This is a genomic window from Rhodococcus erythropolis NBRC 15567, assembly GCF_001552595.1.
GTDB lineage: Bacteria > Actinomycetota > Actinomycetes > Mycobacteriales > Mycobacteriaceae > Rhodococcus_F > Rhodococcus_F erythropolis.
In genome coordinates this window covers 683761-799103 of sequence record NZ_BCRM01000001.1, presented here as the reverse complement: position 1 = coordinate 799103, position 115343 = coordinate 683761, and the positions used below count along the sequence as shown (strand labels likewise).

The 115343-nt window shown below is 62.0% G+C and carries 109 protein-coding genes (2 of these 109 only partly in view); 46 read left to right on the top strand and 63 right to left on the bottom strand.

What is annotated here, in order from left to right; translation table 11 throughout:
- The 4 genes from RE4_RS03865 to RE4_RS03850 all read right to left on the bottom strand — a co-directional run.
- Positions 1-240, bottom strand: partial view of a serine hydrolase domain-containing protein gene (locus RE4_RS03865; protein WP_060938019.1) — the beginning only. It extends 972 nt beyond the left edge of the window; 240 of the gene's 1212 nt are visible here — the first part of the coding sequence; its start codon is at positions 238-240; its stop codon lies off the left edge, out of view.
- A gap of 109 nt (positions 241-349) precedes the next feature.
- Positions 350-847, bottom strand: a complete 498-nt coding sequence (locus RE4_RS03860) for a DUF6764 family protein (protein ID WP_060938255.1) — start codon at positions 845-847, stop codon at positions 350-352.
- 93 nt (positions 848-940) lie between these two features.
- Entirely contained in the window at positions 941-1981 is a 1041-nt protein-coding gene (gene ligD, locus RE4_RS03855; protein WP_019745224.1) for a non-homologous end-joining DNA ligase, read from the bottom strand.
- On the bottom strand, positions 1981-3027 hold the full coding sequence (locus RE4_RS03850) for an ATP-dependent DNA ligase (RefSeq protein WP_060938018.1): 1047 nt from the start codon (positions 3025-3027) through the stop codon (positions 1981-1983). Before RE4_RS03850 ends, ligD begins: the two co-directional genes overlap by 1 nt.
- A 109-nt stretch (positions 3028-3136) precedes the next feature.
- On the opposite strand from RE4_RS03850, the gene lppU reads away from it, so the two are divergent.
- Positions 3137-3754, top strand: a complete 618-nt coding sequence (lppU, locus tag RE4_RS03845) for an LppU family putative lipoprotein (RefSeq protein ID WP_021332032.1) — start codon at positions 3137-3139, stop codon at positions 3752-3754.
- 105 nt (positions 3755-3859) lie between these two features.
- Here the strand turns inward: lppU and RE4_RS03840 are convergent, their stop codons facing one another.
- Together RE4_RS03840 and RE4_RS03835 are read right to left on the bottom strand one after the other, a co-directional pair.
- Positions 3860-5011, bottom strand: coding sequence for a magnesium and cobalt transport protein CorA (locus RE4_RS03840; protein WP_007731382.1), 1152 nt, complete (start codon positions 5009-5011; stop codon positions 3860-3862).
- Positions 5012-5313: 302 nt separating this feature from the next.
- Positions 5314-5931, bottom strand: a complete 618-nt coding sequence (locus tag RE4_RS03835; RefSeq protein ID WP_020970727.1) for a TetR/AcrR family transcriptional regulator — start codon at positions 5929-5931, stop codon at positions 5314-5316.
- Positions 5932-6031: 100 nt separating this feature from the next.
- On the opposite strand from RE4_RS03835, the gene RE4_RS03830 reads away from it, so the two are divergent.
- The 12 genes from RE4_RS03830 to RE4_RS03775 all read left to right on the top strand — a co-directional run bounded on the left by RE4_RS03830 (position 6032) and on the right by RE4_RS03775 (position 23165).
- Positions 6032-6946, top strand: a complete 915-nt coding sequence (locus tag RE4_RS03830; protein WP_019745228.1) for an SDR family NAD(P)-dependent oxidoreductase — start codon at positions 6032-6034, stop codon at positions 6944-6946.
- A 49-nt stretch (positions 6947-6995) separates the two neighbouring features.
- Entirely contained in the window at positions 6996-8597 is a 1602-nt protein-coding gene (locus RE4_RS03825) for a PucR family transcriptional regulator (protein ID WP_060938254.1), read from the top strand.
- Positions 8598-8741: 144 nt separating this feature from the next.
- Positions 8742-10346, top strand: coding sequence for an ABC transporter substrate-binding protein (locus tag RE4_RS03820; protein ID WP_020970729.1), 1605 nt, complete (start codon positions 8742-8744; stop codon positions 10344-10346).
- Positions 10347-10573: 227 nt separating this feature from the next.
- On the top strand, positions 10574-12175 hold the full coding sequence (locus RE4_RS03815; protein ID WP_019745231.1) for an ABC transporter substrate-binding protein: 1602 nt from the start codon (positions 10574-10576) through the stop codon (positions 12173-12175).
- A 65-nt stretch (positions 12176-12240) separates the two neighbouring features.
- Positions 12241-13254, top strand: a complete 1014-nt coding sequence (locus RE4_RS03810) for an ABC transporter permease (RefSeq protein WP_019745232.1) — start codon at positions 12241-12243, stop codon at positions 13252-13254.
- 1 nt (position 13255) lies between these two features.
- The gene (locus RE4_RS03805) at positions 13256-15136 is read left to right on the top strand and encodes a dipeptide/oligopeptide/nickel ABC transporter permease/ATP-binding protein (RefSeq protein WP_020909058.1); all 1881 of its coding nucleotides are present in this window, start codon (positions 13256-13258) and stop codon (positions 15134-15136) included.
- Positions 15133-15924 (top strand): ABC transporter ATP-binding protein, encoded by a 792-nt coding sequence (locus tag RE4_RS03800; protein WP_003940215.1) that lies wholly within the window; start codon positions 15133-15135, stop codon positions 15922-15924. The genes RE4_RS03805 and RE4_RS03800 overlap by 4 nt, the downstream gene beginning before the upstream one ends.
- A complete protein-coding gene (locus RE4_RS03795) occupies positions 15921-19280 on the top strand; it encodes a serine hydrolase (RefSeq protein ID WP_060938017.1) in 3360 nt (1119 codons plus the stop codon). Before RE4_RS03800 ends, RE4_RS03795 begins: the two co-directional genes overlap by 4 nt.
- A complete protein-coding gene (locus RE4_RS03790) occupies positions 19277-20440 on the top strand; it encodes a M20/M25/M40 family metallo-hydrolase (protein ID WP_060938016.1) in 1164 nt (387 codons plus the stop codon). The genes RE4_RS03795 and RE4_RS03790 overlap by 4 nt, the downstream gene beginning before the upstream one ends.
- Positions 20418-21239: a GNAT family N-acetyltransferase gene (locus RE4_RS03785; protein WP_020970733.1), complete on the top strand. Its 822-nt coding sequence runs from the start codon at positions 20418-20420 to the stop codon at positions 21237-21239. Before RE4_RS03790 ends, RE4_RS03785 begins: the two co-directional genes overlap by 23 nt.
- Positions 21229-22362 (top strand): o-succinylbenzoate synthase, encoded by a 1134-nt coding sequence (gene menC / locus RE4_RS03780; RefSeq protein WP_020909062.1) that lies wholly within the window; start codon positions 21229-21231, stop codon positions 22360-22362. Before RE4_RS03785 ends, menC begins: the two co-directional genes overlap by 11 nt.
- 122 nt (positions 22363-22484) lie before the next feature.
- A complete protein-coding gene (locus tag RE4_RS03775; protein ID WP_042952889.1) occupies positions 22485-23165 on the top strand; it encodes a 3'-5' exonuclease in 681 nt (226 codons plus the stop codon).
- Positions 23166-23186: 21 nt separating this feature from the next.
- Here the strand turns inward: RE4_RS03775 and RE4_RS03770 are convergent, their stop codons facing one another.
- The 8 genes from RE4_RS03770 to RE4_RS03735 form a co-directional block, all read right to left on the bottom strand.
- Entirely contained in the window at positions 23187-25082 is a 1896-nt protein-coding gene (locus RE4_RS03770) for an alkyl/aryl-sulfatase (RefSeq protein WP_020909064.1), read from the bottom strand.
- Positions 25083-25123: 41 nt separating this feature from the next.
- Positions 25124-27028 (bottom strand): glycosyltransferase family 2 protein, encoded by a 1905-nt coding sequence (locus RE4_RS03765; RefSeq protein WP_060938253.1) that lies wholly within the window; start codon positions 27026-27028, stop codon positions 25124-25126.
- A 13-nt stretch (positions 27029-27041) separates the two neighbouring features.
- Positions 27042-28958 carry a hypothetical protein gene (locus tag RE4_RS03760; RefSeq protein WP_060938015.1) on the bottom strand — a complete coding sequence of 639 codons (1917 nt, stop codon included), beginning with the start codon at positions 28956-28958 and terminating at the stop codon, positions 27042-27044.
- Positions 28955-30151 carry an NAD-dependent epimerase/dehydratase family protein gene (locus tag RE4_RS03755; RefSeq protein WP_024488250.1) on the bottom strand — a complete coding sequence of 399 codons (1197 nt, stop codon included), beginning with the start codon at positions 30149-30151 and terminating at the stop codon, positions 28955-28957. Before RE4_RS03755 ends, RE4_RS03760 begins: the two co-directional genes overlap by 4 nt.
- A gap of 80 nt (positions 30152-30231) precedes the next feature.
- Positions 30232-31200 (bottom strand): TIGR00341 family protein, encoded by a 969-nt coding sequence (locus RE4_RS03750; protein ID WP_019745238.1) that lies wholly within the window; start codon positions 31198-31200, stop codon positions 30232-30234.
- Between the two features lie 13 nt (positions 31201-31213).
- Positions 31214-31669, bottom strand: a complete 456-nt coding sequence (locus RE4_RS03745; protein WP_019745239.1) for a DUF6069 family protein — start codon at positions 31667-31669, stop codon at positions 31214-31216.
- Positions 31670-31794: 125 nt separating this feature from the next.
- A complete protein-coding gene (locus RE4_RS03740; RefSeq protein ID WP_060938014.1) occupies positions 31795-33222 on the bottom strand; it encodes an amidase in 1428 nt (475 codons plus the stop codon).
- A gap of 114 nt (positions 33223-33336) precedes the next feature.
- Positions 33337-34203, bottom strand: a complete 867-nt coding sequence (locus tag RE4_RS03735) for a helix-turn-helix transcriptional regulator (RefSeq protein ID WP_042952912.1) — start codon at positions 34201-34203, stop codon at positions 33337-33339.
- A gap of 131 nt (positions 34204-34334) precedes the next feature.
- Here RE4_RS03735 and RE4_RS03730 point away from each other — a divergent pair, with 131 nt between their 5' ends.
- Positions 34335-35939, top strand: coding sequence for an acyl--CoA ligase family protein (locus RE4_RS03730; RefSeq protein ID WP_060938013.1), 1605 nt, complete (start codon positions 34335-34337; stop codon positions 35937-35939).
- Positions 35940-35954: 15 nt separating this feature from the next.
- Here the strand turns inward: RE4_RS03730 and RE4_RS03725 are convergent, their stop codons facing one another.
- Positions 35955-37322, bottom strand: coding sequence for a cytochrome P450 (locus RE4_RS03725; protein ID WP_060938012.1), 1368 nt, complete (start codon positions 37320-37322; stop codon positions 35955-35957).
- Between the two features lie 91 nt (positions 37323-37413).
- Between RE4_RS03725 and RE4_RS03720 the strand changes: the two genes are divergently transcribed.
- The 6 genes from RE4_RS03720 to RE4_RS03695 all read left to right on the top strand — a co-directional run bounded on the left by RE4_RS03720 (position 37414) and on the right by RE4_RS03695 (position 42514).
- Entirely contained in the window at positions 37414-38034 is a 621-nt protein-coding gene (locus RE4_RS03720; RefSeq protein ID WP_024487440.1) for a TetR/AcrR family transcriptional regulator, read from the top strand.
- A 72-nt stretch (positions 38035-38106) separates the two neighbouring features.
- A complete protein-coding gene (locus RE4_RS03715; RefSeq protein ID WP_024487439.1) occupies positions 38107-38799 on the top strand; it encodes a TetR family transcriptional regulator in 693 nt (230 codons plus the stop codon).
- A gap of 159 nt (positions 38800-38958) precedes the next feature.
- Positions 38959-40116: an acyl-CoA dehydrogenase gene (locus tag RE4_RS03710; protein WP_003939784.1), complete on the top strand. Its 1158-nt coding sequence runs from the start codon at positions 38959-38961 to the stop codon at positions 40114-40116.
- 92 nt (positions 40117-40208) lie between these two features.
- Positions 40209-41057, top strand: a complete 849-nt coding sequence (locus tag RE4_RS03705) for a 3-hydroxybutyryl-CoA dehydrogenase (protein WP_020909078.1) — start codon at positions 40209-40211, stop codon at positions 41055-41057.
- 164 nt (positions 41058-41221) lie between these two features.
- Positions 41222-42097: an oxygenase MpaB family protein gene (locus RE4_RS03700; protein ID WP_060938011.1), complete on the top strand. Its 876-nt coding sequence runs from the start codon at positions 41222-41224 to the stop codon at positions 42095-42097.
- A gap of 24 nt (positions 42098-42121) precedes the next feature.
- Entirely contained in the window at positions 42122-42514 is a 393-nt protein-coding gene (locus tag RE4_RS03695; RefSeq protein ID WP_029256216.1) for an RNA-binding S4 domain-containing protein, read from the top strand.
- A gap of 17 nt (positions 42515-42531) precedes the next feature.
- Here RE4_RS03695 and RE4_RS03690 read toward each other — a convergent pair whose 3' ends face one another.
- Positions 42532-43164 (bottom strand): GyrI-like domain-containing protein, encoded by a 633-nt coding sequence (locus tag RE4_RS03690; RefSeq protein ID WP_060938010.1) that lies wholly within the window; start codon positions 43162-43164, stop codon positions 42532-42534.
- Between the two features lie 123 nt (positions 43165-43287).
- On the opposite strand from RE4_RS03690, the gene RE4_RS03685 reads away from it, so the two are divergent.
- Positions 43288-44472 (top strand): metallophosphoesterase, encoded by a 1185-nt coding sequence (locus RE4_RS03685; protein ID WP_020970747.1) that lies wholly within the window; start codon positions 43288-43290, stop codon positions 44470-44472.
- A 6-nt stretch (positions 44473-44478) separates the two neighbouring features.
- On the opposite strand, the gene RE4_RS03680 is transcribed toward RE4_RS03685, so the two are convergent.
- From RE4_RS03680 to RE4_RS03640, 9 genes are all read right to left on the bottom strand, one after another.
- Positions 44479-45165 (bottom strand): TetR/AcrR family transcriptional regulator, encoded by a 687-nt coding sequence (locus RE4_RS03680; RefSeq protein WP_060938009.1) that lies wholly within the window; start codon positions 45163-45165, stop codon positions 44479-44481.
- Between the two features lie 47 nt (positions 45166-45212).
- Positions 45213-46040, bottom strand: coding sequence for a potassium channel family protein (locus tag RE4_RS03675; protein WP_060938008.1), 828 nt, complete (start codon positions 46038-46040; stop codon positions 45213-45215).
- 46 nt (positions 46041-46086) lie between these two features.
- Positions 46087-47004: a diacylglycerol kinase gene (locus tag RE4_RS03670; RefSeq protein WP_003940547.1), complete on the bottom strand. Its 918-nt coding sequence runs from the start codon at positions 47002-47004 to the stop codon at positions 46087-46089.
- The gene (locus RE4_RS03665) at positions 47001-48581 is read right to left on the bottom strand and encodes an FAD-binding oxidoreductase (RefSeq protein ID WP_060938007.1); all 1581 of its coding nucleotides are present in this window, start codon (positions 48579-48581) and stop codon (positions 47001-47003) included. Before RE4_RS03665 ends, RE4_RS03670 begins: the two co-directional genes overlap by 4 nt.
- A gap of 92 nt (positions 48582-48673) precedes the next feature.
- On the bottom strand, positions 48674-49213 hold the full coding sequence (locus RE4_RS03660; protein ID WP_060938006.1) for a DinB family protein: 540 nt from the start codon (positions 49211-49213) through the stop codon (positions 48674-48676).
- A gap of 158 nt (positions 49214-49371) precedes the next feature.
- The gene (gene htpG / locus RE4_RS03655; protein WP_060938005.1) at positions 49372-51294 is read right to left on the bottom strand and encodes a molecular chaperone HtpG; all 1923 of its coding nucleotides are present in this window, start codon (positions 51292-51294) and stop codon (positions 49372-49374) included.
- Positions 51295-51425: 131 nt separating this feature from the next.
- Entirely contained in the window at positions 51426-52559 is a 1134-nt protein-coding gene (locus tag RE4_RS03650; protein WP_060938004.1) for an acyl-CoA dehydrogenase family protein, read from the bottom strand.
- A 9-nt stretch (positions 52560-52568) separates the two neighbouring features.
- Complete coding sequence (locus RE4_RS03645; RefSeq protein ID WP_060938003.1) at positions 52569-53741, bottom strand: acyl-CoA dehydrogenase family protein; 1173 nt, start codon at positions 53739-53741, stop codon at positions 52569-52571.
- A 28-nt stretch (positions 53742-53769) separates the two neighbouring features.
- On the bottom strand, positions 53770-54231 hold the full coding sequence (locus RE4_RS03640) for a MaoC family dehydratase (RefSeq protein ID WP_020909091.1): 462 nt from the start codon (positions 54229-54231) through the stop codon (positions 53770-53772).
- Between the two features lie 93 nt (positions 54232-54324).
- Here RE4_RS03640 and RE4_RS03635 point away from each other — a divergent pair, with 93 nt between their 5' ends.
- Positions 54325-54978 (top strand): TetR/AcrR family transcriptional regulator, encoded by a 654-nt coding sequence (locus RE4_RS03635; protein ID WP_029256223.1) that lies wholly within the window; start codon positions 54325-54327, stop codon positions 54976-54978.
- A gap of 6 nt (positions 54979-54984) precedes the next feature.
- On the opposite strand, the gene RE4_RS03630 is transcribed toward RE4_RS03635, so the two are convergent.
- The gene (locus RE4_RS03630) at positions 54985-55431 is read right to left on the bottom strand and encodes a MarR family winged helix-turn-helix transcriptional regulator (protein WP_029256224.1); all 447 of its coding nucleotides are present in this window, start codon (positions 55429-55431) and stop codon (positions 54985-54987) included.
- 12 nt (positions 55432-55443) lie between these two features.
- Positions 55444-55848, bottom strand: a complete 405-nt coding sequence (locus RE4_RS03625; protein WP_046379267.1) for an EVE domain-containing protein — start codon at positions 55846-55848, stop codon at positions 55444-55446.
- A 145-nt stretch (positions 55849-55993) separates the two neighbouring features.
- Between RE4_RS03625 and RE4_RS03620 the strand changes: the two genes are divergently transcribed.
- Entirely contained in the window at positions 55994-56671 is a 678-nt protein-coding gene (locus RE4_RS03620; protein WP_060938002.1) for a TetR/AcrR family transcriptional regulator, read from the top strand.
- On the top strand, positions 56668-57588 hold the full coding sequence (locus RE4_RS03615) for a TIGR01777 family oxidoreductase (RefSeq protein WP_060938001.1): 921 nt from the start codon (positions 56668-56670) through the stop codon (positions 57586-57588). Before RE4_RS03620 ends, RE4_RS03615 begins: the two co-directional genes overlap by 4 nt.
- Here the strand turns inward: RE4_RS03615 and RE4_RS03610 are convergent.
- Complete coding sequence (locus RE4_RS03610; protein ID WP_060938000.1) at positions 57546-58514, bottom strand: NAD(P)/FAD-dependent oxidoreductase; 969 nt, start codon at positions 58512-58514, stop codon at positions 57546-57548. The two genes, RE4_RS03615 and RE4_RS03610, sit on opposite strands and share 43 nt — an antisense overlap.
- 95 nt (positions 58515-58609) lie before the next feature.
- Between RE4_RS03610 and RE4_RS03605 the strand changes: the two genes are divergently transcribed.
- A complete protein-coding gene (locus RE4_RS03605; protein ID WP_060937999.1) occupies positions 58610-59119 on the top strand; it encodes a MarR family winged helix-turn-helix transcriptional regulator in 510 nt (169 codons plus the stop codon).
- Between the two features lie 6 nt (positions 59120-59125).
- On the opposite strand, the gene RE4_RS03600 is transcribed toward RE4_RS03605, so the two are convergent.
- The 6 genes from RE4_RS03600 to prpD all read right to left on the bottom strand — a co-directional run bounded on the left by RE4_RS03600 (position 59126) and on the right by prpD (position 65040).
- Positions 59126-59599, bottom strand: a complete 474-nt coding sequence (locus RE4_RS03600) for a MerR family transcriptional regulator (RefSeq protein ID WP_042952907.1) — start codon at positions 59597-59599, stop codon at positions 59126-59128.
- A gap of 10 nt (positions 59600-59609) precedes the next feature.
- Complete coding sequence (locus RE4_RS03595; RefSeq protein WP_060937998.1) at positions 59610-60470, bottom strand: SDR family NAD(P)-dependent oxidoreductase; 861 nt, start codon at positions 60468-60470, stop codon at positions 59610-59612.
- Between the two features lie 60 nt (positions 60471-60530).
- Positions 60531-61313, bottom strand: a complete 783-nt coding sequence (locus RE4_RS03590; protein WP_029256232.1) for an enoyl-CoA hydratase — start codon at positions 61311-61313, stop codon at positions 60531-60533.
- A 189-nt stretch (positions 61314-61502) separates the two neighbouring features.
- Entirely contained in the window at positions 61503-62624 is a 1122-nt protein-coding gene (locus tag RE4_RS03585; protein WP_060937997.1) for a bifunctional 2-methylcitrate synthase/citrate synthase, read from the bottom strand.
- The gene (gene prpB / locus RE4_RS03580; RefSeq protein ID WP_060937996.1) at positions 62621-63538 is read right to left on the bottom strand and encodes a methylisocitrate lyase; all 918 of its coding nucleotides are present in this window, start codon (positions 63536-63538) and stop codon (positions 62621-62623) included. The genes RE4_RS03585 and prpB overlap by 4 nt, the downstream gene beginning before the upstream one ends.
- A complete protein-coding gene (prpD, locus tag RE4_RS03575) occupies positions 63538-65040 on the bottom strand; it encodes a 2-methylcitrate dehydratase PrpD (protein ID WP_060937995.1) in 1503 nt (500 codons plus the stop codon). The genes prpB and prpD overlap by 1 nt, the downstream gene beginning before the upstream one ends.
- Positions 65041-65207: 167 nt before the next feature.
- Here prpD and RE4_RS03570 point away from each other — a divergent pair, with 167 nt between their 5' ends.
- Both RE4_RS03570 and RE4_RS03565 read left to right on the top strand, forming a co-directional pair.
- Positions 65208-66629 carry a short-chain fatty acyl-CoA regulator family protein gene (locus RE4_RS03570; protein ID WP_019745269.1) on the top strand — a complete coding sequence of 474 codons (1422 nt, stop codon included), beginning with the start codon at positions 65208-65210 and terminating at the stop codon, positions 66627-66629.
- Between the two features lie 67 nt (positions 66630-66696).
- On the top strand, positions 66697-67692 hold the full coding sequence (locus RE4_RS03565) for an endonuclease/exonuclease/phosphatase family protein (RefSeq protein ID WP_046379279.1): 996 nt from the start codon (positions 66697-66699) through the stop codon (positions 67690-67692).
- Positions 67693-67761: 69 nt separating this feature from the next.
- Here the strand turns inward: RE4_RS03565 and RE4_RS03560 are convergent, their stop codons facing one another.
- From RE4_RS03560 to RE4_RS03535, 6 genes are all read right to left on the bottom strand, one after another.
- Entirely contained in the window at positions 67762-69000 is a 1239-nt protein-coding gene (locus RE4_RS03560; RefSeq protein ID WP_060937994.1) for an HNH endonuclease signature motif containing protein, read from the bottom strand.
- Positions 69001-69114: 114 nt separating this feature from the next.
- On the bottom strand, positions 69115-71022 hold the full coding sequence (locus RE4_RS03555) for an alkyl/aryl-sulfatase (RefSeq protein ID WP_060937993.1): 1908 nt from the start codon (positions 71020-71022) through the stop codon (positions 69115-69117).
- A gap of 68 nt (positions 71023-71090) precedes the next feature.
- Positions 71091-71411: an SHOCT domain-containing protein gene (locus RE4_RS03550; protein ID WP_019745273.1), complete on the bottom strand. Its 321-nt coding sequence runs from the start codon at positions 71409-71411 to the stop codon at positions 71091-71093.
- Between the two features lie 24 nt (positions 71412-71435).
- Positions 71436-71864: a DUF6325 family protein gene (locus RE4_RS03545; protein WP_019745274.1), complete on the bottom strand. Its 429-nt coding sequence runs from the start codon at positions 71862-71864 to the stop codon at positions 71436-71438.
- Positions 71865-71934: 70 nt separating this feature from the next.
- Complete coding sequence (locus RE4_RS03540) at positions 71935-73206, bottom strand: MFS transporter (protein WP_054827066.1); 1272 nt, start codon at positions 73204-73206, stop codon at positions 71935-71937.
- A 45-nt stretch (positions 73207-73251) separates the two neighbouring features.
- The gene (locus RE4_RS03535; protein ID WP_019745276.1) at positions 73252-74247 is read right to left on the bottom strand and encodes an aldo/keto reductase; all 996 of its coding nucleotides are present in this window, start codon (positions 74245-74247) and stop codon (positions 73252-73254) included.
- Between the two features lie 101 nt (positions 74248-74348).
- On the opposite strand from RE4_RS03535, the gene RE4_RS03530 reads away from it, so the two are divergent.
- Positions 74349-74906 (top strand): TIGR03086 family metal-binding protein, encoded by a 558-nt coding sequence (locus RE4_RS03530; protein WP_020970773.1) that lies wholly within the window; start codon positions 74349-74351, stop codon positions 74904-74906.
- Here the strand turns inward: RE4_RS03530 and RE4_RS03525 are convergent.
- The 3 genes from RE4_RS03525 to RE4_RS03515 all read right to left on the bottom strand — a co-directional run bounded on the left by RE4_RS03525 (position 74903) and on the right by RE4_RS03515 (position 78307).
- Positions 74903-76177, bottom strand: a complete 1275-nt coding sequence (locus tag RE4_RS03525; RefSeq protein ID WP_029256241.1) for an alkaline phosphatase family protein — start codon at positions 76175-76177, stop codon at positions 74903-74905. The two genes, RE4_RS03530 and RE4_RS03525, sit on opposite strands and share 4 nt — an antisense overlap.
- Entirely contained in the window at positions 76174-77862 is a 1689-nt protein-coding gene (locus tag RE4_RS03520; RefSeq protein WP_060937992.1) for an alkaline phosphatase D family protein, read from the bottom strand. The genes RE4_RS03525 and RE4_RS03520 overlap by 4 nt, the downstream gene beginning before the upstream one ends.
- A 103-nt stretch (positions 77863-77965) precedes the next feature.
- On the bottom strand, positions 77966-78307 hold the full coding sequence (locus RE4_RS03515) for a hypothetical protein (RefSeq protein WP_019745280.1): 342 nt from the start codon (positions 78305-78307) through the stop codon (positions 77966-77968).
- Positions 78308-78449: 142 nt separating this feature from the next.
- Between RE4_RS03515 and ilvD the strand changes: the two genes are divergently transcribed.
- On the top strand, positions 78450-80144 hold the full coding sequence (gene ilvD, locus RE4_RS03510; protein WP_003940201.1) for a dihydroxy-acid dehydratase: 1695 nt from the start codon (positions 78450-78452) through the stop codon (positions 80142-80144).
- Between the two features lie 13 nt (positions 80145-80157).
- Here ilvD and RE4_RS03505 read toward each other — a convergent pair whose 3' ends face one another.
- Both RE4_RS03505 and RE4_RS03500 read right to left on the bottom strand, forming a co-directional pair.
- Positions 80158-80814 (bottom strand): S1 family peptidase, encoded by a 657-nt coding sequence (locus tag RE4_RS03505; RefSeq protein ID WP_007732621.1) that lies wholly within the window; start codon positions 80812-80814, stop codon positions 80158-80160.
- A 74-nt stretch (positions 80815-80888) separates the two neighbouring features.
- Entirely contained in the window at positions 80889-81608 is a 720-nt protein-coding gene (locus RE4_RS03500; RefSeq protein WP_003940205.1) for a DUF6319 family protein, read from the bottom strand.
- A gap of 206 nt (positions 81609-81814) precedes the next feature.
- Here RE4_RS03500 and RE4_RS03495 point away from each other — a divergent pair, with 206 nt between their 5' ends.
- On the top strand, positions 81815-82915 hold the full coding sequence (locus RE4_RS03495; protein WP_370671290.1) for an adenylate/guanylate cyclase domain-containing protein: 1101 nt from the start codon (positions 81815-81817) through the stop codon (positions 82913-82915).
- A gap of 4 nt (positions 82916-82919) precedes the next feature.
- On the opposite strand, the gene RE4_RS03490 is transcribed toward RE4_RS03495, so the two are convergent.
- Positions 82920-83570 (bottom strand): TetR/AcrR family transcriptional regulator, encoded by a 651-nt coding sequence (locus RE4_RS03490; RefSeq protein WP_019745284.1) that lies wholly within the window; start codon positions 83568-83570, stop codon positions 82920-82922.
- A gap of 56 nt (positions 83571-83626) precedes the next feature.
- On the opposite strand from RE4_RS03490, the gene RE4_RS03485 reads away from it, so the two are divergent.
- Positions 83627-85171, top strand: a complete 1545-nt coding sequence (locus tag RE4_RS03485; RefSeq protein WP_060937991.1) for an MFS transporter — start codon at positions 83627-83629, stop codon at positions 85169-85171.
- Here the strand turns inward: RE4_RS03485 and RE4_RS03480 are convergent.
- The gene (locus RE4_RS03480; RefSeq protein ID WP_003939810.1) at positions 85159-85671 is read right to left on the bottom strand and encodes an Lrp/AsnC family transcriptional regulator; all 513 of its coding nucleotides are present in this window, start codon (positions 85669-85671) and stop codon (positions 85159-85161) included. The two genes, RE4_RS03485 and RE4_RS03480, sit on opposite strands and share 13 nt — an antisense overlap.
- 195 nt (positions 85672-85866) lie before the next feature.
- Here RE4_RS03480 and hppD point away from each other — a divergent pair, with 195 nt between their 5' ends.
- The gene (gene hppD, locus RE4_RS03475) at positions 85867-87072 is read left to right on the top strand and encodes a 4-hydroxyphenylpyruvate dioxygenase (RefSeq protein WP_007732631.1); all 1206 of its coding nucleotides are present in this window, start codon (positions 85867-85869) and stop codon (positions 87070-87072) included.
- A 6-nt stretch (positions 87073-87078) separates the two neighbouring features.
- Here the strand turns inward: hppD and RE4_RS03470 are convergent, their stop codons facing one another.
- The 5 genes from RE4_RS03470 to RE4_RS03450 form a co-directional block, all read right to left on the bottom strand.
- On the bottom strand, positions 87079-87729 hold the full coding sequence (locus RE4_RS03470) for an NUDIX hydrolase (RefSeq protein ID WP_020909123.1): 651 nt from the start codon (positions 87727-87729) through the stop codon (positions 87079-87081).
- The gene (locus tag RE4_RS03465) at positions 87726-89015 is read right to left on the bottom strand and encodes an adenylosuccinate synthetase (protein WP_060937990.1); all 1290 of its coding nucleotides are present in this window, start codon (positions 89013-89015) and stop codon (positions 87726-87728) included. The genes RE4_RS03470 and RE4_RS03465 overlap by 4 nt, the downstream gene beginning before the upstream one ends.
- Positions 89016-89024: 9 nt before the next feature.
- Positions 89025-90011, bottom strand: coding sequence for a hypothetical protein (locus tag RE4_RS03460; RefSeq protein WP_020970783.1), 987 nt, complete (start codon positions 90009-90011; stop codon positions 89025-89027).
- Between the two features lie 5 nt (positions 90012-90016).
- Positions 90017-91048, bottom strand: coding sequence for a hypothetical protein (locus RE4_RS03455; protein ID WP_060937989.1), 1032 nt, complete (start codon positions 91046-91048; stop codon positions 90017-90019).
- 84 nt (positions 91049-91132) lie between these two features.
- The gene (locus tag RE4_RS03450) at positions 91133-92032 is read right to left on the bottom strand and encodes a LysR family transcriptional regulator (protein WP_060937988.1); all 900 of its coding nucleotides are present in this window, start codon (positions 92030-92032) and stop codon (positions 91133-91135) included.
- Between the two features lie 188 nt (positions 92033-92220).
- Between RE4_RS03450 and RE4_RS03445 the strand changes: the two genes are divergently transcribed.
- Positions 92221-92859 (top strand): hypothetical protein, encoded by a 639-nt coding sequence (locus RE4_RS03445; protein WP_021345538.1) that lies wholly within the window; start codon positions 92221-92223, stop codon positions 92857-92859.
- Complete coding sequence (locus RE4_RS03440) at positions 92856-93632, top strand: SDR family NAD(P)-dependent oxidoreductase (protein WP_060937987.1); 777 nt, start codon at positions 92856-92858, stop codon at positions 93630-93632. The genes RE4_RS03445 and RE4_RS03440 overlap by 4 nt, the downstream gene beginning before the upstream one ends.
- Positions 93633-93647: 15 nt before the next feature.
- Here RE4_RS03440 and RE4_RS03435 read toward each other — a convergent pair whose 3' ends face one another.
- Positions 93648-94409, bottom strand: a complete 762-nt coding sequence (locus RE4_RS03435) for an SDR family NAD(P)-dependent oxidoreductase (protein ID WP_020909130.1) — start codon at positions 94407-94409, stop codon at positions 93648-93650.
- Between the two features lie 198 nt (positions 94410-94607).
- On the opposite strand from RE4_RS03435, the gene RE4_RS03430 reads away from it, so the two are divergent.
- Positions 94608-95384, top strand: a complete 777-nt coding sequence (locus RE4_RS03430) for an SDR family oxidoreductase (protein WP_003940546.1) — start codon at positions 94608-94610, stop codon at positions 95382-95384.
- Positions 95385-95494: 110 nt separating this feature from the next.
- Here RE4_RS03430 and RE4_RS03425 read toward each other — a convergent pair whose 3' ends face one another.
- Genes RE4_RS03425 through RE4_RS03400 form a run of 6 tightly spaced genes read right to left on the bottom strand, consistent with a single transcriptional unit; the run spans position 95495 to position 101159 of the window.
- Positions 95495-96316 (bottom strand): MaoC/PaaZ C-terminal domain-containing protein, encoded by an 822-nt coding sequence (locus RE4_RS03425; RefSeq protein WP_060938252.1) that lies wholly within the window; start codon positions 96314-96316, stop codon positions 95495-95497.
- Positions 96317-96330: 14 nt separating this feature from the next.
- On the bottom strand, positions 96331-97509 hold the full coding sequence (locus RE4_RS03420) for a lipid-transfer protein (RefSeq protein ID WP_020909132.1): 1179 nt from the start codon (positions 97507-97509) through the stop codon (positions 96331-96333).
- Entirely contained in the window at positions 97509-97937 is a 429-nt protein-coding gene (locus RE4_RS03415; protein ID WP_020909133.1) for a MaoC family dehydratase, read from the bottom strand. The genes RE4_RS03420 and RE4_RS03415 overlap by 1 nt, the downstream gene beginning before the upstream one ends.
- Positions 97934-99049 (bottom strand): acyl-CoA dehydrogenase family protein, encoded by a 1116-nt coding sequence (locus RE4_RS03410; protein WP_060937986.1) that lies wholly within the window; start codon positions 99047-99049, stop codon positions 97934-97936. Before RE4_RS03410 ends, RE4_RS03415 begins: the two co-directional genes overlap by 4 nt.
- Positions 99049-99996: a bifunctional MaoC family dehydratase N-terminal/OB-fold nucleic acid binding domain-containing protein gene (locus RE4_RS03405; RefSeq protein ID WP_060937985.1), complete on the bottom strand. Its 948-nt coding sequence runs from the start codon at positions 99994-99996 to the stop codon at positions 99049-99051. The genes RE4_RS03410 and RE4_RS03405 overlap by 1 nt, the downstream gene beginning before the upstream one ends.
- Positions 99993-101159, bottom strand: coding sequence for an acyl-CoA dehydrogenase family protein (locus RE4_RS03400; protein ID WP_020970792.1), 1167 nt, complete (start codon positions 101157-101159; stop codon positions 99993-99995). Before RE4_RS03400 ends, RE4_RS03405 begins: the two co-directional genes overlap by 4 nt.
- A gap of 130 nt (positions 101160-101289) precedes the next feature.
- On the opposite strand from RE4_RS03400, the gene RE4_RS03395 reads away from it, so the two are divergent.
- From RE4_RS03395 to RE4_RS03380, 4 genes are all read left to right on the top strand, one after another.
- Positions 101290-101748: a nuclear transport factor 2 family protein gene (locus RE4_RS03395; RefSeq protein ID WP_019745302.1), complete on the top strand. Its 459-nt coding sequence runs from the start codon at positions 101290-101292 to the stop codon at positions 101746-101748.
- A 115-nt stretch (positions 101749-101863) separates the two neighbouring features.
- On the top strand, positions 101864-102721 hold the full coding sequence (locus tag RE4_RS03390) for a MetQ/NlpA family ABC transporter substrate-binding protein (RefSeq protein WP_042952942.1): 858 nt from the start codon (positions 101864-101866) through the stop codon (positions 102719-102721).
- Positions 102722-102733: 12 nt separating this feature from the next.
- A complete protein-coding gene (locus RE4_RS03385; protein ID WP_060937984.1) occupies positions 102734-103735 on the top strand; it encodes a methionine ABC transporter ATP-binding protein in 1002 nt (333 codons plus the stop codon).
- Entirely contained in the window at positions 103732-104400 is a 669-nt protein-coding gene (locus RE4_RS03380) for a methionine ABC transporter permease (protein WP_021345548.1), read from the top strand. Before RE4_RS03385 ends, RE4_RS03380 begins: the two co-directional genes overlap by 4 nt.
- Positions 104401-104404: 4 nt before the next feature.
- Here the strand turns inward: RE4_RS03380 and RE4_RS03375 are convergent, their stop codons facing one another.
- The gene (locus RE4_RS03375) at positions 104405-105625 is read right to left on the bottom strand and encodes a fatty acid desaturase family protein (RefSeq protein WP_003939858.1); all 1221 of its coding nucleotides are present in this window, start codon (positions 105623-105625) and stop codon (positions 104405-104407) included.
- A gap of 133 nt (positions 105626-105758) precedes the next feature.
- Here RE4_RS03375 and RE4_RS03370 point away from each other — a divergent pair, with 133 nt between their 5' ends.
- Complete coding sequence (locus tag RE4_RS03370) at positions 105759-106964, top strand: enhanced intracellular survival protein Eis (protein ID WP_370671289.1); 1206 nt, start codon at positions 105759-105761, stop codon at positions 106962-106964.
- Positions 106965-107029: 65 nt separating this feature from the next.
- Complete coding sequence (locus RE4_RS03365; RefSeq protein ID WP_003939753.1) at positions 107030-107593, top strand: GtrA family protein; 564 nt, start codon at positions 107030-107032, stop codon at positions 107591-107593.
- Between the two features lie 85 nt (positions 107594-107678).
- Here RE4_RS03365 and RE4_RS03360 read toward each other — a convergent pair whose 3' ends face one another.
- Genes RE4_RS03360 through casI form a run of 3 tightly spaced genes read right to left on the bottom strand, consistent with a single transcriptional unit; the run spans position 107679 to position 111015 of the window.
- Positions 107679-108560 carry an LLM class F420-dependent oxidoreductase gene (locus tag RE4_RS03360; RefSeq protein WP_019745306.1) on the bottom strand — a complete coding sequence of 294 codons (882 nt, stop codon included), beginning with the start codon at positions 108558-108560 and terminating at the stop codon, positions 107679-107681.
- Positions 108557-109387 carry an SDR family NAD(P)-dependent oxidoreductase gene (locus RE4_RS03355; RefSeq protein WP_060937983.1) on the bottom strand — a complete coding sequence of 277 codons (831 nt, stop codon included), beginning with the start codon at positions 109385-109387 and terminating at the stop codon, positions 108557-108559. The genes RE4_RS03360 and RE4_RS03355 overlap by 4 nt, the downstream gene beginning before the upstream one ends.
- The gene (casI, locus tag RE4_RS03350; protein WP_370671292.1) at positions 109384-111015 is read right to left on the bottom strand and encodes a steroid-22-oyl-CoA synthetase; all 1632 of its coding nucleotides are present in this window, start codon (positions 111013-111015) and stop codon (positions 109384-109386) included. The genes RE4_RS03355 and casI overlap by 4 nt, the downstream gene beginning before the upstream one ends.
- Positions 111016-111269: 254 nt before the next feature.
- On the opposite strand from casI, the gene casG reads away from it, so the two are divergent.
- The 5 genes from casG to RE4_RS03325 form a co-directional block, all read left to right on the top strand.
- Entirely contained in the window at positions 111270-112931 is a 1662-nt protein-coding gene (casG, locus tag RE4_RS03345; protein ID WP_003940339.1) for a steroid-24-oyl-CoA synthetase, read from the top strand.
- Positions 112928-113398: a nuclear transport factor 2 family protein gene (locus RE4_RS03340; protein ID WP_060937981.1), complete on the top strand. Its 471-nt coding sequence runs from the start codon at positions 112928-112930 to the stop codon at positions 113396-113398. The genes casG and RE4_RS03340 overlap by 4 nt, the downstream gene beginning before the upstream one ends.
- Positions 113399-113408: 10 nt before the next feature.
- Positions 113409-114305 carry a TIGR03619 family F420-dependent LLM class oxidoreductase gene (locus RE4_RS03335; protein ID WP_060937980.1) on the top strand — a complete coding sequence of 299 codons (897 nt, stop codon included), beginning with the start codon at positions 113409-113411 and terminating at the stop codon, positions 114303-114305.
- Position 114306: 1 nt separating this feature from the next.
- Positions 114307-114822 carry a nuclear transport factor 2 family protein gene (locus RE4_RS03330; RefSeq protein WP_042952939.1) on the top strand — a complete coding sequence of 172 codons (516 nt, stop codon included), beginning with the start codon at positions 114307-114309 and terminating at the stop codon, positions 114820-114822.
- 78 nt (positions 114823-114900) lie between these two features.
- Positions 114901-115343, top strand: partial view of a DUF222 domain-containing protein gene (locus tag RE4_RS03325; RefSeq protein ID WP_060937979.1) — the 5' portion only. It continues 1054 nt past the right edge of the window; the window shows 443 of its 1497 coding nt (coding positions 1-443); it begins with the start codon at positions 114901-114903; its stop codon lies off the right edge, out of view.

The following is a 115343-nucleotide window of genomic DNA, read 5'->3' as shown; positions in this document are numbered from 1 at the left end:
GAAGGAAAGCGACACCGTGTCGTGGTCCCAGCGCCTGTCGCGGTCGGCATTGCCGGCCCAGATGTCGAGAACTTTCTCGCCGCCCAGGTACACGACCAGCGCGCCGCCGCCTTGTTGCGGTTGGCGATACATCGCGAAGAAGCGGTCGGCCAAGGGAAGGAATCGCCGGTCCACATACAGCTCGGTGCGCGAAGGCACCTCCACCCGGGCGAGCGAACCCCGTCGTGCATTGGGAGCCATCGCGTCCTCCGATCCCCGCTGATTCAAGTTGTCCGGTCACCGGATCGGTGGCAGGAGCTTGACACCATTGTGACCACTGTCACGCAAGAGGCTCAGGACCGGGGTGCACTCACGGGGTGACCCACGTCGAAGTGCCGTCGCTGACACATCCCTGACCTGTGGCAAGGTTGAAAACAAGGGTGGGACCACCCGAGCAGATCGCCCCGACGTCCGCGTCACCCACCGCCGCTCTGCCGCCAGGTCCGCTGAGCACCACGGCAAAGGGTGAGGAGTCTGTGCGACCGAGTGCGAGCGAACCCGGGCCGTACGCAACGGCGGCAAGCAGCCCACCGCGCGACTCCGCTGCAGCAACGCCGCCGAAGAGTCCGACGCCCGCCGACCGGCCACCGTCTCGCGAATCGGCGACGCCGACGCCATCGCCCTCCACGTGTGAAATCGCGTAACTGGAGGGATCTGCCACCGCTCGGCATGCGGATGACCCGTCGACGATCGTCTGATCTTGGCCGCGCGCCGAACAATCCAGCGTCGCGGCCGACGCTGTTCCGCTACCGAGTGACAATCCGAAGGCGGCAAGAATCACGCCACCCGCCGCTAAGCCTGCTCGCATTTTCCGGCGATCCATATCCAACCCCCACAGTGCATTCGACGTGACCGTACATTCGACGTCTAATCGAATTACCCGATATGTCCGCCTCTGACGCTACCCGTCTTTGTTCTTCCGATCGCGGTCCTTGCTCGGTTGAACACGTTTGGGTTCACCGGGCATTTTGGGATAGTTCGGCGGGTACGGCAGATCGCCAAGTCCCGCCGCCAGATCCTTCTCCCACATCTCCAACAGAACGTCGAGGGCAAAGGCCTTGTCGTGCATCGCTTCCATCGGATCACCACGATCGGCGAGCAAGCCGGGAACCGTGGCGATGGTGCAGTCGTCTGGATGCACGTCGCGCAGTTCGTCCCAGGTCACCGGCGTGGACACAGTTGCGATCGGCGTCTTACGAGCGGAATACGCCGCCGCGATCGTCCGGTCACGGGCATTCTGATTGAAGTCGATGAAGATCCGTTCACCCCGCTCTTCCTTCCACCACGCGGTTGTGGCGCGATCGGCACTACGACGTTCGACTTCACGGGCGAGGGCGATACCCGCGTGGCGGACCTCGACAAAATCCCAGCGCGCCTCGAGCGGGATGTAGACGTGAAGGCCTCGGCCACCGGACGTCTTGGGAAATCCTTCCAATCCCAACTCGGCGAGCAGAGGGCGAAGGACCTCGTCCGCGATGGCAACGGCCTCGTCGAACCCGGTCCCCGGTTGCGGATCGAGATCGATGCGGAGTTCGTCCGGGTGGTCGGTGTCCGGGCACCGCACGGCCCAGGGATGAAACGTGACAGTCCCGAGATTGGCGGCCCACACGATGTTCGCAGCACTTCGCACTCGAAGGACGTCGGCCTTGCGACCCGACGGGAACGTGACCTCGCAGGATTCGACGTGCTCGGGCCGCTTTGCCGGCAGCCGCTTCTGGTAAACCTCTTCGCCCTCGATGCCGTCGGGGAATCGCTGAAGATGCGTTGGCCGATCTTGGAGCGCCCGCAACGCTGCACCCTGCAGCGCCACCGTTCGGTAGTACTGGACAAGATGCCGTTTGGTTCCGCCGTCCTCACCCAACTGCGGATAGTAGATCTTGTCCGGGCTCGACAACCGGACCGCGATCCCGTCGACGTCCAGTTCCTCTGCGGGACTCGCCATCACTTACCACCTACAAGAACATCCGCGAAGTCGTATCGCACCGGAACCTCCAACTGATCGAAAGTGCATTCGTCGGGCACCCTGTCCGGACGCCAGCGCAGGAACCGCGCGGCGTGCCGAAAGCGTTCCCCTTCCATCTGGTCGTACGCCACTTCCAGCACCCGCTCAGGACGAAGCGGAATCCAGGAGCGGTCTGCGGCCGATCTCCACCGGCTGGCCTCTCCCTCGGCCACAACGTCGTCCCCGAGGCGCAAAGGTTCGAGTTCGGCCAACAACTCGATCCGCCGCGCCGCGGTGAAAGCCGAAGCGCCACCGATCATCTTCAATTCGGAACCGTCGAACAGACCCAGAAGCATCGACCCGATACCCGGCTGGCTCTTGTGCGGACGGTAGCCCAGCAGTACGACATCCGCGGTCCTGGCGTGTTTCACCTTGATCATCTCGCGCTTGTTCGGCAGGTACGGTCCCGCCAGCTTCTTGGCGACAACCCCGTCGAGACCCGCGCCTTCGAAGGTTTCGAACCAGGCCATTGCTTCGGCGCTGTCGGCCGTCGCTGCCGTGACGTGGCAACTCGGCCCGCCACCGACACAATCGAGGAGCAACGCACGTCGCACACCGAAGTCCTCGATCGAGACGTCGCGATCCCCGAGCGCCAGCAAATCGAACCCGACAAATTGCGCGGGCGTCTGTTCCGACAACAATGCGACGCGGCTCGCGGCGGGGTGAATCCGCTCGGAGAGCGCTTCCCAACTCAGGCGCGTCACACCGTCGATCTCACGGGGAACCACCAGTTCTCCGTCCACCACACATTTTTCGGGCAATTCAGACTTGACGGCTTCCACCGCCTCGGGAAAGTACCGCGCCAAGTCCTTTCCTCCTCGCGATCCGAGCACCACTTCGTCACCGTCACGAAAGATGATTGCTCGAAATCCGTCCCATTTCGGCTCGTACGACCACGTCGGGTCACCGGACTCGGGTTGAGGCGGCACAGTGGCCGCAGCCTTCGCGAGCATCGGGGCAAGCGGCGGCATCAGGGGTAGCTCCACCTACCCATACTGACAGTCCGGTTGGCAATTCGACTACCGATGTATTGGAATAGGTCCCGAACAATCTACGAACCAACAGAATTATCCAAGAATCAACAAAGGGGTCCTTATGTCCGGAATCGTCCGGCGACTTTGCACTGCGGTGATCGCAACTTCTGCAATCGCCGCCTTCACCGTCGGTTGCGGTTCCGACATCGAGCCGAAAGCCATTGCGGAATCATCTTCCTCGGTTGCCGATTCGACCACTACCTCCGCAGCCCCGACCACCTCGAAGATCACCGGCCAGGAGGGTTCGGACGACGGCGGCGACGTCGACATCGACGTGTCGATCGGTGATTGCGTCAAGCTCGGCGGTACCACGACGGCCGCGGAAATCGACAACGCGGACTGCGGTAGCAAGGATTCCAACTACAAGGTGGTCGCCAAGGTTCCCACCTCTGATCAGTGTGCCGCCGATGTCGACTCGTACTACTACGAGACCCTCGCGGGTGACGAGCAGGGCGCTGTCTGTCTCGACGTCGACTGGGTAGTCGGCGGATGCATGGACCTCGGCAGCGGAATGGACGAGCCCGCCCGCATCGAATGCTCGGATACCAGCGGCACCAATGTAGTCGAGGTCGTCGAAATCCTGCAGAACTCCACGTCGATCGACGAATGCGGTTCGGGGGCAGACTCGGGATTCGAGCACCCGGAACGGAAGTTCACGGTCTGCGTCGCAACGCTCTGATTCGAGCGCCCTCCCGAAAAACACCTGTGCGCCTTGTCAACCGATCTCGGTTGGCAAGGCGCACAGGTGTTTTCTACAGCCGGCGCTTTCTACAGCCGGCGCTTTCTACAACCAGCCCCGACGTTTGAAGATCGTGTAGAGACTTCCACACGTCAAGAACATCATCGAGAGCGCAAACGGATAGCCCAAGTGCCAGTGCAGTTCCGGCATGTCGTCGAAGTTCATTCCGTACACGGTTCCGATAAGCGTCGGCGCGAAGAGAATTGCCGCCCACGCCGAGACCTTCTTGATCTCCTCGTTCTGCGCGTAGCTCGCCTGCGTCAGATTGCGCATCTCCTCGTTCTGGTTCTGCGACACCAGAGTTGCGTTCACCGTGAGGATGTTTCCGAGCAACTGACGAAAGCCGTCGGCCCGCTCCACCACAGTCGTCGCATGGTCGGTGACGTCGCGGAGGTAACGCTGGAGTTCCTCGTCCGTGTGGTACTTGTCGAACCCCGCCGACAACCCACGCAGCATTCCCAGCAGCGGACGCGTCGCCCGCTGGAATTCGATCACCTCACGGGTCAGTTCGTAGATGCGACGCGAAACTCCGGGATCGCCACTGAACACTTCGGTTTCGATCTCGTCGATGTCGTTCTGCAGGCCGGCCACCACCGGGGCGTACCCGTCGACGACTGCGTCGAGAATGGCGTAGAGAACGGCCTCGGTACCCAACCGCAACAGGTCAGGATCGTTCTCCATGCGAGTCCGCACCGCCGAGAGATCCGGCGATTCACTGTGACGGACGGTCAGAATGAAGTTCGGACCACAGAAGATGTGCAACTCGCCGAATTCGACCCGCTCGGTCTCGTCGCGGTACCGCGCAGCACGCAGGACCACGAACAGTGTCTTGCCGTAGCGCTCGAGCTTGGGGCGCTGGTGCGCGACAATCGCATCCTCGACCGCCAGTTCGTGGAGGTCGAAATGTTGTGCAGCGGCATACAACTGGGCGTCGTCGGGCCGGTACATGCCGATCCACGCCATCGACTGCGAATCCGGAAGGCATGACAGTGCTTCCGCCAGCGTGGACGGCGACGCTATCCGCTCGCCGTCGCGGTACACGCCACTGTTGACGACGGTCGATTCGACGGGCGCCACCGCCTCGGGCGGGGCAGCCTTGACGACGGTGCGTGCGGCACGCGAGTGCCCGGGATGTGAGTCACCGAGACCCGCGGAACGACGTGGCAGTACCGAACGTGAACGACGAAATTCGCGCATGCTGAACAGCTTTCGAGGGAAGAGTGAACGACGACGCTTGCTTCACAGCAAAGCCGAAGCCGATGAACACACGATGAAGCTGCAGCAAAATACCGGAACAACCCGGGCGGCTACAGCTTCAGTTGGTACTCGGAGGTTGGCCACGCATTACAGCCACACCTCCTCTTCCCTGAATTCCTACGCAAGTCCGCGCACGACGCCAACATGCTACCCCGACTGTCAGAGCGGGACAAACCGAACGACAAGCCGCAGGACAGCACGAACCGGTCGGAGGAAACCCGCTCGACGAATGCAGCTTTCAGTCAGTTCGCAGCGCGCAATCCGCCGATCAAGAGTTCGACGATCTGGTCCGCCAACGACTCCGTCTCCGCCAAAGTCTGCCCTTCACGCCTTCGGTACCAGAGGTCGATGCCGTTGAGACTGCTGAGGAGTACTTTTGCCGCCATTCGCGGCGAGCTCGCACGAATGGAACCATCCGCGACACCTTCGGTCATCACGTCGACGAACAGATTCTCGTAGTCGAGTCGCAGCGAATTCAGTTCCACGAGGACTTGCTGTTGCCTCGGCTTGAGCGCGGAGTTCATCTGGCCCCGGACACCTTGGTGGATCGTGTGGTGGTACCCGAGATGTGTCATGAGATTGACCAGGTGGGCGTGCGACATCGCTTCGAGACGCGCGAGGCCGCTGTCTGCCCCGTCGATCCGAGACTCGACCTCGGCGCGGAGCAGGCTCATCCCGCGCTCGTAGATTGCCAGGTAGATGTCGAACTTCGAACGAAAGTGGTAGTAGACAAGACCTTTGGTGGCCCCGATTCGATCGGCCAGCAAATCCATGGTCGTGGCCGCGTAACCGTCTTCGGCAAAGGCGTCGGCGGCGCTGGTGATGATCGCGGATCGCACGTCCGGAAGATCACTACTCATTCGACTTCCACTCCCATTCGCACTGCCTGCCGGCCCTTGACTGTTTCCACGCTATCGCATAGTAATACTGAGTAGTATCCCAGATCAGAGAGGTTTTCCAATGTCGTTGGATTTTTCCGGCAAGGTAGCGATCATCACAGGCGCAGGCGGCGGACTCGGCCGTTCGCATGCATTGGCCCTCGCCGCACGCGGCGCACGCGTCGTCGTCAACGACATGGGTGGCTCGGTCAACGGCAGTGGCGGCGCTGATACCGCAGCAGCCAAAGTAGTGGCGGAAATCGTCGAGCTGGGTGGCGAGGCCATCGCGGACCACTGCGACATCACCGACGTCGACGCCGTCGCCGCCATGGTCGCGACGGCCGTGGACAAGTGGGGCCGCGTGGACATCCTGATCAACAACGCCGGAATCTTGCGCGACAAGTCGTTCATCAAGGCCGAGCTCGACGACTTCCGCAAAGTCATCGACGTGCATCTGATGGGTTCCGTCATCTGTTCCAAGGCAGTCTGGCCGCACATGGTCGAACAGAACTACGGACGCATCCTCATGACCACGTCGGCATCGGGAATTTACGGCAACTTCGGCCAGGCAAACTACGGCGCCGCGAAGTCCGGCGTCGTCGGCCTGATGAACGTTCTCGCTATCGAGGGCGAACGCAAGGGCATCCGCGTCAACTCGCTGGCCCCGACCGCCGCGACCCGCATGACCGAAGACCTCCTCGACGAGAAGACTCTCGCTCTGCTTGCACCCGAATCGATTTCACCCGGCGCACTGTTCATGGTCTCCGATGACGCACCGACCAAGACCATCCTCAGCGCTGGTGCCGGTGTCTTCGCGATCGCTCGCATGGAAGAGTCGCAGGGCGTGTACATCCCCGAAGGCGCACTCTCCCCTGAGGTCGTCGCCGAACGGTGGTCCGAGATCAGTGACATGACCAATTCCGTCCAGGTGCCCGCGGCGTTCGATCAGACCCGCCGGTTCGTCGAGAAAGCTGTAGCCGAGCAGCCTGCCAACTGAGCAGGGCAACCAGCCGACTGATCGATCCTGCTCCCCCTAAGGTGTGGTGGTGACCACACCAACGGGAGTTTCGATCGTCGACATCGTCGACAGACTGGGAATGACGTTCCTCAGCGGAGGCGACACCGTCGACGACGCCCGCACTGTCAGCCGAGTGACCCTGCACGAAGGGTCCGGAGTCACGCAAGGCAGTGCGGGCGCCGTCGTGCTCGGCGCAGGACTGGCCGATTCGGCCGACATTGCCACTGCAGTAAAAGAATACGGTTCGGCCGGAGCCGTCGCGCTGATCGTCAGGGAGCCATTGGCCGTCGACGAAAGCGTCGCACGGGCGGTCGCCGAAGCCGATATCGCACTACTGGGAATGGTCAAGGATGCAAGCTGGCTGCAAAGTGCGTCGCTGATCAACGAGATCCTCGAATCCGGCAACAACGGGGACCGCACGTCCGCCGCCGACGCCGACCTGTTCGATCTTGCCAACTCGATCGCTCAGGTATTGAACGGCCCGGTCACCATCGAGAATCAGTCGAGCCGGATCCTCGCGTTTTCGGCGGATCAAGCCTTCGGCGACGAGGCACGTAAGCAGAGCGTCCTCGGACATCAAGTGCCGCAGCACTATTCCGACCGGCTCAGGTCAATGGGGTACTTCAACAAGATCTACGGCTCTACCCTGCCGGTATTTCTACCGGGTATCGGGCCGGGCATCAGGCCCCGGGTCGGCATGCGAATACATGCGGCATCCCAGATCCTCGGTTCGATCTGGGTGATCTTGGACGAGGAGCCGAACGAATTGCAGGTGAAAACGCTCGTCGAGGCGGCGGGGGTAGCCGCGATGAGTTTGCTTCGCGCCAAGCTGGCCGCCGATTCCGCACGACGGCTGAGGTTGGGCGAGGTGATCACGCTACTGAGTGGCGGCACTTCGGCCAAGGAAGCGGCCGAGCGACTGGGCTACGGCCGCTCGAAAGCAAACGTACTTGCGGCCGGCTTCCGTAGCGGCGCCGGCGCATCGTTGGAGGCCGAAGCCGACGTCGATCAACTGGCCCTGACACTCAATACCTATCTCGACCAAGTATTTCCGTTGTCGGTGGCGGCAGCGATCGGCGGCACCGTCTACGCCGTCATCCCACACACCCGGCACCAGACCGACGACGACTACGTGCGTCGGATCGCGTCGGAGTTTGCAGACCGTTCCCGTTCGGAAAAGTCGGTGGTCATCGGAATCGGTGCGACAGTGGCCGACGTGATGACGCTGGAGAAGTCACGCGACGAAGCCGACCGAGCGCTTCGCGTTCTGAGGTCGACGTGGAATTCCTCGGGCCGGACCGTCGCGCGCGCCGACGACTTGCAGATCAATTCCCTACTTCTGCGCCTCTCCGACGCCCTGGCGGACGAGAACGAGACCGCGTCGGGTCCGCTCGCGGTACTGCGTGAGTACGACCGCACTCACGACATCAACCTCGTGGACACCCTTCGAGCCTGGCTCGACACGTTCGGCGACATTCCGGCGGCTGCGTCGTTGGTTCACATCCACGTCAACACATTCCGGTACCGCCTCAAGAAACTTGCCGGGATTGCCGGAATCGATCTCGATGATCCGGAAACTCGATTCAGCCTGATGCTCCAGCTTCGTCTCTTCTATCCGACAGCGTTGTAGCGATCTACCAAGTCTCACGAAACATTCGTAAATCCGGACGATGTTCTCCTCCTTTTGTTGGGTGAGGATTCAAGCAATCGTTTTTTGCTCCTGACCCGACAGACCTCGCGTCACTCGGGCGGGACTACACCTTCCGGAGGCACCATGAAACAACGGTCCTACGCACTGCTGGCTGCGGCAACTGGCACCGTTCTTGCCCTGACCGCGTGCTCATCGGGTGGCTCGTCGGGTTCGGGTTCGGGTGGGGGTGAACCCGTCACGGACGGCACCTTCAAATTGGCTCTCGTGGCCGACCCCGGCGCTCTGAATCCGCTGATGACGGCCGCATCGCCGGCGCACCAACTGGCGCGTCTGAGCTACGACTATCTGCTCCACCCGGATCCCGATACCGGAGTCACCAAGCCATGGCTCGCCGAGAAATGGGAAGAGACAACCACTTCCGCGTCCTTCACCATTCGCGACGGCGTCACCTGTACCGACGGATCCGCTCTGACTGCCCAGACTGTCGCCGACAACGTCAATTTCATCACCAACGCAGCAAACAAATCTGCACTCCGCGGGGTGTACGCACCGGCAACTGCGAGCGCCACCGCCGACCCTGCGACACGGACAGTGACGGTCACGACTCCGGAGCCCTCTCCGTTCCTGCTTCTCAACCTGGCGCGAATACCGATCATGTGCGAGGCCGGGTTGAAGGATCCGACGGCGGCAAACAAGACGACCTTCGGGTCGGGCATGTTCCAGATGACAGAGGCAGTCGCGAACGATCATTACTCCTACGTTCGGCGCGACGGCTACAACTGGGGACCGGACGGCACCACCTCGGATACGGCCGGAGTACCCAAGAATGTCGTCGCGTCCATCATCACGAACAACAGCACTGCGGCCAACCAGGTGTTGTCCGGCGATCTGAATGCCGCAGCAGTTTCGGGCCCCGACCAGGATCGCATGAACGCCGCGAACCTGGACACCGTCAAGCAGCCCGCTCCGGCGGGCGAGATGTTCTTCAACCACAGTCCCGGCAATCCGACGAGCGATCCTGCCGTCCGCAAGGCTCTGGTCCAGGCTCTCAATCTCGACGACCTCGCCGAGATCTTCACGGCCGGTCGCGGAACCAGATCGACCACGATGGTGTCCATCGAACCGCGGGCCTGCATCTACGACTCTGTCGCCGGAAACCTGCCGGACTTCGACACCAGTGCAGCCGCAGCAACTCTCGAGTCTGCGGGCTGGAAGGTCGGCGCGGACGGTAAGCGCAGCAAGGACGGCACACCGCTCCGAATTCGGATGGTCTACGAGACGTTCGGTGACGCGACCGATGCTGCCGCCGACGTCGCGGTCAACGCGTGGAACGACCTGGGCGCCACCATTGAACTCACCAGCGGCGACTCGAACAAGATTCTCGATGTAGCACTCAGCGGCAAGGACAACACGGCGTGGGATGTTGTGTGGGAGCCGATCAACGTCGCGCTGCCCAGCATGCTGGTCCCCTTCCTCTCCGGTCCTGTGCCCGCGGCGGGAATGAATTTTGCGTCGATCTCCAACCCGGCCTACGACGCAGCCGTCACCAAGGCTTCCGGGCTGACGGGCGAGGACGCTTGTGCCGCTTGGGCAGACGCCGAGTCCGAGATCATCAAAGCAAACTCGGCGGTACCTTTTGCCGACAAGATCACGACCCTCTACTTCAACAATGCGGGTCTTGCATTCGGCCGCAATTTCATCGGTTCGGCCCTGCGCCTGTACCAGTAGACCGCCGGTAGCGACCGGGGAAATCGTCGTGTTTCGCCGGTCGCTGTCGGTATACGGACAGGTATTCACCGATCCAGGCGGTTTTCGTGGGAGCGGACGAAAATCGACCCGATTTTCGTGAGGATCGACAGAGATGCGCGTCACGTCATGCGCCAAGATTTAGCAGTCAACACTCAATCGCGCCCTCACGTTTTTCGCTCGGGCCCCAGCTCCATCCCGGAGGCACCATGAAACACCGCTCCTATCCAACACTTGCGGCAGCCGCAGGGCTCACGCTTGTGTTGTCTGCTTGTGGCTCGGGAGGCACGTCCTCGGGCGCCAGTGGCGGTGAACCGGCCACGGACGGGACCTTCCGTTTCGCCCTGCAGGCCGATCCGGGCGCACTCAACCCGATCATGTCGGCCTCTCAGGCAACCGCCGAGTTGTCTCGTTTGGCCTACGACTACCTGATCTACCAGGATCCCGATACCAGCGAAGTCGGACCGTGGTTGGCGGAGAAGTGGGAGGAGACTCCGACCTCGGCGTCCTTCACCATCCGTGACGGGGTGACCTGTACCGACGGATCGACGCTGACTTCCCAGACCGTCGCGGACAACATCAACTTCGTCGCCAATCCGGACAACGGTTCACAGTTGCGCGGGTCCTCCGTTCCGACCGGTGCCACAGCAACCGCCGATCCGGCAGCGCGCACCGTCACGGTGACCACTGCGGCGCCGAGTCCGTTCCTGCTTCTCAACGTCGGTCGACTGCCGATCCTGTGCGAGGCCGGGCTGAAAGATCCGACAGCATCGAACAAGAAGTCGCTCGGCACCGGCATGTTCGAAGTCACCGAAGTCGCCGCCAACGACCACTACACGTTCCAGCGACGTGATGGCTACAACTGGGGCCCCGACGGCACCGCTTCCGATACCCCCGGCGTCCCCAAGACGGTCATCGCCGCCATGGCACCGAACGTGAGCACCGCCGCAAATCAGCTTCTCTCGGGTGAACTCAATGCAGCTCCGATCGCCGGGCCGGACAAGGACCGCGTCGCGGCAGCCAATCTGGACTCGGTTGGCCGGCCGGTACCCGCAGGCCAGATGTACTTCAACCAGATCGCCAGCAACCCCACCAGTGATCCGGCAGTGCGCAAGGCGCTGATCCAAGCGGTCAATCTCGACGACCTCACTCAGGTCATCACCGCCGGAAACGGGGTCCGGGCAACCAGTCTCGTCGCCGTCGAACCGCGCGCCTGTGTCTACGACTCTGTCGCAGGCAACATTCCGGACTTCGACCTCACAGCTGCAAAGGCAACACTGGACGGCGCTGGTTGGACTGCCGGCGCTGACGGCAAGCGAAGCAAGGATGGCAAGCCGCTCAATCTCCGCCTCGTGTACGACGGCACCGACGATCCGCGCAACGCGGCGGCAGAACTTGCTCAGTCGGCGTGGTCCGAACTCGGCGCAAACGTCGAGGTGACCGGTGGTGACTCGAACAAGATCATCGACGTCATTCTGAGCGGCAAGGACAACTCTGCCTGGGACATCGCCTGGGTCCAGATCAACTCCTCGCTGCCCAGCACGTTCACCGCGTACTTTGCCGGGCCGGTTCCCGCAGCAGGCAAGAATTTCGGATCGGTCAGCAACCCCGCCTACGAAGCAGCAGCCACCAAGGCTTCCGGTCTGACCGGTAGCGACGCTTGTGACGCTTGGGCCGACGCCGAGTCGGAGCTCACCAAGACGATCGCGGCCGTGCCCTTCGCGGATTCCGTCATGAACGTGTACTTCAACAAGGCCGGACTCTCATTCGGTAAGACGCTCACCGGTTCTGCGTTGCGTCTCTACCAGTAAGTCGTTTTCCCGCTCAGCATCTCTTCCCGCCCTGCATCTGTTCCCGCCCTCCGGAAAGACAGCCCATGAGTCAAACTATTGAAGCCGCGAAACCAGAAGCGGCGCCTCAGGCTCGAGCAAAGTGGCTCGAGTCCGACAGCTGGCCCGCATATCTTCTGCGTCGTTTCGGCACCTTCGTGATTTCACTCTGGGCGCTGGTGACTGCGGCGTTCCTGATGCTCCAACTGATTCCGGGCGACCCGGTTCGGTTGGCTCTGGGAATGAACGCACCGGTCGAACTGGTCGAGACAACGAGGTCTCAGCTCGGTTACGACCTTCCCTTGTGGCAGCAGTACTTCCGATTCGTCGGCGGGTTGCTGAGCGGGAATCCCGGTGACTCGATCACCTTGAGGACTCCGGTCTTCGAGGTGATCGCGTCCCGCCTCCCTGCAACACTCGAACTGGCTGTACTCACAGTCGTCACGGTGCTGCTACTGGGCATTCCGATCGGCCTCATCTTCGCTGCACTGACCCGCAACGGTCGACGACGCGGAGTCGAGATCGGTTACACCGCAACGTCAGGCACTATCGCCGTGATCCCCGAGTTCATGTTCGGTACGGCGCTGGTCTACCTCTTTGCCGTCACGTTCCCTGTTCTGCCCGTCGCCGGCCGAGGTGGACCGGAAAGCTACATCCTCCCGGTCGCGGCCATGTCGATCGGTGCCATCGCCTCGATGTCGCGCATCGTCCGTGCAGAGGCACTCGGCGTGTTGGACATGGACTACATCCGTACGGCGCGCGCCAAGCGAATGCCCGTGGCACGAATCTACTTCCGTCATGCAATGCCCAACCTCATGACGTCGACGCTGACGCTCGCCGGACTCCTCCTGGGTGGTCTGATTGCCGGCACCGTGCTCATCGAGAGCATCTTCGCCTGGCCCGGCATGGGCATGGCGCTGGTCAAGTCCATCACCGAGAAGGACTACCCGCTCGCCCAGACACTGGTCGTGATCTACGGCGCCATCGTCCTTCTCATCAATTTCATCGTCGACGTGGTGCTCGCTCTCATCGACCCACGATCCACAATTCGGGAGAACTGAGTTGAGCACCTCACCTACGGCCCCCACTGCGGCCCCCAAGACGCCCCCGCGACGACACTGGATCGTCGGAACGTTCCGCACCCCATTGGGAATCCTGGCCCTCACCTTCCTGACCGCTCTGATCGCCCTCGTCATCTTCGGACCGATGATCTGGGGTGACGCCGCTGTCGCAGCCAACCCGAAGGCACTCTCTCAGGGACCGAGTTCCGAGCACATCTTCGGCACCGACGCCGGCGGGCGTGACGTCTTCGCCCGCACGATGACCGCCGCGAGACTGTCGGTGCTCATGGCTCTCGGAGCCGTCGCACTCGGTGTCACAATTGGCCTGATACTCGGTACGCTCCCGACGCTCGCTCCCCGCTGGGTCGGACGAATGGTCGTGGCATTCCTCAACTTCGCCATCGCGTTCCCCGGACTGCTCCTCGCGATCTTCCTGTTGGTCGTTCTCGGACAGGGTGCGGGCAGCGCGGTGATCGCCATCGGCCTCGCCCTGGCCTCGCCGTTCGCGAGGTTGACGTACGCACTGGCTTCGTCGGTCAACGGACGCGACTTCATCGACGCAGCACGCATCCTCGGGGTCACCAAGCCGGGGCTGCTGTTCCGCCACATTCTCCCCAATATCCGTGAACCACTCATCGTCAATGCCAGCATCGCTGTCGGCAGCGGCCTGGTGGTCTTCGCCGGACTCTCGTTCCTCGGCTTGGGCATTCAGCCGCCTGCATTCGACTGGGGCCGGATGCTCAACGAAGGTCTGTCGAAGATCTTCGTCAACCCGGCCACCGCACTTGCCCCCGGCATCGCCGTCGTGCTCGCCGGCTTGACCTTCACGCTGCTCGGCGAGGCCATTGCTCGCGGCGCGGGAGTTCGCAGCCCGATCAGCAGTCGCCTGCCGAAGTGGAAGCCGATCAACCGGAAAACTGCCCAGGCCGATTCGGCGCCCAGTGACGAGGACGCAGTTCTCACCGTCCGCAACATGTCCGTCGCAGTCCCCGCGGGTGACGACTGGCGTCGCCCCGTCGACAACATCAGTTTTACAGTTCATCGCGGCGAAACCGTGGGCATCGTCGGTGAATCCGGCTCCGGAAAGTCACTGAGTTGCATGGCAATCGCGCAGCTGACCGACCACCCCACCGTGGTCGACGCCGGGCTCATCGAGTTCGACGGCACCGTGCTGATGAAGGACGGGAAGCGGCCGGACAACGCGGCTTCGCGCAAGGTTGCCCGCCAACTCGGCACACGTATGGCGATGGTGTTCCAGGATCCGATGTCGTCCATGAATCCGTCTCTCAAGGTCGGATACCAGGTCGCCGAGATCGGTTGGCTCCACGAAGGTATGAGCAAGGTCGACGCGAAGAAGGCGGCAGTCGAGCGACTGAACGCCGTCAAGATCCCCGACGCGCCCAGGCGTGCGAAGCAGTACCCCCACGAGTTCTCCGGCGGTATGCGTCAGCGCGCGATGATCGCCATGGGTCTGATGGGCAAGCCCGCTCTGATCATCGCGGACGAACCCACCACTGCGCTCGACGTGACCGTTCAGCGTGAGGTCCTCGGGCTGCTCCACGAGGTTCGCGAAGAAACCGGTGCCGCAATCCTTCTCATCTCGCACGATATGGCCGTCATCACCGGCATGTGCACCCGTGTCCTGGTCATGTTTGCCGGCGAAATCGTCGAAGACATCGCAGTCGACGATCTGATTGCCGGTCGTGCAAAGCATCCGTACACCCGCGCGCTGATCGCCGCGGTCCCCACCATGAGCACCGATCGCGACAAGCCGCTTGCCACCGTCGACGAAGCCTGGCAGGTGGAGAGCCTCGACGCCGAGGAGAGCACCGCCGACATCGAGTTGGAAGAACTGTTGGCTGTTGCAGAGGAGATCCGATGAGCAGGCTCGAATTCCGTGACGTCAACGTCCACCTCGGTAGCGGTTCGAAAAAATTCCACGCCGTCAAGAACATCAATCTCGACATCCCCTCCGGATCGGTGGTCGGTCTCGTCGGTGAATCGGGTTCCGGAAAGTCGACACTGGCGCGAGCAACTGTCGGCTTGGCCGAGCCCAGTTCCGGCCAGATCCTTCTCGACGGTGTGGACGTCGCTCACGCCCGCGGCGCGACCGCTCGTCTGCGCCACCGGATCCAGATGGTCTTCCAAGATCCGTACTCGTGCCTCGACCCGCGAATGACCATCGGCCAGTCACTCGCCGAGGCGCTGCGGTCCACCGAGCGTCGTGACAAAGCTCGCCGCAGCCGCGGCGACCGCGCTGCCGAGGTGGCTCGACTCCTCACCACCGTCCAACTGCCGGTGGAGAAGGCGCACGAATACCCGTCGTCGTTGTCTGGCGGTCAGCGCCAACGCGTTGCCCTCGCGCGGGCTTTGGCAGCCGCACCGGCAGTTCTGCTTGCCGACGAAATCACCTCCGCTCTGGACGTGTCCGTGCAGGGCGCGGTTCTGAATCTGTTAGTGGATCTGCAGAAGCAGCTAGGTCTGACGGTTCTGTTCGTCAGTCACAACCTGGCGGTGATCCGCTATGTCTGTGACCACGTCGCAGTCATGCTCGGCGGCGAGATCGTCGAACACGGGCCGGTTCTCGACGTGATCGATTCGCCCAAGGAGCCGTACACGGCAAAGCTGTTGTCCGCGATCCCGACCTTCGGGGAGCCGATGTTCCAATGACAACGCCGACCACTCTCGACTCCCCCGCTGCCGTAGCCCGTGCCGAAGAACGTCGTTCGGCGAGAATCCAGGATTACGCGTCCGTGGTTACACCGACCAGCATCGCCGTCTCGGCGTCGGGACGCATTGCATACGTACGTACCGAAGCGAATCCGGCCGCGGATACCAACGAGCACTCGATCTGGTTGGCTTCCCCGCAACTACAGCTCACCGCGGGACCTGCCGACACCTCGCCGGCATGGCATCCCGTTTCCACGCTGTTGGTCTTCGTTCGGCCGGATTCCTCGGGCACACCGCAACTGTGGAAGGTCGACGCCACCGGCGGGCCCGCCGTTCAGATGACCACCACGGCGCAGCTCCCGCTCGGCGCTGGGGCACCAGTGTTCTCTCCCGACGGTGCTCGAATCGCCTTCAGTGCCCCGGTCGACCGCACTGCCGCCGGATCGTCACACCTCTTGGTGGCGAAACGCCTTAACTACAAGGTCGACGGATCCGGTGTCCGGGGCAGCGTTCGGGCGCACTTGTTCGAGTTCGATCTGGCCGCCGGCTCGCTTCGGCAGCTGACGGACGGCGATTGGGACGCTTCGCATCCCGCGTACAGTCCCGACGGCACCGAACTTGCTTTCACCGCGGCGATGGACGGCAATGCCGATCTGACACGGGCGAGCTCCGCGTGGACCGTATCGCTGACTGATCTCGCCTCGGCTCCGCGGATGCTGGGGCACGCACGCGGCATCGCCGGACCACTTACGTGGACACCTGCCGGCGACGCCGTCGTAGCAGTCGGTTGGCACACGCCGATCATTCACAACAACGAACTTCTTGTCCTGCACCGCGACCAGCGAGTGGAAGACCGCAGTCTGACATCCGCACTCGACCGAAACGTCATGCCTGGCGGGACCGGTTATCCCGGTGGCGCACCGCGTTTCACCGCCGACGGCGACATCGTCTTCTGCATCCGCAACCACGGCTCCACCGAACTGCACAAGATCGATTTCGGATCAGGCTCCGTCTCACCACTTCTCACCGGAGAACAGACAGTGGTCTCCGGTCTTGCCCTGACATCCGGGAAGGCCGTCGTCGCGCTGGCAACGGCGACGTCCTTCGGTGAGGTCGCCGTCATCGATCTCGAGACTCGCGCAGTCGAAACCGTCACCGAATTGAACACGGAACTGACAACTTCCGTCGCGTTTCCAGTCGCCTCCGAGCGTTGGTTCGACATCAGCGACGGCACCCGTGTTCAAGGTTGGATCCTGCGCGACCCGAACGTCACGGGCGCCGGTCCGCTGGTTCTGGACGTCCACGGCGGACCACACAATGCCTGGACCGGTACACCCACCCCGATGCACGCGTACCACGCGGAACTGGTCGCGCTCGGATACACGGTCTTGATGATCAATCCGCGGGGAAGCGACGGCTACGGCAACGAGTTCTTCGACGGTGTGCGTGACGGTTGGGGTGAGGCGGATCGCGCCGACCTGCTCGAACCAGTCGAAACCCTTGTCGCCGAGGGGATGGCCGATCCGAAGCAACTGGTGCTCACGGGCTACAGCTACGGCGGATTCATGACGTGCGCCCTGACGTCCGTCACCGATCGGTTTGCCGTCGCAGTCGCCGGTGGCCTTGTCTGCGACATCGCGAACACGGCGGGCCCCTCGGACGAGGGCATCTTGCTGCAGACGGTCGAATTCGACCCGCAGTCATCTCGGGTACAGGAACTTTCGCCGCTGGGGCGAGTCTCCCAGGTGACGACACCGACGCTGATACTTCACGGCGGTAGCGACGTCCGCTGCCCGGTCAACCAGGCAGAACAGTGGTTCGGTGGACTGCGTTTGGCCGGCACCCCGACCGAACTGGTGGTCTTCCCGGACGCGTCGCATGCCTTTGTGCTGACGGGTCGACCCTCCCACCGTCTGGATTACAGCACCCGTCTCGTCGACTGGATCGAACGTCATCTCTCGCCTACGCCGGCACTGACCACGGTCGATCCCGACTACTGGCAGTACCGACTCGACACCCTGAGCGCGAAGTACGGGGTACCCGGTGCTTCGCTCGGAATTCTGACCACTACCCGCAGCGGTTTCGACCGCACCGTGGTGACGTCCGGTGTCGTCAGTACCCGCACCGGTGTCGCGGCCACTCCCGACACGTTGTTCCAGATGGGTTCGATCAGCAAGGTCTGGACGGCCACCCTGATCATGCAACTCGTCGAAGAAGGATTACTGGACCTCGACTCGCCTGTCCGGAACATCCTGCCGGACTTCGCAGTTGCCGACGCGGTAGCCACTGAAACGGTCACCACTCGCCACCTGTTGACTCACACCAGTGGCATCGACGGTGACGTCTTCATCGACGGCGGACGCGGCGACGACTGCGTCGAGCGATACGTCGCAGCCCTGACATCGACGGTGCAGCTCTTCGCACCCGGTACCGATTGGTCGTACTGCAACACCGGCTTCGTCATCGCCGGACGAATCATCGAGGTTCTCCGAGGCAAGAGTTGGGACGCGGTTCTGCGTGAGCGGATCATCGAGCCTCTCGGCCTGACCAAGACCACGACCTTGCCCGAGGAGACGGCACTGCACCGCGCTGCGGTCGGGCATGTCGGCGGTGCCGACAATCTCGCGCAGACACCACAATTCCTCATCCCTCGCTCGATGGGCCCCGCCGGTCTCATCAACAGCACCGCCGAGGACCTTCTTCTGTTCGCGCAGGATTCGATGCGCGAGGATCCGATTCTGCTTCAGCGGTCCACCCATCTGGCGATGCTCGAGGAGCGCCGCCAGATCGGAGAGGTGTCATCTGCAGACATCATGGGAACCACGTGGCTGCTGCACAATTGGGACGGGGTGCTGGCGCATGGCCACAACGGTGGAACCCTCGGACAGCAGTCCTTCTTGCGGGTGGTCCCGTCCCACGGCATTGCGGTAGTCCTGATGGCCAACGGCGGTGCGATGGACGCTCTCTCGGGCGACCTTCTCACCGAAGTCATCGGTTCCATCGGCGGCGTCGCCGTGACACCGGCATTTTCGCCTGGAGACCCCGCCACCCGCACCACGTCCTCACCTGAGGAACTCGATGCGCTGTGCGGTCTGTACCGCGATGCTGCTGCCGATTTCGTCCTGGAAAGAACCGGGAGTTCCCTGACCGCCCGCCGCACCGATCACATCGACCCTTCGGTCAACGCCGAAGGCGCAGAGTCCGTCTCTCTCAGCCTGATCGAAGTTCACCCTGGAGTATTCGCGACCCAACTACCTCAATCAGCGGGTTGGATCCGGATCACTTTCTCCGACAACGGGAGTACACAATTGCTACACGTCGGAAGCCGCGCGTATCCGCGAGTGAACAACCGATGACCATTCTCCGCGATCTGGCCGAGCGCCAACTTCCTCAGATCCTCGAGGACGCCATCGCGCTCATCGAAGTCGAGTCGCCGTCGCACGATCTCGAAGCTGTTGCCCGCAGCGCGAAGTGGACGTCAGACCTTGTCCACGAACGACTCGGAGTGACACCGGAGTCGATAGTGACGGAAGGCCGAACCCATCTGGTGACCCGTTTCGGCAGCTCACCGACGCGGCTGATGCTGCTCGGTCACCACGACACCGTGTGGCCGATCGGAACCCTGACGCGCCTACCCGCAGCGGTCACCGACGGCGCACTTCGAGGTCCGGGTGGCCTCGACATGAAACTTGGTGTCGTTCAGGCAATCCACGCCCTCGCCATCGTCCGAGAGTTGCACGGCGACGATGCACTCGACGGAATCACACTCCTGGTCACCGGTGACGAAGAAATCGGTTCGCCCACGTCGCGGTCACTGATCGAGAAACTCGCGGCGGGCGCGGTACTGGTTCTCGAGGCCGGCGGTGACGGCGGCGAACTGAAGACTGTCCGCAAGGGAGTGTCGCTGTATCGGATCCATGTTGCCGGTCGCGCCGCGCACGCCGGGCTGGAGCCGGAAAAGGGCATCAACGCTGCAGTAGAACTGGCTCGTCTCGTGATCGCGATCAACGACTTGTCCTCGCCGGCGCAGGCAACCACCGTCACCCCGACTGTCATTTCGGCCGGAACCACCACCAACACCGTTCCGGCAGAAGCTTTTGTCGATGTGGACGTGCGCGCAACCAGCGCTGCCGAGCAGGAACGGGTCGATGCGAATATCCGAGCCCTGCAGGCAATCCACCCCGAAGCCGTAGTCACGGTCTCGGGTGGCGTCAACCGTCCACCTCTCGAAGCGACGATGTCCGCACCGTTGCTGGCGTTGGCGGAACGTGTTGCGCTCGAGCATGATCTGACTCCTCCCGTCGGGCTCGCCGTAGGCGGAGCCTCGGACGGAAACTTCACTGCCGGTATCGGTATCCCCACCCTCGACGGCCTCGGTGGCGTCGGCGGCGGTGCACACGCCGAGACCGAGCATGCGCTCGTGTCCGCTATCGCCCCGAGGACGGCGTTGGTTGCGGGCCTTATTCGTTCGATCACGTCTGAAGGGGGCCCTCGTGTCGAAAAGCAAAGCGGTTGAGTTTCGAGAGCTGGTCGACAATCGCGAAATAGCCGATCTATCCGCCGTTTTCGATGAGATCTGGGCTACCAGCCCCGGACCGGCTCATTTCGGCACGGCGATGTTGGTTGCGCTTCATCACGGTGGTCACTACGTGGTGGGAGCCTTTTCCGAAGGCGAAATGATCGGTGGTTGTGTCGGATTCTTCGTCGAGCCTCTCGGCGAGGTTCTGCACTCACACATCGCCGGAGTACTACCGGGACACGCAGGCAAGGGAATCGGCCGCGCCCTCAAGCATCATCAGCGAGACTGGTGCATCGAGCGCGGTGTCAGGACGATCCGGTGGACCTTCGATCCACTGGTCGCACGAAATGCCTATTTCAACATTCAGCGTCTCGGTGCCGCACCGACCGAATACAACCCGGATTTCTACGGTTCGATGGCAGACGGCATCAACGCAGGCGACGCCAGCGATCGCATGCTCGTCAGTTGGGATCTCGACGTCGATGGATCTCCGAGTTCTGCTGTGGCCGTGAATGATACATTCAAGGTGCTTGAACCCACCGAGGACGGTACGCCTCGAATGCTCCCGATCCCACCCGACTGCATCGATATCGCAGTCGGAATACCCCGAGACATCGAGCATCTGAGAACAGTCGACCGCGCCTCTGCCTTTGCCTGGCGACACGCGCTTCGCGAGTACCTCGAACCACTGATCGCCTCGAAGGAATGGCAATCGACCGGCTTCGACCCCAGCGGCTATTACACGTTCACGAAAATCTGCGAGACAACCGGAGAAGAGCAAGTCCATGCACATTGAGTCCGTCGAATTGCGCGAACTGCGCATCCCTCTCGTCTCCCCCTTCACCACGTCATTCAGCACCCAGCTCGAGCGCAACACCCTCGTCCTGAAGGTGAGCGGCACCACCGACGGCCCCAACGGTCCGGTGGAGACTGTCGGCTGGGGCGAGTGCGGTTCGCTGAGCGATCCGTACTACAACTCGGAGTACACCGCTGGTGCGCGGGCGATGCTTCGCGAGTATCTCGTTCCGACGCTACGTAAGTCGCAGTCGGATCAGCCGCTCTCGGCCGAGACGGTCGGCAGTGTACTTCACCACATCGTGGGTCACCAGATGTCCAAGTCGGCTATCGAAATGGCAATTCTCGATGCTGAATTGCGCGCTCGCGGACAGTCTTTCGCTCGGTACCTCGGTGCCACTCGCACGCGAGTTCCCTCGGGAGTGTCCGTCGGCATCCAGGACAGCATCCCTCAGCTGCTCGAGACCGTCGGCAACTATCTGTCGCAGGGGTACGTGCGAATCAAGCTGAAGATCAAGCCGGGCTGGGACATCGCTCCCGTGGCTGCGGTGCGCAAGGAGTTCGGCTACGACGTTCCTCTGCAGGTCGACGCAAATGCCGCGTACACCCTCGTCGACGCGCAGTTGCTCCGTCGCCTGGACGAATTCGCATTGCTCCTCATCGAACAGCCGCTGGCCGAGGACGATTTGGTGCAGCACGCCAAGCTCGCCCAGTCCCTCTCGACTCCGATCTGCCTCGACGAGTCGGTCGAGTCGGCCAAGGATGCGGCGGATGCCATCACGCTCGGTGCCGCTTCGGTCATCAACATCAAGCCGAGCCGTGTCGGTGGATATCTGGAAGCCAAGCGCATCCACGATCTCGCCTCGGCACACGGTATCGCGGTGTGGTGCGGCGGAATGCTCGAGACCGGAATCGGCCGCGCCGCCAACGCGGCCCTCGCGGCGCTGGACGGGTTCACGCTGCCCGGCGACATCTCGGCGTCCGATCGCTTCTACAAGGAGGACATCACCGAACCGTTTGTCATCGAGGACGGCCACATCGCCGTGCCGCAGGGACCGGGCTTCGGTGTGACTCCACGTGAAGACGTCATGGATCGCTTCACGGTCGGAACCGAGACTCTGTAGGTCCACACAGTCACGCAGCAGCCACCTCCACCTTCACCCGGCGGAGGTGGCTGTTCGTCGTTTCTGTCGGTAGGGAGGTGCATAGTGATTCGGACATGACGTTCTGCACCGAAAGGCCCCCGATGAGTAGCTGGTCCGATCGCCCGATCTGCGCGTTCGACCTCGAGACCACGGGGCGGGATCCGTCGACCGCTCGCATCGTCAGTGCCTGCGTCGCGGTCATCGACGGTTCGAATGTCGAAACACGCACGTGGTTACTCGATCCCGGCGTCGATATCCCCGCCGACGCTTCGGCTATTCACGGAATCAGCACCGAGTACGCGGCGCGGCACGGCCAGAACTACGCCGAGGGCTACGAAGAGATTCGCGATGCTCTGCATAATTCCTGGGCGCGCGATCACGCCGTCGTGGCGTTCAATGCCTCCTATGATCTGACGGTCATGCATGCCGAGGGTCTGCGCATCGGCAAGCCCGCATTCGTTCCCGGGTTGGTGATTGATCCGTACGTGATCGATCGGGCGATGGATACGTTCCGCAAGGGCAAGCGAACGCTTGCGGCCGTGTGCGAGCACTACGGAATTTCATTGGAGTCGGCGCACGAAGCCGAGGCCGATGCCAAAGCGGCGGCGGCGTTGGCCCGCGAGTTGGCCGTGCGGTTCCCCGACCTCCTGGGGCTCGATCTCATGGTCGATCAAGCCGATTGGCACGCCGAGCGCCAGCGTGATTTCGCCGAGTACCTACTCAGCCAGGGCCGGGACGTAGGAGACGTCGACGGCCAGTGGCCGATTCGCGTTATCGCCTGATCCGGGCAATCGAGTACGCCGTCAGTCGGGAGTCACGATCGCGAAGTTCTTGTCGCCGGGATCCAACACCGCGGCAAGTCGCGCCAGAACCGACTCGTCCCCGGTGAGCGCGATGCCGGCATCGGCAAGCCCTTCGGCGGACAATCCGCCGAGAGCCAACGCAGGCAGCGATCGTTTGGTCGTGGACAGGATCGCGTCCGCAGGATCCTTTTGACTGTGCGCACTGTAGGTCAGGACTCCGTTGGCGAGCCGCAATCGGTAGCGTTCGTCGACATCGGTCAGCACGACGTCGATGGACAGTCGTTCATTCCAGGCACTCGGACCGTCAACTTGAATCGCTATGGCGTCGAACAACATTGCAGGTGTCAGCTGCGCGATTACATCCGGGGCGGTGGTTTCGGTGGGGGTGCCGAACTGGCCACCACGCAGTTCTGTGGTACCGGAGAGATACCAGTTGCGCCAGGTGCCGTTCTCCGCACCGTAGCCGAGCTGTTCGTAGGTGTCGGCCAACAGCGCTTTGGCTCCGGCGTGACCAGGCTCCGAGAACACGACGTGATTGAGTACCTGTGCGACCCAACGGTAGTCGCCGGCGTCGAACGAATCACGCGCTTTGGTGACCACTGCGTCGGCGCCACCCATGAATTCGACGTACCTAATGGATTGCTCAACCGGAGTGTGTTCCCACAGACTGGCCGGGTTGCCGTCGAACCAACCGAGATAGCGTTGATAGATCGCCTTCACATTGTGGCTGATCGAACCGTAGTAACCTTTTGCGCTCCAGGCATTCTCGAGCGACGGTGGCAACTGGATCTCTTCGGCGATTTCAGGTCCGGTGAGACCTTTGTTGATCATGCGCAGCGTCTGATCGTGGACGTAGGCGTACAGATCACGCTGCGTGGCAAGGAATTCGACGACGCGGTCGTTGTCCCAAGTCGGCCAGTGGTGCGAGGCGAAGACAACTTCGACGTCGTCACCGAACATGTCGATGGTTTCGGTGAGGTACTGCGACCAACCGTGAGGATCACGCACAACAGCGCCGCGTAGGGTCAAGAGATTGTGGAAGTTGTGGGTGGCGTCTTCGGCTGCACACAGAGCTTTGAAGCCGGGAAGGTAGATCAACATTTCCGACGGCGCTTCGGTATCAGGTGCCATCTGGAAGATCATGCGGACACCGTCGACGGTCTCTTCGTGTCCGGTGGTGGTGACGATATCGGTCGGCGCGATGAGAGTGACGGTTCCGACCGACACAGTCTGTCCCAGACCTCCACCGACTTGTCCCTGCGGACCCCTGGCCAGTGCGGCACCGTACATGTAACCCGCACGTCGTCCCATCGCGGTACCCGCATACACGTTTTCGGAGACCGCGTGCTCGACGAATCCCTCCGGCGCAAAGATTTTCACGCTCCCGCCGTCGACTTCCTCCTGCGTGACGAATCCTTTCACACCACCGAAGTGATCGACGTGTGAGTGAGTGTAGACGATCGCCTTGATCGGCCGATCTCCCCGATGTTGTCGATAGAGTTCGAGCGCCGCCTTACCCGTTTCGGCAGACAGGAGGGTGTCGATGACAACTACCCCCTCGTCGCCTTCGATGAAAGACGTGTTCGACAAGTCCATTCCGCGGACCTGATAGATGCCCGGGACTACTTCGAACAATCCGTCGATCGCGGCGAGTTTCGACTGCCGCCACAGACTGGGATTCACAGTCTCGGGTGCATCCCCTTCGAGGAACGAGTAGGTGTCGTTGTCCCAGAGAACTGTTCCGTCTTCGGCGGTCACCGCGTTCGGTTGACGGCGAGCAACAAGCCCGCGAGTGGCGTCGTCGAAATCCTGTGTATCGGCGAACGGCAGACTCCCGAGGAGCGCCTTCTGCTGACGAATGATGGTCTCGGATGCCGCGTTCGATGTCGTAGCCATACCGACATTTTGGCGCGCTGCGGTCGTCTTCGCCTCACCTTCTACGGGTGAATGATGTTCGTGACCAATGTGTCTGACCCGCGAGCGGAGAAACGAGCTTCCTTCGATCTGCGACGGCCTCGTGATCGACGCAGGCGGGGGTGTTGCAATCGCGGGTGTATCGGCGGATAGATCAGGCTCAGCGTCGATCCGAGCGTGAAGTAGCTGCGAAGCAGACGGAAGACGAGGTAGGCGGGAACGTACTTGACCGAACTCGGCCGCCAGACCAGGCACACGACGACCGTCATGATCATCGACATACCCAACAATGTCGCGACGATAGGTTGCCATTGCAGAGTCGTGAATGTCGATTGGAATGCGATTCCGGCGATACAGGCGAAAATGAGCAGTGGCGCCAGCATCGCTCGGCGTGCGGCGTTGACCAGGTTGAACGGCAACACGAACGTTCCGATCATCGTCTGCCGATCCAGGAGCAGCGCCCGGTTGCGCGCCGCGAGGTGGTAGATACTGCGAAACCACCGGGTTCGCTGCTCGAGTAGGTGCGCGTAGGACGCCGGAGTCTCGCTGTAGTACACAGCTTTCGGATCCGCCACACTGTGGTAGCCGGCGGCGGTCAGCCGCATGCAAATGTCGGTGTCTTCGCCATTCATCCCCTGCACCATGCCGCCTACCTTGATCAACTGGCTCCGCCGATAGACCGCGAACATCCCGGGAATGCCCATGACGCCCTGATACCCGTCGAGCGAGACCTGGAAGAAGCCGTGGCGCATGTACACCTCGATCAGGCGACACTTGTCGATCCAGGTCTTTTCCTCGCGCGGCATGGGGATCCCACCGACGCAGCCGACGCGCGGGTTCGCGAAATGTCGCATCGCTGTCTCGAGGCAACCCGGGCCGATGACAGTGTCAGCGTCGATCCTGGCTACGAACTCTTCGGTGATGTGGTCGATTCCCATATTGAGTGCGATTGCCTTGCCCGGTGTCGGGCAGTCGAGGACGGTACCGGTGATGAAGCTGCATTCAGCAATGATCTGTTCTGCGACTTCGTGTGTGTTGTCGGTGGAGGCATTGTCTACGACGTAGAGGTGGATTCGTCCCGGGTATGTTCGCGCTGCGGTGTCGACGGCAGCGATGGTAGCGGCGATATCGTGCGCCTCGTTGTGAGCCGGAACAAGAATTGCCGTAGGCGGCGAGAACTCGTGACCGCGCGACTTCTTCAGCGCACGTACTCCGAGCAGTGCCGTCGAGATCGCCAGGAGTTGCTGCATGAGGAAAACTCCGGCACCGATACCTCCGAGAATTGCCCAACTCTTGAGGAGGTCGACGAGGTCGTACAGGACGTGCAATGCGATCGCGGCTCCAGCGATCGCCAGTACCAGGCATCCTGACAGTTTCAGGAACGCGCTCAGCGGTATTCGCGGGTCGAGTGGCAGCGGCCCCTGCGGGGGAAGTTGTGCCTGACGGAGGATGGTGTGCGGGAAGATCGCGAGGGCGATCAGCCCGGAGATCATCTGAGCTCCGAAGACGGAGATGGAGATGATCCCGGCGTTGTGGAGCAACCACGCCACAGTGTCGACCGCGACGCAGAACAACGCGTACTTACCCAGCAGGGAGAAGGCGAGGAATACTCTGCGCCAGATGTTCGAGTAGGCGCAGAGTGCGTAGGTGAAGAAGAACATGATCAGAAACAGCCGCAGAGGGAAGACGACCTTCCCTCGTCCCTCCGAAAAGATGACCAGGTCTCGCGGCATGTCGGTCAAACCTGAATGTACGAGGAATGTTCGGATGCACATGACGATGATCGACAACCCGGCAAAGGTGATCAGAAATCCGTTGGTCCCGCTCGACGGCCGATCGACGGCGTAGTCGGCCGGCGCGCTGTCGACAGACCGGAAATGATCGACCAGCGCACGGTCCTCGTCAGGAGCACGCAAAGCGTCAGTCATCGCACTCCCCCACTCACCGGGGTCCGTTCGCACGTGCCGGAGCACCGGGACCCGTTGTGCCGTCGGCGTTCACGATGACGCTGCCCTGAGCCGTCATCAGTCGAGCGGATTCCGTCCCGAACGGCGGTACCGGAATCTTACCGGGTTCCCCGACAAACTGAATGGCGAGTCCCCCGGCACCTGTTGTACTGGTGGCAGTTTCGACCACCATGCCGTTGTCGAACGAGGAAATGTCGAGGGCGGATTGCTCAGGGCCGGCCAGAATTCGTCCATTGTCGATGCGCACCGGTGGATTCACTTCCGGGCTTTGCCCGATCAGCACGAATGGCTGACCCGATGCCGGTTGGGAATTCCAGAGAAACTCCGGGTCGTACCCATTCGGAATGAACTTCGTCAGCACCGGGACGACTGCGTTGAGTTCGTCCACTGCACTCACGCTCGAAGCATCGGGTCGATAAACGGCGAATCCTGGCGCAAGCGTTCGTGGTACGGCCGTGAATCCGATCCCCGGGTCATCACCGAGCACAAGAGCAGAAGTTGTTTCGAGTTGCATCGGGTACGTGGTCACTCGCACATCGCAGCCACCCAGATCACGGTCACGCTGGATGCTGAGGGTCAGAGCATTTTCCAGTAGCTGCGACGTCGGCAAAGGGATCACAGTCTCCACCGAGGTCGCGCGATCGAGGCGGCGACTGTCGACCAACTGATCGTTGAGTTGAACGTTGAGAATCCAGGTGAGGTCGTCGGGAGACGCCGGGAGTTGCATCCCGACCCGAACTGATTGCGGTAGACGCCCGCCGGGTAGATCGGCGAGTGAGTACCCGATGCGCCACCGATGGTTTTCGGTGACCTGCACGACGGACGTGTCACCGCCGAGTGCATCGAGAGCCACGTCGTTGCCGCTCAACGGTTTTGTCACGAGCGCTTGCGGATCGCTCCCTTCTGAATCGGCCGTGGACACAATCGGAGTCGTGAGGAATCTCGAAATCAAGTCACCGTTCGGTTGGGTCATCGCCACCACCGCTGTGCCCTCGGCCTTTCCGAGCGTGATGGGCTCAGCTTGTCCTTCCGGGGCAGACCAGCCCTGATCGACGAGTGCGTCCGTCGGGCCCACCATCACTACGTTTTCATCGCCTTCACCTGGCAACCGGTCCGAGTACGTCACCTCGTACCCTGCTCGGGTCAACGCGATTCCCATTTGTGCTGCGGCGGTTCGCCACTGGTCACTCTGATCGACCAGGACCACGGTGAGTCGACGATCCCAGGAGACGACGGCGTCGCGAACTGTGTGTACAGGTTCCGACAAGGCCGCTTCTACGACGCTGGTGGGGTCCAGGTGCACCTGCATTCCGGCCGCGTGGTCGGGTGTGCAGGTCCGGTTGTCGAGGGTCCCTTGTACCTGCACCTGTACGCGCACCTGTCCGTCGCTCGACAACTGCTCCGGAGCGTCGACCATGACGTCCAATCCGGTTTCCCCCGTGTCCAACTCACTCTTGTAGACCTGCTGACCGTCCATCCTCACGATCAGGAATACGACACTGTCCCGGGCCACCTGCGACGTCCCGGTCAATCGCAGTCGGGTCTGTTCCCGCGCCGAATCGACCGGGAAGGTGACGTCGAAACTCGTCGACGGCGAATCGTCGGTGAGCCAGACGCCGTCGTCGAATCCCGCTCCCGACAGCGACTTGGTGTAGTGACGATCCGCCGGAACATCGAGGCTGTTGTCGTCGACGTCGCGCGTGAACCACAACGGCCGCACGAACACGAACACCAGCAAGAGTACGACGGCGGCCGCAAGTACCCACCATGCCAATCGTGGAACCGAACGGCCACGTTCACCCGGAAAGTACTCGGGTTCGGCATCTTTCGCTCCCGAGCCCGGCTTGCCATCAGATGGATCTGCGCCCGGGCCATCTGTGTCGTCTTTCATGCGTCGCCTCCTGCGGCAGATGATCTCCTTGCGCTGTTCCAGTACGAGGTGGACGGTATTCGGCTCACATCGACCCGATCTGCATACTTCTGTGCGATTTCCACCGACTCCTGCAGCAGTCCGGCGTCCAGCCGAGTCGGCTCCAGACCGAGGCCGAGCAAGTGATCGTTGCGTGCACTGAGCAGGTTTTCATCAGCCTCGGCGCGGGGGTTCGGGACCTCACTGATGCGCGCGCCGATCGTCTCGGCGACCAGGCGTGCCAGATCGGAGACGCGGTGAGTTTCGGTCACCTGGTTCATCACGCGTACCCGGCCGTCGACGGCGTCCCCGGATTCTGCGGCTAATCGTATGCACCGCACTGTGTCACGAATGTTGATGAAGGCCCGAGTCTGCCCTCCGGTCCCGTGCACGGTCAAGGGATGACCGAGCGCCGCTTGAACCAGAAAGCGGTTCAGCACCGTTCCGAAATCACCGTCGTAGTCGAAGCGGTTGATCAATCGGGAATCGAGCGCTGTCTCGTCCGTCTGCGTGCCCCAGACGATGCCCTGGTGGAGGTCGGTGATCCGCACGCCGTCGTTGCGTGCGTAGAACTGGAACAGCAACTGGTCCAAGGACTTGGTGAGGTGGTAAACGCTACCGGGCGCCGTCGGGTACAGAATTTCGCGTGAATGAAGATGTCCGTCTCGGTCCGGGTAACTCACGGTCAGATAGCCTTCGGGCAGATCTACCGGCACCGACTCGTATCCGTAGACGCCCATCGTCCCGAGATGAACTACATGGGCGTCGAGGCCGGTCTGAACCACCGCGGCAAGCAGGTTGTGAGTTGCGTTGAGATTGTTGTCGACGGTGTAGCGCTTGAGTTCCGGCGATTTCATCGAGTACGGAGCAGCGCGCTGTTCCGCGAAGTGCACGATCACCTCCGGACGAATCTTGCTGAGGACATCGAGTAAGACGTCGTACTCGTGGGCCAGATCGAATTCGACGACGTCGATTCTTCGGCCGGTCACTTCCGACCAGGCCCGCACACGCTCGGAGAGAGTCGAAATCGGGGTAAGCGACTGCACCCGCAGTTCGTCGTCGATTCGACGACGAACAAGACTGTCGACGATGGTCACCTGATGCTCGTGCGCCGAAAGATGCAGAGCGCTCGGCCAACCGCAGAATCCGTCACCACCGAGTATCAGTATGCGCATGGTTCTCCCTCTGCCGTGGCCATTACCTTTTCATCAGTGTGTAGCGCAGAATCCACGTTCACCTCCCCTTTTGCGCAGCCTCACCCCGCCGCGATCCTCGTCCCGACGGTATGGACGATCTGCACGTCCGGGTTCCACGGAATCAGTGCGTCGATCGATGCCTCCAGTTCATCCAGTGGGGGAAGGGTTTCCGGGCCGAGCACGTCGATAGTGGCGGTGCTGCCCTGCCAGGTGACATCGGTGACCTCGGCTCCCGGAGTGTCTGCGAGCCACTGTTGCGCCGCGCTCCCGATCTGCCTCGCCCACAACGACGACAGGGAGTTGCCGACCATCGGAATCGCGACGACGATCAACAGAGCGGCAAGCACGAGGTATGCCCGCCGCCGCGACGTCTTCAAGATCCCGGCGTCGCGCGCGTACCCAGCTGCGACGAACACGCCTGTCGCAGTGATGATCATGGCAACCACGTTCGATGTGAACAGTACAAACGCGCCCACCGCCAAACTCGGTGACCCCGAGCCGAGACAGACACCTACCACCGCCAACGGTGGGACAAGCGAAATTGCAATGGCGACACCGGGAAGTACGTCGCCGACATCTTTGCGCGCGATCGCGATGGCCCCGACCAAACCGGTCGCAAGTGCCGCCGTCAAGTCCATCAACGTCGGCGAAGTACGCCCAAGCACTTGGGAATTGGTCAGCACGTTGGAGGGATTCGGCAATACCTGAGCGAACGCGACACCCAATACGACGACGAGGCAGATACCACCGACCACATAGACCAGGCTCCGCCCGACCAAAGCGCCTTGGCCAGTTGTGATGCCCAGCCCGACCCCGAGAATCGGCGTCGACAAGGGAGCGACGATCATCGCTCCGATGACGGTTGCCGTGGAATCGCCCACGACACCGGCCACGGCGATCACGGCAGACAGCGTCAGCATCACCCAGAAGGCGGATCGCTTCGAATCTCGGTCCCCCACCGAGAAATTGAGCTTTTCGTCGAGCTCCGCCAATGTGCGCCGTTGTGCTTGCGGAACCACCCCGTTCACGGTCGATACTCCATCACACGCCGATACGGCGAGTGGTCTGCGCGGACCCTGCGACCCCGGTGAGCAACGAGACGATCGCGATGCCGACGACGAAGTAGATTGCGGCGCTGGCGACTCGCGATGCGGTAGTCGCTGCGATCGTGAACGGCCACAGCGCGGTGGCGATCGTTGCGAGGATTCCGATCCACGCGAAGAAGTTCGACGCACGTGGCGTCGACACCATCAACGCATGCAGAAGTGCGGTAGCGACCAGCGCTGCGATCGCGGCGCTGAGAGCAAGCGAGCCGGCTTGGGAATTCCCCGGCATCCGCTCCGGTGTGATGACCGGAGTGTCGAGGATTCCTCGCACGATCAGTAGTCCGACGACCGCGGCCAGGGCCGCGACGAGCGCAGTTGCGGCCCCGCCCGCCCACAGTCGTTTTGCATTGACGGCGGGAGTCGCCGGACTGTCTGGTTGGAACTGGCTCATCGAGAGACTCCTTCACCGATACCGGATAGGGCTGTCCTTCCGAACTGTATGCGTTTCGGGACGGCCCACATTCACCCTCGACGGGTGAAAAGTACGGTGTTCTCGACTCTTCGACGGTGCCGGGGCTACGCCGGGACGGGCGGCCACACCGGGGCAATGCTCCACGGGCGCGCCACCTCGAGCTGCGACGCAACCCGGATCAGCAAATCTTCACGCCCGAACGCACCCACCAACTGCACGCCGATAGGAACGCCGGCCGTGTCATGACCCATCGGCAAGGAAATCGCGGGCTGACCTGAACTGTTGAACGGACTGGTCAAACCGCTGTACCCGGCCGAATGCTCCCAGATCGACATGGGATTTGCCGTATCGAGCAGACCGAGCGGAGCTGCCGGTCGAGCCATCGTCGGCGTCAGCAACAGGTCGTGATCGACAAAGAACGCACCGATCACCTGGGCTGCCCGCTCGAGTTCCTGCAATGCCTTGACGACGTTCGTCGCACTTTCGGACTTCGCGCGGTCGTAGATCATCCGAGCCATCGGCTCGAGGTCGTCGTCGCGGATTGCGCGGTTCAGGGCCTCGAGTCGTTCGTCGACCTCGATCGTCATCGGAATGCCCATCAACACGGAAAGCCCGGCGGTGAGCGCATCGAGCGGAAAGTTCGGGGCACTCTCGGTGACATCGTGACCGAGGTCTTCGAGCAGGCCGGCAACACTGGTTGTGACGGCCGAGCACTCCGGGTCCACCGGGGTGCCATCAGGAAGAGTGTTACTCAGACCGATCCGCAACCGTCCGGGATCCGCACCCACTTCCTCGACGTACGGCCGCTTCGGCGCCAGGATCACGTAAGGATCACCGACAGTCGGCCCGGCGGAAAGATCGAGAAGCAGTGCAGTGTCGCGGACACTTCGGGTGAGTGCGTGATGAACACTCATCGGCGACGAGAACAGCGTGCGCGCCGGTGCCGTCGGAGTACGTCCACGGCTGGGCTTGAGGCCTACCAAGCCACAGGCCGATGCGGGAATACGGATCGATCCACCGCCGTCACTGGCATGGCCGCCGGGCACGATCCCGACGGCAACAGATACAGCCGTGCCACCCGAAGATCCGCCGGGTGAACGATCAAGGGCATAAGGGTTGCGGGTAGGCCCGAACAGCGCAGGTTCGGTACTCGCATTCTTACCGAACTCCGGGGTGTTCGTCTTGCCGATGACAACCAGACCGGCCTCACGGTACCGCTCCACGAGCGTCGAATCTTTTTCTGCCACAGCATCGGCGAACAATCGAGATCCGTTGGTGCTCGGCAATCCTGCGACGTCCATGCCCAGGTCTTTGATCACGAACGGGACGCCGTGCAGTGGACCTTCCGGCAAGCCGCCTGATACCTCGTTGCGTGCCTCCTCGCGACGCTCACTGATCACCGCGTTGACTGCCGGGTTGCGCTCGTCGAGTCTGTCCAGGCTGAACTCGAGAACTTCCTTGGCGGAGACGTCGCCGCTCTTGATCGCTTCGGCCAGGCCGGTCATGTCGTTGTTGTCGAACAAATCCTGCATCGATGCCCTCATCACTCGTGTCGAACTCTGCCGATAGTGAGGTCCGTCATACCAACCATGGCGAAGGCGTAGCTTTGAAATTCCGCTTGGCGGGACCGGCCCACCGATTCAGCCTTACAGAATCAAGCCCTGCCGCCGCGCTTCCACAACTGCTTCGTGCCGACTGCGGACGTCGAGTTTTCCCATCAGATTCCGCATGTACGTCTTGATCGTTTCGACACTCAGGGACAACCTCTCGGCGATCTCGGCATTGCGCAGTCCCAGAGCTACGTAGCCCATCACCTCCCGCTCGCGGGGCGACAGGACAACGGTGTTCGCGACTGGAGTGTTCGCGGAAGGTTTCGGCGACGCCAACGCCCGCAACTTTGCCTCGACGGCGAGGACCTGCGCGCTGAGAGCCATGTCCTCGAGGTTCGCCGCGATCTCGCCGAGCGCCAGGACGCTCTCGGTCAACCCTTCGGATATCTGGGCATCGCGATTCGAACCATGTTCCACCGCAGCGGTATCGAGCATCGCCACCCGACGATCCACTTCGTCGCGAATCTCGAATTCGCGGGCCAACGCGTACGACGATCGCATCATCGTCTCGGCGATCACGTCGCCGATCGGCAGGTTGGCGCGCAGTCCTCCGTAGATCGCTCCGCGAGTAACCCCGCGTACGACGATCGGGACTGCCATCAAGGATTCGATGGCTTCGGTGCCCACTTCGTAGTCGTAGTCATGGGTGATGTGCGACGAGTTCGCGTAGTCCTGCACCGCGCCCGGTCGTTGTTCTGCGATCGCACGACCACCGAGTCCGCATTCGGCGTCGATCTTCAAATTTCGCAGGATGTTGCTACGAGTCCCGACGTAGCCGGTGATGGTCAGCGACCGGTCGTCGACACAACCGCCGAACAGAACCGGCAACTCGGTTCGGGGGTGCAGTCGACGCAGTTCGGCGCGCAACGCGTCGTCGTCGCTCGGTCTCAGTACCCTGCTCACTCTCACCTCCACATACCCAATTCAGAGGGTAGCGGCACCTTTGACTGGGCAATAGCGTGCATCCAGGCCATTTGTAGTGCCGATCACAACTACCGTGACACCAACCGTGTCACGTCGCCTTCGGAGGAACCGTGTCTGTCTCGACAGCTCTCGCAGCCAACAACACCCCGCTCAGTCCGCTGCGCTTTCTCGAGCGCAGCGCTGCGGTGTTCCCCGATCGCACCGCCGTCATTCACGGCGACCGGAGCTACACGTACCGAGAGTTCGGTGACGAGGTCGCAGCGCTGGCCCGCGTCCTGCGTCAACGCATTCAGCCCGGTGACCGCGTTGCATACCTGGCGCCGAACGTTCCCGAGATGCTGTTCGCGCATTTTGCCGTCCCACTCGCCGGCGGAGTCCTGATCGCCCTTAACTCACGCCTCGCCGGTCCCGAACTCGAGTACATCATCGATCACTCGGGAACCACGATCCTGTTCGTCGACTCCGAATTCGTCGGCTCGGTCACCTCGTCCAAGGCGAACGTGACGAGCCTGCGCGAGATCATCGAGATCCCGGACTCCACCGTCCCGTCCCCGGAGGTTCCCACCGGAATCGTCACCGGGCAGTACGCCGATCTGATTGCCGAAGGTCAGGCTCTCACCGATCAGCCACTGCACTGGGGCGTCGACGACGAGCAGCAGTGCATCGCCATCAACTACACCTCTGGCACCACCGGAAAACCCAAGGGCGTCATGTACTCCCACCGCGGGGCGTACCTGAACTCGCTCGGCGAGACATTCCACAACGGCTTCGACGGAGCGACGAAGTATCTGTGGACTCTGCCGATGTTCCACTGCAACGGGTGGTGCACGCCCTGGGCCGTCACGCAGGCCGCGGGCACACACATCTGCCTGCGCGCGGTCCGCGCCGACGCGATCTGGGACGCCATCGACAATCTGGGCGTGACGCATCTGTGCGGCGCTCCTACCGTCTGCTCCACCATCGCCGACGCGGACCAGGCCCACAAGGTCGAAGCCTTGCACATCACCACCGCCGGCGCTCCCCCGTCACCGACGATCATCGGAAAACTCGAAGACATCGGTGTCACCGTCGTCCACGTCTACGGTCTCACCGAGGTATACGGCCCGTACACGATCTGCGAGTACCAGGAAGCCTGGGACGACAAGCCGCAGTCCGAGCGCGCCGCACTTCTCTCCCGTCAGGGAGTCGGCATGGTGCAGGCCGAAAATGCTCGCGTTGTCGATGCCGAGATGAACGACGTTCCCGCCGACGGCCAGACCATGGGTGAGATCGTGCTCCGCGGCAACAACGTGATGCTCGGTTACTACCGTGACGAGGCCGCGACCGCCGAAGCATTTGCCGGTGGTTGGTTCCATTCCGGCGACCTCGGCGTCATGCATCCCGACGGTTACATCCAGCTCAAGGACCGCGCGAAGGACATCATCATCTCGGGCGGTGAGAACATCTCCACCGTCGAGGTGGAGCAGGCGATCATGAGTCACCCTGCCGTGATCGACGTGGCAGTCGTCGGCGTTCCCGACGAGAAGTGGGGCGAGCGCCCGAAGGCATTCGTGGTGCTGGGCAAGGGATTACAGGCTTCCGCCGAAGACATCGTCGAGCACACCCGTGCATTGCTGGCCGGGTACAAGGTTCCCCGCGACATCGTCTTTCCACTCGACCTTCCTCGCACCCCGACCGGCAAGGTTCTCAAGTTCCAATTGCGTGCGTCGAAGTAATTCGGCCGTAGGGTCTCAGCGCACCGAACTGTGACGCCGGCGCAGATCGACAGGTTGCCCGTCCGAAGGGAACGGCAAGGACGTGAAGTCGAGCGGAGCGACGTAATCTGCGTCGACGTTCCAGTCGAAGCGCATGAGGAGGTGGTGCATGATTGCCTTGATCTCGGCGCCGGCGAAGTGCATTCCCAGGCATTTGTGCACTCCACCTCCGAACGGTTCCCACGCGTACCGATGAACCTTGTCTTCGCGTCGATTCTCGGCGAAACGTTCGGGATCGAAACGCTCGGGATCAGGCCAGTACTGCGCCATGTGGTGCGTGAAGTGAGGGGCGACAGAAACATACGTTCCCGCAGGCACGAAGTGACCCCGTACTTGAGTGTCGCGGACCGCTCGCCGCGCCATGACCGGTACGGGAGAGACGAGTCGGAGGCATTCCTTCATCACCAGGTCAAGGCTGCTCAGGCCGTCGAGATCTGCATAGCTGGGCGTCGAGGTCCCCAGAGCGAGCGACTCGGCACGGCACCTGTCCTGCCACTTCGGATGTTGACCTAGATATTGCATCATCGTGGAAAGGGTGATCGTCGAAGTGTCGTGTGCGGCCATCAGGAGGAAGATCATATGGTCGATCACTTCGTCGTCACTGAAGCGTTGTCCTGCTTCGGATTCGATGTGACAGAGCACGGAGAACAGATCATCGGTTGCGCGAGCTCGACGCGCCGGTAGGTAGCGACGAAAGAAGTCTTCCAGGACCCGGCGGCCGTCGAGTCCTCGCTTCCATCTGGTCCCCGGCACGCGGTAGCGGACCAGAGAAGTAGCCGCCTGCACACAATCCACGAAAGCCTTTTTCACCGAAGATATTTCGCTTTCGGTACTTCCTTCCGCACCGCCCATGAAGATGTCGGTGGCAAGATCGAGGGTGAGTGTCTTCAGCGCTGTGTATGCACGAAATCCGTCAGTGGGGGTCCATGTGTCGAGCGCCGAGTCGATTGCCGGATTGAGAACGTCGACAGACTTCTCGATCCGCGTCCGAGTGAACGCCTGCTGCATAATTCGACGGTGTCGTAGATGTTCTTCCGAATCGAGAAGCATCAGCCCACCGTGAAAAAAGGGGCCGATAAGCACCGACCAGCCGTCGCTGTTCACAAAAGCCCGATCTTTGTTCTGCAGCACTTCCTGGCACGCGTCGGGTCCGAGAACAGCGATCCACTGCCGACCGACCATCGAGAACCAAGAGACCTCGCCGTATCGATCCCAGTTCTCTTGCATCAATGCGAGTGGATCGCGGATGTATGCAAGAGCGTGCCCGACGAGAGGCAGCCCGGAACGGCCCGAAATCGGGTGCAACTGCGAGTTCACGGGGGGACGAGCCAGGATCTTGGACACTGCGACTTCTACTCTCGTTCAATCTGACAGTGCATCCTGTCAGATTGACTGTAGTCTGCGTCACAGTGGTTGCGTCTGTCAATATCGACCTATGACTTCTCCGACGCCGCGGCGGTATGCCGGCCTCAGCGGCGACCAGCGCTCAGCATTGCGGCGCGAGAGCTTGCTAGAGGCAGGGCTGGAACTATTCGCTGTCGCAGGCAGTCGAGGCGCCACGATGACCGCGATCTGTGCGCGAGCCAAGTTGACGGAACGCTACTTTTACGAAAGTTTTTCCAGCAGAGACGAACTGCTGAAAACGATCCTGGACGGAATTGCCGACGAGGTTCGCGACGCCGGCCTGACCGCACTACGAGCGAGCGACGGGACGCTTGAGCAGCGCGTACGAGATGCCATCGCGTCGTTCGTCACCCTCCTCACCGACGATCCCCGCAAGGGGCGTGTGGCAATGATCGAATCCGCTGCATACGAGCCCCTTCGCGCACACCGGCGCGCGGTACTGCACGGCTTCGCGCAAATGGTCGCGGACGAAGCCTCACGAATGTACGGCGACCGAGCTTGGCCATCTCATCAAGGTCAGATCAACGGACTGCTCTTCGTCGGGGGCCTTGCCGAATTGGTCACCGCGTGGCTGAACGAGGAGATCGCTATTACCCCTGACGAGATCGTCGAGGCGGCAACCTACCAATTCACGTCCACCGCACACCGTTGAGATGGAACCGATCGGCATGCGGTTGCTGCCCGCCACACCGGGATGGCACGAACAGGCGCAATACTTGTCCCCATGAGTGAACGCGCAGACCTGCCCGGAACTGACCCCGCACAGTTTCGGGTACACGTCGCGTCTCAAGCGATCCGGTTGTTCTCGGAGAACGGGTACGAAGCCACCACCGTCGAGCAGATCGCCGCTGCCGCCGGTGTGTCGCGCCGGACGTTCTTCCGGCAGTTCCGCTCCAAGGAAGACGTGATCTTCGCCGATCACGAGTCCCTCCTCGAACACGTGGCCGAGTTCCTCGCGTCCGATTCCGCCGACCCCTGGGCGTCCGTGTGCGAGGCAGCGGGACTGGTCTTCGATTTCTTCCGCCGGAACCGTGACCTGTCGATGCGGCGATACCGCGTCGTACAGCATGTTCCGGCTCTTCGCGACCGCGAACTCGTCACCGGATTCCGCTATGAGCGCCTCTTCGTCGACTACCTGCGCAGCGCTGTTCCCCGCGAACCGGTCCTCGAGGTTGTCGGTTTTGCCGCAGCTGTCACCGCGTGCCACAACTACCTCTTGCGAAGCATGATCAAAGGCGACGAAGACGCCACAGCCGAAGCGCTGAGCCAGGCATTGCTCGACGTTCGGCGGACGTACGGCGTGGCACCCGGGTCCAAGACCAGCACGCCAGAATCGAAGTCTGTGCTGGTAGTAGCATTTCCCCCGGGCACGTCCGCCGAGGAGATCAGCAGAAAAATCCACGAACAACTCGGCTGACACCGCTCGTGCACCGGAACTTCACACTCCCATCCCTTGACCTGGCACTCAGTGCCGTGTTTGACTGGGGTCATTGGCACCGGCCTGTCCGCGACTCTCGTTGGTAACGCCGGAGCCGCACCGACCGCCTTCAAGCAACCTTCACCAAGGAGCGTTCCCATGGCAGGAAACCCGGATTTCAATCTCTTCGCACTGAACGAAGAGCACGACGAACTGCGGGCTGCTATCCGCGGACTCTCCGAGAAGGAAATCGCGCCGTACGCCAAGGACGTCGACGAGAACGCACGTTTCCCCGAGGAAGCGCTCACCGCCCTCAACGCGTCTGGCTTCAACGCCATCCACGTTCCCGAGGCTTACGACGGCCAGGGCGCCGACTCCGTCGCCACCTGCATCGTCATCGAGGAAGTCGCCCGCGTCTGTGGCTCCTCCTCGCTGATCCCCGCCGTGAACAAGCTCGGCACCATGGGCCTGATCCTCAAGGGTTCCGAAGAGCTCAAGTCCAAGGTGCTCCCGGACCTCGTGAACGGCGGAATGGCGTCGTACGCACTGTCCGAGCGTGAAGCCGGATCCGACGCCGCTTCGATGCGTACCCGCGCGAAGGCTGACGGCGACGACTGGATCCTCAACGGCTCCAAGTGCTGGATCACCAACGGCGGCAAGTCGACCTGGTACACCGTCATGGCTGTCACCGATCCCGACAAGGGCGCAAACGGCATCTCCTCTTTCATGGTCCACAAGGACGACGAGGGCTTTGTCGTCGGACCGAAGGAAAAGAAGCTCGGCATCAAGGGCTCCCCCACCGCTGAGCTGTACTTCGAGAACTGCCGCATCCCCGGTGACCGCATCATCGGCGAACCGGGCACCGGCTTCAAGACGGCACTCGAGACCCTCGACCACACGCGTCCCACCATCGGCGCTCAGGCTGTCGGCCTGGCCCAGGGCGCACTCGACGCGGCTCTGGCATACACCAAGGATCGCAAGCAGTTCGGCAAGTCCATCAGCGACTTCCAGGCTGTTCAGTTCATGCTCGCGGACATGGCAATGAAGGTCGAAGCCGCACGTCTGATGGTCTACACCTCCGCTGCTCGCGCCGAGCGCGGCGAGAAGAACCTCGGTTTCATCTCCGCTGCAGCGAAGTGCTTCGCTTCCGACGTTGCCATGGAGGTCACCACCGACGCCGTGCAGCTGTTCGGTGGCGCCGGCTACACCACCGACTTCCCGGTCGAGCGCATGATGCGCGACGCCAAGATCACGCAGATCTACGAAGGCACCAACCAGATTCAGCGCGTCGTGATGTCGCGTGCGCTACTGAAGTAGGGCCTCCGGCCCTGTGCGCGGTCAGGCAGTCCATAGACTCCTTAACCGCGCACGGGGGCTTGACCCCTGTCTGAAGAATCTTGAGGAGAATCGTGGAACTCGTAGGCGTAATCGGCGGCGGCACCATGGGTGCCGGCATTGCCGAAGTTTGTGCAAAAGCCGGTAGCTCGGTACTGGTGCTCGAAACCAAGGAAGAATTTGCCGCCGCTGCTCGCGAACGGATCGCCAAGTCGATCAACCGCGGCGTAGCCAAGGGCAAGATCACGCAGGAAGACGCCGACGCCGCCATCGCACGCGTTCGCGTCACCCTGGACATGGAAGAGTTCGCCGATCGCGACCTGGTGATCGAGGCGGCTCCCGAGATCGAAGCTCTCAAGTACGAGATCTTCGGCAAGCTCGACAAGATCGTCAAGCCTGCAGGCATTCTGGCGACCAACACCTCGTCGATCCCCGTCATCAAGATCGCCAAGGCCACCTCGCGCCCTGGCCAGGTTGTGGGCGTTCACTTCTTCAACCCCGTGCCGGTCATGCCGCTCGTGGAGATCGTGGTCAGCCTCACGACGTCCGAAGAGACCGTTCTCGCCGTCACCGACTACGCCAAGAACACGTTGCGTAAGAAGACGGTTCGCGCGGGCGACCGCTCGGGCTTCATCGTCAACGCTCTGCTCATCCCTTACCTGTGCCAGGCAGTCCGGATGCTCGAATCCGGCTACGCCACAGCAGAAGACATCGACGAGGCCATGAAGGGCGGCTGCGGCTACCCGATGGGTCCGCTGACGCTGCTCGACACCGTCGGTCTCGACATTGCCCTCGCAGCGGCAGAGTCCCTGTACGCGGAATTCGCAGAACCGCACTACGCTCCGCCGGCGCTGCTTCGCCGCATGGTCGACGCCGGTCGTCTCGGCAAGAAGACCGGTCGCGGGTTCTACGAATACGCCTGAGTCCGACCGCTTCACCTTTCCGGCCCCTCACCTGTTGCAGGTGAGGGGCCGGAGTTGTTTTCGGACAGATCTTGTCGAATCGATTGACAAATTCGCGTAGCGCAGTAAAAGTCATCATGTGACAACAACCGTTGTCACATGATGGCAGGCGGAGGGGCACCCAGATGAGCAGCGACGCAGACACGGGCACTCGTCGATCGAAGCCTCGAGAACTACTAGCCGATCCGATCGGCCCCGGCTCCCTGACATGGACACACTTCGGCGACGTTCGCGGCCTGCTGTACCTCGGACGCGCAGGCACCCTGCAGAACATGCACCCCGCGGTAAGCGGAGCGCTGCAAGATCATTCGAATTTCTTCGACAACCCGCTCGACCGCCTGTTCCGCTCACTGCCGCCCATCTACGGCGTCGTGTACGACCGGACCGAAGAGGGCACAGGCACGCTCGTTCGCAACTTCCACACCGATCTCAAAGGAATCGACGAAACCGGCGGGCGCTACCACGCCCTCACTCCTGACACTTTCTGGTGGACACACGTCACGTTCTTCGAGGTGATTCTCGATTTCAACGAGCGATTCGCGTACAAGAAGTTCACGCAGGAGCAGAAGGACCAACTTGTCCGTGAGGCCGTAACCTGGTGGCGCTGTTACGGACTCACCGATCGACCGGCTTTCGACGATTACGCCAGCTTCCGCACGTATTGGGAAGACATGCTCGACAACCACCTGATCAACACCCACACCACAAAATGGTCGACGCGCATCGCCGAGCACGACATCGCACCGGCTCCGAAGGTTCCGACGTGGCTGTGGCGTCTTAGCTCTCGCCCCACGATGGCCGTGGCGAACTGGATCGGCAAGGCACTGATGCCGGAGAAGGCACGCAAGACCCTTGAATGGGAATGGACTCCGCGCGACGAACGGATGTACTTCTGGTTCGCCCGCTTCCTGACATTGACAGATCGGTTCTGGCATCTGCTGCCGCTACGACTGCGGTATGCACCGCGCGCCTACTCGGGCATCCGCGCGCAGGGTCTGTGAGCACTCGTCGGTAGGCTGGAGTGCGTGCCAGCCCAACTCCCCTCCGACGCGATCAGTGTCCGCGTGGACAGCTGGACGTGGGCGGTTCGGCTGTTCAAGACACGCTCGCAGGCGGCGACGGCCTGCCGATCGGGACACGTTCGGGTCAATGGAACGTCGGCAAAGGCGGCTCAGCAGGTGAAAGCCGGCGACGAGGTGCGGGTGCGTGTATCCGGCATCGAACGCATTGTCGTCGTGGTCAAGCCGATCACGAAGCGAGTCAGCGCGGTGCTGGCCGCCGATTGCCTGCAGGACAATTCGCCGCCCCCACCACCGCCCGAACTGATTGCGTCCATTCCGCGACGTGATCGCGGCGCCGGCAGACCGACCAAGCGCGAGCGACGTGACCTCGAGAAGTTGCGCGGCCTCGAGCCGTAACCACCGCCTCGAACGCGTCACGACCTCGAAACAGGCTGACGCAGAACCGTCTTCAGCTTCTCGGGCGGTGTACGGCGAGCGTCGCTGAGATAGATCTCGTGATGATCGCCGTTGAAGCTCAGGCCGTTCGACGGGATGAACGTGTTGTGCAGCCGGTCCAGGGTGGGAGCTTCGTCGTCGTACGAGCCGACGTGAAGAATCTGGACGGACAGACCTTCCTCCAACTCGAGAAACCTGACCTTGTCCAGAGCGGCAATCTCCTTCTTGGCCCGCACTGCCTTGGCCCGGACTGCGTCAATCGACGCAGACAGTTCGGTCTCCGTGATCCACTCCGGTTGCGAGATCATCATCGTCCAATCCCACGACGCCTTGTCCCGTGTCACGAACACCTCGGGGTCATCTGCCCGCCACAACCCTTCCAGCGGGCCAACGACGAAGTCGCGATCCAATTCCTTCTTGCTCGCGAATTTTGCCGAGTAGGACACCGAATACAGCGCTTCGAGCGCCTCGGAGTACTCGGTGGCAGTGTTGGGATCACCATGACCGTCGACGGCGAAGTAGCCGAAACGGGGAACGGTCACGAGGGCAAAATCGCGGCGCCCAGGCGAGTAGAGATCCTTGTATGCCTTCTTGACGTCGTACTTCTCCATACGCCACCCACCTGATCACTGGCCGAGTTTCAACGTTCGGAAATCTATCCGAGAACACCGACATCCCGATAGCGGACCACTGTCCCCTTGTTAATAGACCAGTGGACCTTTACTCTGGACGGGGTGACTACACCCCAGGCGACCGACGTCGCTCGAGTTCCGCGCCGCAGACCGTTGCGGATCGTTGCCATATCCGCGATTGTCGCGTCGATCTTGGCTCTGTTGTTCGTGTACCCATGGTGGAGCTTGTTCATCCGGCCGGACTGGCCGACGGCGGTGGCAGTTTTCGGCACCGTTCTGTTTGCCGCCCTCTTGATCGCCCTGCCTGCGAGCATGGTGCTCAGCCACGGACACACCGACCGCGATCCAGTTCGCCTGATCGGCGACGCCCTCCTCGGAATCATCTGGGTCGTGTTCGTGTGGACCCTGCTCGGCGAAGTTCTGAGGCTCGGACTGCTCGTCGGCGGCGTGGATGACCCGCTTCGATCGAGAATTGTCGCCGTTGCCGCACTGATCATCTCGGCCCTTCTGCTGATCTGGGGCTACCGGGAAGCCATGAGACTGCCACGGATCAAGCAGGTCGACGTCACCATCCCCCGCCTTGGTGCGGGGATGGACAAACTTCGGGTAGTCGCGATCACCGACACTCACTTCGGGCCGATCAATCGCGAGAAGTGGTCCGAGCGCGTGATCGCGGCAGTCAACGATCTCGACGCCGACATCGTGGCCCACGTCGGTGACATCGCCGACGGAACGGTAGAGCAGCGCCTCGGCCAAGCGACCCCCCTCGCATCGGTCGAAGCCGGGCTCGCTCGCGTCTACGTGACCGGCAATCACGAGTACTTCCACGAGGCTCAGGAGTGGCTCGACTACATGACCTCGATCGGCTGGGACGCGCTGCACAACCGCCACCTCGTCGTCACCAAGGGCGGAGACAGACTGGTCATCGCCGGAGTCGACGATGCGACAGCGTTGGGATCGAAACTGGACGGGCACGGCGCGAACTTCGACATGGCCCTGGCCGGCTCCGACCCCGAATTGCCGATCCTGATGCTCGCCCACCAACCGAAGCAGGTTACTCAGTCCGCTTCCGCGGGAGTGGATCTGCAGCTCGCCGGTCATACCCACGGCGGACAGATCTGGCCCTTCAACTTTCTGGTGAAACTCGATCAACCGTCGGTGCACGGGCTTACCAGGCACGGAGAACGTACGCAGCTGTACACCAGCCGGGGAACCGGATTCTGGGGTCCGCCCTTCAGGGTGTTCGCACCGAGCGAGATAACCGTTCTGACGCTGCACAGCGCCTGATCGTTCTCAGCTCGTTCGGGTTGCCGCTCGCGCCGACAACCCGACGAGCTGGTTGATCAGACCTTCACGCAGGCCGACTGCGAACATGTCGGAGGCCGGGGGCGCCTGCATCTCGTTCAGTACGACGACCATGGATTCAGTCGGCTCGGCAGTCGGCCACAAGCCGGCAACGATCACCAGGGTTACCTTGGCGAATTGAGCGGCGTCGCCCTCCGAGAGATGGGGCAGTTGCGAATGAACCAGCGACGCAAACCTTCCCGAGTTGACCGTCGCCCGCCTCTTGAAGTCACGGGCGAAGTCGACGGAGATGTTTCTTTCGAGGACACCGGCCATGACACTCATCAACTCGCACAGCAACCGCTGTGAGACAAGCGATTCCGCAACCGCGGATGCCACATGAATTTCAGCGGCAAACGGTGAGTCGTCACTGGTCGGAGTCAACGACTCGGACAACCCGTCCAGCCACGCTACCCAGTTCTCGTCGAGCACTTCGAGAAAGATGGCCTCGCGACTGTCGAAGTACCGGAGCACGTTCGACTTCGCGAGGCCGACGCTCTCACTGAGCTCACGCAGACTGATGTCTGCGACTGGCTTGGACCCGAGCATCGCGCGAGCTGCGTCGAGAATCGCGCACCGACGTGCTTCGATCTGTTCGGGCCTGCGCGCGCGCTGGAATCCGTGGGTCGCCACCATCACGCAAGATTATCAGACCATCGTTCTATTGTTTGCTGTACTGCGGGTCAATTGTCCGAAGGTGCATGCTGCGCCACGACTCCCCTCGACGCCAGTTCGCGACGCAGCGAATCGGTATCGACGGACGCGAGATCGACTCGGTGCGTGCGGGTGGCCAAAGCTCGGACCTCCACGGACAGATCTGCCACCTGCTTACGCGTCGCGGCCTGCCCTGCCTCGTCCTGTTCCGCCACTCGCTCGACCAACCAGGAAGCGAGTGTGGCAGTCACGATGCCCAGCAATGCAATTCCGCCGATCATCAACGCTCCGGCGATCAGGCGCCCGGTTGTAGTGACAGGAGCCATGTCTCCGTAACCGACGGTCGTAACCGTCTCCATCGCCCACCACAACGCCGTCCCGTACGACGTGATGGCGGCGCCCTCAGCGTGCCGCTCGGCGTCGAGCATGGCCAGTGCCGCGACACCGATCAGCAAGGCCGTGGCCCCGGTGGCGTAAACAACCACTCGTCCACGCAAGCTTTGCCCGCTCGAGCGGTGGACTATTGCAAGCAGGGTGACCAATCGAAGGAGGCGCAAGGGACGCAGCATGGGTAGCACCACCATCGCCAAATCCAAGAAATGCCTGACGAACCAGCGACCGCGTGCAGGAGCCAACCACAGGCGAACTGCGTAGTCGACGGCAAATACGACCCACGCGGCCCACATGATCCATTCGGTCAGGCGATGCGGGAAGCCAGTCGGTTGCGCCAGGACTTGGTACGCGTACGCCACCAAGAACAGGCAGGCCGCAGCGGTCAAGGGGATGTCGGTGGTGAGCTGCCACCGCTCCGACGTCCACGCAGTGCGGCGGTGCACCGACTTCCTCGATTCGTTCATCCGAGAAGTCTTACACCACTGCTACCGCGTGACCGGCAGAACCAACTCAGATCCGAGTGTGCGTCAAGATGTTGAGCGCCATGGGAACTGCCTCGATCGTGATGGGCAACGGCCCCACCCGATCGCCGTCCGCGTAGGCGATGATGCCCTCGGAGACCAACCGGACCTTCTTCGACCGATACGTCTGTACCGCATCCAAGGAGACGTGAGTTCCCTTGTACACCCGCGGAAACAGGCGCACCAGACGCAACCTCGAACCGTGCCCGACGACGGTCAGATCCAGCAACCCATCAGACTTCGACGCGCCCGGAGTGATGAGCATGCCGCCACCGTACGAGCGGCCGTTGCCGACAGCCACGAGCGTCGCGTCCACCGTGATGACCTCGTCGTCGAGTTCGATCCGGTACGGCAGCGGCTTCATCTTCGCCAACTCGGCGAGCATCGCCAAGTTGTAGCGCATCGGTCCCTTGGGCCACGACATCCGATTGGCCCGTTCACTGACCAGCGAATCGAATCCGCTCGCGATGATCGTTCCCGACCAGACGACGGAACCGTCGGCAAGCGTGATCTTCGCCAGGTCGGACTGCTGCACGACGCCGTCGGCGATCACATCGGCGGCTGCCTCGGGATCGCCTGTGGGAATGCCGAACTCACGGGCGTGATCGTTACCGGTGCCCGCCGGGATGAGCCCGATAGGAGTATCGGTCAACGCGGCAGCCTGCAATCCGATGCTGATGGCACCGTCACCGCCGACCACCACCAGCGCGTCGGTACCCTCCTCGATCGCACGACGCGCCAACTTCTTGGCGTCGTCGGCATCGGTTCCGATGATCTCGGTGACGGCAACTCCCCGAGCACGCAGTCGCGCAACACCTTTGCGTCCGGCCGCAGGCGCGTGACCATGTCCCGCCATCGGATTGATCAGGACGGTAACCTTCTCGATCTGACTGCGGGTTTCGGTCACGGAATCAGCTTTCCAGGATTGAGGATGCCGGCAGGGTCAACTGCATTCTTCACTGCGCGAAGGATATTCGCGCCCAATTCGCCGATCTCGTCCTTCATCCACGGGCGATGGTCAGCTCCGACTGCGTGATGATGGGTGATCGTGCCACCGGCGGCGATGATCGCATCGCCAGCGGCAGTTTTCGCCTTGTGCCACTGAGCGATCGGATCCTCGGTCTGCGCGCTGACTACTGTGAAGTACAGCGAAGCACCGGTCTTGTACGTGTGAGAAATGTGGCACATGACGAGCGGCTGAGTCCCCTGCTCGACGAGAGCCTTGGTCAGCGCTTCGGTGACCGAGGAGCGCAGGTTCGCGAGGTTACCCCAGGTGGTTGCTGTCTCGAGGGTTTCACACAGTGCGCCGACGTCGAGAAGAGCGTCACGCAGATACGGCGCATCGAATCGCCCGTGTTCCCAACTGTTTCCGGGCTCCTCACCGAGCGAAGTCCCACCGTGAGCGGTGAGAATTGCTCGGGCCTCCGCCATCCGTTCAGCGGTGTGCGAAGCGGTGCCCTCGTAGGTGGTGATGCCGAGGCAACCACCGGTGAAGGCGTTCTCGCCGATCTTGTCGGTGGTCGCCAGATTCACGCCGCTCTCGGCCTCGTCGGACAATCGCAGTACGGTCGGAGCCGATCCTTCCTGGACCAGCTCACGCAATGCTGCTGCGCCGGTGGCGAAGTCGGGGAAGCTCCACCCTTCGCGCACGGTGGTCTCGGGCAGGCGGTGAACCCGGACACGCACGTGCGTGATGACGCCGAATGTCCCCTCGGAGCCGACAAAAAGCTCACCCAGATCGGGGCCTGCGGCAGAGGCCGGCGCACGCCCGGTCTCGACCACACCGCTCGGGGTGACAACGGTGAGGCCCTGGACCATGTCCTCGAAACGTCCGTATCCAGCCGACGCCTGCCCCGAAGACCGGGTGGCGGCAAACCCGCCCAGAGTGGCGAACAGGAAGCTCTGCGGGAAGTGCCCGACCGAGAAACCGTGCTCACGCAGAAGCTCCTCGGCCCGTGGGCCGGTGGTTCCGCCGCCGAACGTCGCGATGCCCGATTCCTCGTCCAACCCGACGAGCTGATCGAACCTGTGCAGATCGAGAGATAGAACAGCGTCGAACCCGTCACGAATGGGATCGAGCCCGCCGACGACGCTGGTGCCACCACCGAACGGGACCACTGCGATCCGGTTGGCAGAGCAGTATCGGAGAACCTGCTCGACCTCTGCGCCTGTCCCTGGAGTGACGACTGCGTCCGGTGCGTCCTGCGGCTCGGCGCTACGACGACGAAGCAGATCCGGGGTGCTCTTGCCACCGGCCCGAAGGATTCGATCCGAATCCTCGGTGCTGACGTACTCGGCCCCGACCAGCCCAGCCAGCGCCTCGACGTGCGACTGAGCCAGGGCGGACGGAGTCACCTGAACGTCTTCGATGGCGAGGCGCGAGCGAGTCGGTGCGGACACACCGAGAAATCCGGTCAACAATGATGTGACTGCGTCCGACAGTTCACGCTTCTTGGCCGGATCGCCCCAGGCGTCCCACTGCATCGGCGGTTGCAAGGCAGACTTTTCGGTGCTCATAGACACTAGTGTTACATATTTGTGTGATGTGTAAACATCCCGGTTGATCGAGCTGTCGATCAACCCATCGTCTTCGAGCCGTCGATGGCTTCACGAAGCATGACTGCGTGGCCCGCATGCTGGGCCGTCTCGGCGATGATGTGCAGCAATGCGCGCCGCGCTGACCAGCGAGCGCCGGCTTCGAACCACGGAGCGCTCGGAAGTGGATGAGAGATGTCGAGGCTGTCCAGCGAGGCCACCAACTGGTCGGTCCTGGCCGCGATCCCTTCATACTCGGAAACGATGCTTGCCAAGGTTTCACCCTCGACCATGGCAAATTCGTTCGCCCGTTCCTGTTGCATCTCTTCCGACCACTGGGTCGGGTCGAAGTCCCCGCCAAGTCCGGCCGGCCCTTCCAGAATGAAGTCGACCCAACCCTTCTCCGCCTGACCCACATGCTTGATCAATCCGCCTAGGCACAGTTCGCTCACGGTCGGCCTCGAAGCAGCCTGCTCGTCGGTGAGGTCCTTGACCGTGAAGAGAAGGAATTCACGATGTTGACGCAGGCTCTGGAGGAGATCCGCGCTCTCGCCGGTGACGGTGGTGGTCGGTGCGTTCATGATGTTTTTCCTTCGCTCGTGGGTTCTTTGCCCTGTGAGAACTACGTTAGAAGTCATTGCGGACAGAAACGGTCCTCATTAGAAAACGATCAAAGAAAAAACTCCCGGCACTCACCAATGAGGGTGAGTGCCGGGAGTTCGAGCGAGCTAGAACGAGATCAGACTGTGCGGGCCAAACGATCGGCCAGCAGGCGCGTGAAGTGCGCCGGGTCGCTCAGCTCGCCGCCCTCGGCAAGCAACGCCATGCCGTAGAGCAACTGAGCCGTCTCAGTCAGGTTCTCCGCATTGTCGTTGGCGGCCTGCGCCTCCCGAAGGCCCGAGACAAGCGGGTGCTCCGGGTTGAGCTCGAGGATGCGCTTGCTGTGCGGAACAGGCTGACCCGAAGCCTTGTACATCTTCTCGAGCGTCGGAGACATGCTGAACGCGTCGCCGACGATGCAGGCAGCCGAGGTGGTCAGTCGCGTCGAGAGACGCGTTTCCTTGATGTCGTCGGACAGGGTTTCGGTCAGCCACGTCAGCAGCTCGCCGAATTCCTTCTCCTTCTCTTCGCGCTCGGCCTCGGCCGCCTTCTTCTCGTCCTCGGTGTCGAGGTCGACCTCGCCCTTGGCGATCGACTGGAAGGTCTTGCCGTCGAAGTCCGAGACAGCGTCGACCCACATCTCGTCCACCGGGTCGGTGAGAACCAGAACCTCGAGGCCCTTGGCCTTGAAAGCCTCCATGTGCGGGGAGCTTTCGATGAGGTGACGGGATTCGCCCGTCATGAAGTAGATCTGTTCCTGGCCGTCCTTCATGCGCTCCACGTACTCGGCGAGAGTGGTCACGCCCTCTTCGCTGTTGGTCGAGGCAAACGAAGAGATGTCGAGCAGCGTCTTGCGGTTGTCGGCATCGGCCATCAGGCCTTCCTTGAGCGCGCGTCCGAACTCGGTCCAGAAGGTCGAGTACTTCTCGGGCTCGTTCGCCTTCATGTCCTTGATGGTCGAGAGGACCTTCTTGGTCAGACGACGACGGATGGCAGCGATCTGCCGGTCCTGCTGCAGAATTTCACGAGAGACGTTGAGCGAGAGGTCTTGTGCGTCGACCACGCCCTTGACGAAGCGCAGGTAATCGGGCACCAACTCTTCGCAGTCGTCCATGATGAAGACGCGCTTGACGTAGAGGTGGATGCCGGCCTTGCGCTCACGCATGAACAGATCGAACGGCGCCGTCGACGGAATGAACAGCAGCGCTTGGTATTCGAAAGTACCTTCGGCCTTCATCGGGATGACCTCGAGAGGCTCGTCCCAGGCGTGGCTGACGTGCTTGTAGAACTCCTTGTACTCGTCCTCGGACACCTCGTCCTTGGAGCGAGTCCACAGTGCCTTCATCGAGTTGATCGTCTCGATGGTGACCTCGGGCTCTTCGCCCTCGGCCGGCGTCGATGTACGAGCGACATCCATGCGGATGGGCCAAGCGATGAAGTCGGAGTACTTCTTGACCAGTTCCATGATCTTCCATTCCGACGTGTAGTCGTGCAGGCCGTTCTCGGAATCCTCGGGCATCAGGTGCAGGGTCACGGAGCTGCCCTGCGGCGCCTCGTTCACATGCTCGAGCGTGTACGTGCCTTCGCCGGTCGACTCCCAGCGCGTCGCGTGATCTTCACCGGCGCGGCGGGTCAGCAGCGTGACCTTGTCCGCCACCATGAACGTGGAGTAGAAGCCGATGCCGAACTGACCGATCAGTTCTTCCGATGCCGCTGCATCCTTGGCTTCCTTGAGCTTACGACGCACCTCGGCGGTGCCGGACTTGGCGAGCGTGCCGATCAGGTCGACGACCTCGTCACGCGACATTCCGATGCCGTTGTCGCGGATGGTCAGGGTGCGTGCCGCCTTGTCGATGTCGATCTCGATATGCAGATCGGAGACGTCGACGTTGAGGTCTTTGTCCTGGTACGACTCGAGGCGGAGTTTGTCCAGCGCGTCCGAAGCGTTGGAGATCAACTCACGAAGGAAGCTGTCCTTGTTCGTATAGATTGAATGAACCATCAGATCCAGCAGCTGACGTGTTTCTGCTTGGAACTCGAGCTGCTCGGTATGCGCGGTCACTTCGATCCCTTTCTCTTCTCGGACTGATCACAGGGATTTTACTCGACCTCGAATACCGCGGGCCGGCCCCCGCACAGACAAGGGAGGCCACGCGACCTGCGCATGACCTCCCGTTATCTTCACCCACCGATCTACTCGGTGACGTCAACCATCGAATAGTTCGAGACGCCGCCGGCCAGCACCCTGAGGTGATCGTCCGATGCGCCCAAAGTGTGTTCGATGGCCACCAGCCGCGAGACGTAGTGCCCGACCGGATACTCGGCTGTCATACCGATACCACCGTGCATTTGAATTGCTTCCTGACCGATCTGATGCGCGGCACGACCGACAGCCAGCTTCGCTCGCGACGCGATGGTCGGATCGATCACTCCGTCGGCGATGGCCATGGTCGCGTACAGACTCATACTGCTCGCCAGTTCGAGCGCCACGTACATGTCGGCCGCACGATGAGTCAGCGTCTGGAACTTCGCGAGCGGAACACCGAACTGCTTGCGCTGCTTCAGGTAATCCGTCGTCAGTCGCAGCGCCTCGGTCATGATTCCGATCGCCTCGGCGCACAGAGCTGCCTGCGCCCGGACCTCTGCGTCAACGATCGCCGCCGTGACATCGCCGCCCTCACCAAGTTGTTCGGCCGCGGCATCGGTGAACGTGAACTGCGCGCCGCGACGGCCGTCATGGGTGGCGTACGTGCTCCGTGTGACACCCGAGCCTTCTGCATCCACCAGGAAGAGCCCGGTGCCGCCGCCTGGAAGTGTGGCACTGACGATCACGACGTGCGCGCTGTCGCCCTGCAGAACCGGGTTCTTGACGCCGGTGATCGTCCACCCCGATCCCGCCTTCGATGCCGCGGTCGTGACAGTGGCGACCGGCCAGCGCGTGCCAGGTTCCGTATGGGCAAAGGCCGACAACGTGGTCCCGTCGCTGAGCGCCGGCAGGAGTCGCGCCCGCTGATCTGCCGAACCGATCGCAGCAATCAACCCACCGGGGATCAGAACACCACCCAAATACGGCTCGGGTGCAAGCGCGCGGCCCAGTTCGGTCATCACCACCATGGTCTCGACCGGCCCAGCGCCCATCCCGCCATCGGCCTCCGCGAATGGCAGGCCGAGCAGCCCGAGCTCGGCGAACTGCTTCCACACCGAGGCATTCCATCCCTCGGCAGTGGCCGAGGTGGCGTTGCGCTTCTCCGCGTCGTAGCTGCGGCTGAGTAATTCGCGCGTTGTGTCGCGAAGCATCGTCTGTTCGTCGTCGAGTTCGAAATTCATGTCAGATGCTCACAATCCGAGGATCGAGGAGGCAATGATGGAGCGCTGCACCTCACTTGATCCGCTGTAGATGGAAACCTTCCGGTAGTTCAAGTAGCGCGGCGCCGCCTGCTGCGCCCACTCCGGCGAGTCGATGTCGGCGATGTCTACCGGCAGAGAGTCCGGTCCGGCGACATCCATCAGCAATTCCGTTGCTGCCTGCTGCAATTCGGAGCCACGGAGCTTGAGCAGCGAGGATGCCGGATTCGGCTTTCCGTCTGCCGAACTCGCCACAACTCGCAGTTGAGTCAGATCCAGTGCAAGCAATTCGTTTTCCAACTCGGCCAACCGAGCCGCGAACAACGGATCCTCGAGGAGGGTGCCGGTTCCGACGCGAACCTCCCGCGCCTTCTCTTTTGCCGTGGCGACAAGGGTTTTGGAGAACCCGACCCGTGTGACCCCCGTGCGTTCGTTTCCGAGCAGGAACTTGGCGTAGTCCCAGCCCTTGTTCTCCTCGCCGACAAGATTTTCCGCAGGAACACGGACGTTGTCGAAGAACACCTCGTTGACCTCGACGCTGCCGTCGATCAGTTTGATGGGACGAATCGTGATGCCGGGAGTCGCCAAATCGATGAGCAGGAACGAAATTCCTGCCTGACGCTTCTGGGCACTGGCATCTGTCCGAACCAGACAGAAGATCCACTCGGCGTGCTGCGCGAGAGTAGTCCACGTCTTCTGACCGTTGACGATGTAATCCGCGCCGTCACGGACAGCAGCCGTCTTGAGTGAAGCGAGATCCGAACCGGCTTCTGGTTCCGAAAAACCTTGGCACCACCAGATATCGGCGTTAGCCGTCGCCGGGAGAAACTTCTCCTTCTGCTCCTGCGAGCCGAAGGCCGCGATAACGGGTCCAACCATGCTCACATTGAACGGCAACGGGTTGGGTACCGACGCCAACTGCATTTCCTCGGAATAGATGTGGCGCTGAACCGGAGTCCAGTCCTTGCCACCCCATTCGACCGGCCAGTGCGGAACCGCCAGTCCGTGTGCGTTCAGAATCTGTTGGCCCGCAACGATGTCTTCACGCGTCAGCTTTCCGAATCCCGCTGCACGTGCACGAAGTTCGGGCGAGAATTCGGTGGTGAAGAACTTTCGCATCTCCTCGCGGAACGCAACTTCCTCACCGGTCAATTCGAGATTCATATGGAGTCTGCTTTCTTCTGGCAGGATTTCAGAACAAGATTCGTGCGACGGTCTGCGCAACAACGGCTGGCTTGTCCACGCCTTCGATCTCGACGGTGTTGGTGATCTGACTCTGCAGCGAACCGTTCGGCAACTCTTCGATCGCAGAGAGCACTGCAGTGTTTCGAACCTTGGCTCCAACCGGCACGGGACTCGGGAATCGAACCTTGTCGGACCCGTAGTTGATGACCATCTTCGCCCCGTCGATGCGGTACACGGACTTCGACAGAAGCGGCAGGAGCGAGAGAGTCAGATACCCGTGGGCAATCGGACCGCCGAAAGGTGATTCACGCTTTGCCCTTTCGTCGTCGACGTGAATCCACTGATGGTCACCGGTCGCGTCGGCAAATTGATGGACCATCTCGCGGGTGACCTCGACCCACTCGCTCGAGCCCAGCGTTTCACCGACCGCCCCCAGGAGATCGGCCTTGTTCTCGAACACCCGCGTCATCTGATCCTCCACGTTCCCGAACACTGTTAGGTTAATTGGATAATAAACTCACGGTGTAAGGTTGTCCAGTACTTTCACACGAAAGGGTGTGCGATGGCGCGACCGCGGATTCCACTACTGAGCAAGCCGATCATCAGGGACACCGCCCTGAAACTGGTCGACGAGCACGGTTTGACCGACTTCTCGATGCGCAAACTCGCCACCGTTCTCGGCGTGCAAGCACCATCGCTGTACAGCCATTACGCCAACAAGGACGAGCTACTCGACGACGTCGCGAACGTCATCATGGAGTCCGTCGACGTGAGCGGCTTCGACTCTGACGATTGGCGCGGTGCGCTGTGCACGTGGGCGCGGTCCTACCACGCCGCCCTGGGCAAGCATCCCAATATCGTTCCCTACTTGGCCTACGGTCCGAGCGTCAGGCCCATCGCCCTTGACCGCGCCAACGCCATCCACGGCGGCCTGGTGCGGGCCGGATGGCCGCAGCGCACGGCAACGCTGATCGGCGCTTCCGTCAAGTACGTGGTCATGGGTGCTGCGACAGCGACGTTCTCCGGCGGATTCGTAGACGATCCGGCGATCTACGCCGAGCGTTACCCGCACCTCACGCGAGCACATCTGTTGCGCGAGCGTGCTACGGAAATCGATGGTGCCAGTTTCGAACTCGCGCTGGAATCCCTGCTGGACGGGCTGGAAGCCAAATATGCACTGCTGCAGACCACTTCAGAGTTATCCCTTGAAAACTGAGGGTTGCTACTTTCGGTCAAGCACGCCGAGCATCGCAACAAAGGCCGCCTGACGATCCCCGAGAGCGGCAAAGAATTCCCGATCCGATGCTTCGACCGCACGATTTGCCTTGCCTGCCAGGGCCGCACCCGCCTGGGTCACCACCACCGAGCGTGCCCGAGCGTCGGTCGGGTGTGGACGTCGTTCGACCAATTTCTTGGATTCGAGGGTCCGTATCACCTGTGACGTCATCATCGGATCAGTGCGCGCATACTCGGCAAGATCGCGTTGAGTTATCGGCGTTTCCGCGTCCAGCCACGTCAGTGCGGCGAGTAGAACGAACTGCACGTGAGTCAGGTCGAAAGGCCGCAGCGCCGCGCGAATCGAAGCCTGCCAAGCATTGGTGACACGCCACAACATCAGACCCGGACTGTCGCCAGCATCCTCGAAGTCGGTTTCCAGTTTCTTCGCCACAGCGTCAGTGTGTCAGCTCGTGGCCGAGCGCAGAATCTCGACGTCGTTGCCATCCAACGGAATCAAGCCTCGGCGGAGCTGATACCCCCAATTCGGTGTCGAGGTCAATGCCAATCGACTCCGTACGTCGCCGAGAGGAACGGGCGTGAACTGCTCGTATCGCACTCGACGCCGAAACGGCTTGAAGCACCCCTCGTCCGCCTGCCAGATCTCACCCTCTTCGATCACACCGAGGGCTGTGAACTCGCGCAACGGATCTCGATCACCAATGGACTCGACCGGCGAATAGTAGACAAGCACATCGCCCGCCTTCATCCGCGCCAATCCGGACCTCTTCCCGTGCCCGATCTGCGCGATCCCAAGATCCACTGCGCGACGCACATGTTCGGCCGAGACAACCCCTAACCAGGCACTCATCACCAACCCCCTCGTTAACCGAGCGCAAGTTCAATCATGAATTTAGTATGCGCGCTTATTATCTTCCTCGCAACAGATCAACTCTTGAACGTGTTCAACTTCAGGGCGTACGCTGAACTTGAACACGTTCAAAGAAGGGGAACCCATGAGCAGTCGCGGGATCGAAACCAGGGAAAAGCTGGTGGAAACAGCTTTGCGGCTCTTCCGCGACGAAGGCTTCGCAGCGACGACCATGCGCAAGATCGCGACTGAGGCAGGTGTCTCCCTCGGGAATGCCTACTACTACTTCGCCAGCAAAGACGAACTGGTTCACGAGCTGTATCTCGTCATCCAACGTGATCACCGAGAGCGTGCGCTCCCACTCCTGCGCAAAGGTGGCTCACTCGCGGAAAATCTCGCGATCGTTCTGCACACCGGACTCGATGTCATGGGGCCCTATCACGGCTTCGGTAGCGCGTTTCTGCACGTTGCCCTGCCCACCGCATCGCCGTCCAGCCCGTTCTCGGCCGAGTCGAGTGATGCGAGATCGATGGCCGTCGAATTGATGCGCGAAGCACTGGCGGCGTCGAAGCAGAAGACGCCGGCGTCCTTGGAGACCCAGCTCCCAACACTCTTGTGGCTCAGCTATCTGGGCGTGACGCTGCACTGGGTCACCGACTCGTCTCCGGGGCAAACGCGCACCCGATCCCTGGTTGACGGCCTGGTCCCGATCATCGCCAAAGCGCTCACCCTCGCGCGGTTACCAGTGGCCCGCGGCCTGGTCGGCGACGTCGCCGCCCTGATGACCAAAGTCGTTTCTCCAGAGCGGAACAAAAAATCATGAAGACTGTCGTTGTATGTGGGGCGTCGGGTTACATAGGGCAATCTCTCCTTCGAGCGCTCGAATCGAACGGGGTCGAGATTCGGACGATCGGCCGCCGAGGAACGAGCGATGCCACCTGGTCCGACGAGCAAGGTGTCGCCGACGTACTCAGCGGCGCGGATCTGCTGGTCAACCTCGCCGGACGCTCTGTGAGCTGCCGATACAACAAGCACAATGCCGACGAAATCTTCTCCTCCCGCATGGAAACGACCGCACTGTTGGGTCGCGCACTGGCCCGTACACCGCAGCCACCCTCGCTCTGGGCGAATGCCAGTACCGGCACGATCTATCGAGACGCGCGGGATCGACCGATGGACGAGAAGAACGGAGAGCTGGGTAAGGGATTCTCCGTCGCGGTCGCGCGGGCGTGGGAACACGAATTGTTCTCAGCCCCAACCCCCGTTCGCAAAGTGGCGTTACGAATGTCGATCGTTCTCGGAGCCGGCGGCGGAGCAATCAACCCCTTCGTGAACCTGGCCCGAACAGGCTTCGGCGGAAGAATGGGCGACGGACGACAAATGTTCAGTTGGATACATATCGCCGATGTCGTTCGCTCGGTCATCCACATCTACGAGCATCCGGAGATCTCAGGCCCGGTCAATATCGCATCCCCGTATCCGGTAACCAACACCGACATGATGCGGATGGTACGAGCGAAACTTGGCCGACAATACGGGTTTCCGACGCCGGGCTGGATGCTCGAGTTCGGCGCACGAATCATCCGCACCGAGGCTGAATTGGTGACGAAGAGTCGCTGGGTTTTACCAGGGGTGCTCGCGGACAGCGGCTTCCAGTATCAATTTCCGACGTTGGAGTCTGCGCTGGAACAGATCGCTCAGGAGACCCCGCGAGGGCTGCTTCCGGTCACACTCGGCTGAAGTTCGGTCGCGGTCGCGACCGCTCGCACGATATCCTGCTCGAGCAGATAGTGATTCAGGGCAATCGCAGCCTTCGACCCAGCGGCGGCGGCGGTGATCAACTGTGCAGGCGAGTCCGACACGTTCCCAGCGGCCCATACACCAGGCATGCTGGTACTTCCCGCAGGATCAGTTACCACCCAACCATTTTCGTCAGCTTCACATCCCAGGTCAGTCAGCAAAGCGTCGCGTGGAACAAACCGTGGACCGACAAACACCACACTCCGCGGAACAACCTGACCGGAGGCCAACTCGACGCCGTCCAATCGACCGTCTGCCACCGAGACCCCGGCCACGTCGCCTTCTACGATGCGAATCCCCCTCACAGTCAGCCGCTCCCGCTCGGTGCCGGTCAGCTCGATGCGATTCGGAAAGAAGACAACATCGTCCGACCATTGGCGCACCAACGACGCCTGATGAATGGTGAACGGCCTGTTGTCACCCCCGAGTACACCGATCGGCGTATCACGAACCTCGTACCCGTGGCAGTAGGGACAATGCAAAACGTCGACTCCCCAGCGATCCTGCAGCCCAGCGATGTTCGGCAGCTCGTCACGTAACCCCGTCGCCACCAGAACAGTCCGTGCCTCCAGCGACGCAGTCGCGTCGGTTTGCACAAGAAATCCACCGTCCTCCGTTTGCTCGATTCCGATTGCGGTGCCAGTCGTCATTTCGCCGCCGTACTCGAGAACCTCCTTGCGTCCGGCCGCAAGTAATTGCGTCGGACTCTGCCCGTCCCGCGTCAGGTACCCGTGCAGGTGCTCGGAGACACCATTGCGCGGGTTACCAGCATCGACGATCATCACTCGCCGCCGAGCCCGAGCCAGAACAAGCGCGGCACTCAACCCCGCCGCACCGCCACCGACAATCACCACATCGAACCTCATGCACTCCCCCAGTCCCGCAGTTCGTCCCACCCCAGACGGTGAGCTATTCTGGCAATCTAGCAAATTTGTTTACCAGTTAACAAAACTGAGGAATCGTGAACGAACCAACACTCCGCTCCCGTACGTGCAACCTTTGGGCCGAAAACAATCCTGACCTCGACACGTCGCCCATGGAAGTTGTCGCGCAACTCAAGCGGATCACGGCGCTTCTCGAACTCGCCGTCGAACCGGTGTACCGATCCGCGGACCTCACCGTTTCGGAAGTCGAACTGCTTGTGCCGCTTCGATACGCCGAGGAACCGGTCACCGCGATTCGTCTCGCCGAACGCCTCGGTATGTCTCGGGCCGGAGTCAGCAAGGCACTCGCACGATTGGAGAAGCGAGGCCTTGTCTCCCGCACGAGAAATCCCGAAGACAGGCGATCTGCACTGATCACGATGACGATCCAGGGAAACGCTGTCGTCGATGATGTCTTTCCTCGCGAACTCGCCGCTCACGGTGAATTGTTCACCGAACTCGGACGGGGCCGCGGAAAAATTCTCGCGGCACTCGAGCAGTTGGCGCTATCCATGGAAGGCGGGCTGGATCGAACGCAGGACAAGTAGCTCGCGCTACTTCTGCTCTCCGGTCCGCCCGCCGTACGTCGCAATCTTGTACTCCGTCGCAGCCAAAGACAATGTGAGCTCCTTGATCTGCCGACGAACGGTGTCCCGGTGCTCGAGCAGCATGTCGAGCCTCTCCGGAACTGTCCCTTCACCGGCGTCGACCAGTTCAACGTAGTGCTGCAGGTCGCGAATCGCCATGCCCGAGATACGCATGCGGGTCAGAAACACCAGCCTGCGAATAGATTCCGGCCCGTACACACGATGTCCGCTCGAATCACGATCCACCGCAACCAAGCCGATCTTCTCGTAGTAGCGCAGGGTATGCGCCGAAACATCCAGAAGGTCTGACACTTCGGCGATCGACATCGAGTCCTGAACATCCCCTGTATCGACGAGTCGATGGATCACCTCGATCGACATAGGCCCGTCCACTTCCCCAAGTGCCTCGAGTGCCTTGCGCATCAAGTCTTCGGTAGCCATGCTTCTCAGCCTAGAACGGACGGACGGGTCCGGCAGCATCCGCGAAGTCGGCACTGCGAGCCAGATCAGCCCAGACTGCTACCTCGGCCAGATTCTTCCGATACGACGCGGATATCCGCTCCACGGCTTCCTTTCCGAGCGGCAAGCGAAGTGGCACATTCTCGCTGTGCACCAGCGAGGTGATGATCTCTGCTGCCTTCTCCGGATCACCCTCCTGAACACCGTCTGCCGCCGCCATGTCCCGCAGAACAGGATCGAGCAAATCACGGTAGTCCGAGGATGATTCGGCGAAGCTCAGAACGCCAGGTGTGTTGAATGCTGTACGGAATCGGCTGGGCTCGACGATCATGACCCGGATGCCGAACTGCCCGACCTCACCGGCAAGGGCCTCCGACCAGCCTTCAATCGCGAATTTGGACGCCGAATACGCCCCGACGCCGGGAAACGACATGCGGCCGCCTTGACTGCTCATCTGCACGATCGTTCCGCTGCCCTGCGCTCGCATCGAAGGGAGGACGGCGCGCACCAACGCGGCGGGTCCGATCAGGTGCAGTTCCATGAGATCCCGCAAGGTCGAATCGTCCACCATCTCCGCCGCGCCGACCATCCCGCGACCGGCATTGTTGACCAGCACGTCGACACGACCGAAATGCTCGAGCGCATGTTCGACGACGCTGGGTGCCGCCGCGGTGTCGCGGACGTCGAACGTCACCGCCGAGAACCGATCCGGATGCTCCGACGCGATATCTGCAACGGACTCGGGCCTACGAACTGCCGCGACTACCGCGTCCCCGGTTCGAAGTGCGGACACTGCAAGCTCGCGGCCGAAACCCTGAGAAACTCCAGTGATGATCCAGGTTTTTGTTGTCATGGTCGGCAACGCTAGGGGTTAGAGCGCGCTCCAACGCAAGCCTTTGGTTCTACAGCCGAGCTACACGCCGGCCCAAACCGGTCGCTCGCCGCGAAGGAAACCGTCGACACCGGCTTTGAAGTCGTCACTGCTGTAGATCATGCGCATCAGATCATCGTTGTCGGTGATCGATCGGGTCCTGATGCGGCGCAGGGACTCTCGAATCGTCCACACGGTCATCGGGGCAGCCGCAAGGAGTTCCCGCGATACCTGGGCAGTCAGGCTCGCGAACTCGGTCTCTGTTGCACAGTCGCTGAGGAAGCCGTTCCGCAGAGCCTCGTCGCTCGACATGACCCCCGCCCGAGCGACCAACGACATCAGACGCGAACTGCCGATCCTGTCCGCCAGCAACGCCACGGAATGGACCGACAACGAGTTTCCGAGCGTGCGCGCGATCGGAAGGCAGAAGCGGGACCCGTGCGTCGCGATCCGCACATCGCACGCTGCCGCTAACAACAGCCCGGCTCCCGCGCACACACCGTCGATGACCGCCAGCGTGGGAACCCGCACTTTCTCGAGTTCGGTCAGCACGCCGACGAACCGACTTTCGTAGTCGAGCCCGTCGTGAAAACTCGAGAAGGTCTGAAAATGGCCTATGTCGGAACCCGCCGAGAACGCCTCTCCCCCAGCACCTCGGAGAGTGAGTAACCGGATCTCGCGGTCGGAGTCGGCGCTTCGGCAGGCTCCGGCAATGGCGTCGTACATCTGAGGAGTCAATGCGTTGTGTTTTTCCGGCCGGTTGAACACGACGTCAAGCGTGTCGCCATGACGAATGATCGAGATGTCTTCGTGCGTTTCAGTCATGACACTGACGCTATTACCGGCAAGGAACAAACGAAACACATTGCACTCGAGTATCTTTGCGAATATTCGGTGCGAAGTTGCAGATAGTGCGAACGGAGAGGCGTCGACGAGGCCAGGAGACGGTGATGCCAGAACCGAACCTCGCCGACGCAGCATTAGTGGGGTGTCATGCCACGATTGTTGAAAGCGTTATGCCACAACGGTCCGCTGCGGCACACCGGAGTACTGACTCAGCGGCCTGATCAGTGCATTCGACTGCCCCTGCTCGATGATGTGCGCCGTCCATCCGGTGATGCGGCTCATCACGAAGATCGGCGTGAACATCTCGACGTCGAAGCCCATAAGGAAATACGCAGGGCCCGTGGGGAAATCGAGATTCGGCTTGATTCCGGTGGCACTGACCATCGTCTTCTCGAGGATCTCGTACATCTGCACCCACTTCTCGCCGTCCGTCGCTGCCGCTACGTCGAGGAGCGCCTGCTTCATGGTCGGAACACGCGAATCACCGTTCTTGTAGACACGGTGCCCGAAGCCCATGACCTTCTCTTTGGCAGCCAATTTCTCCGACATCCAGGCTTCTGCGCGGTCGGGGTCGTCGATCTCGAGCATGTCGTGCATGACAGCTTCGTTTGCGCCGCCGTGCAACGAGCCCTTGAGCGTGCCGATCGCAGCCGTCACTGCGCTGTAGATGTCCGAAAGTGTGGACGTCACAACACGAGCGGCAAACGTCGAGGCGTTGAAGGAGTGCTCCGCATACAGGATCAGCGAGACCTCGAAGGCCTTTACGATCGCCGGCTCCGGAACAGCACCGAAGCACATGTTCAAGAAGTTTTCGGCGAAACCCAGGTCCGACTGCGGCGCGATGGGATCCTGGCCGCGCCGGCGGCGGAAATCGGCTGCGACGATGGTCGGAAGCACAGCCGTCATCCGCAGTGCCTTGGCCAGATTGGCCTTCTCCGAGTTGTCGTCCTCCGCCGGATCCTCGGCGCCGAGGTAGCTGATCGCCGTACGGACCACATCCATGGGGTGGCAGTTGTCCGGCATCTTGGTCAGGAGCGAGAGCAGTGATCGATCGGCACGGCGAGCCGCACGCTCACGCAGACAGAGCAATTCGAGCTGCTCGGGTGTCGGCAGTTCGCCGTACCACAGCAGGTGCGCAACTTCTTCGAAGCTACAATTCGCGGCGAGGTCCTGCACTGCGTAACCGCGATACGTCAACGAATTCGTCTCGGGCACTACCTTGGAGATAGCCGTCGTGTCGACGACAACTCCGGCCAAGCCCTTGTAGATCGTCGGAATCTGTTCGGTCATGTCCTACTCCCCTCCAAGCTGAAATTGAAAATGCCACTGTCGAATTCGTTGTAACGCTCGTACTCGAGAATCTCGTACAACCTGCTGCGGTGCTGCATCTCACCGAGCAGCCCTTCTTGCGTGCCCTCCGCAAAAATCTCGCGCAGGCCCTTTTCGATGGCGAACATCGCCAACCGAAGAGTGGTCACGGGGTAGATGACGGCGTTGAAACCGATCTCTTCCAACGTCTTCGCCGAAATGAGATTCGACTTCCCGAACTCGGTCATGTTGGCGAGCAACGGAGTGTCGACTGCTGCGCGGAACTTCTCGAAGTCTCCTTCGGTGGCAAGAGCTTCGGTGAAGATCAGATCGGCACCGGCATCTGTGTAGGCCTTTGCTCGCTCGATCGCTGCGTCGATACCGTCGATTCCGGCAGCATCGGTGCGCGCGCAGATGACGAAGTTCGGGTCGCGACGTGCCGAGACTGCAGCACGAACTCGGCGAACCATGTCTTCGGTGGGCACGATCGCTTTGCCGTCGAGGTGCCCACAGCGCTTGGGGTTGATCTGATCCTCGAGGTGCAGGCCGGCTATACCGTCGTCCTCGAAGATCGTGACCGTGCGGGCAGCGCTCATGGGTTCACCGAAACCGGTGTCGGCGTCGATGAGCGTCGGGAGGTCGGTGACCCGCGCGATCTGCTTGCTGTGGGCGGCGACCTCGGTCAACGTGGTCAGCCCGATGTCGGGAAGCGCCAATCCGGCGGAATACGCACCACCCGAAACGTAGACACCTTCGAACCCGATTTCCTGAATGAGCTTGGCTGTCAACGGATTGATCGCACCGGGGAGTCGTTGAATCTTTCCGGACGTCAGCCCGGCCCGGAAGGCAATCCGCTTGTCGGCTACAGACGTCGATGCGGCAATGAGGCCCGTCATCAGAAGAGTCCCTTGGCGACCTTGGGAGCCCGAGCGAGAACGTCTTCGGAAACGGTGAAGGTCAGCTGATCCAGTTCGCCTGCCTTCAATTCGGCGGTGCGCTGCGCCGCGTCGAGGAAGCGGTCCTGTTCGCTCGGCTCGATGACGCCCTCGGCGAGGGTGCGGAACTTCGCGACGTACTGATCGCGAGCGAACGGACGTGCGCCGAGCGGGTGCGCATCAGCCACCGCAAGCTCGTCGACGATGACCTCGCCGCTCTTCAAGGTGATCTCGGCGCGAGCACCGAAAGCCTTCTCGTCCGGATCCGTCGAGTGGTAACGGCGTGTCCATTCGGGATCTTCGCGCGTGGAGATCTTGTTCCACAGCTCGATCGTGTCGGGGCGCTGTGCACGCTCTGGCGCGTAGGAATGCTCGTGGTGCCACGTACCGTCCTGCAGCGCAACGGCAAAGATGTACATCACCGAGTGGTCGAGAGTTTCACGCGATGCGGTGGGGTCGAACTTCTGCGGATCGCCGGAACCGGTGCCGATCACGACGTGGGTGTGGTGACTGGTATGCAAGACGATCGAGGCGATCTGGTCGAGATCACCGACGCGAGAACGCATCCGGCGAGCGAGGTCGATCGGCGCCTGGCTCTGGTACTCCGCGGAGTGTTCCTTGGTGTACGAGTCGAGGATGGCGCGCTTCGCCTCACCAGAACCTGGAAGCGGAACGTGGTACTCCTTGTCCGGGCCACCGAGCAGCCAGGCGATCACGCCGTCTTCGCCTTCCCAGATCGGTGACGGCGCACCTTCACCGCGCATCGCACGGTCGACTGCCTCGACGGCAACCTTGCCGGCCAGCGCGGGCGCGTAGGCCTTCCAGCTGGAGATCTCGCCCTTGCGGGACTGCCGTGTAGCCGTCGTGAGGTGCAGCGCCTGGCCGATTGCCTGGTAGACCGTCTCGGTGCCCAGGCCGAGCAAGGTTCCGATACCTGCCGCAGCCGAGGGGCCGAGGTGTGCGACGTGGTCGATCTTGTGCTCGTGCAGACAGATAGCCCGAACCAGGTCGATCTGGATCTCGTAGCCGGTTGCGAGACCACGAATCAGGTCCTTACCGTCACGGCCGGTGTGCTGAGCGACGGCAAGGATCGGCGGGATGTTGTCACCGGGGTGCGAGTACTCGGCGGCGAGGAACGTGTCGTGGAAGTCGAGTTCACGAACCGCGACGCCGTTCGCCCAGGCGGCCCACTCGGGCGAGAAAGTACCCGAGATACCGAACACGGTGGACCCGGGCGTGTACGGATGTGACTGCGCCTGTGCACGCGCATTCACTACGGGGCGGCGCACCAGGGAAGCTGCGGCAACTGCCGCGTTGTCGATTATCCGGTTGACGATCATGTCGGACGTGGCGTCGGTGACCTCGACGGAATCCGTCGCAACTTCCGCGATCTTCCACGCGAGGTGGTCTTCCTTGGGGAACTCTTCGGCAGAGCGGTGGGTGCGTACGAGATGCGTCTTCATCGATCCTCTTCTCACGTGCTTCGGTATCTATTTGCACGCTACGCAGCTCGTTCACCTCGGGATAGGCCCTCGCAATTGCCTATTTGTGCAATAACAATCCTGCAATCTTGCGAATGTTGCGAATGGCTCCTCGGTAGGGTGAACGCGATCGGCACCGAGGAGATTCGATGAAGAAGATGTACGCGGGAGCGCGGCTGCGACGGCTGCGGGAAGAACGAAACCTGTCACAGTCCGCACTGGCGAAGGCACTCGAACTCTCCCCCAGCTATGTCAATCAACTAGAGAACGATCAACGACCGCTGACGGTCCCCGTCCTTCTCAAGCTCAACGCCGAGTTCGATCTCGACGTGCAATTCTTCGCCTCCGATTCCGACGCACGCCTCGTGGCTGACGTTCATCACGCCTTGGCCGAAACCTCGGAATCCGGGGACGTATCGCTGGCCGAGGTGGACGAATTGGTGGCCCGAATGCCCGCGGTCGGACGCACCCTCGTGATGTTGCACCGTCGTTTGCACGCCGCAACCGAGCAGTTGGACCAGTTCTCGACGCAATTGTCCGGCGAGGCCGCATCTGATGTGTCGCTCGTACCCATGCCATACGAGGAGGTTCGGGACTTCTTCTACGACCGAAAGAATCACATCGCCGTTCTGGACGACGCTGCCGAGCAGATGTTCGTGGACAACGGATTGTCCGTTGGCGCAGTGGATTTGCAACTGGCACGACTACTTCGCGATCAGCACGGCGTCACCGTGACGATCCGTACCGACGAACCAGACAAGCTCGGCCCCAAGCGTTTCTACGATCCGGACAAGTCGGTACTCACCCTCGCCCGTCGTCTGTCGGCAGGGCAACGCGCGTTCCAGATCGCGATGCAGTTGGCCTTCTTCACCCAAGCCGACGTGATCGATTCTCTTGTCGCCGAGGATGAATCATTGAGTGCCGAATCCGCAGCTCTCGCCCGCATCGGACTCGCGCATTACTTCGCCGGCGCGCTACTACTGCCGTACACCCAATTCCTGGAATCCGCTGAGGCCTTGCGATACGACATCGATCTGCTGAGCCTCAAGTTCGAGGTCGGCTTCGAGACCGTCTGCCACCGGTTGTCCACACTCCAACGGCACGGCCAGCGCGGCATTCCCTTCTTCTTCGTCAGAACCGATCGCGCCGGAAACATCTCGAAGAGACAGTCCGCTACCGCTTTTCACTTCTCCAGAGTCGGCGGCAGTTGCCCGCTGTGGGTCATCCACGAGGCGTTCGCGAGCCCAGGGCGCATCCTCACCCAGGTCGCGAAGATGCCCGACGGCCGGACATACCTCTGGGTGGCGCGCACTACCCACAGCGGCGGGCTCGGGTACCTCGCCCCCGAGCGGAACTTCGCCGTCGGACTCGGTTGCGACATCGGCTACGCCGATCGCATGGTCTACTCCCACGGAATCCAGACGGACGACCCCGCGACCATCGTGCCGATCGGCGCGGGGTGCAAAGTCTGTGACAGACCGGCGTGCTCTCAACGCGCCTTCCCCCAACTCGGCCGCTCGATCTCCGTCAGTCAGAACAGCAGCAGCCATCTGCCGTATCCGCAACAGTAGGGCGCAAACAATAGGGCGCACCGACTCCACCTGCGCTTCCCCGGAGCTACGGCGCCTTTCTGCTTCGATGGATGTCATGCAACCCGATACCGTGACCCCTCGTCGACTGGTTCTTCGCCGCCTTTCGGCCGTGGTTGGTGTGGCCGGAATCGTGACGGGTTTGGTTGCCTTGATCGCAACTCAGCTGGACGTCGATCACAACATCGTGATCGTTCTGGCGTCAGTGGCACCCTTGTTGATGATTGCTCCGCTGATCGGTGCCGTCGTCTCGGGTATCGGGCTTCAGTGGATCGTATGTGCCGCATCCCTTGTCGTCCTTGCACTGTTCGGATGGTCTGTGAGCCCGCTGTACATCGGCGGAACTGGGGAGTCGACGTCTGCGAACGGTCCATCGATTCGGTTGATGCAGGCCAACTTGATGGTCGGTGCAGCGGATCCGGAGTCGCTTGTGGCGATGGTCCGCGAACGCAACGTCGACGTGGTGACGGTCCAGGAGTTGACGTACCAGGAAGCCGAGGCGCTCGAAGCCGCCGGGCTTGAAGAGGTTCTGAGCCACCAGTTCCTGATCCCCTACGCCGACGGCGGTGGCGGGGCCGGAATCTACAGTCGCTTTCCTCTCTCCAATCCACGTAGCCTCGACGGGTTCTCACCCGAAACGCTGTCCGCAGAGCTGAATGTCGGCTTGGCGCAGCCAGTCACATTGTTCGCCGTGCATCCGGCACCTGCGTACATCTCGCCGGCTTCGGTGTGGGCGGCCGAGCAGCAGAAGCTTGGGTCTTACATGGACGAAGTCGCCGGGATGGACAATGTGATAGTCAGCGGCGATTTCAATGCGTCGTACTCGAACAAACAGTTCCGGAATCTCCTCAGCAACGGATACACCAGCGCCGCCGATCAATTGGGTTCCGGCCTGATCCCGACGTACCCGACCGACAAGTGGTATCCGGCGGTGGTCGGTATCGACCACATAATCACCAAAGGCGCCGTGGCGACATCCTTGGAACGGATCGAGATCAAGGGATCCGATCACCACGGCCTGATTGCCGACATCACGTTGTCTTGACTAAATCCTGGATTGAGCGAGCACCGGGGCATGGTTGTGCCCGGTGCTCGCGTCTCGAGTTATTTCACTTCAGGCTGCTGTCGGTGGGCTGTTCCCGCCGATCGGCTGCTGATACGGATCGATCGACATCGGCGGATAGAACACCGTCTTCCGATCCGGGCCGATCTCCACCCGCCACTCGGTGTGGTGCACCGTCCGGTGGTGATGACCACACAACAAGATCAGGTTGTCGAGATCTGTTGGGCCACCATCACCCCAGTGAACAATATGATGGGCATCGCACCACCCCGACGGAGTCCCACACCCCGGAAATGCACACCCGCCATCACGAACCGCCAACGCCCGCCGCTGCGGCACCGTCGCCGTTCTCGCTTCCTTACCGCAGACGAGCGGAACACCGTTCTCGTCCAGGAGGATCCGGGTGACGGTGCAGTCGCACGCCAGCATCCGGGCAGTGTCGAGACTGATCGGCCCTACCCAATCCGTCCACGCAAATCCCAGCTCCTCGGTGGACGGCAACAGGTCTTTCAGAACTTTAAGGTCCGTCATGTCTTTCGCCGATGCGGTGACCGTGATGTGTGGTTTCACCCCGCCCTCGATCGGACCCAACCCCGCCCGCTCGTACCGGCGCAACAATTCGCAAAACCCGTCCGCCCGCCGTAGCGCCGGAGTACGGGTGTCCTTCACGCCATCCTTCTCCGGCGTCGGCGCCGACAAACTCGACAACAACGTGATCAACCGCGCCCCGTTCACAGCATCTAGGTCGCCCTTCACAGTCACCCGCCCGTACAAGCCTTTCGAGGCGTAGAACTCATTCCGCTCCGAATCTTCCCCGACCGGAACGCCATCCTCGCGTTTTCCGTACTGCTTCTCGATCCGCCGAATCGCTGCCCGCACCGCATCACAATCCGCGATGTTCTTCGACGCCAACCCGAGCAGAATCCCGCGGGCCTTATCCACATCCGCCAGGGTCATGTTCTTGGGCGGATGCTGACAAAACGACGCCACCTGCCGGGCTTTCAACGCATCCACATCGCCACGGTGAAACGCATCGCCCACAACGGGTTCGAGCATCAACAACCGCGCCAACCCGACCAGCAGACTGCACTCACCGATCTCCAGATTCGTCGAACCGTGCAACCACTGCGCGATCGCCCGAAAACCCTTCCCGCCGAGAACCTCACGGGAAAACATCTCCACGATCAGCATCACCATCCGCGACTGCAACTCGTGCCGGGCGCGCACCAGATCGAGAACCTCACTCTTGAGGTCCTCACCATCCAGCTGCCACGCTTCCCGACTGTTCATACCGAAAGTTTAATCGAACACACTTTCGATAACCAGAGACAAAACGGACAACTTCACGAGCGCCCAGAACTCGAGACTCGTTGAAATACAGCCTCATTCAACTGCCACACGCTGCTACGTCGGCGTGACTATCGCAAAGTTCGGATCAGGCTCGTCGAGGTGCCCCGCAAGTTCTGCGAGCTTCGCCGGGTCGCCGGCCACCGTGATACTGCCATTCGCAATCTCGGCGCCCAGGTCCGCACCACCGAGCAGCACACCGAGTAAGCCGAGACGACTCAAACTGAACGTCGCATCCACAGACCCAGCATCTGCAGACCCACCTTCCACGTCGAAATGGATCAGCACTCCGTTGCTCAGTTCCGTTCGGTGCACGATGTTTTCGTCGGTGATGTTCCAATCGATGACGATGTGGGAATTCGCTGCACTCACTCCGTCCACGCGGAGCGACACAGCGTCGAACACCTGCTTCACCGACAACGCTGCGGTGATATCAGGAGCTGCAGCAACTGTGGGCGTACCCACCGAACCGTTGCGCAGTTCGTATGCACCCGTGAGGTAGAAGTTTCGCCAGGTGCCGTTCTCTGCGCCGTACCCGAGTTGCTCGAAGGTATCGGCCTGCAGGGTCTTGGCCTCCGCGTTGTCCGGTTCAGCAAAGATGACGTAGTTCACCACATGCGCGACCCACCGAAAGTCTCCGCTCTCGTACGATTCCCGAGCTTTTCGGAGCACCTCTGCCGATCCGCCCATGAACTCCACGTGACGCTTGGCCGATTCGACGGGTGGATGCTCCCACAGGTGCGCTGGGTTGCCGTCGAACCATCCCATGTAGCGCTGGTAGATGGCTTTGACGTTGTGACTGACGGAACCGTAGTACCCGTGTGTGTGCCACGCCTGCGCCAAGGCGGCTGGCAGTTCGATGGATTCGGCGATCTCTAGACCGGTCCACCCCTGATTGATTCGACGAAGTGTCTGATCGTGAAGGTACCCGTAGAGATCGCGCTGCAATGACATGAACTCGGTGAGCCGTTCGGTCCCCCACGTCGGCCAATGGTGGGATGCAAACACGACATCGGATCGTGAGGCGTAGCGATTGATCGATTCGGTCAGGTACGCCGACCACACATGCGGATCTCGCACCAACGCTCCACGAAGTGTGAGCAGGTTGTGCAGATTATGAGTTGCGTTCTCCGCCATGCACAGTGCGCGAAAGTCCGGGAAGTAGAAGTTCATCTCGGACGGCGCCTCGGTGCCTGGGGTCATCTGGAACTCGATCCGAACGCCGTCGATCGTCTCTGTATGACCAGTCTTCGAGATCGACACCGTCGGTGAAATCAGCGTCGGTGTACCGGTGGAGGTGGTCTGGCCCAATCCTGCACCGACGCCACCTCGAGGACCTCGAGGCAATGCCGCCCCGTACATGTATGCCGCACGTCGAGCCATTGCCGTTCCCGCATAGACGTTTTCCTCGACGGCATGCTCTACGAACCCCGTTGGCGCAAAGATCACGCATCGCCCGGCAGCGACGTCGTCGTCGGTGGTCACCCCCTTGACCCCACCGAAATGGTCGATATGCGAATGCGTGTAGATCACCGCGACAACCGGTCGATCACCACGATGCGCCCGATACAACGCAAGACCGGCGGCCGCGGTTTCCCGAGAAATCAGTGGATCGATGACGATGATCCCGCTCTCCCCCTCGATAAGGGTCATATTCGACAGATCGAGGCCGCGTATCTGATAGATCGAATCCGTCACCGCAAATAGTCCTTGCTTGGCCACCAACCTCGATTGACGCCACAAGCTCGGATTGACGGTCGGCGGGCACTCTTCATCCAGGAATGAGTACGAGTCGTTGTCCCACAGCACTTTTCCGTCGGGTCCGGTTACCACGCCGGGATCGAGCGCGCCGATGAACCCGCGCTCGGCATCGGTGAAATCGGTCTTGTCGGAGAACGGCAGGGTCTCGGTGACTCGGGAGTTCGCCGCTTCGATTGCGGCCGATGCTGCGCGTGGGTCGATCATAGATCAGCCTTTCATGCTCAATTGTCCAGTGTGGTAAACCCGTTCAAGGCTTCAAGAACCAGCAGGCACTAGCTCAGCAACTGCGACTTTGCCGCGGCGAACTCCGCGTCGGTCAACACGCCGGACTGATGAAGCTGACCCAGCTCCTGCAGCTTGGAGACCAGATCGTCCGCGCCAGAAGGGGGAACGGACTGCACGGGTGCGACCTGCGGCGGCGGCTGTTGCTGCTGGTACTCCTGCTGGTATTCCTGCTGCTGCTCGCTGGCCTTCCGTTGACTCCGTCGATCCATGGCGTTGGACGTCGCTTTTGCGGTTCCAGCCACTACCGCAGTGCGCGCCACCGTGCCGAGCAACCCCGGCCGCCCTCTGCGTCCACCTCGAAAAACCATGCCGAACTCCTTGGGTAATTGTCGCTACTGAAATGCTGCTTCGACCGCTGCGACGACTACCTCGCGCGGTACCTGAACGTGAAGCACTACATCGCCGCCGCCGCCGCGAACCGTCGACGCGAGCTCACGCGCCCACGTCTGCTCGTAGACGATGACTGCGGCGGACGTTCCTGGTTCGAGTGACTCACGGACCACGTCCAGATCCTCGTCACTGATCAATGCCTTGGCTTCGATGGACAGAATCGCCAGTCCGATCTCTGTGAGATCTTCGTCGACGTCGATCTGTGACACCTGTCCGTCGGCGTCCTTGGCGATGTACACGAGGTCGAGCAGGGTGACAAAACCTCGTTCCACCACGTTTTGCAGCGCGGCGACGGCTTCAGGATCCACAGTGGAACCTGGGAATGCCAGCACCACGAGCTCGACCGGTCCGATGTTCATTGCGTCGTTCATCCATCAAGCCTGGTGGCTCGGACGCTTGGGAACCTCACCCGCAGGGGATGAATTACCCGATGCGATCGAGTTATTTGTTGCGACGAATGACTTCGCGAATCGGCCGTACGTGTACGCCTTCTGCCGCGAGGGCTCGCCGGGCTTTGCCTCGGGTGACGAGCACACCGACGATGCCGAGAATCCAGACCGGATATTGCACCATCCAGGCGACGCGGAATCCGTCGAACGTGTACCCGCCCATGTGTCCGAGGATTACGCCCATCACTTGAATCACGATGAGGGAAGCGAGGAATCCACCGATGTTGACCATGCCCTGTGCGGTGCCCATCGCCGAACTCGGGTTGGACGTACGCGCGTAGTCGAAGCCGATCACCGAACCCGGCCCACCCACCGAGATGACGACCACCAGGATCGTCAACAACCAGAGCGGAGACGGTTCGCTTCGTGAAAGCACGATCGTCCACATGAGCGCGCTGGCGACCATGATGGTGAGAACCAACCACGATCGACGCATGGGATAGCGACCGGTGAGAATGCCGAGTATCGGACCGGCCACGATTGCCGAGATGACCGACAGCGTCAGCAGCGAGCCGACGGTCGCGGAATCGAGGCCCTGAGCCGATTTCAGATACGGCACGCCCCACAGCAGCGCGAACGTCGTGATCGAGAACTGAGTCCCCATGTGGCTGAAGAACCCGAGGCGGGTGCCGGGCCGCATCCACACCGTCTTGATCTGTCGCCCGATCTCCTTGGCGCCGGCCGGCACGGCGACCACGTCGGCACCGGGAGGCGCGTCGCGGATGACACTCAACGCCAGTGCAAACGCCAACAGTCCGACGGCGGCAGCGCTGCCGTAGGCAAAAGTCCAGCCCGGTCCGGACAACAGCAACATGAACGGAAGCGCAGACATCACCTGGCCCAGCTGACCGAGGATGCCCGTGAACTGCGAGACCAACGGCACCTGCCGGGGCGGGAACCACTGCGGTACCAACCGCAACACCGAGATGAAGGTGAGTGCATCCCCGGCACCGACGGCAATACGTGCACCGATCGCGACGGGCAGCGATTCGGTGAAGGCGAGAGCCAACTGCGCGGACATCATGATGAACGCACCGACTGCGATCATGATCCGCGAACCGTAGCGGTCAAGGAGAACTCCCGCCGGAATCTGCATACCGGCGTACACGACGATCTGCAGCACGACGAAGCTCGACAGAACGCTGGGCGAGATCGAGAACCGATCAGCAGCAGACAGACCCGAGACACCGAACGAAGTGCGGTGAAGCACGGCGATCACGTAGGCAAAAACACCGACACCCCAGACCAACCACACTTTTTTCATCGGGTCTGTATGTTACTCCTGTCTTTCGCAAGGCTCAGGACATGATTATTCGCGGCCCTGAGAGACCCAATTCAAATCAGCCGAACGGAAGCCTTCGGTGATCGCGGCGAGGGAGTCGAGGCGAGCGATCTGGTCTTCGCTCAGAACGATGTCCAACGCTCCGGCGTTTTCGGTGACTCGTGCAGCGAACCGCGTGCCGGGAATCGAAACGGAAGGCAACCCGTACTGACGGCCCTTGGCATCGAGCCATGCCAGGGAAACCTGTGCAGGCGTCGCGCCGAGCTCCTCACCGACGGCGCGGACCACGTCGAGAACCTTCTGATTAGCAGGGAGCGCGGAGTCCGAGAAGCGTGGGAAGCGTCGGCGCAGGTCGTTGTCACCGAGCGTCTCCGCATCGAACGATCCCGCCAGGAAGCCTCGGCCCACAGGTGAGAAGGGCACGAATCCGACTCCGAGTTCCGCGGCGGTGGGTACTACCTTGTTCTCGACGTCCCGACTCCAGATGCTCCATTCCGACTGGATCGCCGCGATCGGATGCACCCCGTACGCACGACGCAGTTCATCGCCGGTCGCCTCGGACAGGCCGATGTTGCGGACCTTGCCCGCCTTCACCTGCTCTGCGATCGCGCCGACGGTGTCTTCGATCGGAACGTTCGGGTCGACCCGGTGCAAGTAGTAGAGGTCGACATGATCGACGCCGAGTCGTCCCAGAGACTCGTCGAGTGCCTGCGGTACGTAGGCCGGGTCTCCGTTGATCCCGCGCTGACCGTTGGCGATGTTGCCGACCAGACCGAACTTCGTCGCCAACTGCACTTCGTCCCGGCGGTCTTTGAGAAGCTCTCCCACCGCACGCTCGCTCGAGCCCTCGCCGTACACGTTGGCGGTGTCGATGAACGTGATCCCGATGTCCACCGCATGGTGCAATGTGGCAAGCGCCTCGGCCGGATCCACCGGGCCGTAGACAGGGGCGACGGACATCGCGCCGTATCCCTGGGCGCTGACAGTGAGACCTTCGGCCAGAGTGACGGTGGGGACGGTCATGAAAACTCCTCGATTCGACTAAGCGACAACCTCGACAGTCTTCACCGAATCGAAGCCTCACGCACCGATTAACGTCACGCTGATCGGGTTACCCTCGAGTGATGGCATTCGATTGGCTCGAACTCGTGCTCACCGCCCACCGCGAATTCGGTTCACGACTCGCCGCAGTCGAGGACTGGAACGCACCCACGCCCGACTCCGACTGGCACGTCGAACACCTCGTCCGCCACGTCATCGAGGAGCAGCAGTGGGTACCGCCGCTCCTGGCCGGACTGACGGTCGGCGAGGCGACACCGGACATCGTTCCCGTCGGGGACGACCTGTGGACCGAATGGCAGAAGTACTCCGATGCCGCCATCAAAGCGTGGAAATCGACGGACCTCAGTGCCCACGTTCACCTCTCGTACGGCACGGTGAAGGTGGAACCCTATCTGCGCCAGCAGACCTCGGACGTCACGATCCACACCTGGGATCTCGCGCGAGCGGTCGGAGCAGACGAGCGACTCGATCCAGACCTCGTCGAGGCCGTCTGGTCCGACCTCGACGGGCAGCGCGACATGCTCGCCGAGAGCGGCCTGTTCTCCGCTCCCGTCGATCTTCCTGACGATGCGTCGTTGCAGGACAAGCTGATTGCCCTGACCGGCCGCGATCCTCGTTAGACGTTCAGCGTCACGCCCGTCGTGCGGGCGACGCCGTCCCAGCCGCCGGCAGGTGCACCGAGGCCGAGCAGAGCCGCAACCGTCGGCGCGACGTCGATCGTGCGAGCCTGCGTGTCGATCTTCCGTCCACCGTCGAGAGCGGGATGCCCGCCGCTGAGGAAGAACGGGATGGGCAGTGTCACGAAATGGCCGTGGTTGCCGGGAATCGGGTTGGACAGTGGAGTCGGATCACTGAACCGCCAGCCCTGAGCGCAAAACGCAACGACGTCACCGGCATTGGTGCCGAGATCGAATTCGGCGGGGAGGTGGCTGGATTCGACGCCGTCCACACCATCCACGATCTGCTGAATCCGGCTGACGGCTTCCGCCCGTTCGCCATCGGGTCCGACGAAGTAGATCAGGTCTGCGCCACCGTTCTGGGCGATTCGAATCTTGCCTGCCAGCAACGGGTCCGCGTTCAGCGGTCGATCGAGTCCGATGAGCCGCGCGGGCTCCGACCAGTCCATGGAGTGGTCGGCCAACACGATCAGAATGCTCCGATTCCAGCGACCCGTGTCATGAAGGAAGTCGACGAAGCGGCGAACCTGGTTGTCGGTGTTCTGAAGTGCGGCCGTGCGAGCGATCCGGATGGACGGACCGGACAGATCCAGGTGCCCAACCCGATCGACGTCACCGAGGTTGGTGAACGAGAGCCGCGGCGAGTTCCCGCCGACGATACGGATCAAGGCGTCGATCGTGAAGTTGTCCGGCGCGTGCTCCGTGCCGGGAACGAGCGGCTGGGGATCCCACACCAGTGAGGCGCGGTCACCGAACAGCCCGTGGAGGTAGTGCTTCGACAGCACACTCGCAGTGGTCAATCCGAGTTCGGTGCGCACCCGATCCAGAACCGTCGATGCCTGCAGGTCGGAAGGCCGATCGAGGTCACGCTTCTTGTCGATGGACGGATCGTAGACGGAGTTTGCAGGCACTCCCGAACGCGCCGGCAGCACTCCCGTCATCATCGCCGTGTGATTCGGCAGCGTCTCCGCGATCGTGATGGCGCTGGCGTCCGGGTAGTGAATACCGCCGGCCGCAAGCCCGGTCAGCGTCGGGGTGAGCTCCGATCGCAGCTCGTCCGGACGCATGCCGTCGACGACGATGACATGCACGTCCAGGTCTGGGATGCCTGCGCTGGTGGGAACGCTCGCGCGAGCGGGCGTTCCGAGCAATGCCGTTCCGGCGACAACACTTCCACCGATCAGAACGCTACGACGCGAAACTTCGATACTCACTGGTCGACTCCTGGTCGGTACGAGGCCTGATCGAGGGCGGCCGAAGTGGGCGAGACTCTACTGCCCGCGCCTGCCGGTAGACGGTAGCTCACGGCATAGTGCGCATTGCTCTGTGGATTGGTGAGATCGTCGACGTAGTACCAATCCATCTGAGTACCTTCGCGGGCGATTTCGAATACGCCGAAGCCGTGCGAATCCAGTTCGACGTACCGCACATGTCGGTTCACTGCCTTGAATGCTTCTTCTGCCGCAACGGTTACCGTTCGCGGCGGCACTTTCAGCATGTCGTCGATGTTGGGCGACGTCACCGACGGGACGACGAACTCGGCGCCGACAGTCGGCCCGCCTGGGTAATTCGCGGCATTGGTCGGTAGGTCGCAAGCCCACGACGTGTGGATGTCACCGGTGATGAAGACGGTGTTGTCCACACCGTTCGAGGTGATCGCATCGAAAAGCCTGGTGCGGTCGGCGGTGTACCCGTCCCACTGATCCGTGTTGTACGGGACACCGGCCTGCGGCACTCCCACCAGTTCGGTCAACGCCGCGGTGGTCGCCGGTTCCAGCGGCGGGAACACGCAGGGCGTGATCATGACCGGATTGCCGACGATGTTCCACTGCGTCGGGGAGGTGACGATTCCGCTGGTCAACCAATCCATCTGTGCGCGTCCGGTAATGGTGCGTGACGGATCGTCGACCTGCTTCATCGTCGGCTGCTCGTCGCGGTAGGTACGCAGGTCGAGCATCGAGATCTCGGCCAGATTCCCGAAGCGGAACCGTCGATACAGCTGAACGCTCGAACCACTACCCGACGGGCGGACAGGCATCCACTCGAAATATGCCTTGGCCGAGTTCGCCTTTCGATCTGCCCAATCGCCTTCGATACCGGGAGTGTGATTTTCGGCGCCGTCCCGGTACGCGTTGTCGGCCGATTCGTGATCGTCCCACGTAGTGATGAACGGGAGTTTCAGGTGAAGAGCAGCCAGATCCGGGTCGGTCTTGTACTGCGCGTGCCGAATTCGGTAGTCGGCCAGCGAAATGATCTCGTGGGCCGGCTCGTGAAGGCGAACGGATCCGTTCCGCGCGCCGTACTCCCCCTGCCCGTACTCGTAGATGTAGTCACCGAGATGAATGATCGCGTCGAGGTCTTCGCGGAATGCGAGGTGGCGATAAGCACCGAAATATCCTGCTTCCCAGTTGGAGCAGGACACGACGCCGAAGCGGAGACGATCGAGATCTGCCGAGTTCGACGGAGCCGTGCGGGTGCGTCCCACCGGAGAAACAGCCGAACCCGCAGTGAATCGGTACCAGTACGTCGTCGACGAATCGAGTCCGGTGACGTCGACCTTCGCGGTGTGATCGGATTCTGCCGAAGCAGCAACACTTCCCGACGCCACAACGCTCGCGAACCCCTCATCGGTCGCGACCTGCCAGTTGAGCGTCACCGCCGCCCCGACGCCCGAACCTGGCGTTGCGTCTGCCGTTGGGGTGATGCGGGTCCAGATGATCACGGCATCCGGCAACGGGTCACCGGATGCCACGCCGTGCGCGAATCCCGGGCTGCCACCCGGAACCTCGGCACCGGCGTGGCTCGCCGAAGCGACACCGAGACCTACTGCGCCGGCGAGAGCCGCCGATCCCTGCAGTAGGCCACGTCTGGATATTCGATCGAAGGCATTCGTGTGCACGCTAGGAGTGAACCCGCACCTGAACGGCCGTTCAAGAGAGCTTCGGGATGTTCACCCAGGCTTCGCCTGCGATTCTCTGAAAGTTTGACCGAGTCGATCCCGATCACAACCGGTAGTCGAGGGCCGAGCCTCGAACCACACCGACCTTGACTCCGATGTAACCGCCGAGTGCACCCCCGGCCGCGATCAGGATCCAGAACGCCGGCGGAATCAGAGCCTCGGACCCGTCGATCTCGGAGAACGCGGAATAGCCGGCGATCAACGCACCGAACAGCACAGGCAGTATCAGCAGTGCGGCAAAGAAAGTCACCCACACCGATACGAAGCGGCCCTTCCACCGGGCAATCTCGTGCAGAACCGTCAGAACAACCAGGAAGACACCACTACCGGTCAAGACGGCCGCCAGAACTGCAAACCCGAAAGCTGAAATCAGTTCCGACTCCACCTGAATCCCCCTGTACGTCAATCACCTGCACACTCAGCCCCGACTGCGATGCGACGAGTCTATTCACGACGGACGACGTCTGTTGGCAACTCGAGTCGCTCGTCTGCCGGAAAGACATCCTGCTGACGCCTATGCTTGGAAAATGACCGAACCCGACATCAAGCCCAGAAGTCGTGACGTCACCGACGGACTCGAAAAGACCGCAGCGCGCGGCATGTTGCGTGCAGTAGGAATGGGTGACGACGACTGGGTCAAGTCGCAGATCGGCGTCGCCTCGTCCTGGAACGAGATCACGCCGTGCAACCTGTCCCTCGATCGCCTGGCCAAGGCCGTCAAGGAAGGTGTCCGGGAGGCCGGTGGATTCCCCCTCGAATTCGGCACCATCTCCGTTTCCGACGGCATTTCGATGGGTCACGAGGGCATGCACTTCTCCCTCGTCTCCCGTGAAGTGATCGCGGACAGCGTCGAGACCGTCATGCAGGCCGAGCGCCTCGACGGATCGGTTCTTCTCGCCGGCTGCGACAAGTCGTTGCCCGGCATGATGATGGCGGCGGCCCGCCTCGACCTCGCCAGCGTGTTCCTCTACGCCGGTTCCACCCTCCCCGGCGTCGCCAAACTTTCCGACGGCAGCGAGCGGGAAGTCACCGTCATCGACGCGTTCGAGGCTGTGGGCGCCTGCTCGCGCGGACTGATGAGCCGCGCCGACGTCGACACCATCGAACGGGCGATCTGCCCGGGCGAAGGCGCGTGCGGCGGCATGTACACCGCAAACACGATGGCCAGCGCCGCCGAGGCCATGGGAATGTCGCTGCCCGGCAGCGCTTCACCGCCCGCGCCGGACCGTCGCCGCGACGGATTCGCCCGCGAGAGCGGCAAAGCCGTTGTCGAACTCCTTCGTCGGGGCATCACCGCCAGGGACATCCTCACCAAGGAAGCGTTCGAGAACGCCATCGCGGTGGTCATGGCGTTCGGCGGATCCACCAATGCGGTGCTCCATCTCCTCGCGATCGCGCACGAAGCGTACGTCCCGCTGACGCTCGACGATTTCGCCCGCGTCGGCGCGAAGGTCCCGCACCTCGCCGACGTCAAGCCCTTCGGAAAGCACGTCATGACGGACGTCGACCGTATCGGCGGCGTCCCCGTCATCATGAAGGCATTGCTCGACGCGGGACTCATGCACGGAGATTGCCTGACCGTCACCGGCAAGACTGTTGCGGAGAACCTGGCGCACATCACCCCGCCCGATCCGGACGGCAAGGTCCTGCGGGCGATGAACAAGCCGATTCACCCGACCGGAGGCATCACGATCCTGAAGGGGTCACTTGCGCCCGGCGGCGCGGTGGTCAAGTCGGCAGGATTCGAGTCTGATGTATTCGTCGGCACTGCACGGGTTTTCGAACGTGAACGTGCCGCAATGGACGCGCTCGAAGACGGGACCATCACTGGTGGCGACGTCGTTGTCATCCGCTACGAGGGCCCGAAGGGCGGTCCCGGAATGCGTGAGATGCTGGCCATCACGGGCGCGATCAAGGGTGCGGGTCTCGGCAAGGACGTCCTGCTGTTGACGGACGGACGATTCTCGGGCGGCACCACCGGCCTGTGTGTCGGACACGTTGCGCCCGAGGCCGTCGACGGCGGTCCCATCGCGTTCGTTCGCGACGGCGACCAGATCCGGCTCGACGTGGGTACCGGACAACTCGAATTGTTGGTCGACGACTCCGAATTGGAAGCCCGCAAGAAGGGCTGGGAGCCGTTGCCGCCTCGCTACACACGTGGTGTGTTGGCCAAGTACTCCAAGCTCGTGGGATCAGCCTCGGGTGGAGCAGTGTGCGGCTGATCCCAGCTCGCTGCTAGATGGGCCGGTACCCGGCGCCGACGCCTCCGTGGGCATTGATCGTGTCCACGATGGAGGTCATGTTGGTGCCGAGTTCCGGCCCCAGGCACGGTACCCAGAGGTAGGCGTTGACCATCGCGACCAGCGTCGTGCCGACCGTGACCGGGGCTCCCGAATCACCGTGGTCGACGCAGATCTGAGTCCAGGTGGATGCGTCGGCGCTCAGGTCTCCCCAGACGACGCCGCAGGTCGTGCCCGTCGTACGGCCTTCCTTGCAGGCTGTAGCCGGGAAGCTGGCCGGAGCGCCGATCGAGGTGATGGTTGCCGCGCCCACCGTTCGAACTGGTGTGACCTTGCCCGGATCGAACTGGATGACCCCGTAGTCCAGGTCCGGGTTCGACTCGACGAACGTGCCGACCACGCCTGCGTCCTCGTTGCTTTCCGGGATCACGAACGATCCAGGACCACCGCAGTGACCTGCGGTGATACCCACGAGTCTGCCGCCGTTGTCGTGCCCGATAGTGGTCAACGTGCAGACCAGCTGATTGTCGATGATGATGCCCGAACCACCACCCATGGGCGTGGGTGCAGCAACCGCGTTGCTGCTGACGATGAACCCGAGTCCGAGTGCCAAGACCAACGCTGCCAGAGCCGAAACAATTCGCTGCAACATCACAATCTCTCCGCCGGTAATCTCCCCGCTGCAAAAAACGCATACCCCGGAAAGTGCGGACCTACGCAGCGTTTCTAGTCGGTAGCTCCGAGCGCTTCGAGCATCTTGCGTGCCTCCTCGAGCTGGCGACTCAACTCGTCGACTCGCGCTGCAGCCATGTCCCGTGCAGCGACGATGATGGACTCGACAGCTTCGATGGCGGTGGGCTCACCCAACTCGCGGACAGCTCGCTCGACTGCATCGGGTGCGACCGGAACTGCTTTGCCCGGACGCTTGGCGCCCTGTGTGACCGTCACGCTCCAGTCGTTGTCCGCGCCCGCATGGATGGTGACGCTGATGCCGGCCGGCAGTTTCTTCGCACGCTTGACGGCCGGACGAGGTGTCGCGGCAGGGGCAGCAGTGGTAGTCGGTACCGGAGCGGGTGCAGGCTGCGCACGCGGCTTCGGTCGAACAGGCTCTACGAGTGGCTCCATCAGGGGCTCGGACTCCACAACTGGTTTGGGCCGTGGCGCCGGTTTGGCCGGTGCCGCGGAGACGCGGTTGATGCGCAATTCCTCTGCCTCGAAAGGCAATTCGTCGTTCACGCCCTTGGGGCGAATCATCACGGTGTTGCCGTCCACCGACACGACTTTCGCCGAGGTACCGGCTTCGATCCCCAGGCTGGGAGTCGCCTCGCGCAGATAGACGGTGGCGCGCTTGCCTTCGGCGACAGCCGTGGCGAGCGCTGCCAGATTGTCCGCAGTGAGGTGATCCGGCGTTGATGCGGCAGCGCCGGAACGTCTACGGGGTGGCATGCGCAGGTCCTTTCAGAAGTATCTCGTGCATTTCAGTATCGACAGTGCTTTTCTCGGGGCAACTCTTGCACAAGCCACCGACGTGTTGACTCTCACCGCCCGCCTGGGCCCGAGGATCCGTAGGCGGTTCGGCCAATTCAGTACTGTTCTCGGGGCACCGCGTGGAAGATGGTGGACAGAAATTCGTTGCGGCAAGAAGGAGCACGGTGAGCAGTTCGGAGTCAGAGTGGATCGACGAGGTCACCGAACCCGCCCCTGCTGAATCTAACGCTGCTGAATCTCACGCTGCTGAGCCGATCGACGTCGATGCTCATCTGCTCAGCCGGATTCAAGCCGACATCGAGGAGTCCCTCCTCGGCGGACCGCGCTGCTTCACACAGTCGCAGATCGCGGAATTCGCCGGGGTGACACGCGAGCGCGCCGATCGTCTGTGGGTGGCGATGGGCTTTGCCGTCGACGAGGATCCCGACGCGGTCATGTTCACGCAGCAAGACGCCGACGCCCTCAAGACCATCACCGACATGGTCAATCGAGGCGTCATCTCGCAGAACAGTGAGGTGGCAGCTGCCCGTTCTCTCGGACAGTCGATGTCGAGGTTGGCGGAGTGGCAGGTATCGCTGATCAGCACACACATCATCGATCAGCTTGCGGACTCGGTGGATCACGAACCCGACGCCATCAGAAATGTCGTTCTGAGCCTCGGCGCCGAGATCATTCCCGCTGTCGAATCTCTGCAGACGTACGTATGGAAGCGTCACGTCGCGTCGTCGACGGGCCGCAACGTGGGAAACCCGGGCGAAGAAGTCGCGAGTCGTGTTCTGGTGGTGGGTTTCGCCGACATCGTCGGGTACACCTCGCTGACTCGCGGACTCGACTCCGCCGAACTCAACGATCTGCTCGAGCGGTTCGAGTCCGCGTCCACCGAAATCATCGGACGCAACTACGGCTGGGTGGTCAAGACCGTCGGTGACGAGGTCATGTTTGCCGCCGAGAGTCCTCATCACGCCGCCGAGATCGCCTTGCAGATCCAGCAGGCGGTCCTCGCCGATCACGACGATCCACAGCTTCGGGTAGGTCTGGCCATGGGTCCGACGTTGGTTCGCTTCGGAGATCTCTACGGTTCGGTGGTCAACAAGGCCGCGCGCCTGACCAGCTCCGCTCGCCCCGGCACCGTGCTGATCGACTCCGAGCTGGCCACCCAGCTCGGCTCGGACGCCAATTTCAAACTGCGACACCTTCGTCCGCGACGAGTGCGCGGCATCGACCGCCTCGAGCAGTACGTGCTACGACGCAATCTGGAGCCGTGAGCTGTCAGCTCGACACTCCGCGTGCAGCCAGAAAATCGTCCACGATCTGCTCACACGCGGCCTCCCCGAGAGGCGTCAGCGTGGCCAGCTTGGTGAGCACCAAAGGTCCGACCAACTGAGCAAGTGCGACGTCGTAGTCGTACTCCCCCAACGCTTCGATCGCATCCGGCGAGCGCAGGATCCGATCGAACGCGTGACGGTACTGCTCGAAGACCGTCTGGCGCAACGATCGCAATTCGGGCTTGTCCGTCGACAGCGCGTCGACGCTCGAGTAGCCCTTCAGCTCCGGCCCCAAGCCGAGCCAGCACATGGCCGTCACCTGGATCGGTGCGCTTTCGATGGCCTTGGCCTGACTGGTCAACAACTCGAGCAATTGCGCGCGGAGGTCACCTTCCCCGGACATCTCGGGCACCGGCGGTAAGAGGCGAGCAAATGCCGCGGCGAGTAACTCCGTGCCGCTGTCGAAATGCCGATACAGCGTCGCACGTGCGACGTTGGCCAATTTGGTGACGGCATCGATCGTCACCGCGTCCACGCCGCCTTCTGCCAGCAGCTTGGTCGCCGCGTCGAGCAACCTGGACCTGGAACGCTGTTTACGCGGATCCTCGTCGCTGACCTGCTTGTCGATTTCCTGCTTGTCGATTCCCGCCGTCACAACCTCAGTTATACCCACTTGGGGGTTGTGGAACTGCTGATCTTGTAACGATACTGATGGTCTTGTTTCTATCGGGAGGTTTCGTGAGTAGCGATACGACGCTCGAACAGTCCACGTGGACCATCCGACAGATCTGGATGCTGACGGTCGCGTGCTGCGCCGTCGCGCTGGTCGTCGCAGCGATGGCCGCTCTCAACACGGCCCTTCCCGACTTGGCCCGCGATACCGGTGCAACACAGAGCCAGCTCACGTGGATCGTGGACGGGTACACGCTCACGCTGGCTTGTCTCTTGTTGCCGGCGGGCGCACTCGGCGATCGATACGGTCGACGAGAACTGCTCATGTTCGGACTACTCGTTTTTGCTGCCGGCTCGTCGATTCCGGTCTTCGCGGACGAACCGTCGTGGATCATCGTCTCCCGCGTGATCTCCGGCGTCGGCGCCGCATTTGTCATGCCGGCGACGCTGTCTCTACTCACTGCAGGTTTCCCGCCGGCGCAGCGTGCCCGTGCCGTCGGAGTCTGGTCCGGCGTCGCAGGCTCCGGTGCAATCGCCGGACTCGTCGTCTCCGGGCTACTCCTCGAAAAATGGTCCTGGCATTCGATTTTCGTCAGCCTGGCCGTCGTCTCGGTCCTCATCCTCGTGGTGTCGTTCACGATCGTGACGTCGAAGGACACGGAGGCAACTCCACTCGATCTACCTGGTACAGCGCTGATCGCCGGCTCGATCGGACTGTTCGTCCTGGGGATGATCGAGGCGCCGGCCCGTGGTTGGCTCGATCCGGTAGTTCTCGCGTTGCTGGTCGGCGGAATTGCCATGGCCGCGGTATTCAGCTGGGTCGAATTACATACTCGCCATCCACTTCTGGACGTGAGGCTGTTCGCCAATCGCGCATTCGGCAGCGGCGCAGCGTCACTGACCCTGCAATTCCTGGCGACTTTCGGCTTGTTCTTCCTGATCGTGCAGTATCTCCAACTGGTGCTCGACTACTCCCCCCTGCAATCGGCGCTCGCCCTCATGCCGATCGCTGTGCCGGTGATGGCGCTGTCCGTGGTTGCGCCCCTACTGATTCCGCGTATCGGCCTTCGCGCTCTCACCGCCACCGGTGTTGCCTTCCTCGGAACCGGAATTGCGCTTTTGACGCGCTTGGACGCCAGTTCGACCTACGCCGAAGTCTGTGTCCCCTTGGTAGTCGCCGCTATCGGATTGGGCTTGTCGACAACCCCCGCCACTGCTGCCATCGTCTCCAACGCACCAGACTCCAAACAGGGTGTTGCCTCAGCAGTCAACGACGCAACCCGTGAGATCGGCTCTGCCATCGGCGTTGCACTGGCGGGAAGTATCCTCGCCGCCGGCTATGGCAATCACGTCCAGCCCGCGGTCGACTTGCTGCCCGAACCCGCCAAGGAACCGGTATCCGGTTCTCTGGCCGCCGCTCTCCATGTCGCCGAAGCAGCCGGGCCGCAGGGTGCCCAGTTGGCCGAATTCGCCCGTGAAGCCTTCATCAAAGGCATGGATCAAGGAGCACTCACGCTCGCCGCGATCATGTGGGTATCCGCGATCGTTCTGGGATTCTGGGCTCCGGGTCGTCAGCGAGACTGACCGCCTCGTCGGTATGCCGGGGCCTTGGTCGTCTGCTCCGATTGCAGAGTCTGCAGTAGGGGCATCGACCGGAGCGGCACCACAACCGAGAGAACCATGACGCTGGTCGACCGGGTGGCTATCCCCGACCGATTCAGTTCGAGCAGCGTCGCTTGTAAATCCTCGTGCGACGCAGCGGCAATCCGGCACAGCACGTCGCCGGAGCCTGTGGTGGCAAAGGCTTCGAGCACACCGGGGATTGCCTCGAGTTCCGCGGTGACGGTGTCGAGCGCCCCCTGGGCGATCTGCAAAGTCACGAATGCTTGTACTCCGAAACCCGCTGCAGCCAAATTGATGTGCGGCGCGTATCCGGCGATGACGCCCGCATCTTCCATCCTTTTCAATCTCGCCTGCACTGTCGCCCGCGCAACCTTGACCTGACGCGAAAGCTCCAACGCACCGGCTCTCGGGTGCTTGTTCATCGCGTCCAACAGAGCCAGATCCACTGCGTCGAGATTCACGTCTGCTCCACTCGTCGTTCAACTATGCAAATTGCCTACAAAACAGTGCCACCATCTTCGCATTCCGGCGCTGTGTCTACTTTCAACTACCTCCGTTGACTACCCAACCTCTGAAGGACTTATCTGTTTGTACTGGCAGTGCCGAACATAACTCGAGCACCGCGCTGTGTACATCGCACTCAGAGGGGACTCATCATGACCGTCGAACAGACTCTCACCGACGACGAACAGCTGGCCGGCCTGGATCTGGAGCAATTGCGCCAGTTGGTCGGCTTGGTCGAGTACGACAGCGATCACGATCCCTTCCCCGTGAGCGGTTGGGACGGCCTCGAATGGATCGTCGGAAATGCCACGCAGACTTCACATTTCTTCCAGTCCGCGTTCGGCATGGAATTGGTGGCCTATTCAGGCCCGTCGACGGGAAACCGCGACCACCACGCGTTTGTACTCAAAAGCGGGGCCGTGCGGTTTGTCGTCAAGGGCGCTGTGGATCCGGCAAGTCCGCTGATCGAACATCACAGCCGTCACGGCGACGGTATCCGCGACATCGCGCTCAGCGTCCCTGACGTGGACAAGTGCATCGCACACGCCATCACCCAAGGCGCGACGGTGTTGAGCGAACCGCACGACGTCACCGACGAGCACGGCACCGTTCGCCTGGCCAGCATCGCGACGTACGGCGAGACTCGGCACACCCTCGTCGACCGTTCCCGCTACACCGGCCCTTACCTTCCCGGATACGTCGAACGGACGTCGTCGTACCGCAAGCGTGACGGCGCGCCCAAGCGAATCTTTCAGGCCCTCGACCACGTCGTCGGCAATGTCGAACTCGGCAAGATGGACCAGTGGGTCGACTTCTACAACCGGGTCATGGGATTCACCAACATGGCCGAGTTCGTGGGCGGCGACATAGCCACCGACTACTCCGCGCTGATGAGCAAGGTCGTCTCGAGCGGCAATCACCGAGTCAAGTTCCCACTCAACGAACCTGCCATCGCGAAGAAGCGGTCACAGATCGACGAGTACCTCGAGTTCTACCAAGGTCCCGGCGCTCAGCATCTCGCACTTGCGACCAACGACATCCTCGGAGCAGTCGACGCTCTGGTCGACGAAGGAATCGAGTTTCTCTCCACTCCTGCTTCGTATTACGAGGATCCCGAACTGCGCGCGCGTATCGGAGAGGTTCGAGTTCCGATCGAGGAATTGCAGAAGCGAGGCATCCTCGTCGACCGCGACGAGGACGGCTATCTTCTTCAGATCTTCACCAAGCCGATCGGAGATCGTCCCACCGTGTTCTTCGAGATCATCGAACGCCACGGCTCACTGGGATTCGGACTGGGAAACTTCAAAGCCCTGTTCGAAGCGATCGAGCGTGAGCAGGCCGCGCGGGGCAACTTCTGAGGCAGGTCAGCTGTTTTCGGTCCACGCCCAGACCACCGCGGGTCGCCCGGTGGCACTGACCCGGACTCGTTCGTCCGTACGTTCCAGCCCTGGCAACGCTTTGAGCGTCCGGTTCAAGTTGCCCGGGTCCGGACGCACACCGGAAAGCTCCTCCGCCACGGCCAGCGCGTACGACGCCGGAAACGACGGACCCAGTAGTGCACGCGTGAAAGCCTGATCTCGCCACAACAGGGTGTCAGCAAGGATCGGGCGGGTATCGGCGACTATCCGATTGTGGTCGAACGCAAGGTCTCCCGGGTTGTCCCAGCTCACCCATTCGGCCGAACCCGGCACCTCGTCCGACGAGATCACTGCCCACATGGTCACCGAGAGCGTCGGACCGCGGGGGTCGCGATTGGGTTCGTCGAACACGGTCAATTGACCGCTGACGAGGATCTTCTCGTCGGGAATTCCGAGCTTGGTGGTCACGGCTCGCCTGGCGGCGTCCTGCAACCGCTCACCGGCGCCCAGCAGTACACCGGGCAGCGCCAACTGCCCGGTGTACGGCTCCGCCTGCCGCGGAGTGACGGCAAATCGCAACATCCCGGGTTCCGGATTGCCGAACCGGAGCGCGATGACATCGATCGAGACAAGTGACTGGTCCACACCGTCCATCATGCAGGCACTGGGCATCGCACCTGACGATCGACCCGGTCGGCACCGTTCGCGGTCAGCACTACCGGCGCACCCATTTCCTCGCTCAGATACCGGGCGAAATCCTCCGGGTCGGCCGGAAGTTCCTTGGGCACGACCCCTACGGCTTTCAGGGAATCTGTCAGCGCCTGCTGGTGATCGAGATCCTTCCACTCTCCGACGGGAACGAACGGCAATCCTTCGTACGCGTGCACCCCGTGGATCGGGATGCCTGCAGCCCGCGCGCGATCCATCGCGTCGAGATGAGTAAGCGCTAAGCCGTCGACGCCACCGCTCACCTCGATTGCGTAGTGCAACAACAACTCGTCGAAGTGACCCGTCCGGAATCCGCCTTGATACTCACCCGTCCCGTTGTGCAGCTCGGGCAACACCTTCGCCAGCTCCGGATCCTCCGTCGGGAACGGCCCAGCTCCGTGTCGTGTCATGTACGTGCGGGTGACGCCGAGTACGTAACTGTCCCGGCCCAACTCGTCGATCATCGCTCGCGCGTTGGACGGCTCGACCGTCGACCACGTGGTGTGTGGGTGAAACCCCCGCCATTCGTCGAGAAGGACACCTTGTGCCCCCTCGAACACCAGACGACCACCGGCACCCAACGCGCCCAGCGCATCCGGGTCGGAGATGTCCACGACGGCACCGAATTCCGCGTACATGTCGACCATGTCGTCGATCGGCGGAAAACCGTGGCGACTCTCCGCGATCAACGGTCCGTAGAATGTGGCCAACGCCGACAACTTACGACGCAAGGACTCAGGTCGCCGGCAGTCTCCCACCGTCGGCGCATCGGCAACTTCGAGCGCATACGCCGCGGTCTCACCGATCCCCTTGCCACACGAGCCGTGTCGGTTACCGCCGCGAGCATCCTCACGGGCCCTGTTGGCGGCCACGTGGATCGGCGTCGTCAACAGTGCGCGCGCGTCGATCCGTATCAGGTCGAACGGATTTCGAACTCCGAGCGCTTCCAGTGCACGCGCTTCCCGTGCGAGCGCGATGGGTTCGACCAACACGAATCTCGAGAGAAACGTCGGGACGCCGGACAGCGTTCCCGAGCCGAACTGCGAAAACGTGTGGTGGCGCTCGCCGACCGTCACGTTGTGCGCTGCCTGTGCCCCACCGTTGAAGCGGACCACTGCGGCCACATTCAGATCGGCTCGATCGGAGCAAAGCCAATCGACGGTTGCTCCCTTCCCTGCATCTCCGAACCCGAGGTCTACGACGACGATATCGCGGTCTTCGAACGGCTCCATCATGTTCTCCTTCTAGGCGAAATCGACATCGTCCGTGCCGGTTCCGAGATCGCGGGGCAACCCGGCCACCGTCGCGGTGCTGCGCCCTGGGATCAGGGCGAGAGCCTTGCCGACAGTCTCGGCTTCAGCTCTTGAACCGATGTCGCGGAGATCCGCCAGTCCGTCACGCAGGTCGATGCGGTCCTCGCCGATTCCGACCGTCAGCGCGATCAGTTCGCACACCGCGGCGGGATCGTCGAGTTTGACGAAACGTTCACCGAGCAACGTCTTCCAGTGATCCGCGATTTCCGGATCGTTGAAGTACGACGACTGATCGGGCAGAACGAAGTAGACATTCCATCTTTCTTCGAGTTCACGGTAGATCGACGGAACCGACACGTCCTGACGTACCTTGTCCCCGATCACCGAACGGATGTGACGAGCCGAGAGCCGCGGCTTGTTCAGCTCGTCACCGATGATGAAGAGGTAGCCTTTTCTTCCACGCTTCTCCCAGGCATCCGTACTGGTGTGGCGCGCCATGAAATACGCTGCCAATTCATAGCTTTCCGACTTCTGTCCACCACCGTTGCCCTCGAGGAAGATCGTCCGAAGCTGCTCGTCCATCGCGTTACCCGACTCGAACTGGCCGACTTGTAGTGGCACCTGATCGGAATCGGCGTCGCCGATACCACCGAACAGGATCTGCGGATCATCCGCATATCCCTTGCGTTGCAGCAGCCCGTGCAGCTTTCCGAGCTTGTCCTGCATGATTCGAGGAACGGCGCCCATCGAGCCGGTGACATCGAAAAGCACTGCTATCGGGAGAGAATCGGGGTGCCCGTCCGAGTCTCGGCATTCACGCTTGTCGACGCCGAAGGGGTCGAGGGTCGGGTCCGCTTTCCAACTGCTTCGCGGACGCGACCGAAGCGAATCGGTGTAACCGAAATCGTCGACACCGCGTGCGGCACGAAAAGTCTTGCCCGCCAAATAGGTATTGTCGTCCCAGTATCCGTAGCCCATGACAATCACTGTCCTTTCGTGGATGGAACGGCGAACGGACGAAATGTCCGCTGGCCATAGAGAAGATCGAGGAGTTCGTCGAACTCGCCAAGTAGGTCGACCGCGTCGGGACGCAATCTCGGGTTGTCCTGCATGCAGCCGTCGGCAAACGCCTTCATCCGTTCGTGGGCCTGCTCGCCCAGCATTCGGAGCATCAAATGATGAGCCATGTAGACGTCCCAGGCCGGAGACGCTCCTTCGCCGAGTTCCGTTGGGTACGAATCACGATCGGAACCGATCGTCGCCACCGGGCGGCTGCCCGTACGGGTGGCAAAGGACCAGCCGACCAGCACCACCCCGTGCCGATCAGGCTCGATCAGCACGTTCTCCGCGGTAATCGCCGTGTGCACCCAACCAGTCGCATGCGCTGCTGCCAGAGCCCGAAGTAGCCGTCGGTGCATCCACGCCCAGTCCCGTGGATCGAGGCCACCTGGATACGCCTCACGGACGTCGGCGAGACTCACAAAACCTTCGGTCAGATCGTCCAACACATCGATCTGACGTCTCGTGCCGCTGCCCACATGGGTGATTCGATCGATCAATCGCGGGAAGTACGAGACTGCCCAACCGGCTTCGCACGAATTCTCGATGTCCGTCAACACATTCCGTTCGGCCTCGATCATCGAGTTCGCCCGAGGGTTTCGCGGAATCTTCAGTACGACACCGGCATCGGACCGGTACAGGTTAGCGACCGAGCCGCGCGCTACCAGTCCACCCAACGTGTACTCGCCCCGCTCGCCGACATAAACGGGTCGAGAATCTGCCGGCTCGAACTCCGCTGCCCAACTGCGGTAAAGCTCGTTCAACCGAGATGTTGCGGCCGAGTATCGCACCCGATCTTCGGGCTTCGCCCGGTCCGGATGAATGGCGGAGGCGAGCCGATGAAAACGACGCTTCGCAGCGCGACGGGTGTCGAGATCGCTGGAGTCTCCCCCGAACACATCGGCCGAAACTCGTGCTGCCTCGACGATTTCAAGTGCCGTGCTGATCGTTTTCATGGTTTTAGTCTAACCGACTAAAACGAAGACGGCAAGAATGCGTATTCCATCCGAGTACATGCGCATCACATCAGGACACGGCAATCACCTGCCGGCACCGAGGGCCGAAACAGCTTTGCGTAGCTCGATCACTGCCGGACTGCTGTCGCCCTCACGGGTACACAGATCGATCGAACACTGCTCGATGTCGGAAATGCGCACGAAACTAATATCCGAGCGGGTGTAGTACTCGGCAATGGTTGCTGCCGTTATCACCACCGCCCGACCGTTGGCGACAACCTCGAGTGCTTCGTCCATCGTGCGGACCGAGGGACCGTACCGGACGGGTACACCACTCGGGCGCGGGTCCACCGACCACCATTTCACCCATTCGGATGGTGCGCCGTCACTCGAAACCTGCACAGTCCCATCTATTTCAGAAATTTCGATGCTCGCGCGACCCGCCAGTTGGTGCCCTCGAGGCAGAGCCACCACCCGCGGTTCGACGCCTATCCGTTCGAGCACCACACCGTCGAGCACCGGCAGTGGCGGTCGCACGAATGCCGCGTCGACGGTCGCGCTCGCCACCGCCGAAACCTGTTGGGACCAATCCAACTGGACGAGCTCCACCTCCGCATGCAACGAATCGATCACCGCACGCCCCAAACTCCCGGCAGCCCCGTTGATGAATCCGATCCGCAACCGCCTGGCCCGCCGACGCTCGAGTGCGTCGAGACCGTTCATCGCGCGAACGGCAAACTCGAGAGCGGGCCGCGCATCCGCGACGAACACCTCACCCGCGGCGGTGAGCACCACCGGATGCGAACTGCGATCGACCAACTCGACTCCCACCTGCTCCTCGAGTCGTCGAATCTGCTGACTGAGGGCGGGCGCGGTGACGAACAGCCGGTCTGCCGCTCGCCCGAAGTGCCCTTCCGCCACGACGACGAGCAACGAGGACACCAAACGCAGATTCAGATCTTCGCCTCTTCTCGCCTTCTTCATTACCGTCCATTCGGTTGTTTTCGACCCGCCGCTCGACTTAAAGTGACGACCATCACGGTACCTGAACAGCGGAGTTAAGCAAACTGGCAATTCTCGAACGAAGATCTACATGTACAGCGAATGCCTCGCCAGGTCACAGTTGTCGCAGATCCGGACAGCCCGCCGAATCTGCGAAACCAGGAGATGTGATGAGCAAGTACGAGCACGAATTCGTCCACATGATGGATGGCGTCGAAAAGCAATTGGAAACCATCGACAATCCGCGGCACCAGAAGATCCTCCGTAACTACCGACGCCACGCGTTGCTCGAGGTCTCCGGCCGCTACAAGGAAATCCTCTCGCCGGACATGACCGTCGAAGAACCCGTCTACCGGTTGTTCGAAGACGGCCAGTCGATTGTCCTCGACGGCATGGACGCCGTCACCAACTTCTACCAGTCACTCGCCGAGACGGACACCCTTGTCATGTGGACCGGGAAGTCCGACTTCGCGGTATCGGACAGCGGGTTCTCGGGTGAGACACTCTTCAGTCAATTCGTTCCTGGATCGATCCTCGGAGACGGGGTGTTCGGCGCGGTGCACGAATCGGGCGGATCCACGTCCGCAGCCCCCGAACAGTCGTCGGGCATCGACTCCGACGGTTGGTATCTCGTGCGTCGGACCTTGGCATTCGTCTGGCCGTACGACGAGCAGGGCCGACTCATCGGTGAGCACGTCTACGAAGATTCTGCTTCGAAAGTCGTCACCAAGGTGGACCCGAGCGAGGTCATCACGGCAGCGCGCGCAGCCGAACTGCTTGCCCCACTGCTCGAAACGCACCTGCCGTGAGCGCGCCCGTAGCCATTGTCACCGGCGCAGCGGCCGGGTTGGGCGCCGCTATTGCCGAGCGGCTTGCCGAGGACTTCGGCACCCTGCTTCTACTCGACATCGAAGAGGCTGCACTCGCCGACACCGCAGCACGCCTGGAAAGCCTTGGCGTAGCAGTCCACACGGCACGATGCGACGTTCGACGTGAAGGCGACGTCAAGAACGCGTTCGACGTGGCTGCGTCGGTCGGAAGTCCGACTGCGCTCGTCAACGGTGCCGGCATCGGCGTCTTCACGCCGTTCCTCGAGATCACCGAAGACCAGTGGGACAACACCTTTGCAGTGAACACCAAGGGCAGCTTCCTGATGTGCCGCGAATTCGTCAGTAGAACCGAAGGTCCGGCAGCGATCGTCAACATTGCGTCGATCGGTGCCCGCTTGGGCGGTGACACGCTCGCGCACTACGGGCCGTCGAAGGCCGCCGTGATCGAGATGAGTCACAGCGTCGCCCGGATCGGCGCGACTCGAGGGCTCCGTTCGAACACGGTCATGCCCGGGCTGATCCTCACCGACATGTGGCTGCGAACCATCAAGGAACTGCGTCGGCGCGATGCTGCACTAGCGGGCGTTTCCGATGCTGATGTCTTCGATTCTTTTGTTGCCCAAATGGTTCCGATGGGTCGAGCCCAGACGCCCGGAGACATCGCCGAGATGGTCGCGTTCTTGCTCAGCGACAAGGCTCGCAACGTCACCGGGCAGACGATTGCCGTCGACGGCGGCGCCGTGATGACCTGATCGAGTCGATGGCGGTCAGCCCCAGCGCGACTGACCGCCGTCGAGCGGGATCGTGGCACCCGTCAGGTAACCGGCGTCTTCGCTGACGAGGAAGACGACGGCACGACCGATGTCGGTCTCGGGATCTCCGACGCGTCCCAGCGGGATACCCGCGACAAAAGCCGCCGCCTCTTCCGGATTCTTGTCCATCCACCACTGCAACGCAGGGGTCTTGGCGTGCGGTGCAACATTGAGAACGCGGATGTTGTCCTTGCCCCATTCGCAGGCGGCAGCGCGGGTCAACGAGCGCATGCCTTCCTTGATGGAACCGTAAGCGCCGTAGTTACTGGCATCCCAGCGCACGGCCGCCGAGGTGACCATGTTGATGATGACGCCGCCCCCACGACTGTTCATGTGCGGGTACGACGCCTGCATCATGCGCAGGGTGGCGAGTGGGCCCGTCGCGAAGGAACGCTCGAAGTCTTCGTCCAGCACGCTCAAGAGCGGGCCTGGCTTGCAGTCGTTGGCGTTGTTGACCAGGATGTCGATTCCGCCGAACAGTTCGACGGTTCGGTCCACGGCCGCCGTGATGTCGTCCTTCTTGCTGACGTCACAAACCACGGCCTCACCGCGCGCACCGATGTCAGCGAGTAGTCCGCATGTGGTGTGCAACTTGGATTCGGTGCGACCGGCAACGGCGATCACGGCGCCCTCTTTGGCCAAGGCCAAGGCAATCCCCTGCCCGATTCCCTGACCCGCACCCGTGATGAGTGCAACTTTGCCTTCGAGCTTGCCCATGTGACTACTCCAATGTCTGTCGACGCAGAGGTCCCTTTGCGGGAAGGACCGGTCGATTCTGGTGACTGCCGCCGTTTGTCGTCTACACTCGACCTACAAAACAACCAAGCACTTGCTTGACCCTAAGGTGTGCGACCACGTCGCGTCAATCACATTGGGCGGCAATTCAGCTCGGCACCGCACCAGGAAGGCTCCACCGTGACACTGCCCAACCCCGTCGATTTCAGCGGACGCTCGGTGATCGTCACCGGCGGCACCAAAGGCATCGGCTACGTCATCGCCGAAACCTTCCTCGCCGCGGGTGCGAACGTGCTGGTCTGTGGCCGTAACGAGCCCGAAAACCTACCCACCGCCGACGGCCGTAGCGCAGCCTTTCGCGCCACGGACGTCCGCGATCCCGCCGACGCCGCAGCCCTCGTCCAGGATGCCGTCGAGCGCTTCGGCCGTCTGGACGTCCTGGTCAACAACGCCGGCGGCTCCCCCGATGCCGATGCTGCGACGGTGTCACCCCGCTTCGTCGAGAAGATCGTGGCGCTGAACCTGTTGGCACCCTTCAACGTTGCCCAGGCCGCCAACGCAGTGATGCAGACTCAGGACGACGGCGGTGCCATCATCAACATCGGCAGTGTCTCGGCAATCGATCCGCAGCCCGGAACCGCGGCGTACAGCGCAGCCAAGGCCGGCCTCCTCGTTCTGACCAAGGCATTGGCCCTCGAATGGGCGCCGAAGGTCCGGATCAACCACATCACCACCGGCCTGATCCGTACCGAGGCTGCCGCCGAGGTCTACGGCGCCGACGGCGGCGCGGCGGTCACCAGGACCATTCCGATGGAGCGCATGGCCGTCCCGGCCGATATCGCAAACTCCTGCCTGTTCCTGGCGAGCCCACTCTCCTCGTACGTCAACGGCGCCGACATCGCCGTTCACGGCGGCGGTGAGTACCCGGCTCGCTACATGGCGACCCATCAGGACTGAACACAAGCACAGAGCAGCCCCTGAGCGAATCGCTCAGGGGCTGCTTCTTCGTGCAAACAACTGCGGGGCGCGACAAGGGGTCAAGCACCCCGCAGTTGAGTCTGGAGGGACTAGTGAGCGGAGAAGCTCACTCGTGCACCGGAAATCGCTACCTGATCACCCTTGGTGACCTGGAAGGCCAGGTCGTCGGGAGTTCCCCACGCAACGATGGACGGCGACTCACCCGGATGGATCGCCGCAGCGAATCGGCCCTCGAGACTGACAAGATCAGCCGGATGCACTCCGGCGATCCGAGCAAGCTCGAGTGTGCTGGCGGCCAACGTGCACAGCCCGTGCATGATCGGACGCGGCTGGTTGATCCGCGCCGCAGCCTCGGGATCGATGTGGATGTGGTGTTTGTCGCCCAGGAGCCGGTACATCGCCGTCTGGTTCTCCGCTGTGGTCAGCACACCGGTCAACGAAGGCTCACCGGTCGGCTCCGCCGGACGTGAGGGTCCACGTTCTCCGCCGAATCCGCCGGCACCGGGAGCAAAAAGTGACCAGGTCGCGACGAAGTATTCGCACTCCACCTTCACTTCGAAAACGGCCGCAGCACCCTTGTCCCACACCTCGCCGACCGAAGCCTTCAACGTCACCTCACCGCTACGCGGAAGCGGAGCAAGCACTTTCAACTCTTGCGAGCCGTGCAGTGCCGTCGAGGTGTCGAAGGCGCCCGCCGAACCCAGAGCGTCGGGAGCCCACTGTGCCAGTGTGAGAGCAAAAGTCGGCAGTACCCGAAGCTGATCCTCGAAGACGAGGTCCAGCTCGGTTGCCTTGGCGCCCACGGCGAGTGCGTACAAGATCGCGTCGCGCTCGGTGTACGCCACGGTGCGGGTACCGAGATCGGCTCCGCGCCAATCGCCGGCGGTCTTCGCAGCTTCCGAAGTTGTCACTGTCATTTCCTCTCTTAAACAGCGCCCAGAACGAGACCGCTGGTGGGCACTGCCGTTCCGGCTGTGACCAAGACGTTTTCGACGCCGTCGGGCTGATTGGTCGACGTTCCTCGGACCAGTCGCACACCTTCGGCAATTCCGTTGACGCCGTGCAGGTATGCCTCGCCGACCTGACCACCGTGAGTGTTGGACGGCAAGCGTCCACCGATCTCGAGGTTGCCTTCGCGAATGAAGTCCTTGGCTTCGCCTGGCTTGCAGAAGCCCAGTTCTTCGAGCTGCGGAAGCACCAACGGGGTGAAGTGGTCGTACAGAATCGCGGCGTTGATGTCATCAGGGGTCAGGCCGCTCTGGCCGTACAACTGACGAGCAACCAGGCCCATCTCCGGGATACCCGAGATGTCAGGACGGTAGTAGCTGGTCATCATGTGCTGATCCTTGCTACTGCCCTGAGCGGCGCCCTTGATGATGACGGGCTTGTTGGCCAGATCCTTTGCGCGCTCGGCAGAGACGATGACCAATGCCTGGCCGCCGTCGGTTTCCTGGCAGCAGTCGAGCAGGTGCAGAGGCTCGGCGATCCAGCGCGAGTTCTGATGGTCCTCGAGTGTGATCGGACGCTCGTAGAACCAGGCAGCCGGGTTGTTGGCGGCATGCTTGCGCGCCACCACTGCAACTCGTCCGAAGTCCTCACTCGTCGCACCGTACTGGTGCATGTAACGGCGGGCGAACATGGCGACCCACTGAGCGGGAGTCGACAATCCCTGCGGAGTCATCCACGCATATGCCGCGCGATCCGCGGTGCTGTCCATGGGTCGATCGTGCTGCCCAAGGCCGTAGCGCACACCGGAGCGCTCGTTGAAGGCGCGGTAACAAACCACGACGTCGGCAACACCCGTCGCAACTGCCATGGCCGCCTGCTGCACGGTGGCACACGCGGCGCCGCCGCCGTAGTGAATGCGCGAGAAGAACTTCAGCTCGCCGAGGCCACAGTTGCGAGCCACAATGGCTTCGCCGTTCGTCTCCGACGTGTAGGTGGACAGACCGTCGACCTCGGACGGGTCGATACCGGCGTCAGCGAGTGCCGCGACGATGGCCTCACACGCCAACTGCAGTTCGGTGCGGCCGGAGTTCTTGGAGAACTCGGTGGATCCGATGCCGACGATGGCGGCGGCTCCCGAGAGTGGGCTGATCGCCATCAGAGCCTCTCCTCTTCCTTGAAAGCGACTGCGACGGTGCCGGATGCATGGTTGCCGAGGCTGTTTGCACCCTGCACCTTGACCACGACCACTCCATCTTCCTTGGACACGACCTCACCGGTCATCGTCATGGTGTCACCCGGGTAGTTGGGCGCCCCGAGACGAATGGCGATGCGGCGCAAGGTCGATGCAGATCCGGCCCAGTCCGTGACGTATCGACCGACAAGACCGTTGCTCGTGAGGATGTTCATGAAGACATCCTTGGATCCGCGCTCCTGGGCCAGGCTCGGATCGTGGTGCACGTCCTGAAAATCGCGAGTGGCGATTGCGGTGGCGACGATCAACGTACGGGTCAACGGGATCGCCAACTCGGGCAATGCCTCTCCGACAACGACGTCTGCGTAGCTACGACCGGCAAGAACGGTCATGCGAGCACCTCCACACCGGATGCGAGCTGCGCACCCAGACGCGCGAGATCGGAGCTGGAACCGCCGAGGGTGGCAGCAATCTGCTTGCCCCACAAGAGGTGACGGTGAACCGGGTAGTCGGTGTCGACGCCCATACCGCCGTGAACATGCGTGGTGCGATGCACGACGCGCTGTCCGCCGTCGGTTGCCCACCACTTGGCGACCAGTACCGAGGTGCCGAGATCCAATCCCTCGGAGATACGCCAGGCGGCCTGCCACAGTGTCACCCTCATCGCTTCGAGATCGATGTAGCAGTCAGCGAGTTGATGATTGACGGCCTGGAAGGTCGCCAGCGGACGGCCGAACTGCTTGCGGCCGTTCAGGTACGTGACAGCCTGTGCGACTGCACCCGAGCCGACACCCCATTGAATTGCTGCCAACGCCAGTTCAACTCGGTCGATCAGCCACGGAACCGTCGTACCATCGGCCGCACCGATCAGCTGCGCGGGGGCACCGGCAAAGGTGACGTTGGCACAGATCTCCCAGTTGGTGGACTGCGTCTGTTCGAGCGTCACTCCTTCGGCGCTCAGATCCACAAGCAGCAGTGCCGTACCGGTGGAAGCGGTTGCCGAAACGAGAGCAAGGTTTGCGACGTGAGTCATCGGCACTACTGCCTTCTCACCCGTCACGGTCCAGTTGCCGTCGGCGTCCTGCTCGGCCGTGGTCAGTGGGTCGCCGCCCGTGTACGGACCGAACTCTTCGAGACCGACGGTCAGGAATCGACTGCCGTCGGCAACACTCGGAAGGAGCTCGGCACGAAGGGAATCGGAACCGAATTCATTGACAGCCAATGCCGCAAGGGTCGTTTCCCAGATCGGCACGGCCGCAACGTGACGGCCCTGCTCCTCCAGCAGTGCGTACAGCTCGGACAAGCCGAGTCCGCCGCCGCCGAACCCCTCGGGCAGGGCGATACCGAGCAGGCCGGTGGTCGCGAGTTCTCGCCACAGTTCACGGTCGACGCGCTCGGCGGAGAGTTCGATCTCCTTGGTGCGCTCGATCGTTGCCTTGCTGGTGAAGACCTCGTCGGCCAGTGAGCGAATCGCGTCCTGCTCTTCGCTGAAATTGAAGTCCATCAGTGCTCCTCGCGTACGGCCGGCCGGAACGCGGGAAGCGTCAGATCCGGGTCGGCGTCGATCCAGTCAAGTTCCACGGGCATGTCGACCACGACATCTTCGGGCGCGATACCCACCATGTTGGCGATCAATCGGGTTCCCTCTTCGAGTTCGATTACCGCAACGATGAGCGGGTAGTCGAACGCGTCGATCTTGGGGTGATGATTGACCACGAAGCTGAACACCGTGCCCCGCCCCGACGCGTCGATCGTGTCCCACTCGAGTGACTGGCACTCCCCGCACATCGGGCCGGTGGGATGACGCAACGTCTTGCAGGACGTGCAGCGCTGGATCACCAGACGATGCTCTTTGGCCGCTTCGAACCAGAAAGCGTTGTCCGCGTTGAGAGCCGGACGCGGACGCAGAGCGCGCGGCGCCTCCGGTGCAGCAGCTTCCTGAGGCTTGAACCGCAGTGTCCGCCACCGTTGGGTGCCGACAACTTCGTCGTCGCCGTTGCGGTACGTCTTGAGCGTCGTGACAAAGTGTCCGACGCCGAGGCCGGTCTTCTTCTCCGGGGAAATCGACTCGATGACCTCGGTGTAGTTCACGCGATCGCCTGGGCGCAGTTCGGCGAAGAACTCCTGATCGGAATCGGTGGCCACGACGGAGCTGTAGCCCGCTGCGTCGAGGGTGGCGATCAGATCGGTCCACACCTGCGACGGGTCGTTGCCCGCCATCTTGTCGGTGAACGTCCGCATGATCCAGACCTGGAGCATCTGAGCGGGAGCGACGACGCCGTCACGGCCGGTGGCGCGGGCAGCGTCGTCGTCGAGGTAGACGGGGTTGGTATCGCCCATGGTCTCGGCCCAATGCCGGATCATGGGGATGTTGACCTCGTCGGGTCCCCAGGTTGTGGGAACAAGCGTCTGGCCGACAAAAGCGTCGAGTTGCGCCGAAATGTCGCTCACTTGACCCTCTTTTCGCGAACGAGTCCCAAGCCGATGGTGCCGACCATGTCACGCAGAACCTCGTTGACGCCGCCGCCGAAGGTGTTCACGACACCCTGACGCGAGATCTGCTCGATCTGACCGGCAAGCAAAGCGCCCGGAGACTCGGGGCGGATGCGTCCGGCGGAGCCGAGAATTCCGAGCAGGGTGCGGTAGACGTCGACGTGAGTCTCGGTCCCGTACGTCTTGGTAGCGCCGGCGTCGGCTCCGGAGAGCGTGTCCTGTGCGACGGCTGCCGTCATCTTCCAGTTCAGCAGGCGCATGGCCTCGAGCTTGGCGTGTGTACGAGCGAAGTCCTGCTGTACCCACGGGATGTTGATGGCACCATTTTCCTTGGCCCAGTCCAGAACCAGGTTCCACAGACCGTAAGTGCGACCACCGATGGCCGCCAAGCCGATTCGCTCATGATTGAGCTGAGCCGTGATGAGCTGCCAGCCGCCGTTGACCTCGCCGACAACGTCCTTCGACGGAACACGAATGCCGGAGTAGTACGTCGACGTCACCATCAAACCGCCGACGGTGTTGATCGGTGACCACTCGAAGCCTGCGTCCTCGGTGGGGACGATCAGGATCGAGATGCCCTTGTGCTTGGGGGCGTCCGCGTCGGTGCGGCAGGCCAGCCACACGTAGTCGGCAGTGTTTGCGCCACTGGTGAAGATCTTGTTGCCGTCGACGATCCACTCGTCACCGTCGAGAACCGCACGAGTCTTGAGTGATGCGAGGTCGGTGCCGGCCTCGGGCTCGGTGTAGCCGATGGCGAAGACGATGTCGCCGGCAAGAATGCCGGGCAGGAATCGTTCCTTCTGCTCTTCGGTGCCGTACTTCATCAACGTCGGTCCGACGGTATTGACCGTCACGAAGGGGAACGGCAGTCCCGCGCGCTGAACCTCGTCGAAGAACACGAACTGTTCTTCGATGGAGCGGCCCTGTCCACCGAATTCCTTGGGCCAACCGATGCCGAGCCAGCCGTCCTTACCCAGCAACTTCACGATCTCGCGGAAGTACTCGCCGCCCACACCTTGCTCGCCGGCCGCGCGACGCTTCTCTTCCGGCAGCAGCGCCGCGAAGTACGCGCGCAACTCCTTGCGGAGCTCCTGCTGCTCGGGCGATTCCCTCAGATCCATCGCTGTTTCTCCTATGGCATTCATGGCTGGCAACTCTTGGTCTGGACGCTAACCAGATGCCCAGGTGGGCGCTGTGAATGTCTCGTTGAGCGGGAAGCCGAAACATGAGCGGCGTCACATAGGGTGAGATATGCGCATGGACTCCTCGGATCGCGTCGCTCTCACCGACTTGGCCGCCAGGTATGCACAGGCCGTCGACCGCCGAAACACCACCGCGCTTGCGGCTCTCTTCACTGACGACGTGGCATTCGTCTTGCCGCCGGCATTGAACGGAACGGATGCGCCGACGGAGATACGTGGGAACACCGTCGTCAGCAGTTCGGTGGTCGATGCCGTCTCACATCTGCACTCGACCCGGCACATCGTCGAGCAGCAGATCCTCGACCTCGACAGCCCCACCACCGCGCACGGTGAGGCCTACTGCTCCGCTCACCACATCTATCCGCGGGGCGAGGGCCACCGGGACAACCGGATCGAGATTCGTTATCAGGACAGCTTCGAAAAGGTCGACGGCACCTGGTTGTTCTCGCGTCGTGAATTGGTAGTCGATTTTGCCGAGGACGTTCCGGTCATCCTGCTCGGACAATAGGTACAGGAAAAAATCGCGGTGATTCTGTATCTCCTCACGGGAGGTTTACCGGGCTAGCGTTCAGCAACTGTCACGCCATCTCGGCGTGACGTTCGGCTATGTCTTGGAGATTCACATGTCACGCTCGCGCACCAGAAGATTCCTCGCTGCCTTCGCAGTGGCCGCCGTCGCAGTCGGAACCGTCGCAGCGTGCTCGAGCGACAACTCTTCCGATGAGAACGCGCCCCTTCGCATCGTCGCTTCTTCGGTTCCGCACGCCGAGATCTTGAAGTTCGTCGAAGAAAAGGGCCTGCTCGGCGACACCAAGATCGAGGTCAGCGAGATCACCGGCGACCTCGACGCCAACGAGGTGCTCGAAGCGGGCGACACCGACGCCAACTTCTTCCAGCACGTGCCGTACCAGGAATCGTGGTCGAAGGAAAAGGGCGTCGACGACCTGGTCGCCGTGGCGAAGGTCCACGTCGAGCCCCTCGGTGCATATTCCAAGAAGGTCACCAACGTGGCCGACCTGCGCCAGGGCGCAACGGTCGCGTTGTCCAACAACGTGACGAACTTCGCCCGTGGGCTGTACCTGCTGCAGCAGGCCGGTTTGATCAAGCTCGATCAGCAGTTGGGCGCCCCCGGCACCGACATCACGCAGATCAGCGAGAAGAACATCATCGACAACCCCAAGGGACTCACGTTCACCCAGGTCGATCCCCCGCAGCTTCCGCGCACTCTCGACGACGGAAATGTCGATCTTGCAATCATCAACGGCAACTACGCAATCGAAGGCGGCCTCAATCCCGCCAAGGACGCACTGGTGCTCGAGAAGGCCGAGGGCAACCCGTACGCCAACGTCCTGACGGTTCGTACCTCCCTCGAAAACGATGCGCGAGTGCAGAAGTTGGCCGAGGCGTTGACGTCCACCGACGTCGCGACGTTCATCGAGCAGACCTACCAGGGCTCGGTCATTCCGGCCAGCGCTACCTGATCGAGACCCGTCATGGTCTTCTCGATCGAATCGGTCTCCAAGGAATACCGCAGCGGCACAAAGGTTCTGCATGCACTCGATTCCGTGTCCCTGAAAATCGAAGACGGCGAAATCTTCGGCATCATCGGCAAGAGCGGCGCCGGTAAATCGACTCTGCTGCGCTGCCTCAACCTGCTCGAACGCCCGACCAGTGGCCGGATTCTGTTGGGTGACACCGATCTGACCGCGTTGAGCCCGGCGCAGTTGCGCGATGCACGCAAGCGGATCGGTGTCGTGTTCCAGCATTTCAACCTGCTGCACTCCCGCTCGGTCGCCGCCAACATCGCCTTTCCTCTCGAAGTGGCGGGGTACTCGCGGGCAGATCGCCGTGCCCGCGTCGACGAGCTGATCGAGTTGGTCGGCCTGGAAGACCGACGTGACGCCTTCCCTTCGCAACTGTCCGGCGGACAGAAACAACGGGTCGGGATCGCGAGGGCCTTGGCGGCTTCTCCCGATGTCCTCCTGTGCGACGAAGCCACGAGCGCCCTCGACTCGGATACGACCGATTCGATCCTCGACCTGCTCGCCGACCTCAATCGACGTCTGGGTGTGACCATCGTTCTGATCACCCACGAGCTCAACGTGGTTCGACGGATCTGTCACCGCGCCGCCCTGATCGACCAGGGACGTATCGTCGACGAGGGAACGCTCACCGAACTGGTTGCGGACCCGGACTCACCCCTCGGCGAGGCGCTACTGCCGACCGGAACGGTGCGAACGTCCCCGACCGGAATTCCGGCACTCCTCACCTTTGTCGATTCGCTGTCGACCTCGCCCGTGATTTCCCAACTCTCGCGTGATCTCGATGTCGACGTCACCGTGATCTCCGGCGGTATCGAGGACATCGGAGCCCATCAGGTCGGCCGCCTTCGCGTGGAGTTCGCCTCGCACACCGGACTCGCCAACGACGAAGAGACAAGAAAGTCTGTCGAAGAACATCTTTCGCAGCGCGGAGTGAAGGTGACGTTCTCATGAACAAGACGTCCTGGCAGGATTCCCTGGGCGAAGCATGGGAAGCCCTACTCGACACGCTCTACATGGTCGGCGTCTCGTTCGTGCTCACCGTGATCATCGGTATCGCCCTCGGCGTTCTGTTGCACGCGAGCGCGCCCGACGGAATCCGTCCGAACCGCGTTCTCAATTCGGTACTGGGCACCGTGGTGAACATCGGCCGTTCGCTGCCGTTCGTGATTCTGTTGGTCCTCCTCATCCCGGCGACGCGGGCGATCGTCGGAACAGCGCTCGGGGCGACGGCAGCGATCGTCCCGCTGACCATCGGCTCGGTGCCCTTCTTCGCTCGCGTCGTCGAGAACGCGCTACGTGAGGTCGATTCCGGACGCGTCGAAGCAGCACGATCCATGGGCGCCACCGACAAGGACATCATCGTCAAAGTGCTACTGCCCGAATCAGTTCCGGGATTGGTAGCCGGAGCAACCCTGACGGCGGTGATGCTGATCGGTTTCTCGGCCATGGCAGGCGCCATCGGCGCCGGCGGTCTCGGTGACTTCGCGATCAAGTACGGCTACCAACGATTCAACACCCCGGTGTTGTTCGTCGCTGTCGTGATCTTGATCGTGTTGGTTCAAGCAATCCAGTCGACCGGCGATCTCGTAGTTCGTTCGATGGCCCACAAGCGGTAACCGATCAGCTCGACACCATCGCGATCGCAGTTCGCAGGCCGCGCCGCTTACCGGTCTGCGGATCGACGCCGAAGACTTCCTTGATTCCGCCGCGGATGCGGAACTTCAACTCCGAGTGCGTCTCCGGAGCATCGTCCTGGGACGCGGAGAGAAACCTGTTGGGCAGCGACAACTTCCAGATGGTCCTCAGCGTCAATCCGTACTGCTTCCACAGCGGCCCGGTGGTGTACGGGAGGTCGTACTTGTCACACAAGTCCCGCAGCGGCACCGCGATTTCCGAGTACCGATTGCTCGGCAGGTCAGGGAAGCAGTGATGCTCGATCTGGTAGCAGAGGTTGCCGCTCATGAAGGCCATGACGGGGCCGGCATGAAAGTTGGCGGACCCCAGCATCTGTCGTAAGTACCACTGAGCGCGGGATTCGTTCTCGAATTCCTCGAGCGTGAACTTCTCGGCACCGTCGGGGAAGTGCCCGCAGAAGATGACGGCGTAACTCCAATAGTTGCGGATGAGATTTGCAACGGCGTTGGCCGTCAACGTGGTCTTCCACGCCGGGCCGGTCAGGGCGGGGAACAGGATGTAATCCTTCGCCACCTGTCGCGCGATCTTCTTTCCGACGTCCTTGGCCATCTCCGATTTCTCGGACCACTTCACCTCGCCCTTGCGAAGCTTGTCGGTCTCGAGGTGATGCAGTGCGACGCCCCACTCGAAGAGGGTCGCCAGCACGAAATTCGTGATCGGTTGGAAGAGATAGTCGGCGTGCCACTTCTGATCGCGCGTGACGCGCATGATGCCGTAGCCGACATCGTTGTCGAGGCCGACGATGTTGGTGAACTTGTGATGAGTGAAGTTGTGCGAGTGCTTCCATCCCGAGGACGGGCAGGTGTTGTCCCACTCCCAGTTGCTCGAGTGAATCTCGGGATCGTTCATCCAGTCCCACTGACCGTGGATGATGTTGTGGCCGAGTTCCATGTTCTCGATGATCTTGCCGACCCCCAGCAGCGCAGTCCCCAGAATCCAGGCAGGCTTCTTCTTGCTGGCGAACAAGACGATGCGGCCGGCCACCATCAGAGAGCGTTGAAACGCGATCGTCCGCTGGATATATCGAGCATCGTGCGCGCCGCGCTTCTCCTCGATGTCGAGCCGAATGGCGTCCAACTCGCGCCCGAGCGCTTCGACGTCTTCCTCGGTGAGATGGGCATATTCCTTGATGTCGGTGATCGCCACAGTGTTTCTCCGTATCGGTTTTCTCCGTGCCGCAGGACTGGTCCGTCGGGCGGTACCCCTGGGAGCCGGTGCGGAAACGTCAGCCCCGATATTCATGTGCGTCTTCACGCAATCTATGCCAAAGTCGATATACGTGAGCCCCGAAAACAAGATCACCATCCGCACCGCTACCGAGAGCGACTGGCCGGCTCTCCAACTACTCGACTCGGTGGGGTTCGGTTTTCACCCGTCTCCCGCGGTCAGCGAACTGACGAAGGCTCTCTACAAGCCCGAGGACATCATCCTCGCCGTCGACGGTGACCTACCCGTCGGCGTGGCCATCGAAATCGACATGGAATTCACCGTGCCCGGCGGACGCCAACTCCCCACGCGCGGAATCACCTGGGTATCCGTCGCCCCGACTCACCGTCGCCGTGGCGTCCTACGCTCGATGTTCACTGCACTTCACGCCCACATCGAGTCGACCGGAGCACCACTTGCCGCCCTGACGGCCAGCGAGGCCGGCATCTACAACCGCTTCGGATACGGCCCGGCCACCTTCAGCGAGGGCATCACCCTCGATCGCCGCTTCGCGCGGTTCCGCCCCGAGGTGCCCGACAACGGTGGCGTGTCGATCGTCGACGTCAAAGCTGCCTCGACGCTTCTACCCGAGATCTACGACCGCTGGCGACTGCTGACACCCGGCGCTCAATTGCGTCCGCAACCGCTCTGGGACCACATGTTCGCCGACCCGTCCGAGGATCGTGACGGCGCCTCCGGACTGTTCTTTCTGACACACGCGGACGGATACATCGCTTACCGGCACACGAGCGAGGGCCGCGACAGCATCGCCCAGATCGACGAGTTCGTGACGATCACCGAAGACGCGCACGCGGCGCTGTGGCGCACGATCTGCGGCCTCGACCTCGTCACCCGGATCGAGACACGCCAACATCCTGCCGATCCACTCCGGCTGATGCTGACGGACTACCGCCTTGCCCGAACGACGACGCGCTCCGATCGACTGTGGCTGCGCATCATGGACGTGCCCGCGGCTCTCGAGGCTCGCGAATATGCTGCTGACCTGGACACCGTCATCAAGGTCGAAGATCCGTTCCTGAAGGCCGGCGGAACTTTTGCACTTCAGGTCAAGGGTGGCAAGGCCACCTGTACGGCCACTGACGCGGAGCCCGCGATCACGATGCCCTCTGATGTCCTGAGCAGCTTGTACCTGGGCGAGCACCAGGCCAAGACCTTCGCGGCGGCGCACCGACTCCACGCGTCCGATCCGCGGGAAATCCGGAATTTCGACTTCGCCTTCAACGCAGAGAAGCCCGCAATTCTCGGGTACGGATTCTGATGATCTTGCCGACACGGGCATCGACGATTTGTGCCGTCGGTCGTATTCAGGGTTAGCCTCGAACAATGGCGTTTGTCGAAAAGATGGTCAATAGGCTTCCTGAGCGGGTTCTCGTGCGCGTCCTGCCGCACGCAGAAATGCTCAAGTTCCTGGTGGTCGGCGGCATCGCCTTCATCGTCACCACGGTGCTGTTCTTCGGCATCAAGTGGACGGTTCTGCCTCAGCACCCGGTGACGGCCAACATCCTTGCGGTCCTGATCGCGACGGTTCTGTCTTACGTCCTCAACCGCGAATGGTCGTTTGCTCAGCGCGGTGGTCGACAGCGCCATCACGAGGCCGCTCTGTTCTTCATCGTCGCGGGTATCGGTTTGGCCATCAACCAGGTACCTCTCTGGACCTCCAGGTACGTGTTCCACCTGCGTCAACCCGAGGTGTCGGTGTTGATGGAGAACTTCGCGGACTTCATCAGCGGATCGATCATCGGGACCCTGCTGGCGACGGCCTTCCGCTGGTGGGCCATGCGTCGGTACGTCTTCCCCGAAGAAGCCACCGACAGCCAGGTCGTTCTCGACATCGAAGCGACACCCGGCACGAAGACGCCGACAACCGACGCCACCGCCCTCGACTGACGTCCCGGATCGACGCACCCGATCGCTCGCGCTTCGTGGCGCGATGGTCCTGAACGGGCTGGCGCATCCCTGATCAGAGAAAGGACTACGCGCCGAGCCCCAGCCGCTTCGAGCATTCAGCCATTTCGTCGATGATCAATTCCAACGACGTGCCACGACGGCTCGCGGACAACACGATTCGATCGGCTCCCAACCCGCGTGCCCACTCGAGTTTCGCTTCGTCGAGTCTGGGCAGTGTCGCACCGAGTACCAGCGATACGTCGGCAGGATCTCGATCTGCCTTCACCGCAGCCGCTTTCATCGCCGCTACAGCCTTGTCGAGATCTTCACCGGCCAGTCCCAGCGGCTGGAAACCATCACCCAACCGGCCTGCTCGCCGAGCAGCAGCGAGACTGTGTCCACCGATGTAGAGCGGAACTCCGGATTCGCGGTGCGGCTTCGGCCAGCTGTACGCACCCTTGAACGAGAAGTAATCGCCGTCGAAATCGACTGCTTCCTTGCCCTCCCAGAGTGAACGCATCACCGCGATGGCCTCATCGGCTACCTTGCCGCGGCGCTCGAAGTCACCGCCGCACGCTTCGATCTCTTCCTTCATCCAGCCCAGACCGAGACAGATGCGCAATCGCCCACCCGAAAGTCGATCCAGCGTCGCCAAGCGCTTGGCAAGCACTACCGGATTGTGGTTGGGAAGCACCAGAACTCCGGTGGACAGACCCAAAGTCGTTGTGGCGCCGGCAACAAATGACAGTAGTTCCAGTGGATCCGGGATGTCACAGTCATCGGGTAGGTGAGATTTTCCGGTCGGAGAGTACGGGTATTCGCTCGCCGTATCCGCGATGACAACCGAGTGCTCCACGGCCGAGATCTCGTCGAAACCCAACGATTCGGCGGCACGGGCGAATTGCAGAATCCAGTCGGGATCTCCACTTCGACCCAATTCGACCGGAACAACTACGCCGAGCTTCATACCGTTTCCTCCAGTGTCGCCATCAATTTCGGACCGTCCACGACGCGACCGAGGAACCGGTCCGCATCCGGATCTGTTGCAAGCCACACCGCAGCAGCGGCGGGCACGGATGCCGGTGTGGCCGCAAATCCGGCTTCCACTATCGCGTCCGCGCCACCACGGGCTTTCCCTGATTCCGTGATGACAAATCCCGGACTCAGGTTGAACGCTTTGACTCCGGCGCCTCGATACTCCGAGTTGATCGCTCCGGCGATACGTCCGAACGACGCCTTCGACGCGGCGTACGACAAACCCCAACCACCCTCGCCGGGAGGCGCAGGCGGATCCAGGGTCGCCGAACCAGATGCGAGGTTGACGACAACCCCGTTGCCGCTCTTGATCATCGACGGCAGTATCACCTGAATCAACGCAAGCTGGTGCAGATAGTTGCCGATCGCCATCGCCTGGGCGTCGTCGATCTCGATGTCGAGCACCCGGTCCATGTTTCCGACCGTCTGTGCGTAGGCGTTGTTCACCAACACGTCGACATGTCCCCACTCCGCCAGCACCCGTTCACCGGCGCCGCGGACGGAGGCCAGATCGAGCAGGTTCATCGGAACGGCCAAGGCGCGCACACCGAAGGACTCGATCTCGGCAACCGTCGTCTCCAGACTGCCGGGTACCGGAATGACCCGCTCCCCCTGCCTCGTTCGCGGGGCCGCCCGCCCTTCGCCTTCACGAACGGTGCGAGCAGTGATTGCAACGTCGAATCCGGCGCGCGCGAATGCCAGCGCGCACTCACGGCCGATCCCCCGGGAAGCGCCGGTAACCAGCGCAACACCACTCATAGGAACCGCGTGCGGCCGTGAGTCTCGAACTCCTTCTCCAGGTTCACCACGTCAGCTTCGGTCATCAACGTGTATTCGGGAGTACCGCGGCCCACCCAGTGGAACACTGGTTCGTCGGTCCGCCAGCGGTCGGCTTGAAGTTCACGTTTGAGTACCTTGTTGGAGCCCGTGACGGGCAGATCAGTCGAAACACGAACAAATCGCGGCGCTGCCTTGGTACCCAAATCCGCCTGCGCGGCAAGGTAGGCGGCGAACTCGGCCGGATCGAAATCGGCAAAGTCGGCGACCTCGACAGCTGCCATCACCTGATCGCCCGAACGCGGATCCGGTACCGCGAAGACACCCGTGGCAATCACTTTGGGGTGCCGACGCAAGATGTGCTCGATCATCAAAGCCGAGGTGTTCTCACCGTCGACGCGGATCCAGTCACCCTTACGTCCGGCGAAGTAGATGAACCCGGCCTCGTCGACGTAGCCGAGATCGCCTGTCCAGTACCAACCGTGGCGAATCTTCTCGGCAATGGCGTCTTCGTTCTTGTAGTACCCCTCGAACTTCTTCGATCCGGCCTTGTCGACCATCTCGCCGATGGATTCGTCGGGGTTCAGCACGTGACCGTGCTCGTCGAGAATCGCGCGGGGTCGCTCTTCGCGGGTATCGGGATCGACGATGACGATGTTCTCGCTCGCGGGACGGCCAAGCGCGCCGGCAGGTTGGTTCGGATCTAGTACGACCGAACCGGCACCTTCACTCGAACCGTATCCCTCGAAAAGCTGTGCACCGAAACGTCGGATGAACTCTGCCTTGTCCCCCGGCGACGCCTCGGTCCCGAAGCCGTGCGTGAGGGTGTTGTCGATGTCGTCGGGCAGTTCCGGCGTCGCCATGAGATACCCCAAAGCCTTACCGACGTAGGTGAAATATGTTGCGCCGTAGAACCGAACGTCCGGCATGAATCCCGAGGCGGTGAACTTACGAACGAGGCAGACCGTAGCTCCCTGCGAAAGGGCCGGCGCCCACAGAGCCATCAACGCGTTGCCGTGGAAGAGCGGCATGCAGCAGTAGCAGACGTCGTCGCGGTCGATGTCGTACTTGGCGCAGTTCGCGTAGGCCAACCGCGTCAGACGCCCCTGGCTGCACCGCACTGCCTTGGACATTCCGGTGGTGCCCGAGGTGAAGAGAAGCAAGAACAGCGTCGACGCGTCGACGCCGAGGTCGATCTGAGGCGACTCGACCTGGTGAGCGGAAATCTTGTCCGGGTATGACGCGTCGTCGACCAGAACAAAACGATCTTCGGTCAGTCCGAGGTCAAGGCCGGACAACTTCTCGTAGCCCGCTTTGTCGGTGACGATCAGCTGGCAGTCGACGTACCGAACCTCAGCCTCGAGTTCAGCTCCACGCCTGGTCGGATTGATGCCGACGATCGTGGCCCCGGTCAGTGCCGCGCCGCCGAGCCAGAACAGGAACTCGGGATCGTTCTCCAGAAGTACTCCGATGTGAAACGGTCCAGGCGCGCGAAGCGACTTCGCAAGCGAGCCGCGCGCTGCGCTCTCGCGCACCACCTCGTCCCAGCTCCAGTCCTGCGTCCGCGTCCGCAGACCCAGGTGCTGATCACCGAGACGGTCGATCAACATCTGCGCGACGTCCTCGCGCTGAGGAGCTGCAAGAGCTGCATTCGAGGATGCTTCGGTGGCGGTGTTCGTCATCGTGTCCTGTGTCCTAGTCGATATCGGAATGTCGATTACTCCAACTGCGATACGACTCGAACGTATCGACGCCTCAATGCCGGAACCGTCCCAGTCTCGCTCAGTGGTAACCGCCGCCACAGATATGATTTTCTCGTGAGATTTTGTGACGTGAAAAGCGCCACAATACGAAAGGCCATTCCATGACTGCCCCCGCAGATCCGCAGTTGCTTCTGGACCAGGCGGTCTCACGCCTCACCGGTCCAGGTGGGCCATTCGAGATCGTCGAAGAAGAGGTTCTCGGCACCATAATGCCCGTGATGAAGAACCGTGGTCACGCCATCGGTGAACTCATCTCGGCATCTCGCGCCTGGGGCGACGGCGACTATCTCGTCACCAGCGATCGTCGAATCTCGTTCACCGAGCACGCTGATTCCGTCGCCGCGCTGGCAACTGCTCTGCGGGACAAGTACGGAGTCCGCAAGGGCGACCGTGTGGGCATCCTCGCTGCCAACACTCCCGAATGGGTCATGACGTTCTTCGCGACGCAGGCGCTCGGCGCGATCGCTGTCGGTCTCAACGGTTGGTGGGTTCCGCGCGAGGTCACCCACGGGATCGAGCTCTCACGTCCGAAGGTTCTGGTCGTGGACGCCAAGCGCGGCGCCGCCCTCCCCGAACTGCCGGCAGACATCACGGTCCTCACCATGGAAGAGGATCTGCCCGCGCTCATCGCGGAATATGCAGGCTCCGACGTGCCGAGCACCGACATCGACGAGGACGACCCCGCCGTCATCCTGTTCACCAGCGGTACCAGTGGCCGCCCCAAGGGCGCACTCCACTCGCACCGCAACGTGATGGCCGTCGTCGACTACCACAAGTACAGCGACGCGATCGGCGCTGCATTCACCGGCCGTGAGTACGACGCTTCCAAGCCGAGCCCACTGCGTTATCTACTCACCTCCCCGCTCTTCCACATCGCCAGCCTGCACAATCTGGTGGTCCCCCGTCTCGCGACGGGCAGTGCCGTCATCCTGACCGAGGGCGGATTCGACGTCGACAAGGTGCTCGGGCTGGTCGAACGCGAGCGCGTCACCAACTGGGGTGCTGTCCCCACGATGGCATCGCGGCTACTCGAACACGGCAACATCGCCAAGTACGACGTCTCTTCGTTGACTGCATTCTCGCTGGCGTCTGCGCCGTCGTCGCCCGCGTTCAAAGAACGCCTCAAGGAGCAGGTGCCGTTCGCACGCAATGCTCTGGTCGACAGCTACGGCCTCACCGAATGCAGCACCGCAATTGCGGTCGCCGTCGGCGCCGAACTCGAAGAGTTCCCAGGCACTCTCGGACGTCCGATCATCACCGTCTCGATGGAGATTCGCGATCCCTTCGGCGAGTGGCTGCCGGACGGCATCGAAGGTGAAGTGTGCGTGCGCAGCCCGTTCGTCATGCTCGGATACTGGGAGAACGACGAGGCGACCGAGTCTGCAATTGCACCTGGACGCTGGCTCCGCACCGGCGATTTCGGCGTCATCGAGAACGGACGTCTCCGTCTCACCGGTCGTCGTTCCGACCTGATCCTGCGTGGTGGCGAGAACGTCTACCCCACCGAGATCGAGCAGACGCTCGACGAACACCCCGACGTGATCGAGTGCGCTGTCATCGGCATGCCGCACCCCGACCTCGGCCAGGAAGTGTCCGCCGTGGTTGTACTGCGCCCCGGGGCTGCCACCACGGAGGCGGAGTTGCGTGACTACGCCGCCGAGCGACTTTCCTACTTCAAGGTGCCGTCGAAGTGGCGCATCACCAGCGATCTGTTGCCTCGCAACGCAACCGGCAAGATGGTTCGGCGCGAGATCACCGTATGACCGCGGAGCTGTCACGGATCGTCGCCGAGTCTGCGATCCGTGACCTGCTCTGTGAGTACACGCATCTGATCGATCAGGGCAGATTGGGTGAAGTCGCTGCATTGTTCGCCCAGTCCGACTACGGGCAGTGCGGACCGGACGGGGTTGCCACCACTCTCATTTCGTCCGACGCCGACGCAGTGTTCGCAGCCTGCAGCGGCTTCATTCGGATGTACGGAGATCCGCCGGTTCCACGAACCAAGCATCTGCTGACCAACACGCGGATCGTGGTCGACGACGAATCGGCGTCCGCACTCTCGTACGTCACGGTCATACAAGGTACCGAAGATCTTGCCCTGCAACCTATTTTGTCGGGACGCTACTTCGATCGCTTCTCGTGCATCGACGGGTCCTGGCAGTTCAGCTCGAGGCTCTTCTGTTTGGACAACATGGGCGACATGTCCGCTCATGCCAAGCGGGCACTGTAGAGGAACGACTGTGGAAATCGGTGTCAACGTTTTGGGTCTCGAGGCCCTGTTCGACGGCAAGGTCCGCCCGGTCTTGGACTTCGCCGCGGGTGCTGACAGTGCCGGGATCGATCTGATCTGCACCGGCGACCACCTCGGGTTCAATGCCGACGCTCACGCCCAGCGGGTAGTCGAACACAACTTCCTGTTCCCGTTGGATCACCCTTGGTACGAACCGATTTCATTTCTGTCTTCGATCGCCGCGGTGACGGAACGAGCTCGCCTCGGAGTATCGGTTCTGATCGCCACTGTTCGCCCGGCGGCCCTGCTTGCAAAGCAGGTTGCCACTCTCGACTCATTGTCCGAAGGTCGAACTGTCATGGGTTTCGGCGTTGGATGGCAAGAAGCTGAATACACCGCCACCAACATGCCTTTCGACGCGCGATTCGGGCGCATGGAGGAGACCGTCGCAGCCTGCCGCGAACTGTGGACCAATGCACCGGCCACCTTCAAGGGCCGCGACTTCGCTTTCGAGAACTACCACAGCCTCCCGCTGCCGATCCAACCCCGAATACCGGTGCTCTTCGGTTTCGGACCAAGCCGGCGGAACTTCGACCGCATCGCACGCGTCGCAGACGGCTGGACCGTGAACCCGACCGATCTGGGAACGTTCACCGACAGTGTTGCACTGTTGCGCAACACGTTCGAAGCCCACCAACGTGACCCGGAGTCGGCGCGCGTGCAAGTGTCTGCGGCGCCGGTTCGACGCGACAACGGGTCCGTCGACCTCTCGGCAACCGCAGACAAGGCCCGGGACTGGTTCGCCCGCGGCGCGTCCGTCGTCGTTTTTCGACCCGCCGTATTCGATTGCGCTGCCGAAGAACTACCAGAACTACTCGACTGGATGACCAGCATCAAGGAGGCGTGACATGGACCGGGCACTGCAAGATCTCATCGACAAGCAGGCAATCCGTGAGGTGGTTCTGACGTACTGCCGTGGCATCGACCGCCTCGACTTCGATCTCGTCCGCAGCGCCTACCACCCTGATGCGATCGACCATCACACCGGATTCGACGGCAACATCGACGAGTACATCGCCTGGGTGACACCAAAACTCTCGGCGATCGGCGGCACGATGCATCACATCGGCAACCACCTGGTCGAACTGCACGGCGACCACGCGATCAGCGAGGCGTATTCGATGTCCACACACTGGGGTGGGCCCGAAGGCATCGGGATGATCAACTTCACCAGCGGTGCGCGATTCATCGACCACATGGAGCGTCGCAACGGTCGCTGGGCGATCAAGGAGCGATGGGCCGTACGAGAGTGGACTCGCTCGGACGAGGGCCGCTTCGTCAACCCCGAAGGGCCTGGTCCGCGTGGGCGTCGTGACGCCTCGGATCCTCTGAGCGCACTACGACAGGCCTTGGAAATTCGCTGAGAATCAGAAAACTAGGACTATTCCGACTGATTTGAGAATTCAGTTCATATCGAACACACATTCGAATAGAATGGATGCATGTTCAACCCGACAACAGAGCTCTTCGGTATCTCAGCGCAGCTGACCGGTACCGAAACTGATTGTGCGCTGGTTGATCTCATGACAGATCTGCACGCATGTGAGGCGATGCTGGTCGAACGCAAGCTCGCTGTGATTGCCGAGTTCTTTTCGCGGCGAAGCTCAGAGCATGCCGCCAGTGGTGCGTGGTCGTCGACCGCACACGAGTTGGCTGAATCGGAAGTCGGTGCGTCACTGACGATGGGCCGCGCGGCTGCAGGCAAGCTGATCGGGTTGGGGTTCTCGTTGAAGACTCGTTTGCATCGCACTCGAGCGGCGATGGCGCGTGGCGAGTTGGATCTGTACCGAGTTGGTTTGATCGATTCCGCGACCGCGAACGTGAAAGACGAATTGATCGACGAAGTGGAACGACTACTGCTCGAGCAGGTTCTCGCCCCACCAGT

Bases quoted from the DNA above. Each gene is read 5' to 3' on its own strand.
- RE4_RS03640 (WP_020909091.1), bottom strand. From the start codon at position 54,231: ATGACGCGGGTGTTCGAGAACAAGGCCGATCTCCTGGGGGCGGTCGGT.
- RE4_RS03765 (WP_060938253.1), bottom strand. From the start codon at position 27,028: ATGACTGACGCTTTGCGTGCTCCTGACGAGGACCGTGCGCTGGTCGAT.
- RE4_RS03455 (WP_060937989.1), bottom strand. From the start codon at position 91,048: ATGAAAACGATCAGCACGGCACTTGAAATCGTCGAGGCAGCACGAGTT.
- RE4_RS03710 (WP_003939784.1), top strand. From the start codon at position 38,959: ATGGCAGGAAACCCGGATTTCAATCTCTTCGCACTGAACGAAGAGCAC.
- RE4_RS03680 (WP_060938009.1), bottom strand. From the start codon at position 45,165: ATGGTGGCGACCCACGGATTCCAGCGCGCGCGCAGGCCCGAACAGATC.
- RE4_RS03560 (WP_060937994.1), bottom strand. From the start codon at position 69,000: ATGAACAGTCGGGAAGCGTGGCAGCTGGATGGTGAGGACCTCAAGAGT.
- RE4_RS03395 (WP_019745302.1), top strand. From the start codon at position 101,290: ATGCGCATGGACTCCTCGGATCGCGTCGCTCTCACCGACTTGGCCGCC.
- RE4_RS03585 (WP_060937997.1), bottom strand. From the start codon at position 62,624: ATGACCGAACAGATTCCGACGATCTACAAGGGCTTGGCCGGAGTTGTC.
- casI (WP_370671292.1), bottom strand. From the start codon at position 111,015: ATGTTGATCGACCGTCTCGGTGATCAGCACCTGGGTCTGCGGACGCGG.
- RE4_RS03660 (WP_060938006.1), bottom strand. From the start codon at position 49,213: ATGAACGCACCGACCACCACCGTCACCGGCGAGAGCGCGGATCTCCTC.
- RE4_RS03485 (WP_060937991.1), top strand. From the start codon at position 83,627: ATGGTCTTGTTTCTATCGGGAGGTTTCGTGAGTAGCGATACGACGCTC.
- RE4_RS03635 (WP_029256223.1), top strand. From the start codon at position 54,325: ATGGCGCGACCGCGGATTCCACTACTGAGCAAGCCGATCATCAGGGAC.
- RE4_RS03465 (WP_060937990.1), bottom strand. From the start codon at position 89,015: ATGATGGAGCCGTTCGAAGACCGCGATATCGTCGTCGTAGACCTCGGG.
- RE4_RS03530 (WP_020970773.1), top strand. From the start codon at position 74,349: ATGGCATTCGATTGGCTCGAACTCGTGCTCACCGCCCACCGCGAATTC.
- casG (WP_003940339.1), top strand. From the start codon at position 111,270: ATGACTGCCCCCGCAGATCCGCAGTTGCTTCTGGACCAGGCGGTCTCA.
- RE4_RS03840 (WP_007731382.1), bottom strand. From the start codon at position 5,011: ATGCGCGAATTTCGTCGTTCACGTTCGGTACTGCCACGTCGTTCCGCG.
- hppD (WP_007732631.1), top strand. From the start codon at position 85,867: ATGACCGTCGAACAGACTCTCACCGACGACGAACAGCTGGCCGGCCTG.
- RE4_RS03360 (WP_019745306.1), bottom strand. From the start codon at position 108,560: ATGAAGCTCGGCGTAGTTGTTCCGGTCGAATTGGGTCGAAGTGGAGAT.
- RE4_RS03565 (WP_046379279.1), top strand. From the start codon at position 66,697: ATGGATGTCATGCAACCCGATACCGTGACCCCTCGTCGACTGGTTCTT.
- RE4_RS03505 (WP_007732621.1), bottom strand. From the start codon at position 80,814: ATGTTGCAGCGAATTGTTTCGGCTCTGGCAGCGTTGGTCTTGGCACTC.
- RE4_RS03400 (WP_020970792.1), bottom strand. From the start codon at position 101,159: ATGGATCTGAGGGAATCGCCCGAGCAGCAGGAGCTCCGCAAGGAGTTG.
- RE4_RS03650 (WP_060938004.1), bottom strand. From the start codon at position 52,559: ATGAATTTCGAACTCGACGACGAACAGACGATGCTTCGCGACACAACG.
- RE4_RS03620 (WP_060938002.1), top strand. From the start codon at position 55,994: ATGAGCAGTCGCGGGATCGAAACCAGGGAAAAGCTGGTGGAAACAGCT.
- ilvD (WP_003940201.1), top strand. From the start codon at position 78,450: ATGACCGAACCCGACATCAAGCCCAGAAGTCGTGACGTCACCGACGGA.
- RE4_RS03540 (WP_054827066.1), bottom strand. From the start codon at position 73,206: ATGAAAAAAGTGTGGTTGGTCTGGGGTGTCGGTGTTTTTGCCTACGTG.
- RE4_RS03700 (WP_060938011.1), top strand. From the start codon at position 41,222: ATGAGCAGCGACGCAGACACGGGCACTCGTCGATCGAAGCCTCGAGAA.
- RE4_RS03815 (WP_019745231.1), top strand. From the start codon at position 10,574: ATGAAACACCGCTCCTATCCAACACTTGCGGCAGCCGCAGGGCTCACG.
- RE4_RS03330 (WP_042952939.1), top strand. From the start codon at position 114,307: ATGGACCGGGCACTGCAAGATCTCATCGACAAGCAGGCAATCCGTGAG.
- RE4_RS03555 (WP_060937993.1), bottom strand. From the start codon at position 71,022: ATGATCGACCCACGCGCAGCATCGGCCGCAATCGAAGCGGCGAACTCC.
- prpB (WP_060937996.1), bottom strand. From the start codon at position 63,538: ATGACGGGCCTCATTGCCGCATCGACGTCTGTAGCCGACAAGCGGATT.
- RE4_RS03450 (WP_060937988.1), bottom strand. From the start codon at position 92,032: ATGAAGAAGGCGAGAAGAGGCGAAGATCTGAATCTGCGTTTGGTGTCC.
- RE4_RS03460 (WP_020970783.1), bottom strand. From the start codon at position 90,011: ATGGGCTACGGATACTGGGACGACAATACCTATTTGGCGGGCAAGACT.
- RE4_RS03760 (WP_060938015.1), bottom strand. From the start codon at position 28,958: ATGAAAGACGACACAGATGGCCCGGGCGCAGATCCATCTGATGGCAAG.
- RE4_RS03715 (WP_024487439.1), top strand. From the start codon at position 38,107: ATGAGTGAACGCGCAGACCTGCCCGGAACTGACCCCGCACAGTTTCGG.
- RE4_RS03820 (WP_020970729.1), top strand. From the start codon at position 8,742: ATGAAACAACGGTCCTACGCACTGCTGGCTGCGGCAACTGGCACCGTT.
- RE4_RS03550 (WP_019745273.1), bottom strand. From the start codon at position 71,411: ATGGTTTTTCGAGGTGGACGCAGAGGGCGGCCGGGGTTGCTCGGCACG.
- RE4_RS03415 (WP_020909133.1), bottom strand. From the start codon at position 97,937: ATGACCGTTCTTGCCGGTCGTAGCTACGCAGACGTCGTTGTCGGAGAG.
- lppU (WP_021332032.1), top strand. From the start codon at position 3,137: ATGTCCGGAATCGTCCGGCGACTTTGCACTGCGGTGATCGCAACTTCT.
- RE4_RS03810 (WP_019745232.1), top strand. From the start codon at position 12,241: ATGAGTCAAACTATTGAAGCCGCGAAACCAGAAGCGGCGCCTCAGGCT.
- RE4_RS03385 (WP_060937984.1), top strand. From the start codon at position 102,734: ATGGTCTTCTCGATCGAATCGGTCTCCAAGGAATACCGCAGCGGCACA.
- RE4_RS03380 (WP_021345548.1), top strand. From the start codon at position 103,732: ATGAACAAGACGTCCTGGCAGGATTCCCTGGGCGAAGCATGGGAAGCC.
- RE4_RS03545 (WP_019745274.1), bottom strand. From the start codon at position 71,864: ATGAACGACGCAATGAACATCGGACCGGTCGAGCTCGTGGTGCTGGCA.
- RE4_RS03420 (WP_020909132.1), bottom strand. From the start codon at position 97,509: ATGGCGATCAGCCCACTCTCGGGAGCCGCCGCCATCGTCGGCATCGGA.
- RE4_RS03445 (WP_021345538.1), top strand. From the start codon at position 92,221: ATGAGCAAGTACGAGCACGAATTCGTCCACATGATGGATGGCGTCGAA.
- RE4_RS03390 (WP_042952942.1), top strand. From the start codon at position 101,864: ATGTCACGCTCGCGCACCAGAAGATTCCTCGCTGCCTTCGCAGTGGCC.
- RE4_RS03720 (WP_024487440.1), top strand. From the start codon at position 37,414: ATGACTTCTCCGACGCCGCGGCGGTATGCCGGCCTCAGCGGCGACCAG.
- RE4_RS03770 (WP_020909064.1), bottom strand. From the start codon at position 25,082: ATGGCTACGACATCGAACGCGGCATCCGAGACCATCATTCGTCAGCAG.
- RE4_RS03340 (WP_060937981.1), top strand. From the start codon at position 112,928: ATGACCGCGGAGCTGTCACGGATCGTCGCCGAGTCTGCGATCCGTGAC.
- RE4_RS03365 (WP_003939753.1), top strand. From the start codon at position 107,030: ATGGCGTTTGTCGAAAAGATGGTCAATAGGCTTCCTGAGCGGGTTCTC.
- RE4_RS03625 (WP_046379267.1), bottom strand. From the start codon at position 55,848: ATGAGTGCCTGGTTAGGGGTTGTCTCGGCCGAACATGTGCGTCGCGCA.
- RE4_RS03610 (WP_060938000.1), bottom strand. From the start codon at position 58,514: ATGAGGTTCGATGTGGTGATTGTCGGTGGCGGTGCGGCGGGGTTGAGT.
- RE4_RS03410 (WP_060937986.1), bottom strand. From the start codon at position 99,049: ATGGACTTCAATTTCAGCGAAGAGCAGGACGCGATTCGCTCACTGGCC.
- prpD (WP_060937995.1), bottom strand. From the start codon at position 65,040: ATGAAGACGCATCTCGTACGCACCCACCGCTCTGCCGAAGAGTTCCCC.
- RE4_RS03800 (WP_003940215.1), top strand. From the start codon at position 15,133: ATGAGCAGGCTCGAATTCCGTGACGTCAACGTCCACCTCGGTAGCGGT.
- RE4_RS03535 (WP_019745276.1), bottom strand. From the start codon at position 74,247: ATGACCGTCCCCACCGTCACTCTGGCCGAAGGTCTCACTGTCAGCGCC.
- RE4_RS03830 (WP_019745228.1), top strand. From the start codon at position 6,032: ATGTCGTTGGATTTTTCCGGCAAGGTAGCGATCATCACAGGCGCAGGC.
- RE4_RS03690 (WP_060938010.1), bottom strand. From the start codon at position 43,164: ATGGAGAAGTACGACGTCAAGAAGGCATACAAGGATCTCTACTCGCCT.
- RE4_RS03570 (WP_019745269.1), top strand. From the start codon at position 65,208: ATGAAGAAGATGTACGCGGGAGCGCGGCTGCGACGGCTGCGGGAAGAA.
- menC (WP_020909062.1), top strand. From the start codon at position 21,229: ATGCACATTGAGTCCGTCGAATTGCGCGAACTGCGCATCCCTCTCGTC.
- RE4_RS03470 (WP_020909123.1), bottom strand. From the start codon at position 87,729: ATGATGGACGGTGTGGACCAGTCACTTGTCTCGATCGATGTCATCGCG.
- RE4_RS03590 (WP_029256232.1), bottom strand. From the start codon at position 61,313: ATGACTGAAACGCACGAAGACATCTCGATCATTCGTCATGGCGACACG.
- RE4_RS03675 (WP_060938008.1), bottom strand. From the start codon at position 46,040: ATGAACGAATCGAGGAAGTCGGTGCACCGCCGCACTGCGTGGACGTCG.
- RE4_RS03740 (WP_060938014.1), bottom strand. From the start codon at position 33,222: ATGCAGGATTTGTTCGACAACAACGACATGACCGGCCTGGCCGAAGCG.
- RE4_RS03645 (WP_060938003.1), bottom strand. From the start codon at position 53,741: ATGAATCTCGAATTGACCGGTGAGGAAGTTGCGTTCCGCGAGGAGATG.
- RE4_RS03355 (WP_060937983.1), bottom strand. From the start codon at position 109,387: ATGAGTGGTGTTGCGCTGGTTACCGGCGCTTCCCGGGGGATCGGCCGT.
- RE4_RS03500 (WP_003940205.1), bottom strand. From the start codon at position 81,608: ATGCCACCCCGTAGACGTTCCGGCGCTGCCGCATCAACGCCGGATCAC.
- RE4_RS03435 (WP_020909130.1), bottom strand. From the start codon at position 94,409: ATGGGCAAGCTCGAAGGCAAAGTTGCACTCATCACGGGTGCGGGTCAG.
- RE4_RS03860 (WP_060938255.1), bottom strand. From the start codon at position 847: ATGCGAGCAGGCTTAGCGGCGGGTGGCGTGATTCTTGCCGCCTTCGGA.
- RE4_RS03835 (WP_020970727.1), bottom strand. From the start codon at position 5,931: ATGAGTAGTGATCTTCCGGACGTGCGATCCGCGATCATCACCAGCGCC.
- RE4_RS03665 (WP_060938007.1), bottom strand. From the start codon at position 48,581: ATGCAGTGGGACGCCTGGGGCGATCCGGCCAAGAAGCGTGAACTGTCG.
- RE4_RS03755 (WP_024488250.1), bottom strand. From the start codon at position 30,151: ATGCGCATACTGATACTCGGTGGTGACGGATTCTGCGGTTGGCCGAGC.
- RE4_RS03595 (WP_060937998.1), bottom strand. From the start codon at position 60,470: ATGACAACAAAAACCTGGATCATCACTGGAGTTTCTCAGGGTTTCGGC.
- RE4_RS03795 (WP_060938017.1), top strand. From the start codon at position 15,921: ATGACAACGCCGACCACTCTCGACTCCCCCGCTGCCGTAGCCCGTGCC.
- RE4_RS03775 (WP_042952889.1), top strand. From the start codon at position 22,485: ATGAGTAGCTGGTCCGATCGCCCGATCTGCGCGTTCGACCTCGAGACC.
- RE4_RS03600 (WP_042952907.1), bottom strand. From the start codon at position 59,599: ATGGCTACCGAAGACTTGATGCGCAAGGCACTCGAGGCACTTGGGGAA.
- RE4_RS03790 (WP_060938016.1), top strand. From the start codon at position 19,277: ATGACCATTCTCCGCGATCTGGCCGAGCGCCAACTTCCTCAGATCCTC.
- RE4_RS03745 (WP_019745239.1), bottom strand. From the start codon at position 31,669: ATGAGCCAGTTCCAACCAGACAGTCCGGCGACTCCCGCCGTCAATGCA.
- RE4_RS03615 (WP_060938001.1), top strand. From the start codon at position 56,668: ATGAAGACTGTCGTTGTATGTGGGGCGTCGGGTTACATAGGGCAATCT.
- ligD (WP_019745224.1), bottom strand. From the start codon at position 1,981: ATGGCGAGTCCCGCAGAGGAACTGGACGTCGACGGGATCGCGGTCCGG.